This window comes from Mycobacterium sp. NGS61, assembly GCF_059812325.1.
Genome location: NZ_JCALCL010000001.1, coordinates 853,824 through 964,875, shown reverse-complemented (window position 1 = coordinate 964,875; position 111,052 = coordinate 853,824). Strand labels below are relative to the sequence as shown.

At 67.2% G+C, this 111,052-nt stretch carries 119 protein-coding genes (2 of these 119 only partly in view); 80 read left to right on the top strand and 39 right to left on the bottom strand.

Features of this window, described 5'->3' with window-relative positions; translation table 11 throughout:
* The 7 genes in view from rplB to rpsQ are tightly spaced (at most 12 nt apart) and all read left to right on the top strand, a layout consistent with a single transcriptional unit that may run on beyond the window.
* A protein-coding gene (rplB, locus tag AC5Y3Z_RS04675) for a 50S ribosomal protein L2 (protein ID WP_065159153.1) crosses the window boundary here: on the top strand, positions 1–313 show its end. The gene continues 530 nt to the left of window position 1, outside the view; the window shows 313 of its 843 coding nt (coding positions 531–843); the start codon falls outside the window, past its left edge; it ends in the stop codon at positions 311–313.
* Positions 314–325: 12 nt separating this feature from the next.
* Positions 326–607, top strand: coding sequence for a 30S ribosomal protein S19 (rpsS, locus tag AC5Y3Z_RS04670; protein ID WP_085258074.1), 282 nt, complete (start codon positions 326–328; stop codon positions 605–607).
* Positions 604–1,137 (top strand): 50S ribosomal protein L22, encoded by a 534-nt coding sequence (rplV, locus tag AC5Y3Z_RS04665; RefSeq protein ID WP_473139323.1) that lies wholly within the window; start codon positions 604–606, stop codon positions 1,135–1,137. The genes rpsS and rplV overlap by 4 nt, the downstream gene beginning before the upstream one ends.
* Positions 1,137–1,967, top strand: a complete 831-nt coding sequence (gene rpsC, locus AC5Y3Z_RS04660) for a 30S ribosomal protein S3 (protein ID WP_463825812.1) — start codon at positions 1,137–1,139, stop codon at positions 1,965–1,967. Before rplV ends, rpsC begins: the two co-directional genes overlap by 1 nt.
* Positions 1,968–1,970: 3 nt before the next feature.
* Complete coding sequence (gene rplP, locus AC5Y3Z_RS04655; RefSeq protein WP_463825813.1) at positions 1,971–2,387, top strand: 50S ribosomal protein L16; 417 nt, start codon at positions 1,971–1,973, stop codon at positions 2,385–2,387.
* Complete coding sequence (gene rpmC / locus AC5Y3Z_RS04650; RefSeq protein ID WP_463825814.1) at positions 2,387–2,623, top strand: 50S ribosomal protein L29; 237 nt, start codon at positions 2,387–2,389, stop codon at positions 2,621–2,623. The genes rplP and rpmC overlap by 1 nt, the downstream gene beginning before the upstream one ends.
* Complete coding sequence (gene rpsQ / locus AC5Y3Z_RS04645; RefSeq protein ID WP_463825815.1) at positions 2,620–2,994, top strand: 30S ribosomal protein S17; 375 nt, start codon at positions 2,620–2,622, stop codon at positions 2,992–2,994. The genes rpmC and rpsQ overlap by 4 nt, the downstream gene beginning before the upstream one ends.
* 7 nt (positions 2,995–3,001) lie before the next feature.
* On the opposite strand, the gene AC5Y3Z_RS04640 is transcribed toward rpsQ, so the two are convergent.
* Positions 3,002–3,556, bottom strand: coding sequence for a TetR/AcrR family transcriptional regulator (locus tag AC5Y3Z_RS04640; RefSeq protein ID WP_473139498.1), 555 nt, complete (start codon positions 3,554–3,556; stop codon positions 3,002–3,004).
* A 101-nt stretch (positions 3,557–3,657) separates the two neighbouring features.
* Between AC5Y3Z_RS04640 and AC5Y3Z_RS04635 the strand changes: the two genes are divergently transcribed.
* Positions 3,658–5,010: an oxygenase MpaB family protein gene (locus AC5Y3Z_RS04635; RefSeq protein WP_473139322.1), complete on the top strand. Its 1,353-nt coding sequence runs from the start codon at positions 3,658–3,660 to the stop codon at positions 5,008–5,010.
* Between the two features lie 226 nt (positions 5,011–5,236).
* Here AC5Y3Z_RS04635 and AC5Y3Z_RS04630 read toward each other — a convergent pair whose 3' ends face one another.
* Complete coding sequence (locus AC5Y3Z_RS04630; RefSeq protein WP_473139321.1) at positions 5,237–5,923, bottom strand: class I SAM-dependent methyltransferase; 687 nt, start codon at positions 5,921–5,923, stop codon at positions 5,237–5,239.
* A gap of 31 nt (positions 5,924–5,954) precedes the next feature.
* Between AC5Y3Z_RS04630 and AC5Y3Z_RS04625 the strand changes: the two genes are divergently transcribed.
* The 5 genes from AC5Y3Z_RS04625 to AC5Y3Z_RS04605 all read left to right on the top strand — a co-directional run bounded on the left by AC5Y3Z_RS04625 (position 5,955) and on the right by AC5Y3Z_RS04605 (position 12,223).
* Entirely contained in the window at positions 5,955–7,202 is a 1,248-nt protein-coding gene (locus tag AC5Y3Z_RS04625) for a cytochrome P450 (protein ID WP_473139320.1), read from the top strand.
* 111 nt (positions 7,203–7,313) lie between these two features.
* Positions 7,314–9,671 carry an arylsulfatase gene (locus AC5Y3Z_RS04620; RefSeq protein WP_463825822.1) on the top strand — a complete coding sequence of 786 codons (2,358 nt, stop codon included), beginning with the start codon at positions 7,314–7,316 and terminating at the stop codon, positions 9,669–9,671.
* Positions 9,652–10,320, top strand: a complete 669-nt coding sequence (locus AC5Y3Z_RS04615; protein WP_499917885.1) for a hypothetical protein — start codon at positions 9,652–9,654, stop codon at positions 10,318–10,320. The genes AC5Y3Z_RS04620 and AC5Y3Z_RS04615 overlap by 20 nt, the downstream gene beginning before the upstream one ends.
* A gap of 4 nt (positions 10,321–10,324) precedes the next feature.
* Positions 10,325–11,218 (top strand): formylglycine-generating enzyme family protein, encoded by an 894-nt coding sequence (locus AC5Y3Z_RS04610; RefSeq protein WP_473139319.1) that lies wholly within the window; start codon positions 10,325–10,327, stop codon positions 11,216–11,218.
* An 81-nt stretch (positions 11,219–11,299) separates the two neighbouring features.
* Positions 11,300–12,223, top strand: a complete 924-nt coding sequence (locus AC5Y3Z_RS04605) for a DUF4436 domain-containing protein (RefSeq protein ID WP_473139318.1) — start codon at positions 11,300–11,302, stop codon at positions 12,221–12,223.
* A gap of 18 nt (positions 12,224–12,241) precedes the next feature.
* Here the strand turns inward: AC5Y3Z_RS04605 and pstS are convergent, their stop codons facing one another.
* Positions 12,242–13,375: a phosphate ABC transporter substrate-binding protein PstS gene (gene pstS / locus AC5Y3Z_RS04600; RefSeq protein ID WP_473139317.1), complete on the bottom strand. Its 1,134-nt coding sequence runs from the start codon at positions 13,373–13,375 to the stop codon at positions 12,242–12,244.
* A 415-nt stretch (positions 13,376–13,790) separates the two neighbouring features.
* On the opposite strand from pstS, the gene AC5Y3Z_RS04595 reads away from it, so the two are divergent.
* Together AC5Y3Z_RS04595 and AC5Y3Z_RS04590 are read left to right on the top strand one after the other, a co-directional pair.
* Positions 13,791–14,759: a DUF4436 domain-containing protein gene (locus AC5Y3Z_RS04595; protein ID WP_463825832.1), complete on the top strand. Its 969-nt coding sequence runs from the start codon at positions 13,791–13,793 to the stop codon at positions 14,757–14,759.
* Positions 14,738–15,922: a flavin-containing monooxygenase gene (locus AC5Y3Z_RS04590; protein ID WP_463825834.1), complete on the top strand. Its 1,185-nt coding sequence runs from the start codon at positions 14,738–14,740 to the stop codon at positions 15,920–15,922. The genes AC5Y3Z_RS04595 and AC5Y3Z_RS04590 overlap by 22 nt, the downstream gene beginning before the upstream one ends.
* Here the strand turns inward: AC5Y3Z_RS04590 and AC5Y3Z_RS04585 are convergent.
* Complete coding sequence (locus AC5Y3Z_RS04585; RefSeq protein ID WP_473139316.1) at positions 15,885–16,961, bottom strand: NAD-dependent epimerase/dehydratase family protein; 1,077 nt, start codon at positions 16,959–16,961, stop codon at positions 15,885–15,887. The two genes, AC5Y3Z_RS04590 and AC5Y3Z_RS04585, sit on opposite strands and share 38 nt — an antisense overlap.
* A gap of 244 nt (positions 16,962–17,205) precedes the next feature.
* Here AC5Y3Z_RS04585 and rplN point away from each other — a divergent pair, with 244 nt between their 5' ends.
* From rplN to rplO, 10 genes are all read left to right on the top strand, one after another.
* Positions 17,206–17,574, top strand: coding sequence for a 50S ribosomal protein L14 (rplN, locus tag AC5Y3Z_RS04580; RefSeq protein ID WP_036352708.1), 369 nt, complete (start codon positions 17,206–17,208; stop codon positions 17,572–17,574).
* Entirely contained in the window at positions 17,575–17,892 is a 318-nt protein-coding gene (gene rplX, locus AC5Y3Z_RS04575; RefSeq protein ID WP_473139315.1) for a 50S ribosomal protein L24, read from the top strand.
* 1 nt (position 17,893) lies between these two features.
* Positions 17,894–18,457, top strand: a complete 564-nt coding sequence (rplE, locus tag AC5Y3Z_RS04570) for a 50S ribosomal protein L5 (RefSeq protein ID WP_463825840.1) — start codon at positions 17,894–17,896, stop codon at positions 18,455–18,457.
* 3 nt (positions 18,458–18,460) lie between these two features.
* Positions 18,461–18,646 carry a type Z 30S ribosomal protein S14 gene (locus AC5Y3Z_RS04565; RefSeq protein ID WP_011739072.1) on the top strand — a complete coding sequence of 62 codons (186 nt, stop codon included), beginning with the start codon at positions 18,461–18,463 and terminating at the stop codon, positions 18,644–18,646.
* Between the two features lie 73 nt (positions 18,647–18,719).
* The gene (gene rpsH / locus AC5Y3Z_RS04560) at positions 18,720–19,118 is read left to right on the top strand and encodes a 30S ribosomal protein S8 (RefSeq protein WP_463825843.1); all 399 of its coding nucleotides are present in this window, start codon (positions 18,720–18,722) and stop codon (positions 19,116–19,118) included.
* A 14-nt stretch (positions 19,119–19,132) separates the two neighbouring features.
* On the top strand, positions 19,133–19,672 hold the full coding sequence (gene rplF, locus AC5Y3Z_RS04555) for a 50S ribosomal protein L6 (protein WP_463825845.1): 540 nt from the start codon (positions 19,133–19,135) through the stop codon (positions 19,670–19,672).
* A gap of 41 nt (positions 19,673–19,713) precedes the next feature.
* Positions 19,714–20,082, top strand: a complete 369-nt coding sequence (rplR, locus tag AC5Y3Z_RS04550) for a 50S ribosomal protein L18 (protein WP_463825988.1) — start codon at positions 19,714–19,716, stop codon at positions 20,080–20,082.
* 37 nt (positions 20,083–20,119) lie between these two features.
* Entirely contained in the window at positions 20,120–20,803 is a 684-nt protein-coding gene (gene rpsE / locus AC5Y3Z_RS04545) for a 30S ribosomal protein S5 (protein ID WP_463825847.1), read from the top strand.
* Positions 20,800–20,982 carry a 50S ribosomal protein L30 gene (gene rpmD, locus AC5Y3Z_RS04540; RefSeq protein ID WP_463825849.1) on the top strand — a complete coding sequence of 61 codons (183 nt, stop codon included), beginning with the start codon at positions 20,800–20,802 and terminating at the stop codon, positions 20,980–20,982. Before rpsE ends, rpmD begins: the two co-directional genes overlap by 4 nt.
* Positions 20,979–21,419, top strand: coding sequence for a 50S ribosomal protein L15 (rplO, locus tag AC5Y3Z_RS04535; RefSeq protein ID WP_463825850.1), 441 nt, complete (start codon positions 20,979–20,981; stop codon positions 21,417–21,419). Before rpmD ends, rplO begins: the two co-directional genes overlap by 4 nt.
* On the opposite strand, the gene AC5Y3Z_RS04530 is transcribed toward rplO, so the two are convergent.
* Positions 21,416–22,342, bottom strand: coding sequence for an LLM class flavin-dependent oxidoreductase (locus AC5Y3Z_RS04530; protein ID WP_473139314.1), 927 nt, complete (start codon positions 22,340–22,342; stop codon positions 21,416–21,418). The genes rplO and AC5Y3Z_RS04530 overlap by 4 nt on opposite strands.
* A gap of 59 nt (positions 22,343–22,401) precedes the next feature.
* On the opposite strand from AC5Y3Z_RS04530, the gene sppA reads away from it, so the two are divergent.
* Positions 22,402–24,198, top strand: coding sequence for a signal peptide peptidase SppA (sppA, locus tag AC5Y3Z_RS04525; RefSeq protein WP_473139313.1), 1,797 nt, complete (start codon positions 22,402–22,404; stop codon positions 24,196–24,198).
* Here sppA and AC5Y3Z_RS04520 read toward each other — a convergent pair.
* The 3 genes from AC5Y3Z_RS04520 to AC5Y3Z_RS04510 all read right to left on the bottom strand — a co-directional run bounded on the left by AC5Y3Z_RS04520 (position 24,195) and on the right by AC5Y3Z_RS04510 (position 26,795).
* Positions 24,195–25,109, bottom strand: a complete 915-nt coding sequence (locus AC5Y3Z_RS04520; RefSeq protein WP_473139312.1) for a class I SAM-dependent methyltransferase — start codon at positions 25,107–25,109, stop codon at positions 24,195–24,197. The two genes, sppA and AC5Y3Z_RS04520, sit on opposite strands and share 4 nt — an antisense overlap.
* A 9-nt stretch (positions 25,110–25,118) precedes the next feature.
* Complete coding sequence (locus AC5Y3Z_RS04515) at positions 25,119–26,072, bottom strand: class I SAM-dependent methyltransferase (protein WP_473139311.1); 954 nt, start codon at positions 26,070–26,072, stop codon at positions 25,119–25,121.
* 75 nt (positions 26,073–26,147) lie between these two features.
* On the bottom strand, positions 26,148–26,795 hold the full coding sequence (locus AC5Y3Z_RS04510; protein WP_473139310.1) for a class I SAM-dependent methyltransferase: 648 nt from the start codon (positions 26,793–26,795) through the stop codon (positions 26,148–26,150).
* 73 nt (positions 26,796–26,868) lie between these two features.
* Between AC5Y3Z_RS04510 and AC5Y3Z_RS04505 the strand changes: the two genes are divergently transcribed.
* Positions 26,869–27,723, top strand: a complete 855-nt coding sequence (locus tag AC5Y3Z_RS04505; RefSeq protein ID WP_473139309.1) for a helix-turn-helix transcriptional regulator — start codon at positions 26,869–26,871, stop codon at positions 27,721–27,723.
* Positions 27,724–27,898: 175 nt separating this feature from the next.
* Here the strand turns inward: AC5Y3Z_RS04505 and AC5Y3Z_RS04500 are convergent, their stop codons facing one another.
* Positions 27,899–28,552 carry an L-fuculose-phosphate aldolase gene (locus AC5Y3Z_RS04500; protein WP_473139308.1) on the bottom strand — a complete coding sequence of 218 codons (654 nt, stop codon included), beginning with the start codon at positions 28,550–28,552 and terminating at the stop codon, positions 27,899–27,901.
* Positions 28,549–29,529, bottom strand: a complete 981-nt coding sequence (locus tag AC5Y3Z_RS04495) for an NAD(P)-dependent oxidoreductase (protein ID WP_473139307.1) — start codon at positions 29,527–29,529, stop codon at positions 28,549–28,551. Before AC5Y3Z_RS04495 ends, AC5Y3Z_RS04500 begins: the two co-directional genes overlap by 4 nt.
* 30 nt (positions 29,530–29,559) lie before the next feature.
* Here AC5Y3Z_RS04495 and AC5Y3Z_RS04490 point away from each other — a divergent pair, with 30 nt between their 5' ends.
* Positions 29,560–30,915 (top strand): xylulokinase, encoded by a 1,356-nt coding sequence (locus AC5Y3Z_RS04490; RefSeq protein WP_473139306.1) that lies wholly within the window; start codon positions 29,560–29,562, stop codon positions 30,913–30,915.
* 49 nt (positions 30,916–30,964) lie between these two features.
* A complete protein-coding gene (locus tag AC5Y3Z_RS04485) occupies positions 30,965–31,630 on the top strand; it encodes a GNAT family N-acetyltransferase (protein WP_463825860.1) in 666 nt (221 codons plus the stop codon).
* Between the two features lie 8 nt (positions 31,631–31,638).
* Here AC5Y3Z_RS04485 and AC5Y3Z_RS04480 read toward each other — a convergent pair whose 3' ends face one another.
* The gene (locus tag AC5Y3Z_RS04480; RefSeq protein ID WP_463825861.1) at positions 31,639–32,565 is read right to left on the bottom strand and encodes a class I SAM-dependent methyltransferase; all 927 of its coding nucleotides are present in this window, start codon (positions 32,563–32,565) and stop codon (positions 31,639–31,641) included.
* Positions 32,566–32,567: 2 nt separating this feature from the next.
* Positions 32,568–33,512 (bottom strand): SAM-dependent methyltransferase, encoded by a 945-nt coding sequence (locus tag AC5Y3Z_RS04475; protein WP_473139305.1) that lies wholly within the window; start codon positions 33,510–33,512, stop codon positions 32,568–32,570.
* Positions 33,513–33,808: 296 nt separating this feature from the next.
* Between AC5Y3Z_RS04475 and secY the strand changes: the two genes are divergently transcribed.
* The 4 genes from secY (at position 33,809) to AC5Y3Z_RS04455 (ending at position 37,042) form a co-directional block, all read left to right on the top strand.
* Positions 33,809–35,134, top strand: a complete 1,326-nt coding sequence (gene secY / locus AC5Y3Z_RS04470) for a preprotein translocase subunit SecY (RefSeq protein WP_463825863.1) — start codon at positions 33,809–33,811, stop codon at positions 35,132–35,134.
* Entirely contained in the window at positions 35,131–35,676 is a 546-nt protein-coding gene (locus AC5Y3Z_RS04465; RefSeq protein ID WP_463825864.1) for an adenylate kinase, read from the top strand. Before secY ends, AC5Y3Z_RS04465 begins: the two co-directional genes overlap by 4 nt.
* Positions 35,677–35,679: 3 nt before the next feature.
* Entirely contained in the window at positions 35,680–36,477 is a 798-nt protein-coding gene (gene map, locus AC5Y3Z_RS04460) for a type I methionyl aminopeptidase (protein ID WP_473139304.1), read from the top strand.
* 64 nt (positions 36,478–36,541) lie between these two features.
* On the top strand, positions 36,542–37,042 hold the full coding sequence (locus tag AC5Y3Z_RS04455) for a MarR family winged helix-turn-helix transcriptional regulator (RefSeq protein WP_463825866.1): 501 nt from the start codon (positions 36,542–36,544) through the stop codon (positions 37,040–37,042).
* Here AC5Y3Z_RS04455 and mmsB read toward each other — a convergent pair.
* From mmsB to AC5Y3Z_RS04440, 3 genes are read right to left on the bottom strand one after another with little or no spacing between them, the layout of a single operon-like run.
* On the bottom strand, positions 37,039–37,920 hold the full coding sequence (mmsB, locus tag AC5Y3Z_RS04450) for a 3-hydroxyisobutyrate dehydrogenase (protein ID WP_473139303.1): 882 nt from the start codon (positions 37,918–37,920) through the stop codon (positions 37,039–37,041). The two genes, AC5Y3Z_RS04455 and mmsB, sit on opposite strands and share 4 nt — an antisense overlap.
* Positions 37,921–37,929: 9 nt before the next feature.
* Positions 37,930–39,090: an acyl-CoA dehydrogenase family protein gene (locus tag AC5Y3Z_RS04445; RefSeq protein ID WP_473139302.1), complete on the bottom strand. Its 1,161-nt coding sequence runs from the start codon at positions 39,088–39,090 to the stop codon at positions 37,930–37,932.
* Positions 39,091–39,099: 9 nt separating this feature from the next.
* Entirely contained in the window at positions 39,100–40,620 is a 1,521-nt protein-coding gene (locus AC5Y3Z_RS04440) for a CoA-acylating methylmalonate-semialdehyde dehydrogenase (protein ID WP_473139301.1), read from the bottom strand.
* 123 nt (positions 40,621–40,743) lie between these two features.
* Between AC5Y3Z_RS04440 and AC5Y3Z_RS04435 the strand changes: the two genes are divergently transcribed.
* Positions 40,744–42,003, top strand: coding sequence for an HNH endonuclease (locus tag AC5Y3Z_RS04435; RefSeq protein WP_473139300.1), 1,260 nt, complete (start codon positions 40,744–40,746; stop codon positions 42,001–42,003).
* On the opposite strand, the gene AC5Y3Z_RS04430 is transcribed toward AC5Y3Z_RS04435, so the two are convergent.
* Genes AC5Y3Z_RS04430 through AC5Y3Z_RS04415 form a run of 4 tightly spaced genes read right to left on the bottom strand, consistent with a single transcriptional unit; the run spans position 42,000 to position 45,330 of the window.
* Positions 42,000–42,602, bottom strand: a complete 603-nt coding sequence (locus tag AC5Y3Z_RS04430) for a dTDP-4-dehydrorhamnose 3,5-epimerase family protein (protein WP_473139299.1) — start codon at positions 42,600–42,602, stop codon at positions 42,000–42,002. The two genes, AC5Y3Z_RS04435 and AC5Y3Z_RS04430, sit on opposite strands and share 4 nt — an antisense overlap.
* Before the next feature lies 1 nt (position 42,603).
* Positions 42,604–43,599: a dTDP-glucose 4,6-dehydratase gene (rfbB, locus tag AC5Y3Z_RS04425; protein ID WP_473139298.1), complete on the bottom strand. Its 996-nt coding sequence runs from the start codon at positions 43,597–43,599 to the stop codon at positions 42,604–42,606.
* Between the two features lie 10 nt (positions 43,600–43,609).
* Positions 43,610–44,470: an LLM class F420-dependent oxidoreductase gene (locus AC5Y3Z_RS04420; protein WP_473139297.1), complete on the bottom strand. Its 861-nt coding sequence runs from the start codon at positions 44,468–44,470 to the stop codon at positions 43,610–43,612.
* 8 nt (positions 44,471–44,478) lie between these two features.
* Positions 44,479–45,330 (bottom strand): LLM class F420-dependent oxidoreductase, encoded by an 852-nt coding sequence (locus tag AC5Y3Z_RS04415; protein ID WP_473139296.1) that lies wholly within the window; start codon positions 45,328–45,330, stop codon positions 44,479–44,481.
* A gap of 245 nt (positions 45,331–45,575) precedes the next feature.
* Here AC5Y3Z_RS04415 and infA point away from each other — a divergent pair, with 245 nt between their 5' ends.
* The 8 genes from infA to truA all read left to right on the top strand — a co-directional run bounded on the left by infA (position 45,576) and on the right by truA (position 50,135).
* Positions 45,576–45,797 carry a translation initiation factor IF-1 gene (gene infA, locus AC5Y3Z_RS04410; protein ID WP_003418601.1) on the top strand — a complete coding sequence of 74 codons (222 nt, stop codon included), beginning with the start codon at positions 45,576–45,578 and terminating at the stop codon, positions 45,795–45,797.
* Between the two features lie 51 nt (positions 45,798–45,848).
* Entirely contained in the window at positions 45,849–45,962 is a 114-nt protein-coding gene (gene rpmJ, locus AC5Y3Z_RS04405; protein WP_003886927.1) for a 50S ribosomal protein L36, read from the top strand.
* 161 nt (positions 45,963–46,123) lie between these two features.
* Positions 46,124–46,498, top strand: a complete 375-nt coding sequence (rpsM, locus tag AC5Y3Z_RS04400) for a 30S ribosomal protein S13 (RefSeq protein ID WP_463825874.1) — start codon at positions 46,124–46,126, stop codon at positions 46,496–46,498.
* Positions 46,499–46,504: 6 nt separating this feature from the next.
* A complete protein-coding gene (rpsK, locus tag AC5Y3Z_RS04395) occupies positions 46,505–46,921 on the top strand; it encodes a 30S ribosomal protein S11 (RefSeq protein ID WP_463825875.1) in 417 nt (138 codons plus the stop codon).
* A gap of 6 nt (positions 46,922–46,927) precedes the next feature.
* Positions 46,928–47,533, top strand: coding sequence for a 30S ribosomal protein S4 (gene rpsD, locus AC5Y3Z_RS04390; RefSeq protein ID WP_463825876.1), 606 nt, complete (start codon positions 46,928–46,930; stop codon positions 47,531–47,533).
* Positions 47,534–47,618: 85 nt separating this feature from the next.
* A complete protein-coding gene (locus AC5Y3Z_RS04385; protein ID WP_055579866.1) occupies positions 47,619–48,662 on the top strand; it encodes a DNA-directed RNA polymerase subunit alpha in 1,044 nt (347 codons plus the stop codon).
* Between the two features lie 59 nt (positions 48,663–48,721).
* Positions 48,722–49,297 (top strand): 50S ribosomal protein L17, encoded by a 576-nt coding sequence (gene rplQ / locus AC5Y3Z_RS04380; protein WP_473139295.1) that lies wholly within the window; start codon positions 48,722–48,724, stop codon positions 49,295–49,297.
* Positions 49,203–50,135 (top strand): tRNA pseudouridine(38-40) synthase TruA, encoded by a 933-nt coding sequence (truA, locus tag AC5Y3Z_RS04375; RefSeq protein WP_473139294.1) that lies wholly within the window; start codon positions 49,203–49,205, stop codon positions 50,133–50,135. The genes rplQ and truA overlap by 95 nt, the downstream gene beginning before the upstream one ends.
* Here truA and AC5Y3Z_RS04370 read toward each other — a convergent pair.
* Both AC5Y3Z_RS04370 and AC5Y3Z_RS04365 read right to left on the bottom strand, forming a co-directional pair.
* The gene (locus AC5Y3Z_RS04370; RefSeq protein WP_463825879.1) at positions 50,132–50,725 is read right to left on the bottom strand and encodes a cutinase family protein; all 594 of its coding nucleotides are present in this window, start codon (positions 50,723–50,725) and stop codon (positions 50,132–50,134) included. The genes truA and AC5Y3Z_RS04370 overlap by 4 nt on opposite strands.
* A gap of 31 nt (positions 50,726–50,756) precedes the next feature.
* Positions 50,757–51,599, bottom strand: a complete 843-nt coding sequence (locus tag AC5Y3Z_RS04365) for a cutinase family protein (protein WP_473139293.1) — start codon at positions 51,597–51,599, stop codon at positions 50,757–50,759.
* Between the two features lie 119 nt (positions 51,600–51,718).
* Here AC5Y3Z_RS04365 and eccB point away from each other — a divergent pair, with 119 nt between their 5' ends.
* Complete coding sequence (gene eccB, locus AC5Y3Z_RS04360; RefSeq protein ID WP_473139292.1) at positions 51,719–53,116, top strand: type VII secretion protein EccB; 1,398 nt, start codon at positions 51,719–51,721, stop codon at positions 53,114–53,116.
* Here eccB and mycP read toward each other — a convergent pair.
* Both mycP and eccD read right to left on the bottom strand, forming a co-directional pair.
* Entirely contained in the window at positions 53,078–54,373 is a 1,296-nt protein-coding gene (gene mycP, locus AC5Y3Z_RS04355; protein ID WP_473139497.1) for a type VII secretion-associated serine protease mycosin, read from the bottom strand. The two genes, eccB and mycP, sit on opposite strands and share 39 nt — an antisense overlap.
* 14 nt (positions 54,374–54,387) lie before the next feature.
* On the bottom strand, positions 54,388–55,689 hold the full coding sequence (gene eccD, locus AC5Y3Z_RS04350; RefSeq protein ID WP_473139291.1) for a type VII secretion integral membrane protein EccD: 1,302 nt from the start codon (positions 55,687–55,689) through the stop codon (positions 54,388–54,390).
* Between the two features lie 93 nt (positions 55,690–55,782).
* Between eccD and eccCb the strand changes: the two genes are divergently transcribed.
* The 9 genes from eccCb (at position 55,783) to AC5Y3Z_RS04305 (ending at position 65,383) form a co-directional block, all read left to right on the top strand.
* A complete protein-coding gene (eccCb, locus tag AC5Y3Z_RS04345; protein WP_499917862.1) occupies positions 55,783–59,283 on the top strand; it encodes a type VII secretion protein EccCb in 3,501 nt (1,166 codons plus the stop codon).
* Positions 59,280–60,479: a type VII secretion-associated protein gene (locus tag AC5Y3Z_RS04340; protein ID WP_473139789.1), complete on the top strand. Its 1,200-nt coding sequence runs from the start codon at positions 59,280–59,282 to the stop codon at positions 60,477–60,479. Before eccCb ends, AC5Y3Z_RS04340 begins: the two co-directional genes overlap by 4 nt.
* A 59-nt stretch (positions 60,480–60,538) precedes the next feature.
* A complete protein-coding gene (locus AC5Y3Z_RS04335) occupies positions 60,539–60,865 on the top strand; it encodes a WXG100 family type VII secretion target (RefSeq protein WP_473139788.1) in 327 nt (108 codons plus the stop codon).
* A gap of 16 nt (positions 60,866–60,881) precedes the next feature.
* Positions 60,882–61,181 (top strand): WXG100 family type VII secretion target, encoded by a 300-nt coding sequence (locus AC5Y3Z_RS04330; RefSeq protein ID WP_473139787.1) that lies wholly within the window; start codon positions 60,882–60,884, stop codon positions 61,179–61,181.
* Between the two features lie 187 nt (positions 61,182–61,368).
* Entirely contained in the window at positions 61,369–61,812 is a 444-nt protein-coding gene (gene rplM / locus AC5Y3Z_RS04325) for a 50S ribosomal protein L13 (protein ID WP_463825887.1), read from the top strand.
* 26 nt (positions 61,813–61,838) lie between these two features.
* The gene (gene rpsI, locus AC5Y3Z_RS04320; RefSeq protein ID WP_463825990.1) at positions 61,839–62,276 is read left to right on the top strand and encodes a 30S ribosomal protein S9; all 438 of its coding nucleotides are present in this window, start codon (positions 61,839–61,841) and stop codon (positions 62,274–62,276) included.
* Positions 62,277–62,406: 130 nt separating this feature from the next.
* Positions 62,407–63,744 (top strand): phosphoglucosamine mutase, encoded by a 1,338-nt coding sequence (gene glmM, locus AC5Y3Z_RS04315; protein ID WP_463825888.1) that lies wholly within the window; start codon positions 62,407–62,409, stop codon positions 63,742–63,744.
* 44 nt (positions 63,745–63,788) lie between these two features.
* Positions 63,789–64,076, top strand: coding sequence for a type VII secretion target (locus AC5Y3Z_RS04310; protein WP_473139786.1), 288 nt, complete (start codon positions 63,789–63,791; stop codon positions 64,074–64,076).
* 2 nt (positions 64,077–64,078) lie between these two features.
* A complete protein-coding gene (locus AC5Y3Z_RS04305) occupies positions 64,079–65,383 on the top strand; it encodes a hypothetical protein (protein ID WP_473139785.1) in 1,305 nt (434 codons plus the stop codon).
* 4 nt (positions 65,384–65,387) lie between these two features.
* On the opposite strand, the gene AC5Y3Z_RS04300 is transcribed toward AC5Y3Z_RS04305, so the two are convergent.
* From AC5Y3Z_RS04300 to AC5Y3Z_RS04290, 3 genes are read right to left on the bottom strand one after another with little or no spacing between them, the layout of a single operon-like run.
* On the bottom strand, positions 65,388–66,431 hold the full coding sequence (locus tag AC5Y3Z_RS04300; RefSeq protein ID WP_463825891.1) for an LLM class F420-dependent oxidoreductase: 1,044 nt from the start codon (positions 66,429–66,431) through the stop codon (positions 65,388–65,390).
* Positions 66,431–66,778 carry a nuclear transport factor 2 family protein gene (locus AC5Y3Z_RS04295; protein WP_473139784.1) on the bottom strand — a complete coding sequence of 116 codons (348 nt, stop codon included), beginning with the start codon at positions 66,776–66,778 and terminating at the stop codon, positions 66,431–66,433. The genes AC5Y3Z_RS04300 and AC5Y3Z_RS04295 overlap by 1 nt, the downstream gene beginning before the upstream one ends.
* 5 nt (positions 66,779–66,783) lie before the next feature.
* Complete coding sequence (locus tag AC5Y3Z_RS04290) at positions 66,784–67,623, bottom strand: dienelactone hydrolase family protein (RefSeq protein WP_473139783.1); 840 nt, start codon at positions 67,621–67,623, stop codon at positions 66,784–66,786.
* 140 nt (positions 67,624–67,763) lie between these two features.
* On the opposite strand from AC5Y3Z_RS04290, the gene glmS reads away from it, so the two are divergent.
* The 13 genes from glmS to AC5Y3Z_RS04225 all read left to right on the top strand — a co-directional run bounded on the left by glmS (position 67,764) and on the right by AC5Y3Z_RS04225 (position 81,732).
* Complete coding sequence (gene glmS / locus AC5Y3Z_RS04285) at positions 67,764–69,632, top strand: glutamine--fructose-6-phosphate transaminase (isomerizing) (RefSeq protein WP_463825894.1); 1,869 nt, start codon at positions 67,764–67,766, stop codon at positions 69,630–69,632.
* A 15-nt stretch (positions 69,633–69,647) separates the two neighbouring features.
* The gene (locus AC5Y3Z_RS04280) at positions 69,648–70,484 is read left to right on the top strand and encodes a DUF4436 domain-containing protein (RefSeq protein WP_473139782.1); all 837 of its coding nucleotides are present in this window, start codon (positions 69,648–69,650) and stop codon (positions 70,482–70,484) included.
* A gap of 13 nt (positions 70,485–70,497) precedes the next feature.
* Positions 70,498–71,247, top strand: a complete 750-nt coding sequence (locus AC5Y3Z_RS04275; protein ID WP_473139781.1) for a rhomboid-like protein — start codon at positions 70,498–70,500, stop codon at positions 71,245–71,247.
* A gap of 9 nt (positions 71,248–71,256) precedes the next feature.
* On the top strand, positions 71,257–72,675 hold the full coding sequence (locus AC5Y3Z_RS04270) for an NAD(P)H-hydrate dehydratase (protein WP_473139780.1): 1,419 nt from the start codon (positions 71,257–71,259) through the stop codon (positions 72,673–72,675).
* Positions 72,676–72,696: 21 nt separating this feature from the next.
* Positions 72,697–74,076, top strand: coding sequence for a glutamate decarboxylase (gad, locus tag AC5Y3Z_RS04265; protein WP_463825898.1), 1,380 nt, complete (start codon positions 72,697–72,699; stop codon positions 74,074–74,076).
* A 28-nt stretch (positions 74,077–74,104) separates the two neighbouring features.
* A complete protein-coding gene (gene alr / locus AC5Y3Z_RS04260; protein WP_473139779.1) occupies positions 74,105–75,262 on the top strand; it encodes an alanine racemase in 1,158 nt (385 codons plus the stop codon).
* Between the two features lie 41 nt (positions 75,263–75,303).
* Positions 75,304–75,720: a tRNA (adenosine(37)-N6)-threonylcarbamoyltransferase complex ATPase subunit type 1 TsaE gene (tsaE, locus tag AC5Y3Z_RS04255; RefSeq protein ID WP_473139804.1), complete on the top strand. Its 417-nt coding sequence runs from the start codon at positions 75,304–75,306 to the stop codon at positions 75,718–75,720.
* Positions 75,717–76,337 (top strand): tRNA (adenosine(37)-N6)-threonylcarbamoyltransferase complex dimerization subunit type 1 TsaB, encoded by a 621-nt coding sequence (gene tsaB, locus AC5Y3Z_RS04250; protein WP_463825900.1) that lies wholly within the window; start codon positions 75,717–75,719, stop codon positions 76,335–76,337. The genes tsaE and tsaB overlap by 4 nt, the downstream gene beginning before the upstream one ends.
* Positions 76,334–76,792 carry a ribosomal protein S18-alanine N-acetyltransferase gene (gene rimI / locus AC5Y3Z_RS04245; RefSeq protein WP_473139778.1) on the top strand — a complete coding sequence of 153 codons (459 nt, stop codon included), beginning with the start codon at positions 76,334–76,336 and terminating at the stop codon, positions 76,790–76,792. Before tsaB ends, rimI begins: the two co-directional genes overlap by 4 nt.
* Positions 76,789–77,814: a tRNA (adenosine(37)-N6)-threonylcarbamoyltransferase complex transferase subunit TsaD gene (gene tsaD / locus AC5Y3Z_RS04240; protein WP_473139777.1), complete on the top strand. Its 1,026-nt coding sequence runs from the start codon at positions 76,789–76,791 to the stop codon at positions 77,812–77,814. The genes rimI and tsaD overlap by 4 nt, the downstream gene beginning before the upstream one ends.
* Positions 77,815–78,067: 253 nt before the next feature.
* Positions 78,068–78,370: a co-chaperone GroES gene (gene groES, locus AC5Y3Z_RS04235; RefSeq protein ID WP_085250279.1), complete on the top strand. Its 303-nt coding sequence runs from the start codon at positions 78,068–78,070 to the stop codon at positions 78,368–78,370.
* Positions 78,371–78,509: 139 nt separating this feature from the next.
* Positions 78,510–80,132 carry a chaperonin GroEL gene (gene groL / locus AC5Y3Z_RS04230; protein WP_463825903.1) on the top strand — a complete coding sequence of 541 codons (1,623 nt, stop codon included), beginning with the start codon at positions 78,510–78,512 and terminating at the stop codon, positions 80,130–80,132.
* Positions 80,133–80,220: 88 nt separating this feature from the next.
* Positions 80,221–81,732, top strand: coding sequence for an adenylate/guanylate cyclase domain-containing protein (locus AC5Y3Z_RS04225; RefSeq protein WP_473139776.1), 1,512 nt, complete (start codon positions 80,221–80,223; stop codon positions 81,730–81,732).
* Here the strand turns inward: AC5Y3Z_RS04225 and AC5Y3Z_RS04220 are convergent.
* Both AC5Y3Z_RS04220 and AC5Y3Z_RS04215 read right to left on the bottom strand, forming a co-directional pair.
* Entirely contained in the window at positions 81,714–82,226 is a 513-nt protein-coding gene (locus tag AC5Y3Z_RS04220; protein WP_473139775.1) for a hypothetical protein, read from the bottom strand. The two genes, AC5Y3Z_RS04225 and AC5Y3Z_RS04220, sit on opposite strands and share 19 nt — an antisense overlap.
* Before the next feature lie 23 nt (positions 82,227–82,249).
* On the bottom strand, positions 82,250–82,831 hold the full coding sequence (locus AC5Y3Z_RS04215) for a TetR/AcrR family transcriptional regulator (protein ID WP_463825992.1): 582 nt from the start codon (positions 82,829–82,831) through the stop codon (positions 82,250–82,252).
* A 139-nt stretch (positions 82,832–82,970) separates the two neighbouring features.
* Between AC5Y3Z_RS04215 and AC5Y3Z_RS04210 the strand changes: the two genes are divergently transcribed.
* On the top strand, positions 82,971–83,918 hold the full coding sequence (locus AC5Y3Z_RS04210; protein WP_473139774.1) for an oxygenase MpaB family protein: 948 nt from the start codon (positions 82,971–82,973) through the stop codon (positions 83,916–83,918).
* 229 nt (positions 83,919–84,147) lie between these two features.
* Here the strand turns inward: AC5Y3Z_RS04210 and AC5Y3Z_RS04205 are convergent, their stop codons facing one another.
* Positions 84,148–84,456 carry a WhiB family transcriptional regulator gene (locus tag AC5Y3Z_RS04205; protein WP_463825907.1) on the bottom strand — a complete coding sequence of 103 codons (309 nt, stop codon included), beginning with the start codon at positions 84,454–84,456 and terminating at the stop codon, positions 84,148–84,150.
* 465 nt (positions 84,457–84,921) lie between these two features.
* Between AC5Y3Z_RS04205 and AC5Y3Z_RS04200 the strand changes: the two genes are divergently transcribed.
* The 3 genes from AC5Y3Z_RS04200 (at position 84,922) to AC5Y3Z_RS04190 (ending at position 87,340) form a co-directional block, all read left to right on the top strand.
* Positions 84,922–85,791 (top strand): hypothetical protein, encoded by an 870-nt coding sequence (locus AC5Y3Z_RS04200; protein WP_473139773.1) that lies wholly within the window; start codon positions 84,922–84,924, stop codon positions 85,789–85,791.
* Between the two features lie 81 nt (positions 85,792–85,872).
* Positions 85,873–86,448 carry an ECF RNA polymerase sigma factor SigD gene (sigD, locus tag AC5Y3Z_RS04195; protein ID WP_463825909.1) on the top strand — a complete coding sequence of 192 codons (576 nt, stop codon included), beginning with the start codon at positions 85,873–85,875 and terminating at the stop codon, positions 86,446–86,448.
* On the top strand, positions 86,441–87,340 hold the full coding sequence (locus AC5Y3Z_RS04190) for an anti-sigma-D factor RsdA (protein ID WP_473139772.1): 900 nt from the start codon (positions 86,441–86,443) through the stop codon (positions 87,338–87,340). Before sigD ends, AC5Y3Z_RS04190 begins: the two co-directional genes overlap by 8 nt.
* On the opposite strand, the gene AC5Y3Z_RS04185 is transcribed toward AC5Y3Z_RS04190, so the two are convergent.
* The gene (locus tag AC5Y3Z_RS04185; RefSeq protein WP_236981250.1) at positions 87,337–87,750 is read right to left on the bottom strand and encodes a DUF5319 domain-containing protein; all 414 of its coding nucleotides are present in this window, start codon (positions 87,748–87,750) and stop codon (positions 87,337–87,339) included. The two genes, AC5Y3Z_RS04190 and AC5Y3Z_RS04185, sit on opposite strands and share 4 nt — an antisense overlap.
* A gap of 165 nt (positions 87,751–87,915) precedes the next feature.
* Between AC5Y3Z_RS04185 and guaB the strand changes: the two genes are divergently transcribed.
* The 3 genes from guaB (at position 87,916) to AC5Y3Z_RS04170 (ending at position 92,445) form a co-directional block, all read left to right on the top strand.
* Complete coding sequence (gene guaB / locus AC5Y3Z_RS04180) at positions 87,916–89,505, top strand: IMP dehydrogenase (protein WP_463825911.1); 1,590 nt, start codon at positions 87,916–87,918, stop codon at positions 89,503–89,505.
* A gap of 14 nt (positions 89,506–89,519) precedes the next feature.
* Positions 89,520–90,647: a GuaB3 family IMP dehydrogenase-related protein gene (locus AC5Y3Z_RS04175; protein ID WP_463825993.1), complete on the top strand. Its 1,128-nt coding sequence runs from the start codon at positions 89,520–89,522 to the stop codon at positions 90,645–90,647.
* Positions 90,648–90,708: 61 nt separating this feature from the next.
* Entirely contained in the window at positions 90,709–92,445 is a 1,737-nt protein-coding gene (locus AC5Y3Z_RS04170; RefSeq protein WP_463825912.1) for a GMC oxidoreductase, read from the top strand.
* Here AC5Y3Z_RS04170 and AC5Y3Z_RS04165 read toward each other — a convergent pair whose 3' ends face one another.
* A complete protein-coding gene (locus tag AC5Y3Z_RS04165; protein WP_473139771.1) occupies positions 92,446–93,330 on the bottom strand; it encodes a TauD/TfdA dioxygenase family protein in 885 nt (294 codons plus the stop codon).
* 93 nt (positions 93,331–93,423) lie between these two features.
* On the opposite strand from AC5Y3Z_RS04165, the gene AC5Y3Z_RS04160 reads away from it, so the two are divergent.
* The 4 genes from AC5Y3Z_RS04160 to AC5Y3Z_RS04145 all read left to right on the top strand — a co-directional run bounded on the left by AC5Y3Z_RS04160 (position 93,424) and on the right by AC5Y3Z_RS04145 (position 97,186).
* Positions 93,424–93,993 carry a TetR/AcrR family transcriptional regulator gene (locus tag AC5Y3Z_RS04160; RefSeq protein WP_463825914.1) on the top strand — a complete coding sequence of 190 codons (570 nt, stop codon included), beginning with the start codon at positions 93,424–93,426 and terminating at the stop codon, positions 93,991–93,993.
* 20 nt (positions 93,994–94,013) lie between these two features.
* Entirely contained in the window at positions 94,014–94,742 is a 729-nt protein-coding gene (locus AC5Y3Z_RS04155) for a dTDP-4-amino-4,6-dideoxyglucose formyltransferase (RefSeq protein WP_473139803.1), read from the top strand.
* A gap of 93 nt (positions 94,743–94,835) precedes the next feature.
* A complete protein-coding gene (locus AC5Y3Z_RS04150) occupies positions 94,836–96,407 on the top strand; it encodes an FAD/NAD(P)-binding protein (protein ID WP_473139770.1) in 1,572 nt (523 codons plus the stop codon).
* Entirely contained in the window at positions 96,404–97,186 is a 783-nt protein-coding gene (locus AC5Y3Z_RS04145) for a class I SAM-dependent methyltransferase (protein WP_473139769.1), read from the top strand. The genes AC5Y3Z_RS04150 and AC5Y3Z_RS04145 overlap by 4 nt, the downstream gene beginning before the upstream one ends.
* A 12-nt stretch (positions 97,187–97,198) precedes the next feature.
* Here AC5Y3Z_RS04145 and AC5Y3Z_RS04140 read toward each other — a convergent pair whose 3' ends face one another.
* The 4 genes from AC5Y3Z_RS04140 to AC5Y3Z_RS04125 form a co-directional block, all read right to left on the bottom strand.
* Entirely contained in the window at positions 97,199–98,200 is a 1,002-nt protein-coding gene (locus tag AC5Y3Z_RS04140) for a glycosyltransferase (protein WP_473139768.1), read from the bottom strand.
* Positions 98,193–99,389: a DegT/DnrJ/EryC1/StrS family aminotransferase gene (locus AC5Y3Z_RS04135; protein WP_473139802.1), complete on the bottom strand. Its 1,197-nt coding sequence runs from the start codon at positions 99,387–99,389 to the stop codon at positions 98,193–98,195. The genes AC5Y3Z_RS04140 and AC5Y3Z_RS04135 overlap by 8 nt, the downstream gene beginning before the upstream one ends.
* A 207-nt stretch (positions 99,390–99,596) precedes the next feature.
* Positions 99,597–101,969, bottom strand: coding sequence for a glycoside hydrolase family 65 protein (locus AC5Y3Z_RS04130; RefSeq protein ID WP_463825918.1), 2,373 nt, complete (start codon positions 101,967–101,969; stop codon positions 99,597–99,599).
* Positions 101,966–102,721 (bottom strand): beta-phosphoglucomutase family hydrolase, encoded by a 756-nt coding sequence (locus AC5Y3Z_RS04125; protein ID WP_473139767.1) that lies wholly within the window; start codon positions 102,719–102,721, stop codon positions 101,966–101,968. The genes AC5Y3Z_RS04130 and AC5Y3Z_RS04125 overlap by 4 nt, the downstream gene beginning before the upstream one ends.
* A 118-nt stretch (positions 102,722–102,839) precedes the next feature.
* Between AC5Y3Z_RS04125 and guaA the strand changes: the two genes are divergently transcribed.
* The 3 genes from guaA (at position 102,840) to AC5Y3Z_RS04110 (ending at position 106,790) form a co-directional block, all read left to right on the top strand.
* Positions 102,840–104,444 (top strand): glutamine-hydrolyzing GMP synthase, encoded by a 1,605-nt coding sequence (gene guaA / locus AC5Y3Z_RS04120; RefSeq protein WP_499917926.1) that lies wholly within the window; start codon positions 102,840–102,842, stop codon positions 104,442–104,444.
* A gap of 143 nt (positions 104,445–104,587) precedes the next feature.
* Positions 104,588–105,220, top strand: coding sequence for a DnaE2-dependent mutagenesis accessory factor ImuA' (gene imuA' / locus AC5Y3Z_RS04115; protein ID WP_473139766.1), 633 nt, complete (start codon positions 104,588–104,590; stop codon positions 105,218–105,220).
* 37 nt (positions 105,221–105,257) lie between these two features.
* Positions 105,258–106,790 carry a DNA polymerase Y family protein gene (locus tag AC5Y3Z_RS04110; RefSeq protein WP_473139800.1) on the top strand — a complete coding sequence of 511 codons (1,533 nt, stop codon included), beginning with the start codon at positions 105,258–105,260 and terminating at the stop codon, positions 106,788–106,790.
* Between the two features lie 112 nt (positions 106,791–106,902).
* Here the strand turns inward: AC5Y3Z_RS04110 and AC5Y3Z_RS04105 are convergent, their stop codons facing one another.
* The 3 genes from AC5Y3Z_RS04105 to AC5Y3Z_RS04095 form a co-directional block, all read right to left on the bottom strand.
* Complete coding sequence (locus AC5Y3Z_RS04105; RefSeq protein ID WP_463825921.1) at positions 106,903–107,241, bottom strand: WhiB family transcriptional regulator; 339 nt, start codon at positions 107,239–107,241, stop codon at positions 106,903–106,905.
* A gap of 254 nt (positions 107,242–107,495) precedes the next feature.
* Entirely contained in the window at positions 107,496–107,861 is a 366-nt protein-coding gene (locus AC5Y3Z_RS04100) for a hypothetical protein (protein WP_463825922.1), read from the bottom strand.
* An 86-nt stretch (positions 107,862–107,947) separates the two neighbouring features.
* On the bottom strand, positions 107,948–108,877 hold the full coding sequence (locus tag AC5Y3Z_RS04095) for a nucleoside hydrolase (RefSeq protein WP_473139765.1): 930 nt from the start codon (positions 108,875–108,877) through the stop codon (positions 107,948–107,950).
* Positions 108,878–108,891: 14 nt separating this feature from the next.
* Here AC5Y3Z_RS04095 and cmaA1 point away from each other — a divergent pair, with 14 nt between their 5' ends.
* Complete coding sequence (cmaA1, locus tag AC5Y3Z_RS04090) at positions 108,892–109,755, top strand: cyclopropane mycolic acid synthase CmaA1 (protein WP_463825924.1); 864 nt, start codon at positions 108,892–108,894, stop codon at positions 109,753–109,755.
* Here the strand turns inward: cmaA1 and AC5Y3Z_RS04085 are convergent, their stop codons facing one another.
* Positions 109,756–111,052: the 3' portion of an SDR family oxidoreductase gene (locus AC5Y3Z_RS04085; protein ID WP_473139764.1), read on the bottom strand. The gene runs 713 nt beyond the window's last position; the window shows 1,297 of its 2,010 coding nt (coding positions 714–2,010); its start codon lies beyond the right edge, outside the window; it ends in the stop codon at positions 109,756–109,758.

Sequence of the window (111,052 nt, the reverse complement as noted above, 5' to 3'; positions counted from 1 at the left end):
GCCCAGTGGTGAGATCCGCCGCGTCGACGTGCGCTGCCGCGCAACCGTTGGTGAGGTCGGCAACGCCGAACAGGCAAACATCAACTGGGGCAAGGCCGGTCGGATGCGGTGGAAGGGCAAGCGCCCGTCCGTCCGTGGTGTGGTGATGAACCCGGTCGACCACCCGCACGGCGGTGGTGAGGGTAAGACCTCGGGTGGTCGGCACCCGGTGAGCCCGTGGGGCAAGCCCGAGGGCCGTACCCGCAACCCGAACAAAGCAAGCAACAAGCTCATTGTCCGACGCCGGCGCACCGGCAAGAAGCACGGCCGGTAGGAGTAACCAACCATGCCACGCAGCCTCAAGAAGGGCCCGTTCGTCGACGACCATCTGCTCAAGAAGGTCGACGTGCAGAACGAGAAGAACAGCAAGCAGGTCATCAAGACCTGGTCGCGCCGCTCGACCATCATTCCCGACTTCATCGGGCACACCTTCGCGGTGCACGACGGCCGCAAGCACGTCCCGGTGTTCGTCACCGAATCGATGGTGGGCCACAAGCTCGGTGAATTCGCTCCCACCCGCACCTTCAAGGGGCACATCAAGGACGACCGGAAGAGCAAGAGGCGATGAGTACCACCACTACCGAATATCCGTCGGCGACCGCCAAGGCGCGGTTCGTGCGGGTGTCGCCGCGAAAGGCGCGCCGGGTCATCGACCTGGTGCGCGGGCGGTCGGTGACCGACGCGCTCGACATCCTGCGCTGGGCGCCGCAGGCCGCCAGCGAGCCGGTGGCCAAGGTGATCGCCAGTGCCGCGGCCAACGCGCAGAACAACAACGGACTGGACCCGGCCACCCTGGTGGTGGCCACGGTGTATGCCGACGAGGGCCCGACCGCCAAGCGCATCCGCCCCCGGGCGCAGGGACGCGCGTTCCGGATCCGCCGGCGTACCAGCCACATCACGGTGATCGTGGAAAGCCGGCCCAGCCGCGACGAGCGGTCGTCGAAGTCGTCGCGGACCCGTCGCGCCGAAGGCAGCAAGGCCGCCGCGAAGGCCGGGCCCGCCTCGGCCGCGAAGAAGGCGCCCGCCAAGAAGGCACCTGCCAAGAAGGCACCCGCGAAAACCGCTGAGGCTGCTGACGCGAAGGGAGGCTCAGACTAGTGGGCCAGAAGATCAATCCGCACGGCTTCCGCCTGGGCATCACCACCGACTGGAAGTCGCGCTGGTACGCCGACAAGCAGTACGCCGAGTACGTCAAGGAGGACGTCGCGATCCGGCGCCTGCTGTCGACCGGCCTGGAGCGCGCCGGCATCGCCGACGTGGAGATCGAGCGCACCCGCGACCGGGTACGGGTGGACATCCACACCGCCCGGCCGGGCATCGTGATCGGCCGGCGGGGTACTGAGGCCGACCGGATCCGCGCCGACCTGGAAAAGCTGACCAAAAAGCAGGTGCAGCTCAACATCCTCGAGGTGAAAAACCCTGAGTCGCAGGCACAATTGGTGGCCCAGGGCGTCGCCGAGCAGTTGAGCAACCGGGTGGCGTTCCGTCGCGCGATGCGTAAGGCCATCCAGTCGGCGATGCGGCAGCCCAATGTGAAGGGCATCCGGGTGCAGTGCTCGGGCCGCCTTGGCGGTGCGGAGATGAGCCGCTCGGAGTTCTACCGCGAAGGCCGGGTGCCGCTGCACACGTTGCGGGCCGACATCGACTACGGCCTCTACGAGGCCAAGACCACGTTCGGCCGGATCGGCGTGAAGGTGTGGATCTATAAGGGCGACATCGTCGGCGGCAAAAGGGAATTGGCCGCCGCCGCCCCCGCGGGCGGGGAGCGTCCGCGCCGGGAGCGGCCGTCGGGCACCCGTCCGCGCCGCAGCGGTGCCTCGGGTACGACGGCGACCGGCACCGACGCCGGCCGTGCGGCCGGTGGCGAAGAGACTGCTGTTGCCCCCGAAGCGGCGGCCCCAGCAGAAGCGCAGAGCACGGAGAGCTGAATCATGTTGATTCCCCGCAAGGTCAAGCACCGCAAGCAGCATCACCCCCGCCAGCGCGGTATCGCCAGTGGCGGCACCGCGGTGAATTTCGGTGACTACGGCATCCAGGCCCTCGAGCACGCCTACGTCACCAACCGGCAGATCGAGTCCGCGCGTATCGCCATCAACCGGCACATCAAGCGTGGCGGCAAGGTGTGGATCAACATCTTCCCCGACCGCCCGCTGACCAAGAAGCCGGCCGAGACCCGGATGGGTTCGGGTAAGGGTTCGCCCGAGTGGTGGGTGGTCAACGTCAAGCCGGGCCGGGTGTTGTTCGAGCTCAGCTACCCGAACGAGCAGATCGCGCGTGCGGCGCTCACCCGGGCGATTCACAAGCTGCCGATCAAGGCACGCATTGTTACCCGAGAGGATCAGTTCTGATGGCAGTGGGAATTTCGCCGGGTGAACTGCGTGAGCTCACCGACGAAGAGCTACAAGAGCGCATCCGGGAATCCAAGGAAGAGCTGTTCAACCTGCGCTTCCAGTTGGCGACCGGGCAGCTGAGCAACAACCGCCGGCTCCGCGTGGTGCGCCACGAAATCGCGCGCGTCTACACGGTGCTGCGCGAACGAGAACTGGGTCTGGCTTCCGGGCCCGACGGCGATAAGGAATCGTGATGGCAGACGCTAACACTCCCGCGAAAGCGGCACCCAAGAAGGCTGCTTCCAGTTCGAAAGCAGCTACGGACGCGGCGCCAAAGGAGAAGGGCCCCAAGCACACTCCGGCTACGCCGAAGCCGCGCGGACGTCGCAAGACGCGCATCGGCTACGTGGTGAGCGACAAGATGCAGAAGACCATCGTCGTCGAACTCGAAGACCGGGTGAAGCACCCGTTGTACGGCAAGATCATTCGGACCACCAAGAAGGTCAAGGCGCACGACGAGAACAGCATTGCCGGCATCGGCGACCGCGTCTCGTTGATGGAGACGCGTCCGCTCTCGGCGACCAAGCGCTGGCGACTGGTGGAGATTCTCGAGAAGGCCAAGTAGCCGGCCACTAACGCAGGTTCCGCAGCAACGCGCGCAGCCGTTCGCGGGTGGCGTTCTCGGGATCGCTGAGGCGCAGTTGCAGCAGTTCCCGGCCGGCGGCGTAGAGGATCCGGGCGGTGTATTCGGGATCGTGCACGTCCGGATTGATGCGCAACAACTCCGCCGTCAGGAATCCCCGGACCAACTCCTGAGATTGGGCCAGCCGGGTGTGTAACTGCGGCGGAGCGCCCTGCGGGGGAAACAGGAATAACCGCCACGTCGCCGGGTTCGCGTCCACCGCGGCCAGCACCCCGTCGAGCGCGCGCACCAGCGTCTGATTCCGTTCGCTGGGCTCGCCCAACTCGCTGATCGCGCCGAAGAACTGCTGGCCGGCCCGGGCCGCTTCCCGGTCGATCAACGCGACAAAGAGGCCCGCCGGGTCACCGAACTGCTGATAGATCAGCGATCGATTGATGCCGGCCGCCTGCGCGATCCGGTTCGGCGTCGCCGCGTGAAATCCCTCGGCGTCGGCGATCGCGTGGGTGATGTCGAGGATCTGCTCGCGCCGACCTTCGGCTGTCATCCGCCGCTTGGGCGCGTCCCTGGTCGCGTGGGTCACACTTGACAGCATAACTAACACTTTGTGACTATTGCTCACAAAGTGTTAGTTATTGAGAGGTCTTGATGGTCACCTATTTTCCGGAGCTCGCCCGACGGGTCGCAAGCCAGCGCGAGTTACAGCCAGACCTCTACGGCGACATCGACTTTGACGCACACCCCTACCGCTTGACCGGGCAGCCCGGTGACAAGTCGTCGCTGCCGGACTGGGTCGGCGACCGCGAGTCGATCCTGCACGACGACCGGGTGCGGGAACTGATGGAAACGGCCACCATGCTCGGGGACGTGGTGGCCGACCCGTATGCGGCGCTGATGAGTCGCTACAGCGTGGCCGCGCTGATCGACATGCTCAAGACGGCGTGCCGCCACGGCATCGAGGCGGTACCCGATGCGCCGGAAGAACTCGCGGCGTTCATCGCCGCCATGGAAGCCACCCCGGACTGGATCAACCTCGACCTGGTGGAAGAAGGTGCTCAGACCGCACGCATCTCGGCGGCGCTGATCGCCCACTTCATCACCCGGGGCGCCTTCATCGCGACGTTCACCAACACCTACGCCGCGCTGCCGATGGGTCTGACCGGTGCGCTCTCCGGCCGCCGTGCTGCGCGTCGGGTCAACGAGACGGCCAGCTTCTTCGCCGTCACCACGCTGCCCGGTGCGTTGAAGCGTTACGGGCCAGGGTTTGAGGCGGCCGCCATGGTGCGGCTGATGCACTCGATGGTCCGCTACAACGCACTGAAGAAGTCCGGCAAATGGGACGTCGACATCTACGGCATACCGGTGCCGCAGGTCGATCAGATGCCGGCCGGAATGATCGGCCAGTACCTGACCTCCCAGCAGGTGCTGCGACAGGGCCGCACGGAGTTCAACGACGAGGAACGCGCCCTCGTCGAATTCGGCCGGTACCGCTGCTTCCTGCTCGGGCTGCCGGAGGAGTTGCTGCCCACCACGCCCGGTGACACCGTGCACGTCATGCACGCCCGCGCGGCGCTGCTGCGCGACGGGTTCGACGCGGTCTGCCGCGAACTCGTCGACTCCACGATGGATGCCTATCTGCGGCCGGGCACCACGCTGTTCGACCGCGCCGCTGAGGCGGTGGAAAAGAGTTACAGCAAGGAGTCCTTCGTGCGGGCGTTCTGCAACGGCAACCGCGCCGCCGCTGCCGCCATGGGCGTCTCGATCGGACTGGCGGACCGCGCACGCATCGCGCTCACCGGTCCGTTCATTGCCGGACGGTATCTCGTCGTGAGTCGCCTCGCCCGCGTCCCGGCGTTGCGTGAGCTCGTCGACCAGTACATCATCGGGTTGCTCAAACTGCGGCTGGCTACCTACGGCAAACCCGAATTCACCAGTGACGCAGCGCATTACACACCGATCTCAGCCGCACCACGTGGTGGGACCACAACGCTTGTCCACTGATTGGGGGACGCCGGAAACCCCCCGAAGGTAGCGACGATCGGTGGAATCCCTGCACCGGGGCACGGCGCTAATTTATGAAGCAACGAAGCGCACTGCACCCAAAGGAGATTCCCATGGCCCACGACGTTCTGTTCTGCGAGACCGAGGTCGTCTACTCGATGCCGATCTACAAGGCTGACGACGCCTGCGAATGATCTTCCCCAGCAAACGGCGCCGCGGACATGAGTCACCGGCGCCGTTTTGCATGCAGCCAGCGCGTGTCGTCGGGATCGGCCGTCGTCAACTCCAGGCCGGCGCGATCCAGCTCGGTCCGGATCGCGGCGGCAGAGATCTCCTCGGCCGTCAGCGATTGGCGCCAAACCCGGCCGTCGGCGGCCAGCGTGAACTCGCCCGCACTGATCCCGCCGCTGTTGGAGTGGATCGTCAGGGTGGTCGTCACCCCGTCCAGGGTCAGCGACTTCGACCAGCCAGCCGGCCGGGCGCCAAGCAGTGACGCCGGCGCCCACTGAATGATGGCCTGCCCGTCGGCTTTCAGATGGCGGGCCACGGTGGCCAACACAGACCTGCGCTGCTGCGTACCCGGGTAGTTGACCATGTTGCCGATCACCAGGACGACGTCGAATTGCTCATCGAGCCGCAGGTCCTCGATGCGGGCTTGTTTTGTGCGCGCATGCCGGATGTGGGCCAACATGTCCGGTGAGTCGTCGACGGCGGTGACCCGGTGACCGAGCTCGGCCAGCGGATCGGCAATGCGTCCGGTACCCGCACCCAGGTCGAGCACCGAACTGTGCGGCGCCAGTTGCGATTGGATGTACTCGATCTCGCCCAGCGACGGCAGGCGGCGGTAGATTTCCACTGCAGTGCCGTCGGCCGCCACCGCACCGGACTGCTGCACGCCCGGATCTTGCGCCACTTGTATCGTCCTCCCGCCTGAAACGGAACACATGCGAACCTACTCTGCGGGTGCAGCTGGCAATCCGCTCGGCGTCGATCTGACGGATCCGACGACCTTCGCCGACGGGTTCCCGCACCAGGTGTTCGGACGCCACCGCCAGCAGGCGCCGGTGTTCTGGCACGAACCCACCGAACACACCCCCGACGGCGAAGGCTTCTGGTCGGTCGCCAGATACACCGACACCATTGCGGTGCTTCGTGATTCGACCACCTTCTCGTCGGTCACCGGTGGGAAGCGGCCGTTCGGGGGCACGCTGCTGCAGGACATGCCGGTCGCCGGCCAGGTGATCAACATGATGGACGATCCACGGCACGCGGACATCCGGCGATTGGTCAGCTCCGGCCTGGGGCCGCGCATGATCGGCCGGGTGGAGGACGACCTGCGCGGGCGGGCGCGCCGGTTGCTCGACCGGATCGAACCGGGCGCGCCGTTCGACTTCGCGGTCGACATCGCCCCGGAACTGCCCCTGCAGGCGATCTGCATCCTGCTCGGCGTGCCCGAGGTGGACCGGCACTGGCTGCTGGCCGAGCTGGAAACGGTGCTGGAATTTCGCGGTTCCCGAAAAGACTACGTATCAACGGTTTTCGGGAAGAACCCGGAATCCCGCCGGGATGACTACGGCCGCGAACTGATCGCCCGCAAACGCACGCAGCCCACCGACGACATGCTGTCCATCGTCGCCAATGCCACCGTGGACGGCGCCCCGTTCCTGTCCGACGATGAGGTGTACCTGTTCTTCCACCAACTGTTCAGCGCGGGCGCCGACACCACCCGCAACGTCACCAGTGTCGGCCTGCTCGCCCTGGCCGACCGACCCGACCAGTGGCGCCGGTTGCGTGCCGACCCGGGCCTGCTGCCGACGGCCATCGAGGAAATGGTGCGGTGGACCACGCCGTCGCCGTCGAAGCGGCGGACCGCCACCTGCGACGTCACGGTGGGGGGCCAGCCGGTCCAGGCGGGGGACAAAGTGTTGGTGTGGGAAGGCTCGGCCAACCGTGACCCCGCCGTGTTCGACCGTCCGGACGAGTTCGACATCACCCGAAAACCCAACCCGCACTTGGGTTTCGGTCAAGGTGTGCACTACTGTTTGGGCGCCAACCTGGCCCGGCTGGAGCTGCGGGTGTTTTTCGGGGAACTGTTGCCGCGCTTCGAACGGCTGGACATCGTGGCCCCGGTCGAGTGGGCGCGCAGCAACCGCCGCAACGGTCTGCAGAGCCTGGTCGTGGAATTCCGCTGAAAAGTACTTTCTCTCAGGCTTTTCTTCGGTCCACTGGTTACTGTCACCGCGGTGTAATCTCGCACGCGATGTCCGGCGAATGAGTTCACTACGGGAGTGAGGCCGACGGTTATGACTGGGTCGACAGAGTTTCGGGGCAAGATCGAGCTGGACATCCGCGATTCGGAGCCGGACTGGGGCCCGTACGCTGCGCCGACCGCCCCGGAGAACTCGCCGAACATCCTGTACATGGTGTGGGATGACATCGGCATCGCCACCTGGGATTGCTTCGGTGGGCTGGTCGAGATGCCGGCGATGACGCGCATCGCCGAGCGCGGTGTGCGCCTCTCGAATTTCCACACCACCGCGCTGTGCTCACCGACCCGGGCGTCCCTACTGACCGGACGCAACGCCACCACCGTCGGCATGGCCACCATCGAAGAATTCACCGACGGCTTCCCGAACTGCAACGGCCGCATCCCGGCTGACACCGCCCTGCTCTCCGAGGTTCTCAACGAGCGCGGCTACAACACCTACTGCGTGGGCAAATGGCACCTGACCCCGCTCGAGGAGTCCAGCATGGCCGCGACCAAGCGGCACTGGCCGACTTCGCGCGGCTTCGAACGCTTCTATGGCTTCATGGGTGGCGAAACGGACCAGTGGTACCCCGACCTGATGTACGACAACCACCCGGTTGATCCGCCCGGTACCCCCGAGGAGGGCTATCACCTGTCCAAGGACATCGCCGACAGGACAATCCAATTCATCCGCGACGCCAAGGTGATCGCACCCGACAAGCCGTGGTTCAGCTACGTCTGCCCCGGCGCCGGCCATGCGCCGCACCACGTGTTCACCGAGTGGGCCGACAAGTACACAGGCGTGTTCGATATGGGCTACGAGGCCTACCGGGACATCACGCTGGAGAAAATGAAGGCGATGGGCATCGTGCCCCCGGACACCGAACTGTCGCCGATGAACCCCTACATCGACGTCAAAGGACCCAACGGCGAGCCGTGGCCGTTGCAGGACACCGTACGGGCCTGGGACTCGCTCAGCGACGACGAGAAGAAGCTGTTCGCCCGGATGGCCGAGGTGTTCGCCGGCTTCCTGAGCTACACCGACGCCCAGATCGGCCGGATCCTCGACTATCTCGACGAGTCCGGCCAGTTGGACAACACCATCATCGTGGTGATCTCGGACAACGGCGCCAGCGGTGAGGGCGGTCCCAACGGATCGGTCAACGAAGGCAAATTCTTCAACGGCTACATCGACACCGTCGAAGAAAGCATGAAGCAGTTCGACCACCTCGGCGGGCCGGAGACCTACAACCACTATCCGATCGGCTGGGCGATGGGTTTCAACACGCCGTACAAGCTGTTCAAGCGCTACTCGTCGCACGAGGGCGGTATCGCCGACACCGCGATCATCTCCTGGCCCAACGGCATTGCCGCGCACGGTGCGGTCCGCGACAACTACATCAACGTCTGCGACATCACCCCGACCGTGTACGAACTTTTGGGAATGACGCCCCCGGACACCGTCAAGGGCATTCCGCAGAAACCCCTCGACGGGGTGAGTTTCAAAGCCGCCCTTGATGATCCAGCGGCAGACACCGGCAAGAAGACGCAGTTCTACACCATGCTCGGCACCCGGGGGATCTGGCACGAAGGGTGGTTCGCCAACACCATCCACGCCGCCTCGCCCGCGGGTTGGTCGCACTTCGACAGAGACCAGTGGGAGCTGTTCCACCTCGACGCCGATCGCAGCCAGTGCCACGATCTGGCCGCCGAGCACCCGGAGAAGCTCGAAGAACTCAAGGCGTTGTGGTTCGCCGAGGCGGAGAAGTACAACGGGCTGCCGCTGGCCGACCTGAACATGCTCGAGACGCTGACCAGGTTCCGGCCCTATCTGAGCGGCGACCGCAACAGTTACGTCTACTACCCCAACTGCGCCGACGTGGGCATCGGCTCGGTCGCCGAGATTCGCGGCCGTTCGTTCGCGGTGCTGGCCGACGTCACCGTGGACACCACCGGAGCCGAAGGCGTGCTGTTCAAACAGGGCAGCGCGCACGGCGGGCACGTGCTGTTCCTGCAGGACGGGCGCCTGCATTACGTCTACAACTTTCTCGGTGAGCGCCAGCAGGAGGTCTCGTCCAATGGCCCTATCCCGCTGGGTCGGCACCTGTTCGGTGTTCGTTACGAACGCAGCGGCACCGTCCCGAACAGTCACACTCCGATCGGCGACGTGACGCTCTATTTCGATGAGCACGTGGTCGGGACGTTGCCGGAAGTGGTGTCCCATCCGGGCACATTCGGGTTGGCCGGCGCCGGCCTCACGGTGGGCCGCAATGGTGGCTCGAGCGTGTCCAGTCGCTACAAGGCGCCGTTCATCCTGACCGGTGCCACCGTCGCCCAGGTCACCGTCGACCTGTCGGGCCGGCCTTACGAAGACGTGGAAAAAGATATCGCCCTTGCCTTTTCGCGGGATTGAGTCCGCGGTGCGTCGGCTGGTCGGGTTGGGTTTTCTGCTGGGCATCTCGATGGTGGTCGTCAGTTGCCAGAACACCGGGGGGACTGCCGCACCGCCTCAGCATTCGGACCCTGCGATGCCGGTGCCGGGCATCGCGGCCACCCAGTCCGAGAACCTGGCACCCGAGACGCTGGTCTGCCCTGCGGCCCCGGACGGGGACGGCCCCGCCGCGGTCGCCGCGGTCGCCGACCCGGCCGCGCCGCGCATCACGATCAGCGTCCCCGACGGGTGGAGCACGGCACCCGGCGACGGGGATACGGCGCTGACGTTGACCGGTCCGCACGCCATGTCCGCCACGGTGACCATCACCGCGACGGAACTGGAACCGGAGAGCGCTTTCCTGCGCCATACCGCCGGCGTCGGCGGCACGGCGCCGCGTCTGAAATTATCGGTGACGGGCGCGCCGTTCTGTGGTTTCAGCAGCGAACAGCTCACCGGCACCCTGCAGGGGCCCTCCGGCGGGATCGACTTCGCCGACCGCGTCACCCACATCTGGACGAACACCAAGCAATACCTGGTGACCATTCATCTCGAGGGCAGATCCGGTTCCCCCGGATTCAGCGCAGCCAAATCCACGTTGACGCAGGATTTCGCCGTCGTCATACCCTGAAGACGTGCTGACCGAGCTTGTCGCAGTGACCGGTGGACCTTTCCGCATGGGGTCAACGAGTTTCTATCCCGAGGAAGCGCCGATCCACACCGTGTCGGTGGCTGATTTCGCGCTGGAGAAACACCCGGTCACCAATGCCCAGTTCGCCGAATTCGTCGCTGCCACAGGCTATGTGACGGTAGCCGAGCAACCCCTGGACCCCGCACTGTATCCCGGTGTGGCTCCGGACGAGTTGCGTCCGGGCGCGATGGTGTTCCGGACGACACCGGGCCCGGTCGACTTGCGCGACTGGCGGCAGTGGTGGGACTGGGCGCCGGGCGCGTGCTGGCGGCACCCGCTCGGCCCGGACAGCGAGGTGGCCGCCAAAGCCGACCACCCTGTCGTTCAGGTGGCCTATCCCGATGCTGCGGCCTATGCGCGGTGGGCCGGGCGGCGTTTGCCGACCGAGGCCGAATGGGAGTACGCCGCACGAGCCGGGACGGTGAGCGCCTACCCGTGGGGCGCGGACGAGCGGCCCGGCGGCCGGTTGATGGCCAACACCTGGCAGGGCAGATTTCCGTACCGCAACGACGGCGCGCTGGGTTGGGTCGGGTCCTCACCGGTGGGTACCTTCCCGCCGAACGGCTTCGGGTTGCTCGACATGATCGGGAACGTGTGGGAGTGGACCACAACAGAATTCAGCGCCCACCACCGACCCGACCAGCCCCCGAAAGCCTGCTGCGCCCCCGCCGGGCCGGCCGATCCCGCGGTGAGCCAGACGCTCAAAGGCGGTTCGCATCTGTGCGCACCGGAATACTGTCACCGGTACCGTCCCGCGGCCCGCTCGCCGCAGTCGCAGGACACCGCGACAACCCACATCGGATTTCGCTGTGCGGCGGATTCGACCCGCGTCGAATAATTTCGCGTGGCGCATTGCGGCGGGAAAATCTATGAGTTTCAATAGCCTTTCTTCGCCCTTGCTAATGAAAGGCTGCGTCCGATGAGCCATCAGGCCCCGCCGACCGCACCGCCGCCGACGATGCCGGCCGATCAGACGGGATCCGAGGCGAGGGCCCGAGGAAAGCGCGTCCTCGTGGATATCGGTGTGGTCCTCACTGTGATCCTGATCTATGTGCTGTCGCTGGTGGGGGTACACCTGCTGACCACGTCCACTGGCGCACCAGACGTGGACTTGGAAGCCAACAATGACACCGTGGTGAAGGTGCGACTGGAGAAGCTGGACACGGTCGCCAATCGTCTGACGGTGAATGTCCTTGTCATTCCTGAAAAGGAGAAATTGAAAGACAAGGCGCTCGCGCAGCCCATCACGGTGCAGCTGTACCCCGAGAACGATTTAGGCGACCTGCAGTACCCGGTGGGTAAGACGCCGGCTCAAGCGAGCACGGTCATAGAGGCCGAAGGTGATCCCGCGATCTGGCCCTTCGACTCGTACACCACCGGCCTGGTCCAAGCCGATGTCATACTTGGGACCGGCGACAACCGCACTGTCGAAGACGGCCGTATCGAGGTCGTAGGAGCACCCGACGGTTGGGATGTCACTGTCAAGCGTGTTCCCGGCGAATACAGTGGAACAGCAGAGCGACCAACCGATGTCGTCATTACGCTGCACCGATCCAAAGGCACGCTCATATTTGACTTGGGCATTCTCGTGGTGCTGATCGCGTTACCCGCCTTGGCGTTGTGGGTATCGATTCCCATGGCCCTGGGTAAGAAGAAATTCTTGCCTCCGTTCGTTTCCTGGTTTGCGGCAATGCTGTTCGCCGTGGTGCCGTTGCGCAACATCCTGCCCGGCTCGCCGCCGCCCGGCTCCTGGGTTGACCAGGCCATCACGATGTGGGTGGTGCTCGCACTCATCGTCGCGATGACCCTGTTCATCTTCGCGTATCGAAGACAATCGGACTGACCCGCCCGGGTCGGCAGATCATTCTTCGGCCTGGGCGGCGCCGGGGGCGCTGATCGCGTCCACGGCCTCGGAGACCCTCGCCTGGAACTGCGGGGACAACGGGATGTAACCGACCCGGTTCAGGTCGACCTGGCCGGGGCCGATCGCCGCCTGCAGGAACGCCTTGACTGCCATCGCGACATCGGGCGAGGGGTACCGGGAGCAGACGATCTCGTAGGTGGCCATGACGATCGGGTAGACGTCGGGTTGGGCGGGGTTGTAGAACGACGAGATATCCAGCACGATGTCGTTTCCCCGGCCGACGATCTTGGCGCCCCGAATGGTCTTGCCGAGCGCGTCGGTGCCGATCCGGACCGGCCGCAGCGACCGGCGACTCGCCGGGGTCTTGATCTCCGCGGCGTAGAGCCCCTGCTTGAGGGCGAAGGACAGTTCGTTGTAACTGATCGCGCCCTCGGTGGACTTCACCAGCGCCGCCGTGCCGTCGTTGCCGACCGCCCCGGTGCCGACGCCCCCGCTGAACGTTTTGCTGGCGCCTTGACTCCACGCGCCGCCGGATGCGGCCTGCAGATAGGACTGGAAGTTGTGGGTGGTGCCGGAGGCGTCGCTGCGGTAGATGACCCGGATCTCCGCTGCCGGCATGGATGCGTTGAGCGCGGTGAGGGCCGGGTCGTCCCAGCGGGTGATGGTGCCGTTGAAGATCTTGGCCAGCGTGGGACCGTCGAGCACCAGCGAGTCCACGTTCGGGAGGTTGTAGGTGATGGCCATCGGGCCGAACACCACGGGCAGGTTCCACGCGTCGGCACCGCCGCAGCGTTGCTTGGCGGCGGCGTACTGATCACCGGACAACGGCGTGTCCGAACCAGCGAAATCGGTTTTGCCGGAGAGGAATTCACTGATACCCGCGCCCGACCCGATCGCTTCGTATCTGAGTGTCTGTTGCTGGCAGGCGGTCTGGTAGGCGTCGACGAAGCGCTGCATCGCGAACGTTTGCGCTGTCGACCCGCTGGCCGTCAACGTCTGCTTGCCGCCACAGTCCACTTTGGCTCCGTTGGTGTACGGCAGGGTCGCATGGGCCGCGCTGCTGCACCCCGCGAGGGCCAGCACCCCCGTGGCCAGCACGGCCATCGTCCCACTACGTCGGTGGCGCTTCATGCTATGGCTCCCTTGAGAACAACAGAGGTTTCAGCCGCGCGCAGCGATGCGCAGCGGCGCAATCGATCCCGTCGTCCTGGTTGCGACGCACCTTGACATTTACAACCGCCGAAATCGGTGCGCAAGCGAACAGTGCATGAACCGTCCGTCGGCACCGGATGAATCCCTGGTGTCCGGCGGCTGTTCGACCAGTCCTGGGCGTCGCCAAACCGTCTGTAGCCCAATGATTCCCACACCGATCTCACAGGGAGTGTGCCCCCTCGGCCGCAGGCAAAGCGACCTGCGCATTACCGCGAGATGGACTGCGGGTGAAGCTACTTCACCCGGGACGCGCAGGCGGCACGAGTTCGCTAGCATCGGACCCCGTGTCCCGACGAGTTGGCTCGGATACGCAGGTCTGGGTTGGTAGCGGTCGATGACCACCGCAGCGCCGCCGGGTCCGGCGGCGGAGAGCTCCCCAGACGCGGCCGGCGAACCGCCCGCAAAGACGAAACCGGTCCGCAAGAAGCCGGACAAACCCCGCATCCTGATCGGCGTCGGGGTGGTCACGCTCGTCGTGATCACCTACGCCCTGTCCCTGATCGGCGTTCACTTCCTGCAGAAGTCAGCGGGGCCGCTACCGCCGCTGGACCTGAGCCAGGGCGGGGGCGATGCCACGATCGTGCAGCTGCGGTTAGAGGAGCTGAAGCCTGTCACCAACCGGCTTACCGTGAATGTTCTTGTTTATCCGGCAATTTCGGCGTACGACAACCGCTTCGACGTATTGGGCACCGATGTCGCCGTGCGCCTGTATCCGCCGAGCGACCTGGGCGACCTGCATTATCCGAAAGGGCAGGCTCCAGCCCAACTCACCAGCACGGTCGAGGCGCACGGCGATCCCGGAAACTGGCCCTTCGACACGTATCGCACTGAACCGATCTCAGCAGATGCGTTCGTCAGCCTTGCCGAAGGCCTGCGGAAGGTGCCGGCCCGCGTCGAGGTGACCGGATCGTTGGACGGGTGGGACATCAGCGTCAGCCGGGTCCACGACCCCGCCGCGTTGCCGACGTCACGCACTATGGAGAACGGAAATGTCGTCATCACCTTCAAGCGGGCAAAGGGTCCGCTGATCTTCGACCTGGGCATCTGCCTGGTGCTGATCGCGCTGCCCACCCTGGCGCTGCTGGTGGCGATTCCGATGCTGCTCAACAAACGGAAGTTCCTGCCGCCCATCGCCAGTTGGTATGCCGCGATGCTGTTCGCCGTGGTGCCGTTGCGCAATTTCCTGCCCGGCTCGCCACCACCCGGTTCCTGGATCGACCAGGCTATCGTGCAGTGGGTGCTGATCGGACTGGTGGTGGCGATGACGTTGTATATCTGCGCGTGGATACGGCAGGGAGACTGAGCTCCGAGCAGGTCGTCGTCATCGGCGCCGGCCCGTGCGGCATGGCCGTGGCTCGCCAGCTGGGCCACGACCGGGGAATCGACGCACTCGTGCTCGACCGCGCCGACACCCCGGCATCGTCGTGGCGGCAGCTCTACGACGGGTTCAGGTTGAACACGTGCGGCTTCTGGTCCCATCTGCCGGGTCAGCGCATTCCCCGCCGGTACGGGCGTTGGCCGGGCCGCGAGGACATGGTCAGCTATTTCGACGAGTACGCACGGCGTCAGGGCCTGCGACTGCGCCTGGGTGTGACGGTGCACCAGCTGGACCGCGACGCGGGTAGGTGGCGGCTGGTGACCGATCACGAAACCTTCACTGCCACAGCGGTGATCGTGGCTGCGGGCAACTATCACACGCCGATGCTGCCGCCCTGGCCCGGTCTCGAACAGTTCACCGGTGCCGTCCTGCACGCCGCCGACTACCAGAACGCGCTGCCCTATGCCGGGCGTGACGTCCTGGTGGTCGGCTCGGGAAATTCCGGCACCGACATTGCCCTGCAACTGTGTGACGGCGCCGCCGGTCGGGTCCGGATGGCTATCAGAACACCACCGCATCTGGTGCCGCGCGCAGTCGCCGGACTGCCTGTCGATGCGTTCACCGGTGCTTTCAGTCATCTGCCGGTGCCGGTCCTGGACCGCGCCGCCGCGGTAGCGCAACGCCTGTGGTTCGGCGACTTGAGCGGTCGCGGGCTGCCGGCCCCGGCGCAGGGGATCTACAGTGCGCTACTCCAGGACGGTCGCATCCCCACCGTGGCGGACGAACTGGTAACCAAGGTCAGAGGCGGCAGGATCGAGATCGTGACAGCCGTCGAACGATTCGACGGCGACAGCGTGTTGCTGACGGACGGCACCACGGTGCGACCCGACGTCGTCATCGCCGCCACCGGATACCGGCGCGGACTCGAGTCGATGGTCGGTCACCTCGGCGTGCTCGACGCAGACGGTGCGCCGCTGGTGAATGGAACACCAAGCGCCGCAGCGGGATTGTGGTTCGCCGGCTACGAGGAGCCGCTGATCGGCCCGTTGCGGTCGTTCCGCAGACGAGCCCCTGGCCTCGCCGCCGACGTCGCCGCCCACCTCAGCTCGGTCAGGGCAGCTGACGGGTGCTCAACGGACCCTTGGTGAGGTCGCGGTACAGCTGCTCGAACATCGACCGGCGGCGGAGCGGCGCGCTGTCGGTGTGCGCCGCGCCGGCCACCCCGTCGATCACCTCGGCAAGCGCCTGCACCGATGAGAATCGCGGATTCCAGTCCAGCTCGGCGCGGGCGCGCGAGCAGTCCAGCAGCGGGACGCCGAACGCCATATCCAACCAGCCCCGGTCGATGGGCTGCAATCGGGCGCGCCAGCTGAGGTCCACCAGGGTGCCCAGCAGGCCGGCGGGCACATGCACGGACCGCGCGCCGAGCACCTGCGCGACGTCCTGCCGCGTGATCGGGGGTTCGGCCGCCAGGTTGAAGGCTCCGGTGGCACGTCGCTCCAGCGCCGCGATGAAAGCGTCGGCGACATCGTCGGCGTGGACCAACGGGATGGTCAACCCGCGATCCAGGGGCAACAGCGGCAGCAGGGGTACAACGCGCATGGGCACGTACCCGGGCAGCGCGTAGCGCATCAACCCGCTGGCGGCGGCACGCTGCACGATGAAGCCCGGCCGCATCCGGGTGATCGGCACAGCATCTTTGCCGTGCGTGCTCTGGTATTCGTCGAGTCGGGCCTCGGCGGCGGACTTGTCGCGGCTGTAGGGCGATGACGGAATGCCCCTGGTCGACCACGATTCGTCCACCCGCTCGCCGTAGCGTCCGGCCGCGTAGGTTCCGACCGACGACATGTGCAGCAACTGGCCCACCCCGGCCGAGTGCGCCGCCTGGAGCACCCTGGTGGTTCCACCGACGCCGAGGCGCGTCAGATACTCGGTGTTGCGCGTGGGCTGGAACCCCCAGGCGAGGTGGACGACGGCGTCGGCGCTCGCGACGATGGCGGGCAACTCGGCGGCCGAGTCTGCCTCGGCGAGGTCGATCGCGTGCCACTGGACCCGCTGATAGACCCCAGTGGGCGGTGGTGGGCGTCGCACGACGCCGATCAGTTCGTGGTCTGCTCCACCGGCTGTCAGCCTGCGCAGCAACGCGGTCCCGACGTTGCCGGATGCTCCGGTGATGACTATTCGCACGCGGGGCGTATTGCCTGATCCGGGCGGCTCAAACGCCGGCGTCACTGATCCGCCGGGTGGCGTTCACTTCGCAATTTGGCGCTGAGCTGGCCTTCCCCTAGACTCAGGGGGTTGCCTTGGGCAGACCTCGGCCGGCATGCGAGAGCACCTGCTGGCCCTGCGTGCTCTTCGGTGACGAACAGACCGCGCACGTTGGGTGAGTTTCTCCTGCCGTGCACACGTCAAAACCAGGTCAGGAGATCGAGTGATTCAGCAGGAATCGCGGCTGAAGGTCGCCGATAACACCGGCGCCAAGGAGATCTTGTGCATCCGGGTGCTCGGTGGATCGTCGCGACGCTACGCCGGCATCGGGGACGTCATCGTCGCCACGGTCAAGGACGCCATCCCCGGCGGCAACGTCAAGCGGGGTGACGTGGTGAAGGCCGTTGTGGTGCGCACCGTCAAGGAACGCCGTCGTCCCGACGGCAGCTACATCAAGTTCGACGAGAACGCCGCGGTGATCATCAAGCCCGACAACGACCCGCGCGGCACCCGCATCTTCGGCCCGGTCGGCCGAGAACTGCGCGAGAAGAAGTTCATGAAGATCATCTCGCTCGCACCGGAGGTGTTGTAGATGAAGGTCCACAAGGGCGACACCGTGCTGGTCATCGCCGGCAAGGACAAGGGCGCCAAAGGCAAGGTCATCCAGGCCTACCCGGAGCGCAACCGGGTACTGGTCGAAGGCGTCAACCGGATCAAGAAGCACACCGCTGTCTCGACCAACCAGCGCGGCGCCCGCTCCGGTGGCATCGTCACCCAGGAGGCTCCGATCCACGTCTCCAACGTGATGGTGGTGGACTCCGACGGCAAGCCGACCCGGATCACCTACCGGGTCGACGAGGAAACCGGCAAGCGGGTCCGCATCTCCAAGCGCAATGGCAAGGACATCTAGCATGACCACTGCAGAGAAAACTCAGCCGCGCCTGAAAGAGCGCTACCGCAACGAGATTCGCGATGCGCTGCACAAGCAGTTCGGCTACGCCAACGTGATGCAGATCCCGACGGTGACCAAGGTCGTGGTCAACATGGGAGTGGGCGAGGCCGCCCGCGACGCAAAGCTGATCAACGGCGCGGTCAACGACCTGGGCCTGATCACCGGGCAGCGTCCGGAAATTCGCAAAGCGCGTAAATCCATCGCGCAGTTCAAATTACGTGAGGGCATGCCCATCGGCGCCCGGGTCACGCTGCGCGGCGACCGGATGTGGGAGTTCCTGGACCGGCTCACCTCGATCGCGCTGCCGCGTATCCGTGACTTCCGCGGCTTGTCGCCCAAGCAGTTCGACGGTGTCGGCAACTACACCTTCGGCCTCGCCGAGCAGTCGGTGTTCCACGAGATCGACGTGGACAAGATCGACCGGGTGCGGGGCATGGACATCAGCGTCGTCACTTCGGCGACGAACGACGACGAAGGACGAGCGCTGTTGCGGGCCCTCGGCTTTCCGTTCAAGGAGAACTGAGTAATGGCGAAGAAGGCATTGGTCAACAAGGCCGCACGCAAGCCGAAGTTCGCGGTACGCGGCTACACGCGCTGCAGCAAGTGCGGCCGTCCGCGCGCGGTGTTCCGCAAGTTCGGGCTGTGCCGGATCTGCCTGCGCGAAATGGCGCATGCGGGTGAGCTGCCCGGCGTGCAGAAGAGCAGTTGGTGACGGGACGTAGGGACTTGATCATGACCGCGATGACGACGATGCGGAGCGCAGCGACGAAGAGGAGTAGCGCCCGATGACTATGACGGATCCGATCGCAGACTTCTTGACGCGGCTGCGCAACGCCAACTCGGCGTACCACGACGAAGTGAGCCTGCCGCACTCGAAGATCAAGGCGAACATCGCCCAGATCCTCAAGAGCGAGGGCTACATCACCGACTTCCACACCGAGGATGCTCGGGTCGGCAAGTCGCTGGTGGTGCAGCTCAAGTACGGACCCAGCCGCGAGCGCAGCATCGCGGGCTTGAAGCGCGTCTCCAAGCCCGGTCTGCGGGTGTACGCCAAGTCCACCAATCTGCCGCGGGTGCTCGGTGGCCTCGGTGTGGCGATCATCTCGACGTCCTCGGGTCTGCTCACCGATCGCCAGGCAGCCAGGCAGGGCGTGGGCGGCGAAGTCCTCGCGTACGTCTGGTAAGGGGGTAAGCAGACATGTCACGTATCGGTAAGCAACCGGTTCCGGTCCCGTCCGGAGTCGACGTCACCATCGACGGCCAGAACGTCTCGGTCAAGGGCCCCAAGGGCGCCCTGGAGTTGACCGTCGCCGACCCGATCACGGTGTCGCGCAACGACGATGGCGCCATCGTGGTGGCCCGGCCGAACGACGAGCGGCAGAACCGCTCGCTGCACGGGCTGTCCCGCACCCTGGTGGCCAACCTGGTCACGGGTGTGACGGAGGGCTACACCACCAAGATGGAGATCCACGGCGTCGGTTACCGCGTGCAGCTCAAGGGAACCAACCTGGAGTTCGCGCTCGGCTACAGCCATCCCGTGGTGATCGAGGCGCCCGAGGGCATCACGTTCGCGGTGCAGGCGCCCACCAAGTTCACGATCTCTGGGATCGACAAGCAGAAGGTCGGCCAAATCTCGGCGAACATCCGCCGCCTGCGCCGCCCCGACCCCTACAAGGGCAAGGGCGTGCGCTACGAGGGTGAGCAGATCCGCCGCAAGGTCGGAAAGACAGGTAAGTAGTCATGGCGCAATCACAGACTGCATCCGACGCGCGAAAGACAGTGGGGCAGAACGTATCCGCTACCAGGCGGGTGTCCCGGCTGCGCCGGCACGCACGGCTGCGCAAGAAGGTTTCCGGCACCGCGGAGCGTCCCCGCCTCGTGGTGAACCGGTCGTCGCGGCACATTCACGTGCAACTGGTGAACGACCTCAACGGCACCACCGTGGCCGCGGCTTCGTCCATCGAAGCCGACGTTCGCGGACTGGACGGGGACAAGAAGGCCCGCAGCGTGCGGGTCGGCCAGTTGATCGCCGAGCGGGCCAAGGCTGCCGGCGTCGACTCCGTGGTATTCGACCGCGGCGGCTACACCTACGGCGGACGAATCGCGGCTCTGGCCGATGCCGCCCGCGAGAACGGATTGCGATTCTGATGAACAACGCAAGCCTGATAAACGGAAGGACCGCATAATGGCGGAGCAGTCCGCTGGAGGCTCGGCAGACAACCGGGGCCCGGACAACCGTGACAGCCGCGATGGGCGAGGCCGGCGCGACGGTGGTGGCCGGGGTGGCCGCGACCGCGACCGTGACGGCGACAAGAGCAACTACCTGGAGCGGGTCGTCGCGATCAACCGCGTCTCCAAGGTGGTCAAGGGTGGTCGGCGGTTCAGCTTCACCGCCCTGGTCATCGTCGGTGACGGCAACGGCATGGTCGGCGTCGGCTACGGCAAGGCCAAGGAAGTCCCGGCGGCCATCGCCAAGGGTGTCGAGGAGGCCCGCAAGGGCTTCTTCCGGGTCCCGCTGATCCGCGGAACCATCACGCATCCGGTGCAGGGGGAGGCCGCGGCCGGCGTCGTGCTGCTGCGTCCGGCCAGCCCGGGTACCGGTGTGATCGCCGGTGGCGCCGCCCGCGCGGTGCTGGAATGCGCTGGCGTGCACGACATTCTGGCGAAGTCGCTGGGCAGTGACAACGCGATCAACGTGGTGCACGCCACCGTCACCGCGCTCAAGATGCTGCAGCGCCCCGAGGAGGTGGCCGCCCGGCGCGGTCTGCCGATCGAGGATGTCGCCCCGGCCGGGATGCTCAAGGCGCGCCGCGAAAGCGATGCGCTGGCCAGTGCCTCCCAGAACCGAGAAGCGGGAGCACAACCATGAGTCAACTGAAGATCACTCAGGTGCGCAGCACCATCGGGGCGCGCTGGAAGCAGCGCGAGAGCCTGCGCACCCTGGGCCTGCGCAAGATCAGCCACTCGGTGATCCGTGAGGACAACGCACAGACGCGCGGTCTGATCGCCGTGGTGAGTCACCTCGTTGAGGTGGAGGAGGCCAAGTGACCATCAAACTGCACGACCTCAAGCCTGCGCGCGGGTCGAAGACGGCGCGCACGCGTGTCGGTCGCGGTGAGGGTTCCAAGGGCAAGACCGCGGGCCGCGGCACCAAGGGCACCAAAGCCCGCAAGAACGTGCCGGCCACCTTCGAAGGTGGGCAGATGCCCATCCACATGCGACTGCCCAAGCTGAAGGGCTTCCGCAACCGGTTCCGCACCGAGTACCAGGTGGTCAACGTCGGTGACATCAACCGGCTCTTCCCGCAGGGCGGCACGGTCGGCGTCGACGAGCTGGTGGCCAAGGGTGCCGTTCGCAAGAACAGCTTGGTCAAGGTGCTGGGCGACGGCAAGCTGACCGTCGGCGTCGAGGTGACCGCGCACAAGTTCAGCGGCAGCGCCCGCGAGAAGATCACCGCTGCGGGCGGTTCGGCCACCGAGCTCTAACCCAGCCGCGAAATCACTTCCAGGGCAAGCCGTTCCATCTGCTCGCGGTCCTGCGCAACGTCAGCGCCGACGGGATTGAGCAGCAACATCTGCGCGCCCGCATACATGACCTCGGACAGCCCGTGGGCCACCTGCGCCGGGGTGCCGGTCACCGCGACCGCCTCCAGGCCGGACCTCTCGCCGTAGATGCGGTACAGCCCGGCCAGCGCTGTGTCGCGGGCACGCTCGGCGTCGTCGTCGACCATCACGTAGACGCGTTTGGCGATGGTGAACCGCCGGGGATCTCTGCCTTGGCCGGCCAGTTCAGAGCGCACGATGCGCACCGCTTCGGCGAACGCGGCGGTGGTCGACGACCCCGCGCCGATGAACGCATCGCCTAGGCGGGCCGCGCGGGCCAGGGCGGCGGGGGCGCGTCCGCCGAACCAGATCGGTGGATGCGGCCGTTGCACGGGTTTGGGTTGGATCGGCAGATTGTCGACGTCGCGAAACCGGCCGTGGAAGTTCACCGTCGGCTCGTCGGACCAGGCGGCGCGCATCAATTCCAGCCCCTCGGTGAAATACCGGACATGCGTGGACTTCTCGATGCCGAAAGCGCCGAACCGGCGCGAACCTCCGCCGGCGACCACGCCGAGGTCGAGCCTGCCGCCGCTGAGCCGGTCGACGGCGGTCACGGCTGAGGCCAGCTGCAGCGGATCGTGCAGCGACGTCACCAGCACGGCCACCCCCAGGCGCAGCCGCCGGGTGCACGCCGCGGCATAGGCCAGCACCTCGAGGGGCGCCAGCAGGGCTGACCCGCCGATGGCCTGTTCCAGGGTCCACCCGCCCTCGAAACCCAGTTCTTCGGCGCGGGCGAGGTAGTCCTGCAACTGCGCGGTGTCGAAGTCCGGCGAGCCGAGTTGGGGGATCGAGATGGCGAACCTCACCGCTAGCACGCTACCGGTGCCGGCCAGGCGGGTCGGTACCGATCGGTACGCTGCAGAACATGTTCGCCTTTCTGCCTAACCTGCCCGGAGTCGACGACGTGCGGGCGCTGGTCGACCGGGTCGACACCGCCCGTCACCACGGCATACCCAACGGGTGCGTCCTCGAGTTCGACCTGCGCAGCATGCCGCCGGAGACCACCGGGTTCGACCCGCTCACGATCATCAGCGGCGGCGGCCGGCAGCTGCCGCTGCGCGAGGCGGTCGCCGCGATTCACCGTGCCGCCGAAGACCCGCGCGTCGCCGGGCTGATCGCCCGCGTGCAGCTGTCCCCGTCACCGATCGGCGCGGTCCAGGAATTGCGGGACGCCATCGCTGCGTTCAGTGCCGTCAAGCCGTCGCTGGCCTGGGCGGAGACTTTCCCGGGCACGCTGTCCTATTACCTGGCGTCGGCATTCCGTGAGGTCTGGATGCAGCCTTCGGGTGAGGTCGGGCTGATCGGCTTCGCGAGCAACGCGATGTTCCTGCGCGATGCCCTGGCCAAAGCGGGCATCGAGGCCCAGTTCATCGCGCGCGGCGAATACAAGTCGGCGGCAAACCTTTTCACCGAGGACGGCTTCACCGACGCCCATCGCGAAGCGGTGACCCGCATGCTGGAGAGTCTGCAGGATCAGGTGTGGCAGGCCGTCGCCGAGTCGCGCCGGATCGATGCCGGCGCCCTGGACGAGCTGGCCGATCGCGCTCCGCTGCTGCGTGACGACGCGCTGGCCTCCGGGCTGGTGGACCGGATCGGATTCCGCGACGAGGCATATGCGCGCATCGCGGAACTGACTGATGCGCACCATGATTCGTCTGATCGCGCGGATGCCGACCCGGATGAGACGCCGCCGCGGATGTATCTGGCCCGCTATGCCGGCTCGGCGCGGTCGCGGCTGTCGCCGCCGGTGCCGTCGATCCCGGGACGCCGGCCCAAGCCGACGGTTGCCGTGGTCACCGTCGAGGGTGCCATCGTCAACGGCCGGGGCGGGCCGCAGGGCCTGCCGTTGGGGCCGTCGAATGCCGGCGGCGACACGATCGCTGCGGCGCTGCGGGAGGCGGCGGCCGATGACGCCATCTCGGCGATCGTGCTGCGGGTGGACAGCCCCGGCGGGTCCGTGACGGCGTCGGAGAGCATCTGGCGCGAGGTCAAACGCGCACGCGAGCGCGGCAAGCCGGTAGTGGCCTCGATGGGATCGGTCGCCGCGTCCGGCGGGTACTACGTGTCGATGGGCGCCGATGCCATCGTGGCGAATCCCGGCACCATCACCGGATCCATCGGCGTCATCACCGGCAAGTTGGTGGTGCGGGACCTCAAGGACCGACTCGGGGTCGCGTCGGAAACCGTGCGCACCAATGCCAATGCCGACGCCTGGTCGATCGACGCGCCGTTCACCCCCGAGCAGCAGGCGCATCGGGAGGCCGAGGCCGACCTGTTCTACACCGACTTCGTCGAACGCGCCGCGCAGGGCCGCAATCTGACCACTCAGGACGTGGATGTCGTTGCCCGCGGCCGGGTTTGGACCGGCGCCGATGCCTTCGAGCGGGGTCTGGTCGACGAGTTGGGCGGCTTTCGGACCGCGGTGCGCCGGGCCAAGGTGCTCGCCGGCCTCGACCCGGACGTGCCGGCGCGGATCGTGAGCTATCCGGGCTCGTCGTTGCTGGACCTGCTGCGGCCACGGGCGTCCTCGCAGCCGGGCGCGGCGTCGTTGCCCGACGCTGTCGGGGCGTTGCTCACGCGTTCGGTCCTCGGCATGGTCGATCAACTGGAGCAGAAGGTCAGCGGTGCCAGCGTGCTGTGGCTGGGGCAGGCGCGGTTCTAGGCCGTCAGTCGCGCGCTGATGAAGATGATCTCGCCGAGCGGGTCGTTGTTCTCGGGCGCGGGGACCGTCAGATTGTGTCGTTCGAATAGTTCGGTGCGGGTCACCGCATCGGTGTCCCAGCCCCTGGCGCGCAGGTAGTCGACGACATGATTGCGCTCGCCGGAGTAGACCAGCGAGGCCATGTCGATGTCCACGCCGTGATCGCGGAAGCTTCCCGACATCTCACGAACCTTATCGGTATCGAAATCCACTATGCCAGGGACGAATTCGGTTGCGATGGTGCTTCCGGGGACGCTCAGCGCGATGATGTTGTCGAACAACCGGTCTTGGGCGTCCGGCGGCAGGTAGATCAGTAGGCCTTCGGCAAGCCATGCCGTCGGTTGGGTCGGATCAAGCCCCGCCGCCCGCAGCGCCGTCGGCCAGTCGCCGCGCAGGTCGATCGCGACCGTCCGCCGATCTGCGGTGGGCGTAGCACCGAGGTCGTCCAGGGTGGTGGTCTTGAACTCGATCACCTGTGGCTGGTCGATCTCGTAGACCACTGTCCCGGCGGGCCACGGCAGCCGGTAGGCGCGTGCGTCCAGTCCGGACGCCAGGATCACGACCTGTCGCACCCCCGCGTCGGTGGCTTGCGCGAAGTACTCGTCAAAGTACTTGGTGCGCACGCCCATTCCGTCGATCATCGCCTGCACCCGTGCCGGGTTGATGTTCTCGAACGTCTCGGGGTCGAGTTTGCCGTCCATCATCTTGGTGAAGAAATCCACCCCGACGGCACGCACCAGCGGTTCGGCGAACGGGTCGTCGATCAACCCGCCGGGCGTGTTCGTGACCATCGCGCGCCCGGCCGCGACCATGGTCGCGGTGGCGCCGACGCTGGACGCCAGATCCCAGTTGTCGTCGTGAGCGCGTGGCATCAATGTCTCCTAGTGGTCCTCGGGCAGGGTACCGCTGACGTAGAGCATCTCGACGGCGGGCGCATCCTCCTCCACCACGGCAGGCGGGAGACCGTTGGCCGCACGCAGCTCCGGCAGGGCGATGGTGGTGATCTGCCAGCCATGAGCTGTGAGGTACGCCGCGACTTCGTTGCGCTCACCGAGGTAGATCAGATTACCCATGTCGATGTCGAATCCGTGCGCGCGCCAGCGTTCGGAGACCTTTTCCATGTGCTGCCGTAGGTCATTCTCGTCGACGGGCTCGGTTCGGTTCATGCCCTCGGTGGCCAGCCGGCTGCCCGGCGCGCTGAGCTCGGTGATGGTGTCCAGCAGGCGGTCCTGGGCTTCCGGCGGCAGGTACCCCAGCAGTCCCTCCGCGCTCCACGCGGTGGGCAGGGCGGGGTTGAATCCCGCCTGACGCAACGCGGTCGGCCAGTCGTCGCGCAGGTCGACGGACACGGCGCGCCGGTCGGCACTGGGGGTCGCGCCCAACTCGGCCAGGGTGCGCGACTTGAACTCGATGACCTGCGGCTGGTCGATCTCGTAGACCACGGTCTGGTCCGGCCAGGTCAACCGGTAAGCCCGGGCGTCTAGGCCGGAGGCGAGGATCACAGCCTGCTTGATGCCCGCCCGCGTCGCCTCCAGAAAGAACTCGTCGAAGAATTTGGTGCGCACGGCCATGTTCTCCGCGACGTTGGCGACCCCGCTGAACGGGCGCTGCGGATCGCTGTCGAGTTCGGCGACGGTGGTCGCACCGGTCGCCAGGCGGCTGAGCAGATCCACGCCGACCGCCCGTACCAGCGGTTCGGCGAACGGGTCGTTGATCAGCGGATTCTCGGCACGCGTGGCCATCGCGCGGCCGGCGGCGACCATGGTCGCGGTCACCCCGACGCTGGTCGCCAAATCCCAGGTGTCTCCGTCGTACCGTGCGGTGCTGGCAGTCATGCGGGTTCCTCGATCCGGGGGACTCACTGATACTTAGCCAATATAACAAAAGCTCGAACGGGGCGTCGCCGGCGGTCAGACCGGGCGGCTGGCCCGGTAATACACCAGCTGCCCGAGCAGGCGGTGCGACTGGGTGGCGACCTGCGCGCAGTCAAACCCGGCCGTATCCAGCAGGCGTGGAATCGCGTCGCCGAGATTGCCGGCGGCGTGGTGGTTGCTCCTCATCCGGCTGGCTATCGGGCCTGGCGGGGCGGTCATCTCACCGCCGATATCGACCAGGTGCAGGCTGCCGCCAGGCCGCAACACACGGAAGATCTCGGCAGCGGCAGCAGGTTTCGCGTCGTCGGGGAGGTGGTGCAGCATCATCGAGGACAGTACCCGGTCGAATTCGCCGTCGGCGCAGGGTAGCTGCTGGGCATAACCTTCTTCGAACCGAATGCCGCTCAGCCCGTGTGCCTTTCGTCGCGCGCGGTCCAGTATCTGCGGGTCGGGGTCGGTCCCCACCGCGTCGATCCCGGGGTGCGAGCGTTTGGCCGCGATGAGGACATTGCCGGTGCCGCAACCGATTTCCAATACCCGCTGGCCGTCGCGGAGTTCGGCGTGCGTGATCAGCCTGGCATAGACGCGGCGAAATCCCAGTACCCGTGCGATCAGGTCGTACGCGGGCAGCAGGCCGGGTAGGCCAGTGGCAGGCAAGTAGTCAGGTGGATGATGTTTGGTCATGTCACTATTGTTCCGTATTGAGCGCAAGCATCATTGGTCGATTCTCGTCGAAATTAGGACTATCTTCGGTTAGATGACCGCCCCAACTCGACTCAGTCAGCATCGTGGAGGCGTTCCGGTCTACCGGTATCGCAGTGATCCGGACACGCCCCCGGTCTCAATAGCCCGGCGCGATCAGCTCGTCGAGCCGCACCCGCACATCCACGACTTTCCGGCGCTCTGGTACGCGCCGGCGGCCGGATTGGTGCGCGTCGTCGCTCCCGGCAAGGTGCTCGACCCCGCGCAGGTAGCGCCGGCTGAGGAGGGATTCGCGGTGTTCTTCGATCCGTCCGCCCTCGGAGAGGACGCGCGGTCCCCGTGGCCGGCGTGGCAGGCCCATCCGCTGCTGTTCCCGTTCCTGCACGGCCGGACGGGTGGGGTGCTGTGTCTGAAGGTGCCCCCGGACCGGCGACCGGCGTGGGATGAGGCGATCCAGTCGATGCAGACCGAGCTGACCCTGCGCCAGGACGGCTATCGGCAAGCGGTCCTGGCGCACCTGACCCTGCTGCTGATCGAACTGGCGCGCCTGGCCAAAGACGTGGTGGCCGATCTGCGGCGTAGCGGCGAACCGCTGCTGGCAGAGGTGTTCGCGGTGATCGACCGTCGACACGGTGAACCATTGTCACTGCGGGACGTGGCGGGCGAGGTCGGGATGACGCCCGGGCACCTGACCACGATCGTGCGCCGGCGCACCGGACGCACCGTGCAGGAATGGATCATCGAGCGCCGCATGGCCGAGGCTCGCGAGTTGCTGGCCGATACGGATCTCCCGGTGGGCGAGGTCGCCAGACGGGTCGGCATACCCGATCCCGGATATTTCAGCAGGCTGTTCGGCCGCACCCACGGCGGTCCGCCTCGGCAGTTCCGGGCGTCAGCGCACCGCCGGTGACCGGCGGATCGGTTCATTGACCCGCGGACTCGAACACTGTTCGACATGGGGGCCGCGGTGTCATACCAACGATATCGAGATAGGCGAACCCCGGATGCAGCTGCCCAACCTGGCCAACATCATGACGGTGTACGGGTCGCTGCCGGTGCGTCTCGGTTAAGCCGCGTACGGCGATTCAGGAGTTCGCGCGCAGGTAGGTGTACACGCCGGCGAAGTTGCGGTTGACCTCTTCGGGCACCGGCACCGGACCCCCCAGAGCTCGCGCACCCCAGGCGATTTGCGCGGTCCGCTCGACGAGTGCGGTGATGTGCAACGCCGTGGCCGGCCGGGGGCCGACGGCCACCAGGCCGTGATTGGCGATCAGGGCCGCGCCGCGTCCCGCCAGGGCTTTGACCGCGTTGGTGCCGACATCGGGGGTACCCGACGCGGCGTACTCGGCGCAGCGCACGTCCCCGCCGCAGTAGACCGCGAACTCGTCGATGCAGGCCGGAATCGGTTGGTGTGCCACGGCGAACATGGTGGCCCAGACGGGATGGCTGTGGATGACGCTGCCGATGTCGTCGAATGCCGCAAAGCACGCCAGATGCAGTTGCAGCTCGGTGGACGGCATCCGGCCGTCCTTGGCGTGCAGTACGGCGCCGTCCGGGTCGACCAGCACCAGGTCGTCGAGTGCCATGTCGGCATAGTCCACCGACGACGGTGTGATCACCAGGTTTCCGTCGGAGCGGCGGGCCGAGATGTTGCCGGCGGTGCCTTCGACCAGTCCGCGGCGCAGCATGTCCTTGGCCGCCGCGAGCACCGCCACTTCGGCGTCCTCGACGAACTTCATGAGCCCAGCACCTCCGGGTTGACGATATGGGCGGGCGTGGCGCCGGACAGCAGTGCCTCCAGGTCGTCGGCAACCATCTGCGCCTGCCGGGCCTCAGTGTTCCAGGTGGCCCCGCCGATGTGCGGGGTGAGTACGACGTTGGGCATGCCGGTCAGGGGGTGATCGGCCGGCAGCCACTCGCCCGCGAAATGATCCAGCCCGGCGGCGGCGACCTTGCCGCTGCGCAGCGCATCGACCAGTGCATCGGTGTCGTGCAGTTGGGCGCGTGCGGTGTTGAGGAACACCACGCCGTCCCGCATGGCACCGAACTGCTCGGCGCCGATCATCCCGGTGGTGTCCTCGGTGACCGGTGCGTGCAGCGAGACGATGTCGGACTCGGCCAGCAACTCGCCCAAAGAGTGCCCGGCCTCGTCGCTGTACGGATCGCACGCGATGACCCGCAGACCCAGGCCGGCCAGCCGCCACCGGGTGGCCCGGCCGACGGCGCCCAGGCCCACCAACCCGGCGGTGAGCCCCGCGATCTCAGCCCCGCGGAAGCGCTGATAGGGGATGGTGCCATCGCGAAACATGTTGCCGCTGCGCACATCCGCATCCGCGGTCAACAATGCGCGGGTGACGGCCAGCAGCAGGGCCACCGTCAGCTCGGCGACCGCATCGGCGTTGCGGCCCGGGGCGTACAACACCGGGACGCCGGCCGCCGTCGCACCGGCGACATCCACATTGTTCGGGTCGCCACGGGTGGACGCGACCGCGCGCAGGCCCAATTCCAGCACCGGACCCTGTACCGAATCGCTTTCCACCACAAGGACTTCGGCGGCTTCGGCGGTGATCCGCTCAGCCAGCTGCTCGGCGCTGTAGATGCGCAGCGGCACCTGCTCGATCCAGGGGTCGTACACCACGTCGAGCAGCTCCCGCAGTTTGGCGAAACCCGGTCCGCGCAGCGGAGCGGTCACCAGGGCACGCGGTCGAGGGGTCACGTCTGCCAATGCTGGCGTACCGTGGCGCCCGTGTCACGCGAAGACGTCACAATCGGCATCGACGTCGGCACCACGGCGGTCAAGGCGGTTGCGGCCGACGAGAACGGCCGCGTAGTGGCGCGGGCCCGCATTCCGCACCAGCTCCGCGTGCCCGAACCGGACCAACTGGAACACGACGCGGACGAGGCGTGGCGACAGGGTCCGGTGGTCGCCCTGCACCGGGTGACCGAAGCTGGGGCCGGGCGAGTCCGGGCGGTGGCCGTCGCGTCGATGGTGCCGTCGATGACCGCTGTCGACGCGGCCGGCCGGCCACTCACCCCGGGCCTGTTGTACGGCGACAGCCGCGGCCGGGTGGTCGACGCTCCCGAACAACCCGTTCCCGCGGTGGGGGAGGCCGCCGAATTCCTGCGCTGGACGGCCGCGCAGGCGCCGGACGCCGCCGGCTACTGGCCGGCGCCCGCAGTTGCCAATCATGCGCTGGCGGGACAGCCGGTGATCGACTTCGCAACGGCCATCACCTCATTGCCGTTGTTCGACGGGGCGGGGTGGAATGCGGCGGAGTGCGCCCAGCGCGGCGCCGGCACCGAGCAGATGCCCCGGGTGGAGACCTTCGGTGCACCGATCAGTCACCTGCACGGCGACGCGCAGAACACCGCTGTACTGGCGACCGGTGCCATCGACGCGCTGTGTGAACAGATCGTCGCCGGCGCCGATCAGGACGGCGACGTGCTGGTGCTCTGTGGCACGACATTGATCGTATGGACGACGATTTCAGCCGCCCGGCAGGTGCCGGGCTTGTGGACCATCCCGCACACCGCGCCCGGCAAGAGCATGATCGGCGGTGCCAGCAACGCCGGTGGCATGTTCCTGGGATGGGTGGATCGTGTTGTTGCACAAGCTGATCCGATGTCGTGTGACCCGCGTCGGGTTCCAGTGTGGTTGCCTTACATCCGTGGCGAGCGCACCCCGTTCCACGATCCGGACCGGCGTGCCCTGCTCGACGGCGTGGACCTGACGCACGACGCCGCGGCCCTTCGGCGCGCCGCCTACGAGGCGTCCGGCTTCGTCGTCCGGCAGATGCTGGAACTGAGCGGCGCGCCGGTGCGGCGGATCATCGCCTCCGGCGGCGGCACTCGGCTGCAGCCCTGGATGCAGGCCATTGCCGACGTCACGGGTCGGCCCGTCCAGCTGTCCGCGGTCGCTGAGGGGGCGGCCCTGGGGGCGGCTTTCCTGGCCCGGATGGCTGTCGGACTGGAGTCGGTGATCACCGACGCAGGCCGCTGGGCGCGGGTCGAGCACGTCGTCGAGCCGCGGCCGGACTGGGTGGGGCCGACCAAGGACCGGTATCGCCGGTTCCTGGAGCTCAGTCGATCGCGATTGGTATGACGGGCGGATTGGTGGCGCGCATCGGTGGGCGGCGTTCTACGCTTATGCGATGACTGACCACGACCAGACCGCCATCCGTCGAGAGATCGCCGATACCCTACTGGCCGCGTTGGAACGCCGGCACGAGGTTGCTGATGCGATAGTGGCGGCGAAGAACAAACCGGCCGCGGTCGAGGCCATCGTCGAGCTGCTGGGTACCTCGCATCTGGCGGCCGAGGCCGTGATGAGCATGTCGTTCGAGCAGCTCACCCAGGATGCGCGCGCAAAGACCCTGGCCGAGCTCGACGACCTGAACAAACAGCTCAGCTTTGCTGCCAAGGAGCGGCCGGCGAGTTCGGGGGAGACCCTGGAGCTGCGGGCATTCTCCGCAGTGGAGGACCGCGACATCTTCACCGCGCGAACGGAGGAGATCAAGTTCGCCGGGGACGGCTCGGGCGCCCCGGCCGGCGCCATCGACGACGAGATCCGGGCGGCTCTGGGCCGGCTGCGCGACGAGGAGGCGGCCTGGTTCGTCGCCGTGGACTCCGGCGAGAAGGTGGGCATGGTCTTCGGGGAGCTGCTGCACGGTGAGGTGAATGTGCGGATCTGGATCCACCCCGAGCACCGCAAGAAGGGTTACGGCACCGCGGCGCTGCGCAAATCACGCTCGGAGATGGCGTGGGCCTTCCCGGCAGTACCGATGGTGGTCCGGGCGCCGGCGGCCAATCCCGAATAGCCGCAACGCTATTCGCGCGTCGCAGTCACCGTGACGATGTCGCGCAACTGGCCCACCTCGGGTTCGTCCGGGAAGACCAGCCCGTAGTCGGCGTACAGATCCCGGCGGGGCCGGGTGCGCACCTGCCAGCCGTGCCCGGTGAGGTAGTCGACGACGTTGTTGCGCTCGCCGACGTAGAACAGCCCGGACAGGTCGATGTCGCAGCCCAGATTGGCCCAGCGCCGGTTGAACTCCTGGGCGCGGTCAGCCATCGGCACCGTGGACTCGGGATGGTATTCGGTAGCCACCCGGCTGCCCGGCCCGCTGAGCTCGGTGATGTTGTCGAAGAGCCGGTCCTGGGCGTCGGGTGGCAGATACATCAACAAGCCCTCGGCGCTCCAGGCGGTGGCCCGCGACGGTTCGAACCCGCTGCGTCGCAGCGCTGCCGGCCAGTCGTCGCGCAGATCGACGCTCACCGCCTTGCGATGCGCCGACGGGGTGGCGCGCAGCTCCGACATGGTGGCGTTCTTGAACTCGATCACCTTGGGCTGGTCGATCTCATAGACCACGGTGCCCCGCGGCCAGTGCAGCCGGTAGCCACGCGCGTCCAGGCCGGCCGCCAGGATCACCGCCTGGTGGACGCCGGAGCGGGCGGCGTCGAGGAAGAACTCGTCGAAGAAGCGGGTGCGGACGGCCATCGACTCGGCCATCAACGTCAGCTCGCGTCGGCGGGAGTCGTCGGCGGCGATTTCGGCGACCTCACCGTCGATCAGGCGGGTGAAGAAATCCAGCCCGACGGCTCGCACCAGCGGTGCGGCGAACGGGTCGGTGATGACGGGGTTGTCCTGCTCGCTGGCCACCGCCCGGGCGGCGGCAACCATCGTCGCGGTTGCGCCCACACTGGACGCCAGATCCCAGCTGTCGCCGGTGGATCGCTGTGACTCCGGTTGGGACATCGTTACCGCAGCTCCGCGCTGAGGAAGACCACCTCGCCGAACGGGGCGTCGTCACCCTGCGCCTGCGGCAGCCCGTGCGTGGTGAACAGCTCGGCGTTGCTCGCGGTGGTCGTCTGCCACCCGCGTTCGGACAGGTAGGTCCCCGCATCGGTGCGGTCGTCGAAGTAGACCAGCGCGGCCATGTCGAAGTCGAGGCCGTGCCGGCTCCAGCGCTCATTGTGGCGACGCATCCGGCGCCGGAGTTCGTCTTCGTTGAGTTCGTTGATGTCCAGCAGACCCTCGGTGGCGAACCGGCTGCCCGGCGCGCTCTGCGCGGTGATCTGGTCAAGCAGGCGGTCCTGCGCCTCAGCCGGCAGATACCCCAGCAACCCCTCGGCGATCCAGGCGGTGCGCTGGGTGGGATCGAAGCCCGCCGCGCGGAGCGCGGCCGGCCAATCTTCGCGCAGATCGACCGCCACCGTCCGTCGGTCCGCAGTCGGTTCGGCGCCCAAGCCGGACAGCGTGGCGGTCTTGAACTCGATCACCGCGGGCTGGTCGACCTCGAACCCCGTGGTGCCCGCCGGCCAGGGCAACCGGTAGGCGCGGGAGTCCAGACCGGCGGCCAAGATGACGGCCTGCCGGATGCCGGTCGCCGTCGCTGCGGCGAAGAAGTCGTCGAAGAACCTGGTGCGAACAGCCATGGCGTTGGCGAAATGCGCTGTTGCGGTGGCGGTTTCCTCGTCGAGATCGGACAGGTCCAGCTCGCCCCCGGCCAACCGGGAGAAGAAGTCGACACCTACGGCCCGGACCAGCGGCTCGGCGAAGTGGTCGGCGGCTACTGCGCCGGCACCGTCGGCGTCCCGCGCGGCGACGGCGCGCGCCGCCGCGACCATGGTGGCCGTCAACCCGACACTGGACGCCAGATCCCACGTGTCGCCCTCGAATCGGGCACTACCCAGCTGGGTCATCGACATCTCCCCGCAAACAGGTTTCTATTACTTAGCCAATGTAACGAGCTCCCCAGACTCTACGCCGCACAGGTGGCACCGGGCGACGACGTGTGGTGCCGTGGACGGAGCTGCGCCGGTTAGCTGTTAGTCTCGTACACGGTTTGACGCGCTTGCATCGTGGCCGGTCCTACGTCCTGGCCTGCTGGTATTAGGCACGTGCATGCGGAATAACCCAGGAATGATTAGGAAAAGGACCCAGCCGGCCAATCCCGGTTGGCATGCCGCGACCAGAGTTCGGCTGCGCAGGAGGAAGAGTGCTTTCGGCTTTCATCTCATCGCTGCGGACAGCCGACCTGAGACGAAAGATCCTGTTCACGCTGAGCATCGTGGTGCTGTACCGGCTGGGCGCCGCGCTACCGTCTCCGGGTGTCAACTTCCCCAATGTCCAGCAGTGCATCAAGGAAGCCAGCGGCGGCCAGGCCGGACAGATCTATTCGCTGATCAACCTGTTCTCCGGCGGTGCGCTGCTCAAGCTGACAGTCTTCGCGGTGGGCGTAATGCCGTACATCACCGCGAGCATCATCGTCCAGCTGCTCACCGTGGTCATTCCCCGCTTCGAGGAACTCCGCAAAGAAGGTCAGTCCGGGCAGGCGAAGATGACGCAGTACACGCGTTATCTGGCGATCGCGCTGGCCATCCTGCAGGCCACCAGCATCGTGGCGCTGGCGGCGAACGGTGGCCTGCTCCAGGGCTGCTCGCTGGACATCCTTGCCGACCAGAGCATCTTCGCCGAGATCGTGATCGTGCTGGTGATGACCGCCGGCGCCGCGCTGGTCATGTGGATGGGCGAGCTGATCACCGAACGCGGGATCGGCAACGGCATGTCGTTGCTGATTTTCGTCGGCATCGCCGCCCGCATTCCCGCTGAGGGCAACCAGATCCTGCAGAGTCGCGGCGGCATGATTTTCGCCGCCGTGCTGGGAGCCGCGCTGCTCATCATCGTCGGCGTGGTGTTCGTGGAACAGGGCCAACGACGCATCCCGGTGCAGTACGCCAAGCGCATGGTGGGCCGGCGAATGTACGGCGGAACGTCGACGTACCTGCCGCTGAAGGTCAACCAGGCCGGCGTCATCCCGGTCATCTTCGCGTCCTCGCTGATCTACATCCCGAACCTGATCACCCAGCTGGTGCGCAGCGGCGGCGCCGGGAGCGGGCACAGCTGGTGGGACAAGTTCGTCGGCAGCTATCTGTCAGACCCGAGCAACCCCGTCTACGTCGGCATCTATTTCAGTTTGATCATCTTCTTCACGTACTTCTATGTGTCGATCACCTTCAACCCGGACGAACGTGCCGACGAAATGAAGAAGTTCGGCGGCTTCATTCCCGGTATCCGTCCCGGCCGACCGACCGCCGACTATTTGCGTTATGTGCTGAGCCGCATCACCCTGCCGGGCTCGATCTACCTCGGCGTGATCTCCGTGCTGCCCAACGTGTTCCTACAGATGGGCAACAGCGGGGGGATCCAGAATCTACCCTTCGGGGGTACCGCGGTGCTGATCATGATCGGCGTCGGGTTGGATACGGTCAAACAAATCGAGAGTCAGCTCATGCAGCGCAATTACGAAGGATTCCTCAAGTGAGAGTTGTTTTGCTCGGGCCGCCGGGGGCGGGCAAGGGGACGCAGGCCGAGAAGCTGGCGCAAAAACTGGGCGTTCCACATATCTCCACCGGGGACCTGTTTCGCAGCAACATCAAAGATGGCACCAAGCTGGGCCTGGAGGCCAAACGGTATCTGGACGCGGGCGACCTGGTGCCCTCCGAGCTGACCAACCAGCTCGTCGATGACCGGCTGGACGACTCGGACGCGGCCGACGGCTTCATCCTGGACGGATACCCGCGCTCGGTGGCGCAGGCCGAGGCGCTGCACGACATGCTGCAGCGGCGCAACACCGACGTCGATGCGGTGATCGAGTTCCGGGTGTCCGAGGAGGAGCTGCTGAAGCGGCTCACCGACCGGGGCCGCGACGACGACACCGAAGAAGTCATCCGCAACCGGTTCAAGGTCTACCGCGAGGAGACCGCGCCGCTGCTGGATTACTACAGCGACGAGCTCAAGACCGTCGACGCCGTGGGCTCCCTGGACGAGGTGTTCGCGCGCGCACTGCAAGCCCTGGGCAAATAGCCCATGGGTGCCCTGGCACGGCTGCGGGGCCGCCGAGTGGTGCCGCAGCGCACCGCCGATGAACTCGACGCGATGGCCGCGGCCGGAGCCGTCGTCGCAGCCGCGTTGCGCGCCGTGCAATCCGCCGCTGTGGCCGGCGTCTCCACCCTGGCACTGGACGAGATCGCCGAATCGGTGATCCGCGATGCCGGGGCGGTCCCGTCCTTCCTGGGCTACCACGGCTATCCCGCCTCGATCTGCGCATCGGTCAACGACCGTGTCGTGCACGGGATCCCGTCGGCCGCCGAAATACTCGTGCCGGGCGACCTGGTGTCCATCGACTGCGGTGCGATCCTGGACGGCTGGCACGGCGACGCGGCCGTCAGCTTCGGAGTGGGCGCCCTGATCCCCGCCGACGAAGCACTGTCGGAGGCGACCCGGGAGTCACTGGAGGCCGGCATCGCGGCGATGGTCATCGGGAATCGGTTGACCGACGTCTCACACGCCATCGAAACGGGCACGCGCGCCGCCGAGGTCCGCTACGACCGCGCGTTCGGAATCGTCGAGGGATACGGCGGGCACGGCATCGGCCGGCAGATGCACCTGGACCCGTTCCTGCCCAACGAAGGCGCGCCGGGCCGGGGCCCGTTACTCGCCGACGGTTCGGTGCTGGCGATCGAACCGATGCTGACGCTGGGAACCGGTAAGACATCCGTTCTCGACGACAAATGGACGGTCATCACCGTCGACGGCTCCCGTGCGGCGCACTGGGAACACACGGTCGCGGTCACCGAGGCCGGGCCGCGGATCCTGACCTTGTGAAGCCGTCCGCCCCCGCTGGTGGGGCTGGCTAGGCCGGTTGTTGCCCTTGGGGTAAGAAAGGGGCGTGGCCGACTCCCAGAAGCGCGATCCGATCGCTGCGGCACGGACCAATTGGGAACGGGCCGGCTGGGGTGAAGTCTCGGGGGGCATGGTCGCAGTGACGTCGGTGATGCGGGCCCACCAGATCCTGCTGGCGCGCGTCGAAGCGGCGCTGCGTCCCTACGACCTGAGCTTCTCCCGCTACGAACTGCTGCGCCTACTGGCGTTCAGCCGCACCGGGGCACTGCCGATCACCAAAGCTTCCGACCGGTTGCAGGTGCACGTCACCAGCGTCACCCATGCGATCCGGCGCCTGGAGGCCGACGGTCTGGTGCGACGGGTGCCACATCCCACCGATGGACGCACCACGCTGGTGGAAATCACCGACCTCGGCCGATCCACCGTGGAGGACGCCACGGTCACGCTCAACGAGCAGGTGTTCGCCGACATCGGGATGGCCGCCGACGAATCGCAGGCGCTGGTGTCGTCGATCGAGACGTTGCGGCGCAACGCCGGTGACTTCTAGGTCCGCAGTTGTTCGATGATCGCGCTGAAGTCCTTGCCGGGGTGTGTGGCGGCGAATTCGGCGTAGATCTGTGCCGCGTGCGTGCCCAACGGCGCCGCCGCACCGGTCGAAGCGACCGCGTCCATCGCCAGTCCCAGGTCTTTGTTCATCAGCGCGGCAGCGAAGCCGGGCTTGAAGTCGTTGTTGGCGGGTGACGTTGGAACCGGCCCTGGCACCGGGCAATTGGTGTGCACCGCCCAGCAGTTGCCGGTCGCGCCGGTGATCACGTCGAACAGTGATTGCGCTTCCAGCCCGAGTTTCTCGGCGAGCACGAACGCCTCGCCGATGGCGATCTGCTGCACGGCCAGCACCATGTTGTTGCACAACTTCGCGGCCTGCCCTGCTCCGGCCGCGCCACAGTGGATGATCTTGCCCGCCATCGGTTCCAGCACCGGACGAGCCCGATCCAGGGCGTCAGCTTCGCCGCCGACCATGAAAGCCAGCGTCCCGGCCGCGGCGCCCTTGACGCCGCCGGACACGGGTGCGTCGAGTTGCTGCATACCGTGTGACCCGGCCAGCCCGTGGGCCTCGCGGGCGTCGTTCACCGAGATCGTGGAGCTGTCGATGAACAACGCCCCGGCTCGCGCGGCCGGCAGCACTTCGCTGTAGCAGCGCTTCACCACGTCACCGTTGGGCAGCATGGTGATCACGACATCGGCGTCGGCTACCGCTTCGGCCGCGGTGCCGAACAGGGTCACGCCCTTGTCGGCGGCGGCGCCGGCAACTGCGGACACCGGGTCGAAGCCGCGCACAAGGTGGCCTGCGTCAAGCAGATTGGCCGCCATGGGGCCGCCCATGTTGCCGAGCCCCAGGAACGCGATCGCGAGACGTGTTGTCATAGTGCCCTTCTAGGCGCTGGCCCGGAAACGTGCGGCTTCGGCCCGGCCGACGACCACACGCATGATCTCGTTGGTGCCCTCCAGGATTCGATGCACCCGCAGATCGCGCACGATCTTCTCCAGACCATACTCGCGCAGATAACCGTAGCCACCGTGCAGCTGCAATGCCTTATCGGCGACCGTGAAGCAGGTGTCGGTGACGTACAGCTTCGCCATCGCGCACAGCTCCACCTTGTCCTCGGCGTCGGCGTCCAGCGCACTTGCGGCCCGCCACAACATCATTCGTGATGTCTCGAGCCCGGTCGCCATGTCCGCGAGGGTGAACCGGATGGTGGGTTCGTCGAGCAGTGCCGAGCCGAACGCCTGCCGGTCGCGCACATAGGCGCCCGCTTTGTCGAATGCGGACTGCGCGCCGCCCAGCGAGCACGCCGCGATGTTCAACCGGCCGCCGTTGAGGCCGTTCATCGCGATGCCGAAGCCGGCGCCTTCGCCGTCGGCGCCGCCCAGCATGGCATCGGCCGGCACCCGCACTCCGTCGAGCACCACTTGGGCGGTGGGTTGAGAATTCCAGCCCATCTTCTGTTCCATCGCACCGAAACTGAGCCCCGCAGCGTCCTTTTCGACGATGAACGCCGAAATGCCGCGGGGGCCTTCGCTCCCGGTGCGCGCCATGACGACGTACACGTCGGAGGTGCCGGCGCCGGAGATGAATTGCTTGACGCCGTCGAGCACGTGGTCCGAGCCTTGTTTCACTGCGCGGGTGCTCAGTGCGCTGGCATCGGAACCGGCGCCGGGCTCGGTCAGGCAGTAGCTGGCGATGGCGTCCATCGACGCCAGGCGCGGCACCCATGCCTTGCGTTGTTCCGCGGTGCCGTAACGGTCGATCATCCACGCGCACATGTTGTGGATCGACAAGAACGCAGCGGTCACCGGGTCGGCGATCGCCAATTGTTCGAAGATGCGCACTCCGTCGAGGCGCCGCAACCCGCTGCCGCCGACGTCGTCGCGACAGTAGATCGCCGCCATGCCGAGTTGGGCTGCATCGCGCAGTACGTCAGTCGGGAAATGCTTGGTGGCATCCCATTCCAGGGCGAAGGGGGCCAGCCGTTTGTCGGCGAACGCGGCTGCCGTCTCGGTGATAACCCGCTCTTCGTCATCAAGGGTAAACATGAGCTACCGCTAATCCATTGTGGGAATTGAGAATTCGGCACCGTCCTTAATGCCCGACGGCCAGCGCGACGTCACGGTCTTCACCTTGGTGTAGAACTGGATCGACGCGGTCCCGTGCTGGTTGAGGTCACCAAAACCGGACCGCTTCCAGCCGCCGAAGGTGTGGTAGGCCACCGGAACCGGGATCGGCACATTGACCCCGACCATGCCCACCTCCACCCGCGACGTGAAGTCGCGCGCGGAATCGCCGTCACGGGTGAAGATGGCCACCCCGTTGCCGTACTCGTGCTCGGTGGGCAACCGCAGGGCCTCTTCGTAGTCGTGGGCGCGCACGATGCACAGCACCGGGCCGAAGATCTCGTCGGTGTAGATCGACATGTCGGTGGTGACGTGGTCGAACAGGGTGGGGCCGATGAAAAAACCGCCCTCGAGGTTCGCGTCGCCGAAAGTCAGGTCGTCACTGGCCCGCTCGCGGCCGTCGATGACAAGCTCGGCGCCGGCCTCCACGCCCTGGTTGATGTAGTCGCGCACCCGGTGCAGCGCGGCTTCGGTGACCAACGGGCCGTAGTCGGCCTTGGGGTCCAGACTGTGTCCGACGCGCAGGTTGTTGATCCGCTCAATCAGCCTGGCGCGCAGGCGGTCTGCGGTCTGCTCGCCGACCGGGACCGCTACGCTGATCGCCATGCACCGCTCGCCGGCGCTGCCGTAACCGGCGCCGATCAGTGCATCGACGACCTGGTCGAGGTCGGCGTCCGGCATGACGATCATGTGGTTCTTCGCGCCACCGAAGCATTGTGAACGCTTGCCGTTGGCTGCGGCCGTCGAATAGATGTAGTGCGCGATGTCGGAACTGCCGACGAAACCCACCGCCTTGATGTCCGGGTGATGCAAGATGGCGTCGACAGCTTCTTTGTCGCCGTGCACCACCTGGAAGACCCCAGGCGGCAGACCGGCCTGGGTGAACAGCTCGGCCAGTCGCAACGGAACCGACGGGTCGCGCTCACTCGGCTTGAGCACGAACGCATTTCCGCATGCGAGTGCCGGGCCGGCCTTCCACAGCGGGATCATCGCCGGGAAGTTGAACGGGGTGATGCCCGCGACGACACCCAGCGGCTGGCGTAGCGAGTACACGTCGATGCCGGGGCCGGCGCCTTCGGTGTAGTCGCCCTTGAGCAGATGCGGGATGCCGATGCAGAACTCGATCACCTCGATACCGCGCTGGACGTCACCCTTGGCGTCGGCGACCGTCTTGCCGTGCTCGAGCGACAGCAATTCGGCGAGCTCGTCGATGTTCTGATTCACCAGGTCGATGAACCGCATCAGCACGCGGGCACGCCGCTGGGGATTCCAGGCGGCCCAACCCTTTTGGGCCTCCTTGGCCGATGCGACGGCGGCATCGACATCGGCCTGGGAGGCCAGCGGCAGTGTCGCCTGGACCTCGCCGGTGCTCGGGTTGAGCACGTCGGCGGTGCGGGTGGACTGCCCGGCGGTGCGCCGGCCGTCGATGAAGTGCGGAATCTGTGTGGTCATGTGGTCCCTGTCAGGAGAGGGATGGTGGATACTTGCATATCCTAGTAAATCGGATTCAGCGTTGGCAAATCCCGGGAGATGGGCGGCTGGCGGGGAGTCCGTAGCGGGCGTATGCTCGAACATATGTTCGATTCAATGTCTGCGTCCGCGCTGGGCGGCGGTGCCGGCGAGGCCGATCTGATCGCGCGCATCACCGCCCTGGAACAGCTCAAAAGCCGGGCCGCCGCCGAACAGGCACGCCTAACAGCTGAATTGATAACTGCCCGGCGCGCGGCTGAAGCTGCGGCCGGGGTGCCCACCCGCAAGCAGTGCCGCGGGCTGGCCGGTGAGGTCGCGTTGGCCCGGCACGACTCGCCGGCCCGTGGGGGCCAGCACCTCGGTTTCGCCAACGCACTGGTCCACGAGATGCCGCACACTCTGGCCGCGCTATACGCCGGGGTGTTGTCGGAATGGCGCGCCACCTTGATTGTGCGCGAATCGGCGTGCCTGGATGTCGAGGATCGCCGCACGCTCGACCGCGAATTGTGCGCCGACGCCACGGAATTGCAGGGAATGGGCGACAGGCGGGTGAGTGCGGCGGCCCGGGCCATCGCCTACCGCCTCGATCCGCATGCGGTCGTCGATCGCGCCGCCAAGGCCGAGAAAGAGCGCACTGTGACCATCCGGCCCGCGCCGGACACCATGACGTGGGTCAGCGCCCTGCTGCCCGTTGCGAAGGGGGTCGGGGTCTACGCCGCACTGCGCCGCGCCGCCGACACCACGTTCGACGGGCGCTCCCGCGGCCAAGTCATGGCCGACACCTTGTTCGAGCGGGTCACCGGGACGCCCGCCGACGTGCCGGCGCCGGTCGCGGTCAACATGACGATCTCCGATGAGGCGTTGCTCGGGGACGAACGCAGCGCCGCCGTGATCGACGGCTATGGGCCGATCCCGGCCGCGGTGGCGCGCAACCTCATCAACAGCGCGCTGGCCGACACCAGGTCCCGGGCCACCCTGCGCCGCCTCTACGTCCGACCTCAGACCGGCGCCCTGGTCGCGATGGAGGCGCGCTCGCGCGCCTTCCCTCGCGGGCTGGCCCACTTCATCGGGCTACGCGACCAAACCTGCCGCACCCCCTACTGCGACGCCCCCATCCGCCACCGTGACCATGTCCGGCCGTGGCAGCGGGGTGGCCCCACCTCCGCCGACAACGGCCAGGGCCTGTGCGAATACTGTAACTACGTCAAAGAGTCGGCCGGTTGGACCGTGGCCACGGCGACCGGCGAAAACCAGAGGCACACAGCCGAATACACCACACCCACCGGAGCCCACTACCACTCCACGGCGCCGCGGCCACCTGGTTATCCCCGACTCGACTCGTTGCTGGATCTGCACGCCGCCTAGGCAAGAGCCCGGATGAATTGCTGCGTCTCATCCCAGGTGGGCAACAAGCCGGACTCGCGCACCTCGTCGAAGCTGGGGGCTACCGCGTCGCGGTCGGACAAGCTGGGAGCGGCGCCGTCCACCAGCGGCCAGTCGATGGCCAGCACGGGGTCGGTGGCGCGGATGGTGTGCTCTCGCTGCGGGTTGTACTCCGCCGAACACAGATACATCACCGTCGAATTGTCTTCCAGGGCAAGGAAACCGTGGCCGAGACCCTCGGAGATGTAGACCGTGTTGTGCACACGGGAGTCCAGGCGGACGGCGTCCCACTGCCCGAAGGTCGGTGAACCGATCCGGATATCGACCACCACGTCGAAGATGGCACCGGTCAAGCAGGTCACATACTTGGCCTGGCTGGGTGGCAGCTGGGCGAAGTGCAGACCCCGCAAAGCTCCCGCCGACGACACCGAGCAGTTGGCCTGCTTGATGTCCAGACTGTGGCCGGTGAATTCCCGGAAGCCGCGGTCGGTCAGCCATTCGAAGAACAGCCCGCGGGAATCAGGATGGATTTTCGGGGTGATCTCCCAGGCGCCAGGGATCTTCAGTTCGCGCGCTTCCATGTCACTGACCACGCTCTGCGTATCGGGCCTCGGCGGCATCTTTGACCGGGCGCCACCACGATTCGTTGGCCCGATACCAGTCGATGGTGGCTTGCAGTCCTTCTTCGAAATCGGTGTGCTTTGGCGCCCAACACAATTCGGTGTTGAGCAGCGTCGGATCGATGGCGTACCGAAGATCGTGGCCAACGCGGTCGGTCACGTGGTCGAAGTCGTCGGGGTCGCGACCCATCATGCGCAACACCGTGCGCAGGACCGTCAGGTTGTCGCGTTCACCCTCTGAGCTGATCAGGTAGGTGCGGCCGATCTGACCTTTCTCCAGGATGCTGCGCACCGCGCTGTTGTGGTCCTCGACGTGTATCCAGTCCCGTACGTTGGCCCCCGCGCCGTAGAGCTTGCACCGACGGCCGGTAAGCACGTTGGTGATCTGGCGGGGGATGAACTTCTCGATGTGCTGATACGGACCGTAATTGTTCGAGCAGTTGGACAGGGTTGCGCGCACGCCGTAGGACCGCACCCAGGCCCGGACCAGCATGTCGCTGCCGGCCTTGGTCGCCGAGTACGGGCTCGACGGGTTGTACGGCGTGGATTCGGTGAACCGCTGGGGATCGCCCAGTTCCAGGTCGCCGTACACCTCGTCGGTGGAGATGTGGTGCAACCGGACTCCGTGGCGCCGCACCGCCTCCAGGATGGTGAACGTGCCGATCACGTTCGTGTGCAGGAACGGCTCCGGATCATCGAGTGCGTTGTCCACATGGGATTCGGCGGCGAAGTGGACGACGGCGTCGGATTCGGCCACCAGCGACGAGACCAGCTCAGCATCGCAGATATCGCCTTCGACGAATCTGATGGCGTCGGCCACGTTGGCCAGCGACTCCCGCCGGCCGGCGTAGGTCAGCGAGTCGATGACGGTCACCGAATCCTCGGGGTGTTCGCGCACGGTGCTGTGCACGAAGTTCGCGCCGATGAAGCCCGCCCCTCCGGTGACCAGCAGTCGCATGGGGCCAACCCTAATGGGTGAGGCTCAGCGCTCCAGCCAGTTCGTCGAGGACCGGTATCAGCTGCTCGGGACGCGAGGCACCCAGGACCTGGACCGCGACGTGGTCGGCACCGGCGTCGATGTGCTCGTTGAGGCGCCGCGCGATCGCGTCGGGGGTGCCGTAGGCGACCAGCGCGTCGATCAGCCGGTCGCTACCAGGCTTGCGCACGTCGTCCTCGGTGAAGCCCAGCCGCAACCAGTTGTTCACGTAGTTGCTCAGGCCGAGGTAGAAGTCGACGAACTTGCGGCCCACCGCGCGGGCCTCGGCCGCGTCGGTGGTGAGGACGACCTTGTGCTCCGGCGCCAGAAATACGGTGTTGCCCACCAGATGCCGTGCCTTGCCGGTGTGTTCAGGCGTTGTCAGGTACGGATGCGCACCCGCGCTGCGTGCGGCGGCCAGTTCCAGCACCCGCGGGCCGAGCGCCGCAAGCACCCTGCGACTCGTCGGCACCAGCGCATTGTCCAGCGCGTCGAGGTAGGACACCAGCGCGTCATACGGCTTCTGGTACTGCTCGGTGTGTTCGGGATGACCCACTCCGACCCCGAGCAGGAACCGACCTGGATAGGCGGATTCGATGCGCTGATAGGACGCCGCGACCTCGGCGGCCGGCGCCGTCCACACATTCACGATCCCGGTGGCCAGCTGCAGCGAACTGGTCTCGGCCAGCGCGGGTTCGACCCAGGCCAGGTCGGCGTCCGGGGAAGCGCCGATCCACGCCCCGCCGTAGCCGAGGGATTCGATCTGGGCCGCCAACTCCGGTTCCAGGGACCGGGAGCCCAGCCATACGCCGAACCGCCCCAAATCAGGTTTGAGTGAAACTGAGCCAGTCATCTAGCCCCCTATACCCGTTCGAGCCCGAGCGCCCCGGCCAATTCGGCCAGGGCCGGGACAAGGTTCTCATTCCGGGTCAGAACCTGGACGGGGACGTGGTCGGCACCGGCGTCGAGGTGCTCGCGCAGCCGGCCAGCGATCGCATCGGTGGTCCCGTACGCGACCACCGCGTCCACCAGCCGGTCGCTGCCCGGCTTGGCGACATCGTCGTCGGTGAAACCGAGTCGCTTCCAGCTGTTCAGGTAGTTGGCGAGATTGAGATAGATCTCGAGGGCCTTGCGTCCCACCGCTCGCGCTTTCTCGGCGTCGGTGGTGAGGATGACTTTGTGTTCGGGCGCCAAGAACGCCGACGGCCCGATCAGCTCGCGCGCCCGCGCGGTGTGTTCGGGCGTGGTCAGGTACGGGTGTGCCCCGGCGCTGCGCTGCGCGGAAAGCTTGAGCACCCGCGGACCCAGTGCGGCCACCACGCGGCGGTGCGCAGGCACGCCGTGCTCGTCGAGCTGATCCAGATACTCGGTCAGCGCGTCGTACGGCTTGCGGTATTGCGCGTGTGCCTCGGGATGGCCGACACCGATGCCCAGCAGGAACCGGCCCGGGTAGGCCTTGTCGATCCGGTGAAACGATTTGGCAACCGGTCCGGCCGGCGCAGTCCAGATGTTGACGATGCCGGTGGCCACCTGCAGGGTGCTGGTCGCCGCCAGGATCGGTTCCACCCAGTCCAGTTCGGCGGGCGGAGAGCCGCCCACCCAGACCGCGCCGTAGCCCAACGCTTCGATCTCCCTGGCTTGCTGCGGCGTGACGCCGCGTCCGAACGATCCGAATCGGGACAGGTCGGGTTTGCTCTGAGCTGAATCCGTCATGACGGGTCCAACCTGTGCGCTGACCGGCCCTATTCCGGGTTCGGGCGCTGATCTGCAGCGTTTTGCGTCGGGGGCGGCGAAGCGGGTATCGTGGACCAACGGTGCGGCGTCCGTGCCGACTCTTGGCGTGCCCTATCTGAAATTTCTTCCAGGAATTTCCATCATCGGTTCACGTTTTGCAGTTCGGACGAATGCTGCGCCCAACCAGGTGCACGGAACCAAAAGTAGAGGATCGTCAAAGCGTAATGGCCAAGAAGGACGGTGCCATAGAGGTCGAGGGTCGCGTGGTCGAACCCCTGCCGAATGCGATGTTTCGCATCGAGCTGGAGAACGGCCACAAGGTGCTCGCCCACATCAGCGGCAAGATGCGGCAGCACTACATTCGTATCCTGCCCGAGGACCGGGTGGTGGTGGAGTTGTCTCCCTACGACCTGTCCCGTGGCCGCATTGTGTACCGGTACAAGTAGCGCACTGACATTGAATAGCAAGCCCAGAGGAAGAACAGGACCGAGACTGCCGTGAAGGTGAACCCGAGCGTCAAGCCGATCTGTGACAAGTGCAGGGTGATCCGTCGGCACGGACGGGTCATGGTGATCTGCCAGGACCCGCGCCACAAGCAGAGACAAGGTTAGTCAGGGCTTCGGCCCAACAACTGAATGCAGACCTCCCAGTTCCACTGAGCGGATAGGCCGTTCAACACGTCCGGACGGAGGCCGGACCCCGTCGCCCAGAACCTTCTGGGCAGGGAACGGACTGGGAAAAGACCTCCGCTGAGAAAGAGGAAACGCCACCTATGGCTCGACTAGTAGGCGTCGATCTGCCGCGCGACAAGCGCATGGAGATCGCGCTGACCTACATCTTCGGTGTGGGTCGCACCCGCTCGAACGAGATCCTTGCTGCCACCGGCATTGACAAGGACCTGCGCACCCGAGACCTCACCGACGACCAGCTGACCCAGTTGCGCGACTACATCGAAGCCAACCTGAAGGTGGAGGGTGACCTGCGCCGCGAGGTGCAGGCCGACATTCGCCGCAAGATCGAGATCGGTTGCTACCAGGGCCTGCGGCACCGTCGCGGCCTACCGGTGCGCGGCCAGCGGACCAAGACCAACGCGCGGACCCGCAAAGGCCCCAAGCGCACCATCGCCGGCAAGAAGAAGGCCAGGTAACCCCGAATGCCACCAGCAAAGAAGGCAGCCGCAGGCCCGAAGAAGGGGCAGAAGACCCGTCGTCGGGAAAAGAAGAACATCCCGCACGGTGCCGCCCACATCAAGAGCACGTTCAACAACACGATCGTGACCATCACCGACCCGCAGGGCAATGTGATCGCGTGGGCCTCGTCGGGTCACGTCGGTTTCAAGGGCTCGCGTAAGTCGACTCCGTTCGCCGCTCAGCTGGCCGCGGAGAACGCCGCGCGCAAGGCCCAGGAGCACGGCGTCAAGAAGGTCGACGTCTTCGTGAAGGGCCCGGGATCGGGCCGCGAGACCGCCATCCGGTCGTTGCAGGCCGCCGGCCTCGAGGTAGGCGCGATCTCCGACGTCACCCCCCAGCCGCACAACGGCTGCCGCCCGCCCAAGCGCAGAAGGGTCTAGAAAACCATGGCACGTTACACCGGACCCATCACGCGCAAGTCGCGCCGGTTGGGCACCGACCTCGTCGGCGGCGACCAGTCCTACGAGAAGCGTCCCTACCCGCCCGGCCAGCACGGCCGCGCGCGGGTCAAGGAAAGCGAATACCGTCAGCAGCTGCAGGAGAAGCAGAAGGCCCGCTTCACCTACGGCGTGATGGAGAAGCAGTTCCGCCGCTACTACGAAGAGGCGACCCGGCATTCCGGCAAGACCGGTGAGGAACTGCTGAAGATCCTGGAGAGTCGGCTCGACAACGTCGTGTACCGCGCCGGGCTGGCCCGGACCCGGCGGATGGCCCGTCAGCTGGTCACCCATGGCCACTTCACGGTCAACGGTGTACGCGTCGACGTGCCCAGCTATCGGGTGTCGCAGTACGACATCATCGATGTGCGGGACCAGTCGGTGAACACGGTGCCGTTCCAGATCGCGCGGGAGACCGCGGGCGACCGGCCCATCCCGAGCTGGCTGCAGGTGGTGGGGGAGCGGCAGCGCATCCTGATCCACCAGCTGCCCGACCGTGCGCAGATCGACGTCCCGCTCGCCGAGCAGCTGATCGTCGAGTACTACTCGAAGTAGCGAGAGACTTCTGGTTCGGCAGCCGCCGGAACGGAACCCAAACGGCATCAAATAGCGGGTGCCGAGAAGGAGATAGAGAAACACCATGCTGATTTCTCAGCGCCCCACCCTGTCCGAGGACATCCTCACCGACAGCCGGTCCCAGTTCGTCATCGAACCGCTGGAGCCGGGTTTCGGTTACACCCTTGGCAATTCGCTGCGTCGTACGCTGCTGTCGTCGATTCCCGGCGCGGCCGTCACCAGCATTCGCATCGACGGTGTGCTGCACGAGTTCACCACCGTGCCCGGAGTCAAGGAAGACGTCACCGACATCATCCTGAACCTCAAGAGCCTGGTCGTCTCGTCCGAAGAGGACGAGCCGGTCACCATGTACCTGCGCAAGCAGGGCCCGGGTGAGGTCACTGCCGGCGACATCGTGCCGCCGGCCGGCGTCACCGTGCACAACCCGTCGATGCACATCGCCACCCTGAACGACAAGGGCAAGCTGGAGGTCGAGCTCGTCGTCGAGCGCGGCCGCGGCTACGTGCCGGCCGTGCAGAACCGCGCCTCGGGTGCCGAAATCGGCCGTATCCCCGTCGATTCCATCTACTCACCGGTGCTCAAGGTGACCTACAAGGTGGACGCCACCCGTGTCGAGCAGCGCACCGACTTCGACAAGCTGATCCTCGACGTGGAGACCAAGAGCTCGATCACCCCGCGTGACGCGCTGGCCTCGGCCGGTAAGACGCTGGTCGAACTGTTCGGTCTGGCACGCGAACTCAACGTCGAGGCCGAGGGCATCGAGATCGGGCCGTCGCCGGCCGAGGCCGACCACATCGCGTCGTTCGCGCTGCCCATCGACGATCTGGATCTGACCGTGCGGTCCTACAACTGCCTCAAGCGCGAAGGCGTGCACACCGTCGGCGAATTGGTCTCGCGCACCGAGTCCGACCTGCTCGACATCCGCAACTTCGGTCAGAAGTCCATCGACGAGGTGAAGGTCAAGCTCCACCAGCTGGGCCTCTCACTCAAGGACAGCCCGCCGAGCTTCGATCCGTCCGAGGTCGCCGGGTACGACGTCGCCACCGGCACCTGGTCCACCGAGGGTGCCTACGACGACCAGGACTACGCGGAAACCGAACAGCTCTAACTCAATCTCGTCCCGGTCCTACCTGATACGGGGGCCGGCCCCACCTAGGAGAAGTCGCAATGCCCAAGCCCACCAAGGGTCCTCGTCTCGGCGGGTCGTCCTCGCACCAGAAGGCGATTCTGGCCAACCTGGCCACGTCGTTGTTCGAGCACGGCCGGATCAAGACCACCGAGGCCAAGGCGCGGGCGCTGCGACCCTACGCGGAGAAGCTGGTCACCCACGCCAAGAAAGGCACGCTGCACAATCGGCGTGAGGTGATGAAGAAGATCCGCGATAAGGATGTGGTGCACACGCTGTTCGCCGAGATCGGCCCGTTCTTCTCCGACCGCGACGGCGGTTACACCCGCATCATCAAGGTCGAGCCGCGCAAGGGCGACAACGCACCGATGGCTGTGATCGAGCTGGTGCGGGAGAAGACGGTGACCTCGGAGGCCGACCGGGCGCGCCGGGTCAAGGCGTCCAAGAAATCCGAGGCACCCGAGGCGGCGGCCGCGGCACCGCAGGCTGCGGTGGAGCCGGAGGCAGTGGACTCCTCGGCCGATGAGGCTGCCGCGGAGACCGAGGACGCACCCGAAACCGCGGCCGTGGCGCCGCAGGGCGGGCTCGAGGAATCCGAAGAGGCTCCCGAGAATTAGTGGGCTCGTCCGTCTGAGGCTCGATATCGCCTATGACGGAACCGATTTCGCGGGCTGGGCGGCACAGGCGGGTCAGCGCACGGTCGCCGGCGTCCTTGACGACGCGCTGACGACCGTGTTCCGCACGCCGGTGCGGTTGCGTGCTGCCGGGCGCACCGACGCCGGGGTGCACGCGGCCGGACAGGTCGCCCATGTGGACGTGCCTGCGGACGCGGTGCCCAACGCCTACTCGCGAACCGCTCCGTCCGGGGACCCGGAGTTCCGGGCATTGGTGCGGCGGCTGGGCCGGTTCCTGCCCGCCGACGTACGCGTGCTCGAAATAGCCCGTGCGCCGGCAGGTTTCGATGCCCGGTTCTCGGCGCTGCGGCGCCACTACGTCTACCGGTTGTCGACGGCGGTCTACGGTGTGGTGCCACAGCAGGCGCGTTTCATCACCGCCTGGCCACGCGATCTGGACATCGACGCGATGGCCGTCGCCTCGCGAGGCCTGTTGGGGTTGCACGACTTTGCCGCATTCTGCCGGCGCCGCGAAGGCGCGACGACGATCCGGGAACTGCAGCGGCTGGACTGGACGCGGGCTGGGGATCTGGTCACCGCGCGGGTCAGCGCGGACGCCTTCTGCTGGTCGATGGTGCGCTCATTGGTGGGGGCGCTACTGGCGGTGGGCGAGCACCGACGAAATCCCGACTGGTGCGTCGAAATGCTCACTGCGACAAGTAGATCCAGCGATTTCGCGGCGGCACCGCCACAGGGCCTGACCCTGGTGCAGGTGGACTATCCACCCGCCGACCAACTCGCGGCGCGGACGCTGATCACCCGCGATCTGCGGTCCAGCTAGAGTTTCCCGGCCACAAACGCGGCAGCCTGATCGATGAGTCCGGAGCTGAGGTAGGAGGGCTGCAGGTGCGCCGGCCAGCTGGTGCCTCTGCCGCAGATGGGGTCGCCCGGCGCGCACTGGTCGATCGTCTTGGCGGCGTAGGCGGGGGCGATTCCCCGGGTGCCGTTGCCGAACAACGCGACCGCCGCCACGTGCTGGTCCATGCCCGGCGCCATCCGGCAGCACGTCGCGACATCGGCCACCTCCGCGCCCAGCGAATAACCGCCAAGCACCTCACGGGTGTTGGGGCAACTCTTGGCCATCGACTGCACGTGACCGCTCATGTCGTTGGCGCCGCTGTCGACGCTGATGTTGGCGGGATAGTTCACCCCGTAGACACCGATCGACTTACTCGTCTTGGAACGTAGCGAACTGACGAGAGCATCGCCGATCTGACCGACCCCCGGCGGCTCTTCGCGTCCCCGGGCGAAGACGACCTCGGCGTCCGGACAACCTGCCGCCACGGCAGGAGTCGCGGCGAGCACGGACGCGAACGGGAGCAGTGCAACAGCTACAAAGACGGCCAACCGGCCGATCGACACACGCCTCATGATCCGATGCTACGGATACTTCGGCAGTGGGTCAGTGGACCTGTATGCCGGTCCCGGGCGAACTCACGATAGAACCGGGCGCAGGTGCTACCGGGACGGGCGACGGGACTGTGCTCGGTGATCCTGGCACCAGCGGTGCGGGGGAGGCGGGAAACAACGGGCTGTTGCCCGGGAGCTGGCTGGGCAGGTGCGGCGTGGTCCCCGCCATCAGCTTGTTCGCCACGAAGGAGGCAGCCAGGGTCGTGTAGGTCGGGACATAGCCCTCGGTGTGCCCGGTCCACTCGTTTCCGGCCCCGGCGTGGCAGATCGGGTCGATCGGGTTGCAGTAGTCGACGGCCTTGGCGCCCAGCAGCGGGCTCAGCGTCGGCAACGATCCACCGGACCGGTCGGCGACGTCGCCGAAGGTGACCACGGCCGCGACGTTGGCGGCGTACTCAGGCGGCAGCGCACTGCCCCAACTGATGCCACCGATCGGCACGCCGGCGACGATGTCCATCACCGATGCGCCCTGCGAATAGCCACCCAGCACGATCTTGGTGCTCGGGCAGGACGACGCCGTCGACTTGACGTGCGAAATCACGTCGTTAGCGCCGTCGCCACCGTGTAGCTGCAACTTGCTGGCGGCGTAGTTGACGCCGTAGGTGCGGATGTTCAGGCCGCTGGTCTGCTGACGCAACGATTGCACGAATGCATCACCCACCCGGCCCATGCCGACCGGCTCGTTGGTTCCCCTGGCGAAAACCACCTCGGCGTCCGGGCAGTCGGCCGCCGCGGCCACCGGAACCGTCGCAGCAGGAGAGACGAGTGTCGCGGCGATCAATGCGCCGACGCCCACTCCGGCCTGACCGGCTGAGCGGAGGAATTCCTGAAGCACGCCGAAATTTTACCCGCAGCCGGGTCGGGCAAAACCCTCGTGGGTGTGGATGAACGGCGTCGGCCTACCGGTCCGCGACCTAACGTAGACGGCGATTCGGCAACATTCCGGGAGATCAAGTGCCGCCCCAAGCGTCGACCTGGCTGCACGCCAGCGGCCACCGATTCCTGCTGCGTCGCATCGAATGCGCGTTGCTGGGCAGGGATCCGCGGTTGGTCGGCGGGCCGCCGCGCGCCCAGGCCGCTGCGTTGGCGGGTGGCTGCGCGCTGGCCGTTGTCGCGGTTGTGGTTTGCGCAAGTCTGGCTTTGCTACGGCCGCAGGTCGACCTCGGGGACGCTCGAATCGCGATGGGCAGGACGTCCGGTGCGTTGTATGTGCGGGTCGGCGACACCTGGCATCCGGTGCTGAACCTGGCCTCGGCGCGGTTGATCGCGGCAGTGGACGCCAATCCGACGCCGGTGCCGGAGTCTGCCCTGATCGCTGTCAAACATGGTGCGCTGCTGGGCATTCCAGGTGCGCCGCAGATGTTGACGCCGCCGCTGTCGCCGGACGAGTCGGTCTGGACCGTCTGTGACAGTGACGATGCTGCGACTACGACGGTGTTGGTCGGCCCGGTACCGGCATCGGCACCGCGCCGCCTGGAACCTGACCGGGCCGTGCTGGCGACGGCTGGGTCGGATTCGCCGGTATATCTGCTCTACCGTGGACGTCGCGCGGTGGTGGACCTGGCTGACCCCGCGGTGCTGCGTGCTGCGGGACTGTCCGGCCAAGCTCCGCGCCGGGTTTCACCGCTTTTGCTCAATGCCATCCTGGAGGTGCCGCCCATCGCCGTCCCGCGGATCCGCCGTGCGGGCGGGCCCGCCGGGTCCTGGCTGCCGGGATTCGCGGTGGGAAGTGTGTTGCGGATCACGCGCGCCTCGGGTGACGAGCATTACGTCGTGCTCGACGCGGGAGTCCAGCGAATCGGTCGTTTCACCGCGGACCTGCTGCGGTTCAGCGATTCGCAGGGCACCGCGGGGGTGATCGCGGTGGCCCCCGATGTGATCCGGGCGGCTCCGCTGGTGCACACGCTGCCCGTGGCCGGCTTTCCTGACGAGACACCGCACCTCTCCGGCGACACCACGGTGTGCGCAACATGGCAGCCTGCGCGTTCGGGTTCAGCCGACAGCACCGTGCTGACCGGCAGCGGTCTGCCGCCGGGTCGTGCGGTCAGCCTGGCGCAGGCCGACGGCCGCGGGCCCGCAGTCGACGCCGTCCGGATTCCGCCCGGCCGCACCGCGTACGCAGTCGGGCAGGTCCTCGGCGGGAGCGGGCCGGCCTACGGCACCCGCTACCTGGTGACCGATACCGGAGTGCGGTTTGCGATCCACGACGACGATGCCGCTCGTGCCCTCGGGCTGCCGGCGACCGCTGCACCCGCGCCGTGGCCGGTGCTGGCGGCCCTGCCGGGCGGACCGGAACTGAGCAGAGAGCAGGCGTCAGTGGCGCGTGACACCATCGGCACGGGCGCGCCGTAGCCGGCCGGTCACCACCGTCACCAACACCGCTAGGAGACAGGCCGCCGCGCCGCCGAACGCGGTGGTGCGGGGACGGCTGTCCGACGGTTGCCGGGTTTGGATAGCTGGTAGGTCGATGTGTGTCGGTGCCGTGCCGGCGGTCGGTGGGGTGGCGGCGGTGCTGATCGCGGCCAGGGCGTCGACAGTGCCGTGACCGACCAGCGGATCCCAGCCGGCGGGTGGATGATGTGCCGTCGACTCGATGCGTTGCATGACCTGGCGTGCGGTCATCGTCGGGAACCGGGCCCGGATCAGCGCGGCCACCCCGCTGACCACTGGCGCGGCATAGCTGGTACCCGACAGCGGCGCGGCGTTGGTGCTGTTCACCAGCCCGTCGGTGACCGGACTCAACGAGGTGACGCCCTCGCCCGTCGCCGCGACATCGACCCAGGGCCCGGCCAGGGTGAACGACGACGGCGCGCCCTGGGAGTTCACCGAGCCGACCGTCAGTACGTATTCGTCGTACCAGGCCGGACTGACCACCACCGCCACGGTGTCCCGGGTGGCACCGGGGGGTTGCGGTGGGCACTGGGCCGGTCCGCCGCTGTTACCTGCCGCCGCGACAACGACCGCGTTCTTGACGTCCACCGCATAGGCCAGGGCCGCCCCCAGTGCGCGGTCGTCGATCTTGTCCGCGGCGGCCACGCATGCGACCGACGAGATGTTGATGACCGAGGCGCCCAGGTCGGCGGCCGTCCGCACGGCCTTCGCCAGGGTCTGGACGTCGCCGACGCCCTGCCGCGACCGGTCGCCGACCGCAGCGAACTTGGAACTGGACTGTCGGATGCTGATCAGCGTGACATCGGGCGCGATGCCGCTGAACGTATCTGCCTTATCTGTTGTGGCAGCGATGATTCCGGCCACCAGCGTGCCGTGTGCGTCACAATCCTGGGTGCCGTCACCGAGGGACACGTAGTCACCGCCGGCCGCCAGATCCTTCAGGCGCGGGTGCCGCCGGACGCCGGTATCGATGACCGCGACGCGCTGCCCAGCGCCGCGGGTCAGTTGCCAGAGCTGGGGCAGGTCGAATCCGGTGAACTGGGTTGGCTGCTCAACCTCGCCCAGCGCGGCTACTTCGCACACCTCCCGCTGCACCGTACGCTGTGACGGCGCCGGCAATGCCGCAGTGGGCAGCCATTTTTCGTCGATCGGTGGCGGCGAGACCGCATATGCCGGAGCTATCTGATACGGCAGCGTCACTGCTGCCGCCAGCAGCAGACCCGGTAGGCGTTTCACGGGTGCAAGTTCAGGCCGCGCACAGTGCTGAACGCACCGCACGTCCAGCAGACCACCGGCACCACAGTGATCAACGCCAAGCAGCCCAGCGAGTCGACGATCCGCTGCGTCGCCGGAGACAGGCGGGTCCTGGGCGCGACGAGATCGAGGTAAATCGCCCCGGCGGTGAGGGTTGCGGTCAGCGCGGCGATCCACGGGCCGTGTGCCGGGGCGGCGATGGCCCAGATCGCGAAGGTGATTGTGAGAGTGGCGATTCCGGTGGCGGCGAACATCATCGCTCTGCTCCGGTCGGTCCGGGAGTGCCACAGCAGTACCGCACCGGTGACGACGGCCAGCATGACGGCGCGGTGGTCGGACAATGCTGCAAGCACGGCCGCGACGGCTGAGGCCGTCGCACACGCGCCGCGAATGCTGGTCAACCACTTGTCGGCGCGCAGCCCTTTATGGGCCAGCTCGGTCTCGCTGCACATTGGTGACAGACCCGTCAGCGCCATCGAGATCCGCGGTGCCATCTCGATCAGTCCCAGGCAGACCGGCACCATAATCGATCCGACAATGTGCGGTGGTGCGCCGCTGATCACCTCCGCCAGTGCGGCGACCGCGCCGACGACGGCACAGCACGCCAGGGCGGCCAATGTTACTGTCCCGCAGTGTGTTATCCGCATAGCCAGCACGGTGGCGGCAGCCGTCGTCATCGCGGCCAGCAACACGTTGGGGGCACCGGGTGGGCCCGGCACCGCAAGCAGACCGGCAACACCGGCGAAGATGGCGGCTACGAGCGAAAGCGCGAGTCCCGCGACCGGGTCGCCGAGACCCCGGTGCCCGACGCCGGCCGCCGCGAGGGCGCCGACTGCGGCGCCCCCGGCGACCACCGCGGCCGTACCCGCACCGGCCGGCGCCACGAATGCGTTTCGGACCAGCACCGCTGCGCCGACCGCGGTGAGACCGCCCGCCGCGACCGCGCCGGTGAGCCGGCCGGGTTCGCGGGACTGGGTCGCGGTGCCCAGCGCGGCTGCCACCGCAGCGGCGTCGTCGTCGCAACGACGCACGGGTGGCAGCGGGTCCACACGGCTCAGGATGAGCACGGCGCCATCTCGGATGCCGTTCTGCGCCAACGTAGTCGAGTTCGGCATCGACGCCCCGCCGATACAGGACAGGCGATGGCGGCCGCGCGGTGCGCCACCCAGGAGGTCGACGATCGGCGGTACGAGTTCGGCGACGGGCAGGGCGGTGGGCAGGGTCAGGTCGGTGCTGACACCTGCGCAATGAACGGTGACGCGACACAACGATTCCGGCATCTGTGCGACGTTAACCGGCTGCTGGGGCGGTGATCTCCGGTTGTCCACAGCCGACTTGTCGCACATTGCACCGGCCCCTAGCGTTGCCCGACTGTGACCGCGGTAATCGAAGTCACGGCACCGCCGGAGGTGCCGCGCTCGGGGTCGTCGAGCCCGCTCGCCCTGGTGGTGCCGATTGTCATGGCGATAGCGATGCTGGGTGTCACCGGCGCGGGATTCCTCACCGGGACGCCGACGGTACGCAATCCCACCTTCATCGCGTTCCCGGCGATGATGTCGGTCTCGCTTCTGGCGACCGCACTCACCGGCCGCAGCCGCCGGCGCGGCGCTGCGCTCAATGCCGAGCGCGATTGGTACTTCAGCTATCTGGGCGAACTACGTGACACGGTCACCCACACCGCTGCAGCACAACACCGCGCACTGATTTCCGCGCACCCCGACCCGGACACACTGTGGACACTGGTCGGCGGCCCGCGCATGTGGGTACCAGTGCAGCCGGAACTCTGCCACGTGCGAATTGGCATCGGTCAGGTGCCGCTGGCGACCCGGCTGGTGGCCGTGCCCGCCCCCGCCGCCTGCGATCCGGTCAGCGACGCTGCGCGACAACGGTTTCTGGGTGCTCACTCAACACTGGAAGCGCCCGTCGTGATAGCGCTGAACGGGAAAGTGACGATCGACGGTGACCCCGGCGAGGTGCGGGACCTGATCCGGGCAATCGTCTGCCGGCTGGCGGTGGCGCAGCCGCCCGGCCAGTTGCTGATCGCAGTGGCTTGTGACCGGAATCCGATCAACTGGGACTGGTTGAAATGGTTGCCGCACAATCGACGTCCAGCCGGTGCTGAGCAGTTGACGTTTGCGACAGTGGGTGAGGCCGGAACTGTCCTGGCTGCGGTCGGCATCCGGGCCGTTCTGGTTGTCGATAGCGCCGAGCCCGCCTCTTCGATCCCCGGGGTCATCCTTCTCGTGGTGGGGGCTGAGGCGACATCGCTGACGGTGCGGCATGGCGATCAGGCCGAGGCGCCACCTGCGCCGGACCGACTCGACGCCGGCGATGCCCTGGCGTGTGCTCGCCGGCTGGCCGCCTACGGGAACTCGGTACCGCGCGGTGACGATGACTGGGCGAGCCTGCTCGGCATCGACAACCTACGTTGTGCCGAACCGAAACTGAGGTGGCGCAATGGCGTTCAGCGTCGGCACCTGCGCGTCCCGATCGGCACCACGGCTGGCGGACAGCCCGTGCAGCTGGACATCAACGAGGCCGCCGAAGGCGGAATCGGCCCACACGGTCTCTGTGTCGGGGCCACCGGATCGGGCAAGTCCGAACTGTTGCGCACTGTCGCGTTGGGCATGATGGCCTGCAACCCACCTGACGTGCTCAACCTTCTCCTCATCGACTTCAAAGGTGGGGCAGCATTTCTCGACTTCGCCGGCTCGCCCCAGGTGGCTGCGGTGGTCACCAATCTGGCCGACGAAGCGCCGCTGGTGGCCCGGATGCGTGATGCGCTGGCGGGGGAGATGAACCGCCGCCAACAGCTGTTGCGCATGGCGGGAGCCGCGAGCATCACGGCCTACAACCAGGCGCCCAGCTCGGTGCCGTTGCCTGCCCTGTTCATCATCGTCGACGAGTTCTCCGAACTGCTCAGCCAACACCCGGATTTCGCCGACACCTTCGTCGCGATCGGCCGACTCGGCCGCTCCCTGGGAATGCACCTGCTGCTGGCCAGTCAGCGGCTCGACGAGGGTCGGCTGCGCGGCCTCGACGCACATCTCTCCTACCGGATCTGCCTCAAGACGCTGTCGGCCAGTGAATCACGGGCCGTGCTGGGGACCCTCGACGCCTACGAGCTGCCCGCCACCCCCGGCGTGGGGTTCCTGCGGGCGGGCAGTGCGGAGCCGGTCCGCTTCCGGGCGGCATATGTGTCCGGGCTGCTGAGGGCCGAACCGGTTGAGGCGCAGGCTGAAGTGCGCCGGTTCACTGCCGAACCGGTCGGCGCCGGGGCACCGTCCGTCGCGGCGCCGCAGCCCTCGGTGCTGCACTCCGTCTTGGACCGGTTGGCCGGGCACGGCCCGCCCGCGCATCAGGTGTGGTTGCCGCCGCTGAGCGTGGCGCCACCCCTGAGCGCGTTACTCGACGCGCACGCCGGTACGCGGCTCACCGTGCCCCTCGGTGTCGTCGACCGCCCGTACCAGCAGTGCCGCACCCCGCTCTTGGTCGATCTGTCCGGCGCCGCGGGCAACGTCGCTGTTGTCGGTGCGCCTCGCGCGGGCAAGTCCACGGCGCTGCGCACTTTGATCACCGCGCTGGCCGCCACCCACGAACCTGAGCAGGTGCAGTTCTACTGCATGGACTTTGGCGGCGGCACGCTGTCCGCGGTGGGCGACCTGCCACATGTGGGCGATCTGGCCGATCGCGCCGCGCCGCAGCTGGTTTGGCGCATGGTTGCTGAAATGGAGTCGGCGGTGCGGGCCCGGGAGGCACCCTGCGGTGCGCGCGGCAATGTGCGGCCGACCGACGCGGAGATCTTTCTGGTCATCGACGGCTGGGCCACGCTGTGCAGGCAGTTCGAGGGGATCGACGAGAAGGTCACCGCCATTGCAGGCCAAGGGCTCTCGTTCGGTGTGCACGTGGTGTTGTCGACGTCGCGGTGGGCGGACCTACGGCCGGCGTTGAAGGATCAGATCGGCACCCGCATCGAACTTCGGCTCGGCGATCCCGCAGACTCCGAAATCGACCGCGGACAGGCACGCCACGTGCCGCCCGACCGCCCCGGCCGCGGGCTGTCCCGGGACGGCAAGCACATGCTGATCGCGCTGCCGGACGGCGTCGGGTTGCGCCGCGGCGCCGGGGTTGCACCCCCGATACCGTTGCTGCCCGACCTGGTGGACTATCCCACCGTCATCGCCGCCTCGGACGAGAATGCGGTGCTGGGGATCGAAGAGCACCGATTACAGCCGCTGACAATCGATTTCGACACCAATCGGCACCTGCTGATACTGGGGGACAACGGCTGCGGCAAGACCGCGGCACTACGGGTGCTGTGCCGCGAAATCGTCCGAACCAACACCGCCGCCCAGGCGCGACTGTTCATCGTCGACTTCCGGCGAACCCTGCTCGGCCTGATCGATTCCGAACACCGTGGCGGGTACGCCATGTCACCGGCTGCACTGGGTTCGATGTTGCCGGAACTGGTCGCCACCCTGCGCGACCGGCGTCCCGGCGCCGATGTCACCGAGGCGCAACTGCGGGCCAGGGCGTGGTGGACGGGGTCCGACATCTATCTCGTCGTCGACGACTACGACCTGGCCGCGGGTTCGTTGTCGGCGCTGCTCGAATATCTGCCCTATGCAACGGATCTCGGATTGCATGTCATCGTGGCCAGACGCAGCGGGGGCGCGGCGCGCGCCCTGTTCGATCCGCTGCTCGCCGGCCTGCGCGACCTCGGGTGCCTCGGGATGCTGATGAGCGGCCAACCGGAGGAGGGACCACTACTCGGGTCGGGCCCGCCGGTGCCGCTGCCCCCGGGACGTGGCAGGCTGATCACCCGTCCCGGTGTCGAGCAGATGGTGCAGGTTGCCTGGAGTCCGCCCCCGTGACCGCACATCGCGCCGTCATCGAAGCCGGACCGACCGTCATCCGCCGATTATGCTGTGGCGCAGTCCAAGCCAGCGAGTCGTGGGTGGCCGCGGTCGAGGCGGTAGACGACGCGGTGACGCTGGTAGACGAGCAGCCGGTGGCCGTCGAGGTGCTGTGGAGCGAGGCGCTGCGCACGTTGGCCGCAGGGCATGACGACGGTGTGATCGTGGTGCATCCGTCGTGGTGGTCGGCGGCGCGCATCGGTGTGATCACCAGTGCCACAAAGGAGTTGAGCGGTGCGGTCACGCTGCGGCCGCGGTCGTGGTTGCTCGCGACGGCAACCGGTGACCAGCTGACTCATCCGGTATCGGTGGAGATCACCGGCCGGTTGGTGGCCGTGCTGGGTACCCAGGCTGTTGCGGTGGCACGCCGGGCGACACCGCAGCAGACAGTCGGGAAGGTCGTCGAGGCCGTGGTGGCGACGGGCACGGCGCCCGTTGTCATCGATGCCGCCGGCGGGGCCGACGGAGCGGCGCAACTCGCAACGCTGCTCGCCGAGGCGGTGCCCGGCGGCGAGCGGACGGTCCTGGTGATCGACGATGCGCGGCTCGCCAGACTCGCCCGGGCCGCTGCGTCCGTGCCGGCGGAGCCGCCTCCGGCGGCGGTGGTGGCCCGGCGGGGGTCGTCGGCGACTCGGCTCGCGGCGGCGGCGGTCGCTGTGACCGGGCTGGCCGTCCCGGCGCTGGCCGTTCCGAGGCCGGGCGGGGTACCCCTGGCGCGGCCGGCGCCGACGACGGTGCTGCTCGAAGGCCGGGTCGCGCTGACGGTGCCCGCCGACTGGGCTACGCAGCGGGTGGTCTCCGGTCCCGGATCGGCGCGGGTACAGATCACCTCGCCGACGGATCCGGAGGTGGCGTTGCACGTCACCCAGTCACCGACGCCCGGCGAGACACTCAGCGGTGCCGCCGAGACACTGCGCCGCGCGATCGACGCCGAACCGGCCGGCGTGTTCGTCGACTTCAACCCGGCCGGTAGCACCGCCGGTCGCCCGGCGGTGACCTACCGCGAGGTGCGGGCCGCTCATGACGTGCGGTGGACGGTGCTGCTCGACGGATCGGTCCGCATCAGCGTCGGGTGTCAGAGCCGGGCGCGGGACCCCGACGCGGTGCGCGATGCGTGCGAGCAGGCCGTGCGGTCGGCGCACGCGGTCGAATAAATACCGGGAACCGAAAGGGCTCGGCCGCAGTCGAACTAGATAGCGAAAGGAGAGAGACGATGAGCACACCGACGGGTGCCGACACCCTGCACACCGATTTCGACCTGATGCACTCGGTCGCCGCCACCACGGACGCGCGCAACGAAGAGATCCGGTCGATGCTGCACGCCTTCATCGGCCGGGTGAGCAGCGTGCCACCGACGCTGTGGGGCGGGCTCGCCGCCGCGCGGTTCAAAGACGTCGTGGACCGCTGGAACGCCGAGTCGATGCGGCTGTATCACGTGTTGCACGAGATCGCCGAGACCATCCGGAACAGCGAAGCTACCCTGCGCGAAGCCGGCCTCGACCATGCCCGCCATATCGGCGCGGCCGGCGGAGATCTGTGATCGGGGGAGGCAGGCCATGGACTCGGTGCTGTCGTACAATTTCGCCGCCATCGAACATTCGGTCCGGCAGGAGATCCACACCACCTCGGTGCGGCTCAATGCCGCACTCGACGAGTTGAGGTCGCAGATCGCGCCCCTGCAACAGTTGTGGACGCGGGAGGCGGCCGCCGCCTACCAGGCCGAGCAACTCCGGTGGCACCAAGCGGTCACCGCGTTGAACCAGATACTGGTCGAGTTGGGAAATGCGGTCCGGGCGGGGGCCGACGACGTGGCCCACGCGGACCGTCGGGCAGCCGGCCGCTGGGGCCGCTTTTGACCTGCGGGGATGCGCATCGGTAAGCTGCACCGTTGGCGTGCGGGTGCCTCCGGGTACTGGGCTTCCAGGGATTTCTCGGGTCTACGTCGGTCGCCGAGACCATATCCCCGCACACGCCGGACCGGCCCCCGGTCACACCGGGATCCAACCCGAGCTCAGGCTCGCAGAGAAAACAGGAGTAAGCGCTGTGCCTACCTATGCGCCCAAGGCAGGTGACACCACCAGGTCGTGGTACGTCATCGACGCCACGGACGTAGTGCTTGGCCGCCTTGCTGTCGCAGCAGCCAATCTGCTGCGTGGCAAGCACAAGCCGACGTTCGCGCCCAACGTCGATGGTGGTGACTTCGTCATCGTCATAAACGCCGACAAGGTCGCCATCAGTGGCGACAAACTGCAGAGCAAGATGGCCTACAGCCACTCGGGTTACCCCGGTGGTCTGCGCAAGCGCAGCATCGGCGAGCTGTTGCAGAAGCACCCCGACCGCGTGGTGGAGAAAGCGATCGTCGGCATGCTGCCGAAGAACAAGCTCAGTCGCCAGGTGCAGAAGAAGCTGCGCGTCTACGCGGGCCCGGAGCACCCGCACACCGCTCAGCAGCCCGTTCCGTACGAGATCAAGCAGGTGGCGCAGTGACCGAAACCAGTTTCGAGACCACCGAGGTGGTCGACGCCGCGGTCGAGGGTTCGGCCACCGGCGAATCGTTCGTGTTCGAACGCCCGATCCAGACCGTCGGCCGCCGCAAGGAGGCTGTGGTGCGGGTGCGCCTGGTCCCTGGCACCGGCAAGTTCGACCTCAACGGCCGCAGCTTGGAGGACTATTTCCCCAACAAGGTGCACCAGCAGCTGATCAAGGCCCCGCTGGTGACCGTGGACCGGGTGGACAACTACGACATCTACGCACTGCTGCACGGCGGCGGCCCGTCGGGTCAGGCCGGCGCGCTGCGGTTGGGCATTGCCCGCGCGTTGATCATCGCCACGCCGGAGGATCGTCCGTCCCTGAAGAAGGCCGGCTTCCTCACCCGTGACCCCCGTGCCACCGAACGCAAGAAGTACGGACTGAAGAAGGCCCGCAAGGCGCCTCAGTACAGCAAGCGCTGATCGACGATCACTTTTTGGGCTGCGAGCGGGTGTCGCTCGGCGTGTCGCCGACATACGACACCCGTTCGCAGCCAACAGTGATTGAGTGCATGCTCACCACTGGTGAGCCAACTGTGAGAGGTTTGACCGCATGGGTCGATTATTCGGCACTGACGGCGTCCGCGGAGTCGCGAATCGCGAGTTGACCGCCGAACTGGCACTGGCGCTGGGCGCCGCCGCCGCGCGGCATCTGGCGAGCGCATCGGGCCCCGGCAGGCGGGTAGCCGTGATCGGGCGCGACCCGAGGGCCAGTGGTGAAATGCTGGAAGCCGCTGTCATCGCCGGCCTGACCAGCGAGGGCGTCGACGCGTTGCGCGTCGGCGTGCTTCCCACCCCCGCGGTGGCCTATCTGACCGGCGCCTACGACGCCGACTTCGGGGTGATGATCTCGGCGTCGCACAACCCGATGCCCGACAACGGCATCAAGATCTTCGGCCCAGGCGGCCACAAGCTCGACGACGAGACCGAAGACCGGATCGAGAACCTGGTCGCCGCGGGACCCGGGCTGCGACCCGTCGGTGCGGGGATCGGGCGCGTCGTCGACGCCCAGGATGCCGTGGACCGCTACCTCCGCCACGTCGGGAAGGCCAGCACCAGCCGGCTCGACGGGCTGACCGTCGTGGTCGACTGTGCGCACGGCGCGGCCTCCGCCGCGGCGCCCAGCGCCTACCGTGCGGCCGGTGCCCGCGTCATCGCGATCAATGCCGACCCCAACGGACTGAACATCAACGACGGCTGCGGGTCCACCCACCTGGAATCGCTGCGCGCCGCTGTCACCGCACACCGCGCCGACCTCGGCCTGGCCCACGATGGTGACGCCGACCGCTGCCTGGCCGTGGACGCCAACGGTGATCTCGTCGACGGTGACACCATCATGGTGGTGCTGGCACTGGCCATGAAAGAAGCCGGTGAGCTGGTCTCCGACACCTTGGTGGCCACGGTGATGAGCAACCTCGGGCTGCACCTGGCGATGCGCGCGGCCGGGGTGACGGTACGCACCACCGGCGTCGGTGACCGCTACGTCCTGGAAGAGTTGCGGGCCGGCGATTACAGCTTGGGCGGCGAGCAGTCCGGCCACATCGTGATGCCGGCACTGGGCTCCACCGGCGACGGTATCGTCACCGGGCTGCGATTGATGACGCGCATGGTGCAGACCGGCTCGTCGCTGGCCGCCCTGGCGTCGGCAATGCAGACGTTGCCGCAGGTGCTGATCAACGTCGAGGTCGCCGATAAGGCCACCGCCGCGGCTGCACCGACGGTACAGACAGCGGTCCGGCAGGCCGAGGCCGAACTCGGCGACACCGGGCGAATCCTGTTGCGTCCGTCGGGAACCGAGCCGCTGATCCGGGTGATGGTGGAGGCGGCCGATGAGGAGATCGCTCAGCGGTTGGCCGCGACGGTGGCCGACGCGGTCAGCGCTGCCCGCTGAAACTTTGCTGGAACCGCGCCGCTCGCCGCGGCGTCGAAGTAAGTATGAGACTCGATAGCGCTGAGGTGCGCCAGATCGCCGAGCGGATCACTGCCGCGGCTGAACTGATCGATAATGCGGCGGCAAATCATCTGTCCCGGTTGACATTCGGAGGTGCGTGCGCCGGCAGAGCCCACACGGCCCGCGGCGAGGCGTTGCGCGCTGCGCTGGACCGTCTGGTCGTGGAGCTTGCGCAGTGGTCGCGGGCAACGACGGAGATAGCCGTCGCGCTGCGCTCGGGTGCTGAGCGCTACCTCGACGCCGATCGGTACGCCGCGGCCCGGATCGCCTGACTGTGGCCGATCGGCTCGATGTCGCCGGGCGCCTTGCCGAAGGACGGTCGGCCGTCGAACACACCCAGACCTATGTGCGCGCCAGCCAGGTTGTCGGCTACCGGCATCCGGAGCTGACCGCCCACCCCACTCAGATCCACGACTGGTACGACAGCGAAGACGGACTCGACCTGCACGCGCTGGATGCCGACTGCGCGCGGCTGCGGGCGGCGGACGCGATGCTCACCGAGGCCCTGCGCGAGCAGCGCGCCCAAGTGACCGCCCTGGCGACAGCGTGGACGGGGCCGGGAGCCGACGCGGCGGTCGCGTTCATGCAGCGTCATTGCGACACCGCCGGCGCGCTGATAACCGAGATCCGAGCAGCGGCCCAGCGTTGTGAGTCGTTGCGCGACAACCTCTGGCAACTGGTCGATGCGAAGGTCGCCACCGCCGTCGCGATCGACGACCGCACACTGGCGCAGCGGCGCGCCTGGCTGGCGGCGGCCGCTGCGGTCACGGGCGGTGAGTCGGCCGCACAGCAGGTGATCACCCAACAGGTCGTGCCGTACGTGGACACCGTGATCGGCAAGGACTGGGTCGCGGCGATGCGGTCGACGCGGGCGGCGGTAACGGCATGCTTCGATCTGGTCACCGACCGGTTGGCCACCGCGATGCCGGCACATTTCGAGGTTCCGGGCGATTTCGGGCCGTCGTCGAGTCCGCCGTCGCGGCCGCAGCGGCCGGTCGCCCACAGCGCGCAGCCGGCAACCGTCCTGACGGCGCCCGCGAGTGTCGAGCCGGCCCGGGGGCCTGGGTACGCGGCACCGGCAAGCGCGCCAACGCAGTCGGCATCACCGCCGAATCCTATTCCAGCACAACCAGATTCGATCCCGCCGCTGGGCGTGGGCGGTGCGGGTCTGGGAAGCGGCGGCGGACTCGGCGGGGATGCCGGCCTGGGCAGACTCGGCGGGCTCGCCAGCCGGATCATTCAGGAGATGGGCGGCCTGCTGGGGGGTGAGCCGCCAGATCCAGAGCACAGGTTCGACGACGAGGAGGACCATTCCGGCAGCGACGCCGACCACAAGCACACCAAGGACAAGACCGACGCCCCAGAGGCGCCGGAACCCGGCAAGCAGACCCTCGGGGAGGCGACGGCCAACCCGCCGGTCGGCGAACCTGCCCCGATGGCACAACCCAGCCAGCCGCTACCAACAGCCGAACCCGCCCCGGCATATTCACCCCCCAACGCTCCACCGCCGAAGGCGCCGACGTCCGGATCCACGCCCTGCGAGATCGCCGCCAACGAACTGCCGCAGGCCGGGCAGTAGCGAGTCAGGAGGGACGCAGTTGTAGCAGCTCTTCGACATAGCGCAGCGCTTCACCGGGATCCGCGGTCACCGGTCGGACCAGCAGCGTGGTCGCGCCGGCGGCAGCGAAGGCGGCCAACCGCTCGGCGATGAATCCCCGCGGGCCGATCAGCGAGATCCCGCGGACCAACTCGTCGGGCACCGCGTCGATCGCCGCACGCTTGCGGCCGGCCAGGTACAACTCCTGGATGCGGTCGGCGACCTCGCCGAACCCGTACCGGGTGGCCAGGTTGTGGTAGAAGTTGCGGCCCCTGGCACCCATGCCGCCGATGTACAGAGCCAGCTGCGGTTTGGTCCACGCCAGCCGGTCGTCGACGTCGTCGCCGATCGCCAGCGACGTGCTGACCATGACATCCAGCGGGCCCAACGCCGGATCGCGTTTGGCGTTGCCGGCCGCCAGCGAAGCGCCCCACACTTCGGCGGCCCGTTCCGGATAGAAGAATACCGGCTGCCAGCCGTCGGCGATCTCCGCGGTGAGCTCCACGTTCTTCGGTCCCAGAGCCGCAATGGATATCGGAATACGTTCCCGCACTGGATGATTGATCAAGTGCAGGGCTTTTCCCAGCCCCGTTCCGCGATCTGCCGGCAGCGGGATCTGGTAGTGCCTGCCGGCGTGCTGCACCCGCTCCCGGCGCCACACCTGCCGGCAGATCTCAACTACCTCGCGGGTGCGGCCCAGCGGGGAGTCGAACTCGACGCCGTGGAATCCCTCGATCACCTGCGGACCGGAGGTGCCGATGCCGAGGTGGAATCGGCCGTCGGACACATAGTCCAGTCCGGCGGCGGTCATCGCCAACAGGGTGGGCGTGCGGATGAAGATGGGAAGCACGCCCGAGGCGAGTTCGACGGTTTCGGTTTTGGCCGCCAGATATCCCAGCTGACTGATCGCGTCGAACGCGTACGCTTCGGCCACCATCGCGATGTCGATGCCGGCCTTCTCCAGGGCGACCACCCGGTCCACGCCGTCGCGGAAACCGCCGCTGTAGTCCAGGGCGACGCCGATCCGCATCAGCCCGACGTACCCGTCCAGTACTCTTCGAACCGTTGCCCGTCGGGTGCGAGTCTGAGGATGTCGTTGCCGGTGAACGTGACGGGACCGTCGGGCCCGCTGCCCCTGCCTACCCAACGGCCGGCCACGAAATCCCCGTCGCGCAGCGGACCCAATTCGATGGTGAAGGCCAAGTCGGCCAACATGTTTCGGGTCTCGCCGACGATCGCTTCGAGCTCCGCCGGTCCGTGGATCTCCCGGTCCGGCCAGTGGCCCACGAGGTCGTCGGAGACGATGTCGGCAGCTACCGGTTGGCCGGCCCACAACTCGCCGATCCACCGCTGGTAAAGGTCATGTGGAGTTGGCATAGTGCTCATTTCAATAGTGCGGCGATCTTGTCCTCGGACGTGACGTCCAGCGATTCGGGGTCCAATTCCTGAGTCTTGGGCAGCTGCACCTCGGGGTCGGCGAAGTCGCGATAGGTCTTGTCGCCGGTCAGCGTGTGCAACAGGTAGCCGGTCAGCAGCGCCCGCACTGTGCGCTGGGTCTTGCGATCCGAGCCGGGCAGTCCGACGGCCTTTGCCAGCCGCCGACCCTCGACCACGCCGCCGGGGTCGGACTTGCTGACGATGCGTAGCGTGGCAGCGTCCCACACCTGGGACAACGCCAGAGCGTTGGAATTCAGAGTTGTGGGGTCGTCCGGGGCGGCCAGGATCAGACCCGGCACGTCCAGACCGGCCGCCGGCTGCTCGGCGGCAGGCGCGGTCACCGTGGGGAACAGCGCCGCCACCGCGGCGGGTTTGGTGGGCAGGCCGGCCGCGGCGAACACCGCGGCCGATGCCCCGAGACCGTGCCCCACCAGACCGAGCTTGGTCGGGTGGACACTGATCTTGCCCGGCCCCAACCGCACCCCGGAGATGATGTCGAGCGCGACACCGAGGTCGAACGCCAAGTTCATCACCGACGGCACCAGGCCGCGCTGGGTGTCCGGCGCGCCGCACACGATGCCCCACGACGCCAGATGTTCCAGCAGACCCGAATAGTTGGCGCTGCCGGTGAGCCAGTCGTGGCCGAAGGCGATGCCGGCCAGGTTCAACCCGGTCTCCGGGGTGTAGACCACCCCGGGCAGCCCGGCAAAAGCCAGGTCACCGCGCAATACGCGGTGCGGACCACGGCGGCTGAGAGCGGCGAATAGCTTGCGGGTGCGGGCCACCCGTCGACGTTAGCCGTGCGTCGGCGGATTGGTCCACTGGGCTGGGCGGGGAAGTCCGGGCGTTAATTCTGCGGTGAGATCGGCGCAGGTCAGGTCCGCGCCGACGGCCCGGTGGGCGGGTCTGCACTACCCTGTTCAGAATGTGCGGAATCGTCGGTTACGTCGGGCAGGGTCCTGCCTGCGACGTCGTGATGAATGCACTGCGCCGGATGGAGTACCGCGGATACGACTCCTCGGGCATCGCGCTGGTGGACGGCAAGGGCCAGCTCACCGTTCGCCGGCGTGCCGGTCAGCTGGCCAATCTGGAAGCCGCCATCGCCGGGATGGCACCGGACGAGCTGGGCGGCACCGCCGGCCTGGGCCACACCCGGTGGGCCACCCACGGCCGCCCCACCGACCGCAACGCGCACCCGCACCGGGACGCCGCCGGCCGCATCGCCGTCGTGCATAACGGCATCATCGAGAACTTCGCCTCACTGCGCCAGGAACTGGAAACCGCCGGGGTCGAATTCGCCAGCGACACCGACAGCGAGGTCGCGGTGCACCTGGTGGCTCGCGCCTTTCACCACGGCGAGACCGCCGGCGATTTCGTCGCGTCGGTGCTGTCGGTGCTGCGCCGGCTCGAAGGCCACTTCACCCTGGTGTTCGCCAACGCCGACGACCCCGGAACCATCGTGGCGGCCCGCCGCTCCACCCCACTGGTGGTCGGGATCGGCGACGGCGAGATGTTCGTGGGATCGGATGTGGCGGCATTCATCGAACACACCCGCCAGGCCGTCGAGCTGGGTCAGGACCAGGCCGTGGTGATCACCACGAACGGCTACCAGATCCTCGACTTCTACGGTCACGACGACACCGCGAACGCCCGCGAGTTTCACATCGACTGGGACCTGGCCGCCGCCGAAAAGGGTGGCTACGAGTACTTCATGCTCAAGGAGATCGCCGAGCAGCCCACCGCGGTAGCCGACACCCTGCTCGGGCATTTCGTGGACAACCGGATCGTGCTGGACGAGCAGCGCCTGTCCGACCAGGAGCTGCGCGAGGTCGACAAGGTGTTCGTGGTCGCCTGCGGCACCGCCTATCACTCCGGTCTGCTCGCGAAATATGCGATCGAGCACTGGACCAGGTTGCCGGTGGAGGTGGAACTGGCCAGCGAGTTCCGGTACCGGGACCCGGTGCTGGACCGCAGCACGCTGGTGGTGGCGATCTCGCAGTCCGGTGAGACCGCCGACACGCTGGAAGCCGTCCGCCACGCCAAGGAGCAGAAGGCCAAGGTGCTGGCGGTCTGCAACACCAACGGCTCGCAGATCCCGCGGGAATGCGACGCGGTGCTCTACACCCGCGCCGGCCCGGAGATCGGCGTCGCCTCCACCAAGACCTTCCTAGCGCAGGTCACCGCCAACTACCTGGTCGGCCTGGCGCTGGCGCAGGCCCGGGGCACCAAATACCCGGACGAGGTCGAGCGCGAGTACCACGAACTCGAGGCGATGCCGAATCTGGTGGCCCGGGTGATCGCGGCCACCGCGCCGGTCTCCGCGCTGGCCCACCGGTTCGCGCAATCGTCGACGGTGTTGTTCCTCGGCCGGCACGTCGGCTACCCGGTGGCGCTGGAAGGCGCACTCAAGCTCAAGGAACTGGCCTACATGCACGCCGAGGGCTTCGCGGCCGGCGAGCTCAAGCACGGCCCGATCGCGTTGATCGAGGACGACCTACCGGTCATCGTGGTGATGCCGTCACCGAAAGGGTCGGCCACGCTGCACGCCAAGCTGCTGTCCAACATCCGCGAGATCCAGGCCCGCGGAGCGGTGACCATCGTGATCGCCGAGGAAGGTGACGAGACGGTACGGCCCTACGCCGACCACCTGATCGAAATCCCCGCGGTGTCTACGCTTTTGCAACCACTGTTGTCGACGATCCCGCTGCAGGTGTTCGCGGCGTCGGTGGCCCAGGCGCGGGGCTACGACGTGGACAAGCCACGCAATCTCGCGAAATCTGTCACCGTCGAATAACCGGGCCGGCTGCTGATGAGATGGGGCATCGCCGGTGTGGCGGTCTTCGTCGCCGCATACCTCGGCCTGGTGACGTTGTATGCCGTCACCGGCATGGGGCCGCCGCATCCCGTCACCAGCGCAGCGCCGGCCGGCGACGGGACAACGGTGACGATGGATGTCGAAGGCATCGCGCCCTACCGCAACGTGTTGACCGCCAACCTGACCGTTGCGCCCGGAGCCGCGCTGCTGGACCGCGCCGGCAACCTGAAGGAGGATCTCAGCGTCGCGGTCACGTCGGCGGCCACACCCACCACGCGGTCCTGGCCCAAAGGCACGCAACCCGGCGTCGTTCCGGTGTCGCTGAACATCAACGGCGACGTGTCGGACTGGCCTTTCGACAGCTACCACTCGGGTCCGATCTCGGTCGACCTGTTCCGCGGCACCGAGCAGATTCCGGAACGGGTGTCGGTGAGCTTCGTCGATCGTCTACCCGGCTGGCAGGTGCAGGCCCCGGGCGGCAGGACCGGCGATCTGTTCGCGCCGTACCGGGTGCAGGTGCAGCGCTCACCGAGCACCGTGGCACTGGCCGTGGCCCTGCTGGGGGTGCTGGTCGCGCTGGCCGGCATCGCGCTGTTCGTGTCGGTCGCCACCGCGCGTGACCGACGAAAATTCCAACCCCCGATGACGACCTGGTTCGCCGCAATGCTTTTCGCGGTGATACCACTGCGCAACGCGCTGCCCGACTCGCCCCCCTTCGGCGCCTGGGTCGACGTCACCGTGGTGCTCTGGGTGATCGTGATCCTGGTGTTCTCGATGACGCTGTACGTGTCGTGCTGGTGGCGACACACCGCGCCGGACTTCGATCAGTAACTAAGGTTGGGGCATGGCATCAAAGTCGGCCTCGGTGCGGCTGCGCGCACTGGTTCGCGTGGTGTGGCACTACGTGATCAGCGCGCCGCTGACCTACGGCTGGCTGATGGCGCTGTCGGTCACCACGATCGTGCAACACCTGCTGACCGGCCACCAACTGCACTCCATACTCCTGCACCGCTACACCAACCTCCACGCCCTGGCCACCGATCCGCTGGGCGTGCTGTTCTCCAGTCTGTTCTGGATCGACGGCAGGAGCTTGGAACCGTACCTGCTGTTGTTCACCCTGTTCCTGGCACCGGCCGAGCGTTGGCTAGGTCAATTACGTTGGCTCACAGTGGGATTGACCGCGCACATCGTGGCCACGTACATCAGCGAAGGTCTGCTCTATCTGGCGATCCAGCTGAACGAGGCCTCGCAGCGGTCGGTGCGTGCGCACGATATCGGCGTCAGTTACTTCCTGGTCGGTGTGATGGGTGTGCTGACCTACCGGATCGCGCGGCCCTGGCGCTGGGGTTATCTAAGCGTGCTGCTGCTCATCTTCGGGTTCCCGGTGCTGCTGATGGACCGCATCGAGCTCAGTTTCACCGCCATCGGCCACTTCGCGGCGCTGCTGGTCGGACTGGCGTTCTACGCGATGGCCCGCGAACGCAAACGCGCCCCGTGGGATCCGGCCCAGGTCAGGGAATTCTTCCGGCGACGCCAGGCGGCGAATGAGGGCGCACAAGAGGTGCCGGCATCCCCGGATCGCCCGCGAACGTAACCTTGGTGCGTGCGGCACTACTATTCGGCTGACGCGATCCGCGCGGCCGAAGCGCCCTTGCTGGCCAGCCTGCCTGACGGTGCTCTGATGAAGCGCGCCGCGTATGGGCTGGCCACCGAAATCAGCCGGGAACTGACGGCCCGCACCGGCGGGGTGGCCGGTCGCCGCGTCTGCGCGATCGTCGGCTCCGGCGACAACGGGGGCGACGCGCTGTGGGCGGCGACCTTCCTGCGGCGACGCGGCGCAGCCGCCGAAGCGGTGCTGCTCAAGCCCGAACGTACCCACCGCAATGGGCTGGCGGCGTTCCGCAAAGCCGGTGGCAGAATAGTCGAAAATATCTCTGCTGCAACCGATCTCGTCATCGACGGGGTGGTGGGCATCTCCGGTTCGGGCGCGTTGCGGCCGGATGCGGCGCGAGTATTCGCCGAGGCCGCACAGATCCCGGTCGTCGCCGTCGACATTCCCAGCGGCATCGACGGGGCCACCGGGGCGATCACCGGACCCGCCGTGCACGCCGCGCTCACGGTGACCTTCGGCGGGCTCAAACCGGTGCACGCGCTGGCCGACTGCGGCCGCGTCGCCCTGATCGACATCGGACTCGACCTGCCCGACACCGACGTGCGGGGTTTCGAGGCGACCGACGTGCTTGCGCGCTGGCCCATTCCCGGTGCCCGCGACGACAAGTACAGCCAAGGCGTCACCGGCATCATGGCCGGGTCCGCCACCTATCCGGGTGCCGCCGTGCTCTGCACAGGTGCGGCCGTCGCCGCCACCTCGGGCATGGTCCGTTACGCCGGCAGCGCCAATCACGAGGTGCTCGCGCACTGGCCGGAGGTGATCGCCACCTCCACCCCCGCCGCCGCCGGACGGGTGCAGGCGTGGGTGGTCGGGCCGGGTCTGGGCACCTCCGAACCGGAGGCGGCCGGGGCGTTGTGGTTCGCACTCGATACCGACCTGCCGGTGCTGGTGGACGCCGACGGGCTGACCATGCTGGCCGCCCACCCCGACCTGGTGGCCAACCGCACAGCCCCGACGGTGCTGACCCCACACGCCGGCGAGTTCGCCCGGTTGGCCGGGGCGCCCCCGGGCGAGGACCGGGTGGGTGCGGTGCGCAAACTCGCCGACGCGTTCGGCGCCACCGTGCTGCTCAAAGGCAACGTCACCGTCATCGCGGACCCCGGCGGTCAGGTTTACCTGAACCCGGCCGGGGAGTCCTGGGCGGCCACCGCCGGATCCGGTGACGTGCTGTCCGGGATCATCGGGGCGCTGCTGGCGTCGGGATTGGCACCGGCCGAGGCAGCCGCGGCCGGGGCTTTCGTGCACACCCGGGCGGCGGCGCTGTCGGCCGGCGACCCGGGACCGGGTGACGCACCCACGTCGGCGTCGCGAATTCTGCATCACATCCGGGCCGCGCTGGCCTCCCTGTAGTACCCGACGAAAGGTCCCGCCGTGCCCCATCCGCCCGTGCCTGCCCATTCGATCGCTCCGGCCTACACCGGCCGGCTGTTCACCGCGCCGGTGCCGGCGCTGCGGTTGCCCGAGGAGTCGATGGACCCCGAGGCCGCCTACCGCTTCATCCACGACGAGCTGATGCTCGACGGCAGCTCGCGGCTGAACCTGGCCACCTTCGTCACCACCTGGATGGATCCCGAGGCCGGCAAGCTGATGGCCGAGACCTTCGACAAGAACATGATCGACAAGGACGAATATCCGGCGACGGCAGCCATCGAGCAGCGTTGCGTGTGCATGGTCGCCGACCTGTTCCACGCCGACAACCTGCGCGATGACGACCCCAACAGCGCGGTCGGGGTGTCCACCATCGGGTCCAGCGAGGCGGTGATGCTGGGTGGGCTGGCCTTGAAATGGCGGTGGCGGGCCAAGGTCGGCAAGGACTGGCGCAAGCGCACCCCGAACCTGGTGATGGGTTCCAACGTGCAGGTGGTGTGGGAGAAGTTCTGTCGCTACTTCGACGTCGAGCCGCGTTATCTGCCGATGGAGGAGGGGCGCTACGTCATCACCCCGGAGCAGGTGATCGACGCCGTCGACGAGGACACCATCGGGGTGGTCGCGATCCTGGGCACCACCTACACCGGGGAGTTGGAGCCGGTCGCGGAGATCTGTGCGGCGCTGGACAAGCTGGCCGCCGGTGGTGGTGTGGACGTGCCGGTGCACGTGGACGCCGCCAGTGGCGGCTTCGTGGTGCCCTTCCTGCATCCCGAGCTGAAGTGGGATTTCCGGCTGCCCAGAGTGGTCTCGATCAATGTCAGCGGCCACAAATACGGCCTGACCTATCCCGGCATCGGGTTCGTGGTGTGGCGCAGCGCCGAGCACCTGCCGGAGGACCTGGTGTTCCGGGTGAATTATCTCGGCGGCGACATGCCGACGTTCACGCTGAACTTCTCCCGGCCGGGCAATCAGGTGGTCGGCCAGTACTACAACTTCCTGCGGCTGGGTCGCGACGGATACACCAAAGTCATGCAGTCGTTGTCGGCGACGGCCCGCTGGCTGGGTGAGCAGCTGCGGGTCGGGGAACACGCCGAGCTGATCTCCGACGGCACGGCGATCCCGGTCGTTGCGTTCCGGCTGGCCAAGGACCGCGGCTACACCGAGTTCGACGTCTCGCACGAGCTGCGCACGTTCGGCTGGCAGGTGCCGGCCTACACGATGCCGGACAACGCCACCAACGTGTCCGTGCTGCGCATCGTGGTACGGGAGGGGCTGTCCGCCGACCTGGCACGCTCCCTGCACGACGACGCCGTCACCGCGCTGGGCAATCTGGACAAGCTCAAGCCGGGCGGGCACTACGAGGCCGAGCACTTCGCGCACTAGGGATCGCACGTTTGGGACAATGGCGCCCGTGGCCGCATCTCCGACCTCCCTGACGCCGGGTCTCCTCGCCGAGGCCGTCGTCGACCTGGGTGCCATCCAGCACAACGTGGCAGTGTTACGCGAGCATGCGGGTAACGCGCAGGTCATGGCGGTCGTCAAAGCCGACGGTTATGGCCATGGCGCCACCCGGGTCGCGTATGCCGCGCAGGCTGCCGGAGCCACCGAACTCGGCGTCGCCACCGTCGACGAGGCGCTGGCGCTGCGCGCCGACGGCGTCGCCGGACCGATTCTGGCGTGGCTGCATCCGCCCGGCCTCGATTTCGGGCCGGCGCTGGCCGCTGACGTGGAGATCGCGGTGTCCTCGGCGGCCCAATTCGCGAGACTGCTCGACGCGGTGCGCCGCACCGGTACGCCGGCCACCGTCACCGTCAAGGTGGACACCGGACTGAACCGCAACGGCGTGGCCCCGGCCGAATATCCGGCGCTGCTGACCGCGTTGCGCCAGGCCGTGGCCGACGAGCAGATCCGGGCGCGGGGGCTGATGTCGCACCTGGTGTACGCCGACGCCCCCGATGAGGCGATCAACGACGTGCAGGCGCAGCGGTTCCGCGACATGCTGGCCTACGCCCGCGAGCAACGGGTGCACTTCGAGGTGGCGCACCTGTCGAACTCGTCGGCAACGATGGTCCGACCCGACCTGGCGTTCGACCTGGTGCGACCGGGTATCGCGGTGTACGGCCTGAGCCCGGTGCCGGCGCTGGGCGACCTGGGCCTGGTCCCGGCGATGACAGTGAAATGCCCGGTGGCGCTGGTGAAGTCGGTCAAGGCGGGGGAGGGCGTGTCCTACGGGCACACCTGGATAGCGCCGCGTGACACCAACCTCGCGCTGCTGCCGATCGGCTACGCCGACGGGGTGATCCGGTCGCTGGGCAATCGCCTGGAGGTGTCGATCAACGGGCGTCGTCGACCCGGGGTCGGACGGATCTGCATGGACCAGTTCGTCGTCGACCTCGGCCCGGGCCGGCCCGATGTCACCGAAGGCGACGAGGCGATCGTCTTCGGACCCGGCGCCGACGGCGAGCCCACCGCGCAGGACTGGGCCGACCTGGTCGGCACCATCCATTACGAGGTGGTCACCGGCATCCGGGGACGCATCATCCGCAGCTACCGCGAGGCGGCAGCTTGACTTCTTCCGGCACCGCCACCTTGGAGCGGCCCGAAGACACCATGGCGCTGGGGTCCCGGCTCGGTGCAGCGCTGCGGGCCGGTGACGTGGTGGTGCTCTCCGGGCCGTTGGGTGCTGGAAAAACGGTGCTGGCCAAGGGAATTGCCGAGGTGCTGGACGTCGACGGTCCGGTGACCTCGCCGACCTTCGTGCTGGCGCGGGTACACCCGGCGCGGACGGCGGGCAAGCCGGCGATGATCCACGTGGACGTCTACCGGCTGCTGGACACCCCGGGTGCCGACCTGCTCGCGGAGCTCGATTCACTGGACCTCGACACCGATCTCGAGGATGCCGTCGTGGTGGTGGAGTGGGGTGAGGGGCTGGTGGAACGGCTGGCCGAGCGTCACCTCGACATCCGGCTGGAGCGCATCACCCATTCCGACGTGCGGATCGCGACCTGGGAGTGGGTCCGCACATGATCGTCCTGACTCTGGACACCTCCACCCCCGCGGTCACCGCCGGAGTGGTCCGCGTGGACGGCCTCGTCACGCTGGCCGAGCGGGTCACCGTCGACCCCCGCGCGCACGCCGAACGCCTGACACCCAATGTCGTTGCAGCACTTAATGATACGGGCCTGACCATGGGGGACCTGGCTGCGGTGGTGGTGGGCTGCGGGCCCGGGCCGTTCACCGGGTTGCGGGCCGGGATGGCCACCGCCGCCGCCTACGGCCACGCGCTGGACATCCCGGTGCACGGGGTGTGCAGTCTGGACGCGATCGGCACGTTGACGACGGGCGAGACGCTGGTGGTCACCGATGCCCGCCGGCGCGAGGTCTACTGGGCGCGGTACCGCGACGGGGTGCGTACCGACGGACCGGACGTCGCCGCGCCCGCTGACGTGGCGCCCGGCCCGGCGCGTGCGGTTGCCGGCTCACCGGAGCACGCGGCGCTGTTCGGGTTACCGGTGATCGAGCCCGTCTACCCGTCGCCGGCCGGGCTGGCGCGCGCCGTCGACGACTGGTCCGCCGAACCTGCGCCGCTGGTGGCCCTGTACCTGCGCCGCCCCGACGCCAAGCCGTTGGCGGCCCGCGGATGATCGCCGACATCGTGCTGGGACCGTTGGTCCGCGCCGACGCCCGCCGCTGTGCCGAACTGGAGGCGCTGCTGTTCGACGGCGACGACCCATGGCCGGCCGTCGCGTTCGAGCGGGAACTGGCCAGCAAGACCAACCACTATGTCGCCGCGCGCAGCGGCGACACGCTGGTCGGCTATGCCGGGATCACCCGGCTGGGCCGGGTGCGCCCGTTCGAGTACGAAGTGCACACCATCGGCGTGGACCCGGCTTATCAGGGGCGCGGGATCGGGCGCAGGTTGCTCGACGACCTGCTGGACTACGCCGACGGCGGGGTGGTCTATCTGGAGGTCCGCACCGACAACGAGGCGGCGCTCGAGTTGTATCGCAGCGCGGGATTCCACCAGATCGGCGTGCGCAAGCGCTACTACCGGGTCAGCGGTGCCGATGCCTACACGATGCGGAGAGACGCCCGGTGACAGTCATTCTGGCCATCGAAACCTCCTGCGACGAAACGGGTGTGGGGATCGCCCGACTGCACCCCGACGGCACGGTGGACCTGCTGGCCGACGAGGTCGCCTCCAGCGTCGACGAGCACGTGCGGTTCGGCGGGGTGGTTCCCGAGATCGCATCCCGCGCGCATCTGGAAGCTCTCGGGCCGGCGATGCGCCGCGCACTGGCCACCGCGGGGGTGCGCAAACCCGACATCGTCGCGGCCACCATCGGTCCCGGGCTGGCGGGTGCGCTGCTGGTGGGAGTTGCTGCGGCCAAAGCGTATTCGGCCGCGTGGGGGGTGCCTTTCTACGCCGTCAACCACCTGGGCGGGCACCTGGCCGCTGATGTCTACGAGCACGGTCCGCTGCCCGAGTCAGTGGCCCTGCTGGTGTCCGGGGGGCACACCCACCTGCTGCACGTGCGTTCGCTCGGCGAACCCATCGTCGAGTTGGGCAGCACCGTCGACGACGCCGCGGGTGAGGCCTACGACAAAGTGGCGCGGCTGCTGGGGCTGGGTTATCCGGGCGGCCGGGCGCTCGACGAGCTGGCCCGCGCCGGGGACCCGGCCGCGGTGGTGTTTCCGCGCGGCATGACCGGCCCGCGTGACGATCCCTATGCGTTCAGCTTCTCTGGTCTCAAGACGGCCGTCGCCCGCTACGTGGAGAGCACTCCCGACTTCGTCGCCGCGGATGTGGCCGCGGGATTTCAGGAAGCGGTGGCCGACGTGTTGACCCTTAAGGCGGTGCGGGCGGCCGGCGAGCTGGGCGTGTCGACGCTGCTGATCGCCGGGGGCGTGGCGGCCAACTCGCGGCTGCGCGAGCTGGCCACCCGGCGTTGCGCGGCCGCTGGTCTGACGCTGCGGATCCCGCGCCCACGGTTGTGTACCGACAACGGGGCGATGATCGCCTCCTTCGCCGCGCATCTGGTGGCCGCGGGTGCGTTACCTTCGCCGCTGGACGCAGCCAGTGACCCGGGGTTGCCGGTGGTCCAGGGTCAGGTCGGCTGATGTTCGCTCAGCGCGGACACGCCGATCGGCAAGAAGCACCGGGGTGCCCTTGAGTGCTAGCACTCTCGCGTATAGAGTGCTAGGCGGCAGTCGGACAGCCCTTGTGTCGGCACCCGCGACGACGGCGCATGGACAACGGACGAAGGCCGTTTCACCTGGTAATTCGGACGGTTCGGGCACCCCCCGGACCGACCGCCAACTCTGGCCGGGGCGACGAGTCCCGGACCCGATTCGAATAGTGGAGGCTCCAATCGTGGCGAAGGTCAACATCAAGCCACTCGAGGACAAGATTCTCGTACAGGCCAACGAGGCCGAGACCACGACCGCGTCCGGTCTGGTCATTCCTGACACCGCCAAGGAGAAGCCCCAAGAGGGCACCGTCGTCGCAGTCGGCCCCGGCCGGTGGGACGAGGACGGCGAAAAGCGGATCCCGCTCGACGTCTCCGAGGGTGACACCGTGATTTACAGCAAGTACGGCGGCACCGAGATCAAGTACGGCGGCGAGGAGTACCTCATCCTGTCGGCACGCGACGTGCTGGCTGTCGTTTCCAAGTAAGACACCGTGTCCCGCCCCGGCGATCGCTGTGCTGTTTCGCACGGGCGATTTCCGGGGCGGCACGCGTTACGCAGTTTGACTTGCCCGGCTCCCTCAGCAGGCCTCGCGGCCCGCATCGTCGCCGGGCGGAAGGAGCCTGATGAGCAAGATCATTGAGTACGACGCGACCGCGCGTCGCGCCATGGAGGCGGGCGTGAACAAGCTCGCCGACGCGGTCAAGGTCACGTTGGGCCCCGGCGGCCGCCACGTGGTGCTGGCCAAAGCCTTCGGCGGGCCGCAGGTGACCAACGACGGCGTCACCGTCGCCCGCGAGATTGACCTGGAAGACCCGTTCGAAAACCTGGGCGCCCAGTTGGTGAAGTCGGTGGCCACCAAGACCAACGACGTCGCCGGCGACGGCACCACCACCGCGACCGTGCTGGCTCAGGCGCTGGTCAAAGGCGGCCTGCGCCTGGTTGCCGCCGGTGCCAACCCGATAGCGCTGGGGTCGGGCATCTCCAAGGCCGCCGACGCGGTCTCCGAGGCGTTGCTGGCCGCGGCCACCCCGGTGTCCGGCAAGGACGCCATCGCTCAGGTGGCGACCGTCTCGTCGCGCGACGAGCAGCTCGGCGAGTTGGTCGGCGAGGCGATGACCAAGGTCGGCGCCGACGGCGTCGTCAGCGTCGAGGAATCCTCCACGCTGAACACCGAGCTGGAGTTCACCGAGGGCGTGGGCTTCGACAAGGGTTTCCTGTCGGCCTACTTCGTCACCGACTTCGACTCCCAGGAAGCCGTGCTGGACGACCCGCTGATCCTGTTGCACCAGGACAAGATCAGCTCGCTGCCCGACCTGCTGCCGGTGCTGGAGAAGGTCGCCGAAGCGGGCAAGCCGCTGGTGATCATCGCCGAGGACGTCGAGGGTGAGGCGCTGGCCACACTGGTGGTCAACTCCATCCGCAAGACGCTCAAGGCGGTCGCGGTCAAGGCGCCGTACTTCGGCGACCGTCGCAAGGCCTTCCTGCAGGACCTGGCGATCGTGACCGGCGGCGAGGTGGTCAACCCCGACACCGGTCTGCTGCTGCGCGAGGTCGGCCTCGACGTGCTGGGCACCGCGCGGCGCGTGGTGGTCAACAAAGACGACACCGTCATCGTCGACGGCGGCGGAACCAAGGACGCGGTCGCCAACCGCATCAAGCACCTGCGGGCCGAGATCGAGGCCAGCGACTCCGATTGGGACCGGGAGAAGCTGCAGGAGCGGCTGGCCAAGCTGGCCGGCGGCGTGGCGGTGATCAAGGTCGGTGCAGCCACCGAGACGGCTCTGAAGGAGCGCAAGGAAAGCGTCGAGGACGCGGTGGCCGCGGCCAAGGCCGCTGTCGAAGAAGGCATCGTCGCCGGCGGTGGCTCGGCGCTGATCCAGGCCCGCCACGTGCTCTCCTCGCTGCGCGACGAGCTCAGCGATGACGAGAAACTGGGTGTCGACGTGTTCTCCCAGGCGCTGGCCGCCCCGCTGTTCTGGATCGCCACCAATGCCGGGCTCGATGGCGCGGTCGCGGTCAACAAGGTCAGCGAGCTGCCCAACGGGCAGGGCCTGAACGCCGCGAGCCGCACCTACGGCGATCTCGCGGCCGACGGCATCGTCGACCCGGTCAAGGTGACCCGCTCGGCGGTACTCAACGCGTCCTCGGTGGCCCGGATGGTGCTGTCCACCGAGACCGCGGTCGTCGAGAAGCCGGCCGAGGCCGCCGACGACGGCCACGGCCACGGCCACGGACACCACCACTAGCGCGAACAGACGCAAAAGCTCCCGACACGCTGAGCGTGCGGGAGCCTTTGCGTCTTCTCGTGCGCGCCGGGCCGTCTAGTCTCGCGCAATGGACCGCATCCTGCAGGCGGCGTGGGACCGTCACGGCGCACGGTACTCATGGGTGCTGGCCGGATTGGTTGTGGCGCTGGCTCTCCCGATCTACCTGCTGCTGGCCTTTGTCATCGTGGCCTTCGAGAAGTCCACCCGGTACCTGGAAGCGGCCGGACTCACCGTGATCGCCGTGCTCATCCTGGTCTGCCTGCTGGGTCCACCCGGCCGGGGCATCTGGCGGGATGTCGAGCGCCAAGCCGCCGGATCCGAAATCGATCGCGCTGCAACGTTGCAGGCCACCTACGACTGGGGCCGCAAAGCGCCACTGCGGTGGGTGATCGTCAATGCGATTCTGGCCGCAGCGATGTCGGCGACGGTGGGAACCGTCGCCGGAGCCAGTCCGTCCAGACTGGTTCAGTATGCGATCGTGGGCGCCACCATTCAGGGTCCGTGCCAGTTGATCGGCGTGCACAGTCTGGTAGTGGCGGTGATGCGACCGGTACGTGTCGCCCTGATCGGTGGCACCGGCATCGGCGACTCGCTGCCGCGTTCCCGGCCGACCTTCGCCACCTGGTCGCAGATATCCATGCTCGGCGTGGCACTGGCGTTCGCGATCGAAAGCGCAATGCTGACAGCGATATTCGACGGAGCGCACCAACCGCCGCTGCTGTGGGTCGGGGTCGGTTGCGCGTTGATGCTCGGCATCGGAGTGCCGTTGACGGTGGGCGCCGCTTTCGCTCCGTCACTGCGGCCCATCGGAGAACTCGCCGACGGCACCAAACGTGTTGCAGCCGGCGACTTCAGCCGGCGGTTGCCAGTGGTGCAGGACGACGACCTTGGCACGCTGGCAGCGTCGTTCAATCACATGCAAGCGGGATTGGCTGAGCGTCAACGACTTCAGGGTGCGTTCGGCACCTACGTAGACCCCACACTTGCGGCGCGACTGCTCGAGCAGGGCGACGATGTCTTCTCCGGTGAGCGCCGCGAAGTGACGGTGATGTTCATCGACATCCGCGAATTCACCTCGTTCGCCGACGCGAATACCGCCGAGGACACCGTCATTCGACTCAATGCACTGTTCGAACTGGTCGTACCCGCCGTGGTCGACGCCGGCGGGCACGTCAACAAGTTCCTCGGCGACGGTGCGTTGGCAGTCTTCAACGCCCCCAACGATCTTGCCGATCATGCAGATGCGGCGGTTTCCGCCGCGGTGCTGATCCAGGATCTCGTCGGCGACCGGTTCGGCGCCGAGCTACGGATCGGCATCGGGATCAACACCGGCGAGGTCATCGCCGGCACCATCGGAGGTGGCGGAAAACTTGAATTCACCCTGATCGGTGACACCGTCAATGTCGCAGCTCGCGTTGAACAACTCACTAAAATCACCGGCGACGCAATCCTTCTCACCGGTCAGACCGCCGAGGCCCTGACTTCGCGACCGCCCGAACTGACCGACCGCGGATCGCACGCGGTGAAGGGAAAATCAACCACTATCAAGATTTTCGGGCTCTACCGCGGCGTCGGCTGAATGAACAACAGGTGGAACGCGCCGGGCTGGGCGTCATCCGGGGCGAACCGGACCATCAAGGTGTTCGGCGGAAACTGACCGGCCAGATCGTTCAGGGTTCTGGGCAGGAACGCCTTGGCCTTGGCGTTGGCATACCAGTTGGGGTCGGAGGGGTCGACGCTGAGGTTCGCCACCCTGTCGATCGCATCGTCCCACTGCTGCACGGCGGCCGGTCGCGCACCTCCGAAGCCCGCCGACTTGTGGTAGGCATCCGCCTGTCCTGCAAGGGTAATCACCGCTCCGCCCCCGACCGGTGTTCCGGTGATGGTTCCGTTGCCGGCATCGGCCGTGACCGACACGAGTCGGGCGGTGCACACGTTGTCGACGACGCTGGGCGGCACGCAGAATTCCGGCAGCGGGGCAGCGTGTGCACGGGCGACGTCAAGCCCGCCCGGCAGCAGGACGGTCGCGGCGGCGGAGATCGCGGCCAGCATTCGGACGTGGACGTTCGGCATTGAAGGGTCCTTTCTTGACGGGCTCAGGTGCTCATCGTCTTATCCCGCCCGCCGACCAGCAATCCGGTGGAGGCGAACTTCAATCCGGCCCGCAATTCCTCCAATCGGATCGGGTCGTCGGACTCGATGTAGCGCAGCGTGGTCGCAACCGCCATGTTGAAGAAAAGCCAGGCCAACGCACTCGGACTCAACTCGTCCCGGTATTGGCTGCGGTAATGATTCATGTGCAGCGTGGACATCGCGAGCAGCGTGGCGTTGAGCCCGGAAACGTTGTCGAAGGTGCGGACGTGATCGGGACGTTCGGCGAGGTAGCGGATCAACCGGCGGTTGGCGATGGTGAAGTCGATCAGGATGTCGATCGAGGACTCCATTGCCGATTCCGGCTGATCGAGCGTGATCGCCCGGAGCATGGCCTCGATCGCGGGTGACTGCTCGCCAACCAGCTGTTCGATCGCCGCGTTGATTATCTGTTCTTTGTTCTCGAAGTACTGATAGATCGATCCCTTGCTGACCCCGGCCTGGTCGGCGATCAGATTGGTGGTGATCTGTTCGGGTGCGTGGACGCGCAGCAGCGACGCCGTGGCCGACACTATTTTTGCGACCATCTCGCGGGAGCGCAGCTGTTGTGGCGCCTTGCGACGCGCTGAACTCGGCTTTGTAGCGCTCACGAGCAGTCCTTACGCGACTTGAATGCGACCTGACGGTCATATTAGCGTTGTTGTGGGACTTGACAAGGGGGAACTTATGACTGCCGTGACGGAACAGGTCGTCCAACAGCATGCCGGAGATTCAGGGGAAATCGAGCTCGTCCCGCCGGACTCGCTGACTGCCGAGCACACCGGGCGGTGGACGTTCCTCATTCTCGAGGGCGCCGCGTTCATGATGCAGGCCATGCATCCGGTGATCGCCGAAATCACCGGCCGATACTCGGCTGCGTTCCACGGTGACCCGGGCGGACGCGCGATTCGCTCCGTCGACTCGGTGCTGCGCTGGACCTACGGCGGCACCGAGGCCAGGGCCGAGGGTGACCGGGTGCGCGCCATGCACCAGCCGATCACGATGAAGAGCGCGACAACCGGTAAGCAGATCAGCGCGCTGAACCCCGAGGCCTACCAGTGGGTGATTGCCACGGGTTACATCGTCAATGCTCAGGCCGGCCGGCTGCTGATCGGCCGGGAATTCACTGACGCGGAGAAGCAGGAATTGCTGCGCGACAACCGCCGGCTGGCCCGCCTGCTGCACGTGCCGATGCGGGGTTATCCCGAGACGCAACAGGAGATGACCGACTATTTCGAGGCGATGATCGACACGCTGCAGGGCACGCCGCAGGCGCTGCAGTTGATGCACGATCTGCAGGCCGGCAAGGTCGACCTGCCGCCGGCCTTCCCGAAAGCGTTGGCTCCCTTGGCAAGAGCGTCGGTGCTGCCTGCGATCCGGCTCAACTACCTCTCGATCGTGGGGTTGCTGGATCCTCGGCTGCGCGAGAAGCTCGGCGTCACCTGGAGTGCGAAGGAGGAGCGCCAGCTCTCGCGGCGTTACACCGCGATCCGCACCGCCTACCGTGTGCTGCCCGACCGGCTCACCTATTTCCCGCTGGCGTATCACGCCCGCAAGCACCACCAGTGCCTGGAGAAGATGAAGCAACGTCAGCAGAAGTCGTTCGCGTACCAGCTCCCCGACGCCACCGGATAGCCCCGACCGGTCCCGATAGGCTGCCGGCGTGAAGCGAGTCGCAGCGCTTGCCGCGGCGGGGATTGCCGCACTGGCGGCATTCGCGCGAAAGTCTGCCGCGCTCAAGGACTTTGACGCGGGCGCCCGCGAGCCCCTGCGGTAGCGGCCGCAGGCCGGCCGCGAGCAAAACGCAGGCCCGGAGGCGTAATGCACCCCGGGCCTGCGTCGTCTTGCTGCGAATAGGCCGCGATCAGGCCGTGCGGCGGATCCCGCGTCCCCGTCCGATCGAACCCTTGAGCAGCATGTCGCGCTCAGACTCCGAGAGGCCACCCCACACGCCGTAGGGCTCGCCGACGTCCAGGGCGTGGGTGCGGCACTCGTCAATCACCGGGCAACGCCGGCACATCTCCTTGGCGCGCTGCTCACGCTGCATGCGTGCGCGACCCCGCTCGCCGTCCGGGTGGAAGAACATCGACGAGTCGACCCCGCGGCACAATCCCTGCAGTTGCCAGTTCCAGATGTCGGCGTTGGGCCCGGGTAGCTGTTCCGGCTGTGGCATTGCTGATTCCCTCCTGCACGGCCCATGTCTCAGCGGGGCCAGACCCGTGGATAGCGCGAGTTGTGCAACTGAATTGGCAGTGGCGTCACCGATGACTACACCGAACAGGGTAGACGCTAGGTGGGCTATCGAATTTCCGTCAATAGGCGCGGGATGTGGCGAAAAACGCCTCTTTAGAAGCAGATTTAACTCCGCGTTCATCTGTCTACCTATTGACGACGGCTAGATGTGCTAACCGGGTCGGGTCGGTATCGTATTTTCCCAGCTCAGCGTGCCGTCGTGGCCGACCCGTAATTGGCAGAGAACCGGGTTTGAGTAATATTCCGGTAACCCGCAGAGCACAAACTTTTTACCCACGCGGCGCAACTATCACGGTGATTGAAACTCGTTGCAGTTCGGCGGCGCTGCGCCGGTGCCATCGCCCCCCGTCGGGGGTCGTCGTCGGGCACTGGTGACAATTGCGCCATGGAAACAGCCGGGACTGCGGGCAGTGCCACAGGCGGGACCTCTGCCGCGACCGACGTTGCCGCGACGCTGGCCGATGCGGCGTTCGGCAACCGGCCCGGCACCTGGCCGTTGCCGGCGGCGACGAACTCCCACGAGTTGTGGCTGCGTGCCGTTGCCGCCGGCGGCCAGGGCCGGTACGGCAGCGCCTACGCCGACCTGGCGCTACTGCGCCGCCGGGTAACACGCGGACCGCTGGCCTCGCTGGCGCACAGCACCCAGGGGTCGTTCCTGCGGCAATTGGGTTGGCACACGCTGGCGCGCGGCTGGGACGGTCGCGCCGTCGCCCTGGCCGGTGACGACCCCGAGGCGCGCGCCGACGCTTTGATCGGGCTGGCAGCCGACGCATTGGGGGTCGGCCGCTTCGGTGTGGCGGCGACGTTGCTATCCCGTGCGGACGCCGCGCTGCGGGGAGCCGAGATGGCGGCCCACACGTCCGACCGGCTCGCGGTGCGCCGCGGCTGGGTGGGTGCAGAGCTTGCCATGGCCTCCGGCGACGGCAAGACGGCGGTGGCTCGCGCCGAGAGCGCCGTCGTCAAAGCCGGGCAGATGACGGGCGCCTCGGCACGTCACCGCATCAAGAGCGACGTGGTCCTGGCGGCTGCGCTGTGCAGCGCCGGCGACGTCGAGGCGGCCCGCGCCGTCGCCGAGGCCGCGCTGCGGGCCAGCGAACCCCTCGGCCTGGTACCGCTGCGCTGGGCGCTGGCTTGCTTGCTGATCGATACCGGAAGCGTCACGGTTGAAGAACAGGGGCTGTCTGAACTCGTCGAAATCCGGGATATTTGCGCAGGTGAGGTACAACGCGCCGGGGGGGCCTGGCGTCACGCCTGACATTCCTGCCCGCCCGTGATTGTCGATCAGCGAGTTAGCCCGGGATGTAGCCCGTCCGTGACTTTGGAGAAACCACCGTCGATGACAATGCAAGGGGAACGTCTCGACGCCGTGGTCGTAGAGGCCGCAGCCGGGGACCGGAATGCGCTTCGGGAGGTGCTGGAGACCATCCGTCCAATCGTCGTCCGATACTGCCGCGCGCGGGTCGGCACCGTCGAGCGGAGCGGGTTGTCCGCGGACGACGTGGCTCAGGAGGTGTGCTTGGCCACCATAACGGCGCTACCGCGCTACCGAGACCGAGGCCGCCCATTCCTGGCCTTCCTGTACGGCATCGCGGCCCACAAGGTCGCCGACGCCCATCGCGCAGCGGGCCGCGATCTGGCCTATCCGGCCGAAGAGGTACCCGAACGCCGTTCCCATGACGCCGGTCCCGAACAACGGGCCATCGAAGCCGATTCGGTCACCCGGATGAACGAACTGCTGGAAATTCTTCCGGCCAAACAACGCGAAATCCTGATTCTGCGCGTTGTGGTCGGGCTGAGCGCCGAAGAGACGGCCGCTGCTGTCGGCAGCACCACCGGAGCGGTCCGGGTGGCTCAGCACCGCGCCCTTCAACGGTTGAAGGACGAAATCGTCGCGGCAGGTGATTATGCGTAACTACAGATCCGACTTCAGCCGAGGTGACCGGCCCGCCCTGGACGCGGTGGCACAGACCGACCTGCTGCTGGACGCCTTGGCCGCCCGCACCGAGGCGGGAGTCGAGGACTTCGAATGCCTCGAAGACGAGGCCTTGGTCGAATTGCTGGGCGAGTGGCGCGATGACCTGCGGTGGCCGCCGGCCAGCGCGCTGGTCTCCCAGGACGAAGCCGAAGCGGCGCTGCGGCACGGAATCCTGGAGCGCCGCGGGGGCCGGCGCGGACTGGCCGCGGTCGGTTCGGTGGCCGCAACGCTATTGGCGCTCAGCGGGTTCGGGGCGGTAATCGCCGACGCCAAACCCGGCGACCTGCTGTACGGGCTGCACGCCATGATGTTCAACGAGCCCAGGGTCAGCGATGACCAGATCGCGCTGTCCGCCAAGGCTGATCTGGCCAAGGCCGAACAGATGATCGCCGAGGGCCAGTGGGACCAGGCGCAGACCCAGCTGGCCGAAGTCAGCAGCACATTGCGCGGCGTCAACGACGGCAGCCGCAGGCAGGGATTGTTGGCCGAGCTGGACCAGCTCAACACCAAGGTCGAACAACGTGCCCCGAAGGCCTCCCGGCCCGCGTCGCCGCCGGCCAACTCGCCGACGCCGATCCCGACTACGACGCCACAGCCGACCACGACCGCGCCGGTGCCGTCGTCCACACCGACCGCGACCGTGCCGGCGACAACCGCGCCGACGACGACCGTGCCGACGACGACTGTGCCGACAACGACTGTGCCGGCTCCGGTGACCAGCACGCCACCGTCACCGACCGACAACCCGACGCCGTCGTCGAAAACGCGGCATCGGCATCGGCACTCGACGACACCAAGTGAAATTCCGGACCCGCCGACGACACCCTAGAGGTGGCGGCGGAAACCGTCGGCGTCTGACGTCGCCTCGTTGAGCGAGGCATCGGCATAACCGCGGCAGTAATCCCACGTGACGTAGGCGTCCGGTTCGGGGTCGTACGCCGGCTCGTGCGGGCGGACGGTGCCGTCGATGAGCAGTTGCAGCAGGTTGGCACGCAGCATGTCCCAGTCGTGGTAGTGATCCTGCTGACATTCGTCGCAGCACACCACGAGTCCGCGAATCCCCTTGTGCGCCAGCAGTGCTTCATACACCGCCAGGTCGGCCAGGTCCGCCTCGACGGCCATCCGCTCTTGTTGATCGAGAGGTTGACCGGGCTCTACGGCCTCCAGCGCCGCCGACGGGTCCAATGGGTCGTCGGCAAAGGGATCGGGCGGCAAACCCGGCGGAAGGTGGTCGCGCACTCCCACAGCCTACGCAGCAGGGCAGGGATTACGCCAGAAATTGCCGAGGCGTGCCGCGCGGCCACCAGCTGGTGGTGCGCCACGCAGATGCCGTGAGCCGGGCGGGGTCCAAGAGCCGATAGGATGAGCCTTTCCACCCAAGCATGCATTTGGAGGGCCTTGCCGATGTCCCGTGGCATGTCCGGCCTCGAAGACAGTTCCGACCTGGTCGGAAGCCCCTACGTGCGGGTTGGCGGTCTGGCCGGGGACTCGGTGCCGACCGGTGGTGACGACCCGCACAAGATCGCGATGCTCGGGCTGACCTTCGACGACGTCCTGCTGCTGCCGGCGGCCTCCGACGTGGTGCCCGGCACCGCCGACACCGCCAGCCAGCTCACCAAGAAGATCCGGCTCAAGGTGCCGCTGGTCAGTTCCGCGATGGACACCGTCACCGAGTCGCGTATGGCCATTGCGATGGCCCGCGCCGGTGGCATGGGCGTGCTGCACCGCAACCTGCCGGTCGCTGAACAGGCCGGTCAGGTCGAGATGGTCAAGCGGTCCGAGGCCGGCATGGTCACCGACCCCGTCACGTGCCGGCCCGACAACACGTTGGCCCAGGTCGACGCGCTGTGTGCCCGGTTCCGGATATCCGGCCTGCCCGTCGTCAACGACGACGGCGCCCTGGTCGGGATCATCACCAACCGGGACATGCGGTTCGAGGTGGATCAGAACAAACAGGTCGCTGAAGTGATGACCAAGTCCCCGCTGATCACCGCCCAGGAGGGCGTCAGCGCGTCCGCGGCGCTTGGCCTGTTGCGCCGCAACAAGATCGAGAAGCTGCCCATCGTCGACGGCCACGGCCGGCTGACCGGGCTGATCACCGTCAAGGACTTCGTCAAGACCGAACAACACCCGTTGGCCACCAAGGACAGCGACGGCCGACTGCTGGTGGGCGCGGCGGTGGGCGTCGGCGGGGACGCCTGGGTGCGGGCGATGATGCTGGTGGACGCCGGGGTCGACGTGCTGGTGGTCGACACCGCGCACGCGCACAACCGGCTGGTGCTGGACATGGTCAACAAGCTCAAGCTCGAGGTGGGCGACCGGGTGGAAGTGGTAGGCGGCAACGTCGCCACCCGATCGGCGGCCGCAGCGCTGGTCGATGCCGGTGCCGACGCGGTGAAGGTGGGCGTGGGGCCGGGCTCGATCTGCACCACCCGGGTGGTGGCCGGCGTCGGCGCGCCACAAATCACGGCGATTCTGGAGGCGGTCGCGGTGTGCTCACCCGCCGGCGTCCCGGTGATCGCCGACGGCGGGCTGCAGTACTCCGGCGATATCGCCAAGGCGCTGGCCGCCGGCGCGTCGACGGCGATGCTGGGCTCGCTGCTGGCCGGAACCGCCGAGGCTCCCGGTGACCTGATTTTCGTCAACGGCAAGCAGTACAAGAGTTACCGGGGCATGGGGTCGCTGGGCGCCATGCAGGGACGCGGGGGCGGCAAGTCCTACTCCAAGGACCGCTATTTCGCCGACGACGCACTGTCCGAGGACAAGTTGGTACCCGAAGGCATCGAGGGCCGGGTGCCGTTCCGCGGCCCGCTTGGCTCGGTCATCCATCAGCTCACCGGTGGCCTGCGGGCGGCGATGGGCTACACCGGCTCGCCCAGCATCGAGGTGCTGCAGCAGGCGCAGTTCGTCCGGATCACGCCGGCGGGACTGAAGGAAAGCCATCCGCACGACGTCGCCATGACGGTCGAAGCCCCCAACTACTACGCGCGGTGAGCAGCGAACAGGCCATGGTCGAGATCGGCATGGGCCGCAACGCCCGTCGTACCTATGAACTCAGTGAGATCAACATCGTGCCGTCGCGGCGCACGCGTTCGTCGCAGGACGTGTCCACGGCGTGGCAGCTGGACGCGTACCGGTTCGAGATCCCGGTCCTGGCGCACCCGACCGACGCGCTGGTGTCCCCGGAGTTCGCCATCGAGCTGGGCCGGCTCGGCGGTCTGGGAGTGCTCAACGGGGAAGGGCTGATCGGGCGGCACGCCGACGTGCCGGCCAAGATCGCGCAGCTGGTGGAGGCTGCCAGCAAGGAGCCCGAACCGGCCGCGGCGATCCGGCTGCTGCAGGAACTGCACGCCGCGCCGCTGGATCCGGACCTGCTCGGCGCGGCGGTGGCCCGCATCCGCGAAGCCGGAGTGACGACGGCGGTACGGGTCAGCCCGCAGAACGCCCAGGCGCTGACTCCGGTGCTGGTGCAGGCCGGCATCGACCTGCTGGTCATCCAGGGCACCATCGTCTCGGCCGAGCGCGTGGCCCGCGACGGCGAACCGTTGAACCTCAAGAGCTTCATCTCCGAACTCGACATCCCGGTGGTCGCCGGGGGCGTGCAGGACCACCGCACCGCATTGCACCTGATGCGTACCGGTGCGGCCGGCGTGATCGTCGGCTACGGCGCGACCAGGGGAGTGACCACCACCGATGAGGTGCTGGGCATCAGCGTGTCGATGGCAACCGCGATCGCCGATGCGGCTGCCGCGCGGCGCGAATATCTCGACGAGACCGGCGGGCGCTACGTGCACGTGCTGGCCGACGGCGACATCCACAACTCCGGTGAGCTGGCCAAGGCGATCGCGTGCGGCGCTGACGCCGTGGTGCTGGGCACTCCGCTGTCCGAGGCCGCCGAGGCGCTGGGTGAGGGCTGGTTCTGGCCGTCGGCCGCCGCGCATCCGTCGCTGCCGCGTGGGGCGTTGCTGCAGATCGCCCTGGGCGAACGCCCGCCGCTGGAACGGGTCCTCAACGGACCGTCGGACGACCCGTTCGGCACCCTGAATCTGGTTGGTGGGTTGCGCCGCGCGATGGCCAAAGCCGGCTACTGCGACCTCAAGGAGTTCCAGAAGGTCGGTCTGACGGTGGCCGGCTGACCGCCCCCACTTAGGGGTGGCTTACTGGCTACGTCTGTGTAAAGCCGGTCATACTGCAGCAATGAAGCCGGATTACGACGTCCTCATCATCGGTTCGGGTTTCGGCGGCAGCGTCAGCGCGTTACGCCTCACCGAGAAGGGGTACCGGGTGGGCGTGCTGGAGGCCGGCCGCCGCTACGAAGACGACCAGTTCGCCAAAACCTCCTGGGACCTGCGCAAGTTCCTGTGGGCGCCCCGGTTGGGGTGCTACGGCATTCAGCGCATCCACCCTCTGAAAAACGTGCTGATCCTGGCCGGCGCCGGGGTGGGCGGGGGTTCGCTGAACTACGCCAACACCCTGTACATCCCGCCGGACCCGTTCTTCAACGACCAGCAGTGGAAACACATCACCGACTGGCGCGACGAACTGATGCCGCACTACCAGCAGGCCCAACGGATGCTGGGCGTGGTCTACAACCCGACCTTCACCGACGCCGACCGGATCGTCAAAGAAGTCGCCGACGAGATGGGGTGCGGCGACACCTGGGTGCCCACCCCGGTCGGGGTGTTCTTCGGTCCGGACGGGGAGAAGGCGCCGGGCGTGACGGTGCCCGACCCGTTCTTCGGGGGTGCCGGGCCGGCCCGCACCGGATGCCTGGAGTGCGGATGCTGCATGACCGGTTGCCGGCACGGGGCCAAGAACACGTTGCTGAAGAACTATCTCGCGTTGGCCGAATCGGCTGGCACCGAAGTGATTCCGATGACGACGGTGAAAGGTTTCGAGCAACGCCCCGACGGGTTGTGGGAAGTCAAGACCGTCCGCACCGGCAGCTGGCTGCGCCGGGACCGCCGCACCTACACCGCGGAGCACCTGATCTTGGCGGCCGGCACCTGGGGCACCCAGCATCTGCTGTTCAACATGCGCGACAAGGGCAAACTGCCCAAGCTGTCCGACCGGCTGGGGGTGCTCACCCGGACCAACTCCGAGTCGATCGTCGGCGCGGCGACCTTGACGGTGAACCCGGACCTGGATCTGACGCACGGCGTGGCGATCACGTCGTCGATCCACCCGACGGCGGACACCCACGTCGAGCCGGTCCGCTACGGCAAGGGCTCCAACGCGATGGGGTTGCTGCAGACGTTGATGACCGACGGCAGCGGACCCGAGGGCACCGATGTACCGCGCTGGCGCCAGCTGCTGGACCAGGCCCGCGAGGATCCGCGCAGGATGTTGCGGCTGCTCTATCCCAAGGAGTGGAGTGAGCGCACCATGATCGCCTTGGTGATGCAGCACTTGGACAACTCGATCACCACGTTCACCAAGCGCGGCAAGCTCGGTATTCGCTGGTTCTCCAGCAAGCAGGGCCACGGCGAGCCGAACCCCAGCTGGATTCCGGTGGGCAACGAGGTGACCCGGCGCATCGCCGAGAAGATCGACGGGGTGGCGGGCGGTACCTGGGGCGAGTTGTTCAACATCCCGCTCACCGCCCACTTCCTGGGCGGTGCGGCGATCGGCGACAGCCCCGCCAACGGTGTCATCGACCCCTATCACCGCGTCTACGGTTACCCGACGATGTACGTCGTCGACGGGGCGGCGATCTCGGCGAACCTGGGCGTCAACCCGTCGTTGTCGATCACCGCACAGGCTGAGCGGGCGGCGTCGCTGTGGCCGAACAAGGGCCAGCAGGACCTGCGGCCACTGCAGGGCGACGACTACCGGCGCTTGGACCCGATCGAGCCGGAGCACCCGGTGGTGCCCGCCGATGCGCCCGGCGCGCTGCGCTGGTTGCCGATCGAGCCGGTCGGCAAGACGGGCTGACTAACCAGCCAAAGCCAACGGTGCACCGTTGAGCACCCGACTGCGTTGCCCGTGCACGTCGACGGGCACGTCGCCCATCAGGGTGACCCGGTGCATCAGCCGGTACTGGTCGTCGTAGTCGTCGACGGCTCGGTGCTGGGTGGCCCGGTTGTCCCAGATGGCTACGTCGCCGGGGGCCCAGTTCCACCGAATGGTGTTCTCGGGCATGGTGATTCGCCGCTGCAGCAGCTCGAACAGCGCGCTCGACTCCTGGCTGTCCAGGTCGACGAAGCGGCGCACGAAGTCGCCCGCGACCAGGGTGCGTTCACCGGTCTCGGGATGTACCCGCACCACCGGGTGCTCGGTCTGGAAATCGGGTGCTTCGAACACCTGCCGGAACGCTCGTTGGGCGTCGCTCAGTGCAGTCTGCACGTAGTCGTAGCGGTTGGTGTGCAGCGCCCACAGGTTGTCGACCAGACACTTCAGCGGTTGCGGCAACTCGGAGTACGCGGTGGCGGTATTGGCCCACAGTGTCGACCCGCCGTAGTCGGGCAGCGTGACCGCGCGCAGGATCGAGGCCGCCGGGTAGTTGGCCGCGAAGGTGACGTCGGTGTGCCAGCGGTTGGCCTTGCCGAACTCGGAGTTGATCGGCGTGATCACCGGCGCGTCGGCTGCGAAGGCGGCGGCCGCAGGGTGGCCGATCGGGGTGCCCAGCAGTGCCGCGAACTCCAGCTGCCCCTGATCTTCGAGGTGGTGCTGGTCGCGGAAGAAGATCACTTTGTGGGTGAGCAGCGCGGCGCGGATCTGTGCCACGGCGCCGGGGGTGAGGTCGCCGTCGAGGCGCACGTCGCTGATCTCGGCGCCGATGCGGCTGCCCAGCTTCTGCACGGTCATTTGGTTCGTCATGGTCGTCCTTTGGTGGAAATGTTGTAGTCAACTGACTACGTAATGCTGAGTGTAGTCAAGTGACTACGGCCCTGCAAGGTTTAATGTAGACGGGTGACTACGCGGGCGGCCGGGCCGGAGCGCGGCGGCATTCCCACGGGCCGGGAAGAGGTCGCGGCGGCGGTGCTGCAAGCGGCGGCCGATCTGTTCGCCGAGCGCGGTCCGGCCGCGACCTCGATCCGTGACATCGCTGCCCGGTCAAAGGTCAACCACGGGTTGGTTTTTCGCCACTTCGGGGCCAAAGACCAATTGGTCAGTGCCGTGCTGGACTACCTGGGCGCAGACCTGACCAGGCTGCTGCAGGCTCAGGCGCCCCCGGCGGACATCGAACGCGCTCTCGACCGTCAGACCCGGGTGTGGGCGCGCACCCTGCTCGACGGGTATCAGGCCGAGCAGTTGCAGATGCGATTTCCCAACGTCGCACCACTGCTCGACCACGCGCTGAGTCGGCACGACGAGGAATCGGACGCACGGTTGGGTGTCGCCAATGCCCTTGCCCTGCAATTAGGTTGGCGGCTTTTCGAACCGATGCTGCGCTCGGCCACCGGACTCGAGGACCTCCCCGACGCCGATCTGCGGCAATCGGTGACCGCCGAGTCCGCGCGGTTGATCGAACCGCACTGACGTAGGGTAGGCGGGTGGCGATGGCTTCGGGGGGTGCCAGGCTGAGCGGCGACGTCCGGACGCTGATTCTGACCGACAACGTCCACGCCCACGCGGTGGCGGTGGAATTACAACGACGCCACCCCGGTATCGACGTGTACCAGTCGCAGCATGGCCGGTTGCCCGGCGTTGAGCGACTGAATGTGGTGGACCAGGCCAACGACGTCGTCGACCGGTACGACCTGTTGCTTTCCCTGCACTGCAAACAGAAGTTCCCTGCCGACCTGATCGAGCGGATCAGGTGTGTGAACGTGCACCCGGGTCTCAATCCCTACAACCGCGGTTGGTACCCGCAGGTGTTCTCGCTGATCAATGGGTTGCCAGTCGGCGTCACCATGCACGAGATCGACGAGGAATTGGACCACGGCCCGATCATTGCCCAACAGGAATGCAAGATCGAACCGTGGGATACCTCGGGCACGGTCTACGCCCGACTGATGGACATCGAGCGAGAGTTGGTGCTCGAGCACTTCGGCGCTGTCCGCGACGGTAGCTACCAGACCACGCCGCCGCCGGTCGAAGGCAACCTCAATTACAAGAAGGACTTCGAAAGACTCCGGCAGTTGGACCTGGCCGAGGAGGGCACCTTCGGCGATCTTCTGAACCGCCTGCGTGCGTTGACCCACGATGAGTTCCGCAATGCGTGGTTTCTCGACGGGTCGGGTCGCAAGGTGTACGTTCGCGTCGTTCTCGAACCCGAGCATCTCTGACGCAGCGCTGCAGACCCGGCCGGCGCGGCAGCATTATGTTAGCCTTACCTAATTTGCCGTGGCCGGTCGCTGTCAGGGATAGGGGTGGATTGCATGCCGCACACCGTCGACATGGTGTTCGTCGGCAGTGGGATCGCCTGCTCCATGACCCTGCTGGAAATGGCACAGGGCCTGCTGGACGGTCCGCCACCCCCCGCCAGGCTGCGCATAGCAGTGATCGAACGTGACCAACAGCTGTGGTGCGGAATCCCGTACGGGCGGCGCACCAGCGTTCGCTCGCTCGCCATCCAGCAGCTGGATGAGTTCATCGCCGAGCCGGAGCGTTCGGCGTACATCGCGTGGCTGCAATCCAACAAGTCGCGCTGGCTGAGCGCGTTTTGCGCCGACGGAGGCGATGCGGCGAAACGCTGGTTGCGCGACAACGGCGAAGCTGTGGAAGCCAACCGATGGGGCGAGCTCTATCTGCCCCGGCATGTCTTCGGCGTGTTCATCGCCGAGCAGGTCGAACGTGCCATCGCCGCGCTGGATGAGCGCGGACTGGCCGTGGTGGAAACCGTCCGCGCCGAAGCGGTCGGTATCCGGTCGGTGGACGGCCGCTACCGGGTCGAGCTGAACCCCCTCGGGCACGGTCCGGCCCGGCTCGAGGCCGACCGAGTGGTGTTAGCGACCGGCAGCCCGTTGACCAGGACGATCGTTGGTTGCGACGCCAACCAGCCGTTCACTTACATCAACGACCTCTACCTTCCCGATGAGGACGCCACGCTGCTGCGGGTGCGAGAAGCTCTCGATGGCGTCGAAGTGCCCGCGCAGCGCAACGTGTTGATCGTGGGGTCGAATGCCACGTCGCTCGAGGCCCTCTACCTGATGCGCCACGATGCGTCCATCCGCGAACGGGTCAGCTCCATCACCGTGATCTCCCGCTCCGGCGTGCTGCCCTACCAAATCTGCGATGGGTCAACAGACTTCGACTTTGCGCAACTGAACGCACTGTTGTCGGAACAAGTCGTTACCGCGGCGGAGCTGATGGGTGCGATCAGCGCGGATCTGGCGACGGCGGCGGCAAGGTCAATGAACCTGGCCGATCTCTACCACGGCGTGGACGCCTTGCTGGTGCAGGCTTTGACGAAGATGGACGCGATGCAGCAGGAAGAATTCTTCTGTGTGCACGGGATGAACTACACCAAGCTGGTGCGACGGGCGGGGCGCGATTGTCGAATGGCCGCAACGGAATTGGCCGCTGCCGGACAGCTGGCCATGCTCGCCGGGGAAGTGTTGCGGGTCGATGCGCGCGCCGCCGGCCGGGCCGTCGTGCGTTATCGGGACGCCGACGGCGAGCACACCCACCCTGTGGAGTTCGCCGTGGTGGTCAATTGCGGTGGCTTCGAGGAACTCGACAGCTGTTCCTCACCCTTGCTTGTCAGTGCGATGCAGAACGGGATCTGCCGGCCCAACCGCACCAACCGCGGCGTGCTCGTCAACGACGATTTCGAGGCCGCACAGAACTTCTACGTCATCGGCCCGTTGATCGGCGGCAACTTCAACCCCAGGCTCCGCTTCTGGCATGTGGAAAGTGCACCCCGGATCCGTTCGTTGGCGAAATCGTTGGCCGCTGTGCTGCTCGCGTCGCTGCGCGCGGCTGCCGATCTGGCGGACTCACTGGTGTGAGCAGAGCACACGACGTTGGACGGGTCATCCGCGGACTGCTGTACCGGGGACCCGGCGAATGCAACCTGTGTGGGGCGCGGGTCCGGTTCACGAGCATCAGCCGCCAACTCGGCCGAACGCTGGCCGAATACGAATTCAGTTATGCCTTAGACGATTTCGAGACCCTTAATCACCGCGACTACCTCTGCCCGCTGTGTGGTGCGTCTGATCGCGACCGGCTCTACAAACTGTACGTCGACCGCTTCCTGCAGCCTGATGGACTGAGGCGGATCGTCGACTTCGCCCCTGCGCCTTCGTTGTCGGCCTACTTGCGCGGTCGCTCCGACCTGCAGTATCGCACCGCAGACCTGATGATGTCGGACGTGGATGATGTCGTTGACATCATGGACATGACGGCCTATGTGGAGGGCGAATTCGATTTTTTCATCTGTTCGCATGTCCTCGAACATGTTCCGGACGATGGCCGCGCCCTGGCTGAGCTCTACCGGATCCTTGCGCCCGGTGGCCGGGGCATCGTGATGACCCCGGTGCTGCCCGACGGCAGCTTTGACGAGGATCCCACGGTAAGCGACGAACGGGAGCGATGGCGCCGCTTCGCCCAGGGCGACCACCTGCGTCTCTACGACCGATCAACGCTGTGCGCCCGAATTCGCCGCTGCGGCTTCGAGCTATCGGAGCTCGACCGCAACACCTTCGGCGATGAGACCTTCGCTCGACACGGTTTGGCGCTCAGCTCCGTGCTCTACGTGGTGCGGAAGCCGGCGATCGCCACCCGCTGACGGCGGTGCGGGTCAGCGAACAGTACGTCGCCGCGGGTTGATGCGGGCAGAGTAAGTGCGCGCATTCTTCTGCAACAGGGCCAAATTGTTCTGCAGTCTGTGCTCGATTCGCCTCAACGGCGTGTGATTCCAACGGTGTTGAAAAGACAGCATGGCTAACCGCGGGTGGTTGGCGATGGATTCCAGGAGAACGGCGCGCCCCGCGTCGCCCGGCACTCTTGCCATTTCGGCAAAAATGATGTCGGCGACTCGGCCAATGATCTGTTCGTACTCGCGGTTGTCGGGAAACAGATCGAGCATTGCCTCCACCGTCGCCGCCATGCCCCGGCCACGCGTCTCCCAGAATTTCTGACGGTTGCGGTCGGCGTCGTACCAAATACCTTGGGAATGGCGCCGATACACCGCCATAGTCTCGGGCAGCATCGCGATCTCGCCGTCGAGCGCGTGCAGTACGTGCAGATACCAGTCGATCGGCATGATGTCACGCGGCAGGTGGTAGTCATCTCGGCGGCGGTACATCACCGAGTTGGTCTGGATGAAATTTCCCGCCAGCAGCGCGCCCATGCTCAGGTTGCGACGTCGAAGCAGTGGCGGAAAGACTGAATCCGGCGTTTCGTCGTCGTGGATGACCAGCACCGGATGGAAGCAGACAGATACTTCTGGATGCAGGTCGAGGAAGGAGGCCTGTTTGGTGACTTTCTGCGGGTCAGTCCAGAAGTCGTCACCCTCGCACAGTGCGAGGTATTCACCCCGCGCGGCTGACAGAGTTTGCGCGAAGTTCGCGTGGATCCCGATGTTCTCCGGTCGAAGGATCGGCCGAATAAGGTCAGGGTAGCGGTCGGCGTATTCCTGAATGATTGCCGGAGTCGCGTCCGTAGAGGCGTCGTCGGCAACAATGACTTCGATGGGGAAATCGGCCTTTTGAGCGACGAAGCCGTCGAGCGCCTCGCGAATGTACGCTTCGTGATTGTAGGTGACCGACACCACGCTGACTTTGGGGATCACCTCAGCCACCGTGCGTCAGCCCTTCCTGGGCGGCTGCGATCACCCGCGCAACATCGTTGTCGGCCATGTAGTCGTGGACCGGCAACGACACGATTCGCGAACAGACGTCCGCGGTGACCGGTAGCTCTGTCGACGCGACCAGTTCGGCGTTCTGCACGAAATACGGATGCAGGTGTTGCGGCGGGTTGTAGTAGTCGCGCGCCCGAATCGCATACCTGCGCATGCTCGCCATGACGGCATGTTTCTGATCGGCGGACTCGCAGCAGGCGCTGGCGAAACAAAGGGCGGACGCCTCGGCGTTCTGCTGGAACTGCATGCCGAGGTGATCGAGTTCGGAGCGATAACTCCGCAGGACCTCGCGCCGACTCTGCAGCCGGTGGTCGAGCCCGACGAGTTGGCGCAATCCGATCGCAGCGCTGATCTCCTGCAGCTTGGCGTTGATCCCGAGCTGGCCGGACTTTCGCGCCTTGCCGAAACCGAAGTTCTGAAAGTTGTACGCCTGCTCGACGATTCGCGGGTCGCGGGATACCAGTGCCCCGCCTTCACCGACCGCGAACGGTTTGGTGGCGTGCAGCGAAAAGATTTCGCAGGAGCCGCGTCCGCCGACAGAGGTGCCGTCCGGGTAGGCGGATCCGAGTCCGGCGGCCGAGTCGATGACCATCGGGAGGTCCCACTCCCCGGCGAGCGCTTCCCACGCGCCGACGTGTGGGTTTCCGACGCCGAACACGTTGGCCAGCACGATTCCCGCGATTTTGTCGCGGTGGCGTTCGAGCACCGCGTGTGCCGAGCGCGTGCACGGTTGCCAGGTCTGGGGGTCGATGTCGATGAACCAGGGACGGTAGCCGGTCCACAGTGCGGACTGGGCCACCCCCACAAAAGTGAATGACGGCATCAGCACATAACGCTCTTGGGTGCCCGGCCCGAAAGTCAGGTGCATGGCGGCGATCAGTGCCATGGTGCCGTTCGCCAGCGTTGCGACGTGCAGGTCGGGGCCGAGGTAGTCGCCCAGGGCGCGGGCAAACTGCTGCTCCTTGGGGCCGAAATTGGTGTACCAGTTGGCGTGGGCGATCTGTTCGAAATCCTCGGCAAGTTCGGCCGGTCCCGGAAAGCTGGGACGGATGAAGGGGATTTCGGGTAACCCGGAGTCCGCCCGCGGAGTCGATCCGGAGCGGGGGCCCGCGGCGCGGGCTGCAGACAACCGGGTCAGCACCAAGCCGTGAAACGTGCGTATTCGTGAGTATGCAGATGTCAAGTCGTCTACCAGACAGGTTCGGGTCAGGCGCAAGAAATCGGTCGATTTGAGGCTAGCCTAACCTATTGCTGGCTGTCACATCGCAGTATCAAACAGAGGCCAAACGCATACGTTTGGAATGGAATATGGCTGGTTGAGACTACCGGCATGAGGTTACGTCGTTGCGGTCCTGGTCAGCGACCGCCGGTGCAGCGGCTCCCGGCCCGGCGGCTGCGGCGGCGGGGGCAGCAGCGCTTCACGCTCGCGCACCGGGAAGGTTTTGGTCTCTTCGGTACTCAGGGTGACGTCCTCGCCGGCGTGTTGGATCTTCAGCTCGGAGTGCGGCCCGTCGCGCAACGTGTAGGTGACATTCTCGTGGTCGGCATCCACGGTCACCCGAAAACCTTTCCAGCGCAACCGGAATCGCAGTCGGGAGATGCCGTCGGGTAGCTGGGGGTCCAGCGACATCACGCCCTCGTCGTCGCGCAACCCGCCGAAACCGATGACCAGCGCCATCCACGCGCCGGCCAACGACGCCATGTGCAGGCCGTCACGGGTGTTCTGGTGCAGGTCGCGCAGGTCGATCAGAGCGGCCTCGTAGGCATAGTCGTGCGCCAGTTCCAGGTGCCCGACCTCTGCGCACATCACCGCCTGCGTGCAGGCCGACAACGACGAATCGCGCACGGTGCGGCGCTCGTAGTAGTCGACGTTGCGGGCTTTCTGCTCTGCGGTGAAAGCGTGGCTCTGCCACTGCATGGCCAGCACCAGGTCGGCCTGTTTGATCACCTGAGCGGGGTAGATCTTGACGTAGGCCTCGTGCAGCAGCAACGGGTAGGTGGCGTTTTCCTCGAAGTCCCATTCGGCGAAAGTGGTGAAACCTTCGCACTGCTGGTGCACGCCCAGTTCCTCGTCGTACGGGATGTGCACGGAATCTGCGGCATCGCGCCAGGTCGCCATTTCTTCGGTGGTGACCCCCATTCCGGCCGACTTGTCCGGGTGGCGCTTGGCGGCGTCGGCGGCGATGCGCAGGTTGTTGGCCGCCATCAGGTTGGTGAACACGTTGTCGCGCACAATCGCGGTGTACTCATCGGGACCCGTGACCCCGTCCAGGTGCCAGACGCCGTTGCGATCGTGGTGTCCCAACGACATCCACAGCCGGGCGGTCTCGATCAGCACCGCCAGCCCGCATTCCTCTTCGAGCGCGTCATCGCCGGTGACCACGCGGTAGCGCTCGAACGCCATCGCGATGTCGGCGTTGATGTGCCAGGCGGCCGTGCCGGCCGGCCAATACGCCGAACACTCCTGACCGCGGATGGTCCGCCACGGGAAGGCGGCGCCGTTCAGGCCGAGTTCGGCCGCGCGCTCCTTGGCCAGGTCCAATGTGGAGGCCCGCCACCGCAGTGCGTCGGCGACGGCGTGCGGGACGGTATAGGTGAGCACCGGCAACACGAAAGCCTCTGTGTCCCAGAAGGCGTGGCCGTCGTAACCCGTGCCGGTGAGCCCCTTGCTGGGGATGGCGCGTCGCTCGGCGCGAGCAGCGGACTGCAGGATGTGGAACATCCCGAACCGCACCGCCTGCTGACTTTCCGGGTCGCCCTCGACCTCCACGTCGGCGGCGTCCCAGAACAGGTCCAGGTAGGCGCGCTGGCCGTCGGCCAGGCCCTCCCAGCCGCTGTAGCGGGCGCTGGTCAGCGCCGCGGCGGCCTGATCGCGCAGCGCCGGCCGGGAGCGCAGGCTGGACCAGCCGTAGGCGAGGTACTTGATGATGCGCAGCTTCTGCCCGGGCCGCAGACCGCAGATGATGGTGACCCGGGCCAGGTCGGCGCGGGCGTCGGTGGTGATCTCGTACCGTCCCTCGACCTCGACTTCGTGGTCCATCGCCGCGGCCATCATCAGCGCGCTGCTGCGCGTCCGGTGCATGAGAATTGCTCTGCAGTCTTTACTTTCGTGATCGACCGCCTCCAACGGGTTTTCCAGGATGGCCGCCACCCGCGGGTCGTCGGAAGTCTGCGGCTGGTCCTCGTTGGTGACCAGTTCGGACTGCACCGTCACCCGGGAGAAGTCGTCGATCGCCTCGACCACGTATTCGATGGCGGCGACGCTGCGGTGCACCAGCGACACCAGCCGGGTGGAGGTCACCTTGACCTGTTTCCCGGTGGGGGAGCGCCAGTGCGCGTAGCGGACCATCGTGCCGGCGCGTAGGTCGAGAACCCTTTCGTGGTCCAGTAATTCGCCGTAGCGAACGTCGAAGGGCTCGTCGTCGACCATCAGCCGGATGATCTTGCCGTTGGTGACGTCGACGACGGTCTGGCCGCCCTCGGGGTATCCGTATCCCGCCTCGGCGTAGGGCAGCGGACGGATTTCGTAGAACGAGTTCAGGTACGTGCCCGGCAAACCGTAGGGCTCGCCTTCGTCGAGGTTGCCGCGTAATCCGATGTGCCCGTTGGACAATGCGAACACCGACTCCGACTGGGCAAGCAGGTTCAGATTGAGCTGGGTCTCGCGAATCTGCCACGGCTCGACGGGAAATGCTTCCTCGGAGATCATGACTGCGCCCCCTCGTCGTCGAGAAGTTCCGCGAGATCGGACACCACCACGTCCGCGCCGTTCTGGCGCAACTCCTCGGCCTGGCCCACTCGGTCCACGCCCACCACGATGCCGAAGTTACCGGCCCGGCCGGCCTGTACCCCGGAGATCGCATCCTCGAACACCGCCGCAGCCTCCGGCTCGACGTCGAGCAACTCGGCTCCGCGCAGATAGGGATCCGGGGCCGGCTTGCCGGTGATGTTCTCCTCACGCAGGGTCACGCCGTCCACCCGTTGCTGCACGAACTGATCCAGCCCGGTGATCTCCAGCACGTCGCGGGTGTTGGCGCTCGATGACACCACCGCGATGGCCAGCCCCGCCTCGGAGACAGCCTCCAGATAACGACGCGAGCCCTCGAACACCTTCACCCCGTCGTCGTGCAGCACCTTCTGGAACATGTCGTTCTTTCTGGTGCCCAGGCCGTACACCGTGTCGGCCTCGCCGGAATCGTCGGGATCACCGTCGGGCAGTTCGATGTCGCGACTCTCGAGAAATGACCGCACTCCGTCTTCGCGCTTCTTGCCGTCCACGTACTCGCGGTAATCGGACTCCGGATCGAACGGCACGAACTCGCCTCCGTCGCGTTCGGCCCGTTCGGACAGGAAAGCGTCGAACATTTCCTTCCAGGCCTTGGTGTGCACGCCGGCGGTGTCGGTGAGCACCCCGTCGAGGTCGAACAGACACGCGCGCACCTTATCGGGCAGACCCAGCACGGGGGATCCTCACTTTCGCAGGAGTTCGGCGCTACCAGTTCACAGGTTGTCGCGCAATTCCGGTAGGTCTTTGCCGTTTTCGTTGCCTTTCGGTGCCTACCCAAGCGCCACCGAATTCATGCCTGCGGGTGCCGGCTATGGGCAGACACTAAACTCGGTGCCCGTGGAATCAGCCTCGCCGCGGCCCGTACTGGTAGTCGACTTCGGCGCACAATATGCCCAGTTGATCGCGCGCCGGATCCGGGAAGCGCGGGTGTTCTCCGAGGTGGTTCCGCACACCGCCGCGATCGAGGAGATCCGGGCGCGCGATCCGCTGGCGCTGGTGCTCTCCGGCGGGCCGTCCAGTGTCTACGTCGAGGGGGCTCCGCAACTGGATCCCGCGCTGTTCGACCTGGGCCTGCCGGTGTTCGGAATCTGTTACGGGTTCCAGGCGATGGCGGCCGCCCTGGGTGGCACGGTCGCTCAGACCGGCACCAGCGAGTTCGGCCGCACCGAGTTGAAAGTTCTTGGCGGCCAGCTACATTCGGATCTTCCTTCGGTACAGCCGGTCTGGATGAGCCATGGTGACGCGGTGACGGAGGCGCCGGCCGGATTCGACGTGGTGGCCAGCAGCGCGGGAGCGGCGGTGGCCGCGTTCGAGTCACCCGAACGGCGCCTGGCCGGGGTGCAGTACCACCCGGAAGTGATGCACACCCCGCACGGACAACAGGTGCTCAACCGGTTCCTGCACGAATTCGCCGGGATCGGCTCGGAGTGGACCCCGGCCAACATCGCCAACGCGTTGGTCGAACAGGTGCAAGCGCAGATCGGCGACGGCCATGCGATCTGCGGGTTGTCCGGCGGAGTGGATTCCGCGGTGGCCGCCGCACTGGTGCAACGCGCCATCGGCGACCGACTGACATGTGTGTTCGTCGACCACGGATTGCTGCGGTCCGGTGAGCGCGCGCAGGTGGAACGCGATTTCGTCGCCGCCACCGGGGCCAATCTGGTCACCGTCGACGCGGCGCAGACCTTCCTGGAGGCGTTATCGGGCGTGCACAACCCCGAAGGCAAACGCAAGATCATCGGTCGCCAGTTCATCCGGGCCTTCGAAGGCGCGGTACTCGACGTCGTCAAGGAAGAGGACGCCGAGGTCGAGTTCCTGGTGCAGGGGACGCTGTATCCCGACGTGGTGGAATCCGGCGGCGGCAGCGGCACCGCGAACATCAAGAGTCACCACAACGTCGGTGGGCTGCCCGACGATCTGAAGTTCACGCTCGTCGAACCGTTGCGACTGCTGTTCAAGGACGAAGTGCGCGCGGTCGGGCGGGAATTGGGGCTGCCGGAGGAAATCGTTGCACGCCAACCCTTTCCGGGTCCGGGGCTGGGGATCCGGATCGTCGGGGAGGTCACCGCCGGGCGATTGGAGACGCTGCGGCGGGCCGACCTCATCGTGCGCGAGGAGCTGACCGCGGCGGGCCTGGACAACCAGATCTGGCAGTGCCCGGTGGTGTTGCTGGCCGACGTCCGGTCGGTGGGCGTGCAGGGCGACGGACGCACCTATGGTCACCCGATCGTGCTGCGGCCGGTGTCCAGCGAGGACGCCATGACCGCCGACTGGACCCGGGTGCCCTACGAGGTGCTCGAGCGTATCTCGACCCGGATCACCAACGAGGTCCGCGAGGTCAATCGGGTGGTGCTGGACGTCACCAGCAAGCCGCCGGGCACCATCGAGTGGGAATAGTCAGCCTCATAACGCGCCAGCAGCCACACCAGCAACGCGCGCATAAAGCAGCCTCTTGCGTTGCTTGACGCTTGTCGGAGGGCCGGTGTTTACTCAGCATCATCGAACATATTTTCGAATGATCGAGTGTCTGGAGGCTGGTCATGTCCGCGGCTTTGGCCTCTGCCCATCCTCCGGAAAACCGGGCTGAACAGCTACAACAGCTGCGTCAGAAGATAGCCGCGCTGTCCGGTAAGCACACCGCCGCGGCGGACGAAGTGGTGCCCACCGGGCCGGCGCTGGTACCGCGGGGAACGGTGGCGGTGTTGTCCGGAGCGCGATCGTTGTTGCTGCGCATGGTGGCCGCGGTGACGGCGGACGGGGGCAACGCGGTGATCGTCGGCCAGCCCGATATCGGGTTGCTGGCCGCGGTGGAGATGGGGGCGGACCTGAGCCGGCTGGCGGTGATACCGGATCCCGGCAGCGATCCGGTGGAGGTGGCCGCGGTGCTGATCGACGGCATGGATCTGGTGGTGCTGGGGCTGGGCGGGCGCCGGGTGACCCGGACCCGGGCCCGGGCGGTGGTGGCCCGCGCCCGGCACAAAGGATGCACGGTGCTGGTCACCGATGGCGACTGGGAAGGCGCGTCGACGCGGCTGGAGGCCCGGGTCTGCGGGTACGACATCACTACGCCTTCCGGGACGGGCAAGCCCACCCCCGGCTTCGGGCGCATCAGCGGTGTGCGGCTGCAGGTGTGCACCGGGGGGCGCACGATCGGCCGATCGCGAACCGGGTGAGTTCGTGGTTGCCTCTCGGGTGTTGGCGATCTGGTGCATGGACTGGCCCGCCGTCGCAGCGGCGGCCGCCGCGGGTCAGCCGGTGACGGCTCCGGTCGCGGTCACCTTGGCCAACCGGGTGATCGCCTGTTCGGCGACGGCCCGGGCCGTTGGTGTGCGGCGCGGGCTGCGGCGCCGGGAAGCGGCGGCCAGGTGTCCACAACTCCACCTCGCGGCCGCCGACGCCGATCGCGACGCCCGGTTCTTCGAAGGAGTGATCGCCGCGGTGGACGATCTGGTGCCGCGGGCCGAGGTGCTGCGGCCCGGGCTCCTGGTGTTGCCGGTGCGCGGGGCGGCCAGGTTCTTCGGGTCCGAGCAGCTGGCGGCCGAGAAGTTGGTCGACGCGGTGGCCGCGGCCGGGGCGGAGTGTCAGGTCGGGATCGCCGACGGGTTGTCCACCGCGGTCTTCGCCGCGCGGGCGGGCCGGGTGGTGCCACCGGGAGACGATGCACGGTTCTTGTCGGTGTTGTCGATCCGCCAGCTGGCCACTGAGCCCAGCTTGTCCGGTCCGGGCCGGGACGAACTCGCGGATCTGTTATGGCGGATGGGAATTCGCACCATCGGTCAGTTCGCCGCGCTGTCCCGCACCGACGTGGCGTCCCGGTTCGGAGCCGACGCGGTGAGCGCGCACCGGTTCGCCCGTGGTGAACCGGAACGCGGCCCTTCCGGTCGCGAGCCGGCGGCAGAACTCGACGCCGAGCTGGACTGCGACCCGCCGATCGACCGCGTCGACGCCGCGGCCTTCGCCGGACGCTCGCTGGCCGCCACCCTGCATCAGGCACTGCTGGCCGCCGGAGTGGGGTGCACCCGGCTGGCCATTCACGCCGTCACCGCCTCCGGTGAGGAACTGACCCGGGTGTGGCGGTGCGCCGAGCCGTTGACCGAGGAGGCCACCGCCGACCGGGTGCGCTGGCAACTGGACGGGTGGTTGAGCCATCGGCGCGGTCGGCCGTTGGACGCGCCGGTGACAATGCTCCGACTGCAGGCGGTCGAGGTGGTCTCGGCCGAGGCGCTGCAACTGCCGCTGTGGGGTGGCCTGGGGGAGGAAGACCGGCTGCGGGCCCGCCGGGCGCTGGTGCGGGTTCAGGGTCTGCTCGGCCCGGAAGCGGTGCAGGTGCCGGTGTTGTCCGGTGGGCGGGGGCCGGCCGAACGGGTCACGCTGACCCCCTTGGGTGACGAGCCGGTGCCGCAGGCGGACCCCGACCGGCCCTGGCCCGGTCAACTGCCTGATCCGGCCCCGGCGGTACTGCTCGACGACCCGGTGGAACTACTCGACGAACACGGCACTCCGATCCGGGTGACCAGCCGGGGAATGTTCTCCGCCGATCCTTCGCAACTGAGCATCAAAGGCCGCGAGGACCGGCTGCGCTGGTGGGCCGGCCCCTGGTCGGTTGACGAGCGGTGGTGGGACGACCGGCCCGGGCAGGGGGGAGGCCGCATCGCACGCGCCCAGGTGCTGTTGGAGAGCGAACGTGCGCTGTTGCTGTGCTATCGGCAGCGCAAGTGGTACCTGGAGGGAATCTACGAGTGAACAATTTGACGGCGGTCCAATGAGAATCGGTTATCAACCCGGTAGACCAGCGGAAATACCCTCGCTGTAACAAAAAAGTAATGATGGACCCGCGGAGCGTGAGCCCGGGTGCTCAGCCGACCGAGCGCGTCCTGCGCTTGTTCAGGAAAGCCGACCACGACACCACGTCGGGGTTCTCCTTGAGCAGTGCCCGCCGCTGGCGCTCGGTCATGCCACCCCACACGCCGAACTCGACTTTGTTGTCCAGCGCGTCCGCCCCGCACTGCTGCAGCACCGGGCAGTGCCGGCAGATAGCCGCGGCCTGGCGTTGCGCCGCACCGGTCACGAAGAGTTCGTCCGGATCCTTTGTCCTGCACAGACCCTTCGATACCCAGGCCCGGTCCCCGGCGTCCTCGGCACTGCTCACCGCGACAAGGTTCAGCCGCCGAGCGGCCGGACGTGTTCCTGACACGAATGGTCCCCTTAAACTCCCGGCCGCGATTCGCGACCGCCTCCCTTGGGTGCAGATCGGCACTGTGACCTGTGCGTCGATGCAAAATCCTGTCACGCGTGATCTGAATCTCACCGTGCTTATAAGGTAAGGGGCGCGTACCAATTGCGCAACAATTCAACAAGACTTTTTGGGACGCAGGTACCATACTGTTAGTATGAAACGTCCGCTGCCACTTGAACTATTGGTCTGTTTGAGCCGGAAGCTGCGTGAGCTCACGGACACCAGGGCGGGATCGGACAGAAGTTCAGGCCCGGCGGCCACGGCGGCGGCGCCGGCGGGTTCTCGCCGTCCCAAATGTTCTGCGCCACGTTCCCCTGACCGGAGTAGACGTAGTAGTAGGTGTGGCAGATGCTCTCGTCCCATATCACCGGGTTCACCCGGCGATTGCCGGTCTGGACCGGGGGGTCACCGGGGCACCAGCGGCACGGACCCTCAGGATGGTCTTCCGGACAACCCGGCCAGGAATTCAGTGGCACCGGGACGGCGGGGGTGGCCCCGGCGCTGACGGGGTCTGCCACTGCCGAGACGTTGCCGGCCAGCAGCACTGTGGTGGCCAGTCCCACGATCAGTTTCTTCATGGTGCATCGCCGCCCTCTCGGTACGTCCCCGTGGCCGCGACGTTACGGAGCCGTCCTTGGAACATTCTTGGGACGGACCCGCCGCCTCAGGTCCCGGGCCGAAACGGTGCCACCCGCGCGATGAGCCGCTCGAAGAACACCGCCGGATTGACCCGAATGCCGATCCGCGCGTTGGGTTTACGAGCGCCGGTCCAGTCTGCGGTGGGCACGTCCGCGAAGTCCACCGTGGCGGTCCGGGTTTCGATCAATGCCGGGTCCAGCGCCACCGCCGCAGCCAGCGGATCATGCATGTAGGCCAGGTAGCCCACCCCGCGGTCGCGGTGGACCTCGAAGTAGAACCGCATCGCATCCTGGAGGAAGCGATGGACCGCAGCAGGTCCCGATAAAGCGGCCAGGAGCTGCGGGGTCATTGCGACCTGGCGGGTCACGTTCAGGCCGCACACGATGGGCAGCCGCTGGTGGGCCCCGAAGGCCGCGAACACCTCGGCCGCCGCCGTCGGGTCCACCCGGGAGTTCCATTCCGGCTCCGGTTCCCGGCTGTCCGGCGGGTACGAGCCGCCCATGATCACCAGGCGCCGCAGCAGAGTCGGCAGCTCCGGTTCGGCGCGCAGCGCCAGCGCCAGGTTGGTCAACGGTGCGGTGGCCAGGCCGATCAGCTCCCCGCGGTGGGCGCGGGCAGCGCGCACCCACGCGGTGGCCGCGTCGTAATCGGTGACCCGGCCACCGGCGGGCGGCAGCTCGGCATGCCCTAAACCCTTGGGCCCGTGGCCCTCCCGGCGAACAGGCAACGGACCGCTCAGTGGCTGATCGGCACCCCGCGACACCGGTACCTCGGCGGCGCCGCACATTTCGAGCAGGCCGAGGTTGTTCGCGCACACCTGGTCCACCGCGACATTGCCTGCCGTCGAGGCGATGCCGACCAGCGTGGCGTCCGGACTGGCCAACAGATAGATCAGTGCGAGGGCGTCGTCGATACCGGTGTCCACGTCGGCGAACACGGTGTGCACCGGCGTCACGATACGCTGACCTGATGCCTGACGAATTAGCGCCGCACTTCGACGATGTGCAGGCCCACTACGACCTGTCCGACGACTTCTTCCGGTTGTTTTTAGACCCCACCCAGACCTACAGCTGCGCGTACTTCGAGCGCGCGGACATGACGCTGGAAGAGGCGCAGCTGGCCAAGATCGACCTCGCGTTGGGCAAACTGGGGTTGCAGCCCGGCATGACACTGCTCGACGTCGGCTGCGGGTGGGGAGCCACCATGATGCGTGCGGTGCAGCAGTACGACGTCAATGTCGTCGGCCTCACTCTGAGCAGGAACCAGGCCAATCACGTCGAGAACCTGTTCGCGGCATCGGACAGCCCGCGTTCCAAACGTGTTCTGTTGCAAGGCTGGGAGCAGTTCGACGAACCCGTCGACCGCATCGTCAGCATCGGTGCGTTCGAGCACTTCGGCCACGAACGCTACGACGCGTTCTTCACCCTGGCGCACCGCATCCTGCCCGACGACGGAATCATGTTGCTGCACACCATCACCGGGCTGCACCCGTTGGAGATGAAGGAACGCGGCATGCCGTTGACCTTCGAATTCGCCCGCTTCGTCAAATTCATCGTCACCGAGATCTTTCCGGGTGGGCGGCTGCCGTCGATACCGATGGTGCAGGAGCGGGCCACCGCCAACGGCTTCACCGTGACCCGCGTGCAATCGCTGCAACCGCACTACGCGAAAACTCTCGACATCTGGTCGGCCGCACTCGAAGCCCACAAGGATGAAGCCATCGCGCTGCAGTCCGAGGAAGTCTACGAGCGTTACATCAAATATCTGACCGGGTGTGCGGAGATGTTCCGCATCGGCTACATCGACGTCAATCAGTTCACGTGTCAGAAGTGACTACCAGTGCACTCCCGGCACTAGTCGCACCGCCCGCCTGACCGGCTTGGGCACGCCCACGGTCTTGAGGGCCCGCACCGGGCGAGTCGGCCGCCGGCGGGTCGAAGACCGTTGCGGCACCGGCTTTTCCGGAGGGTCGATGCCGCGGGCCGCGGCGGAATCCGGGTAGCCCAGGTACAGCTGGTGCAGGATGCGCCGTGCGGTGCGCGGGGCGAAGTAGTTGCCGGCTTCGGCCAGGGTGCCAATCGGGGTGTCGATCCGGCTCGGCTTCTCGACGAGACCGCGAACCACCATCGCCGCCGCGCGCTCGGGGCTGATCGCGCGCGTCGGGTTCAGCCGCTGCGACGGCGCGATCATCGGGGTCCTGACCAGCGGCATGTGGATGTTGGTGAACGTGATGTGGTCCGAGAGTGTCTCCGTCGCAACGACTTCGGAGAACGCGTCGAGCGCGGCCTTGCTGGGCAGGTAGGAGCTGTACTTGGGGCTGCGGGCCTGCACTCCGGCGCTGGACACGTTGACCACGTGACCGAATCGGCGTTCGCGCCAGTGCGGGAGCAGCGCCAGCACCATCCGGACCGCGCCGAAGTAGTTGACCGCCATCACCCGTTCGTAGTCGTGCAGCCGGTCGGTGGAATTGACCACCGAACGCCGGATCGACCGGCCGGCATTGTTGACCAGGTAGTCGACGTGGTCGAAGCGGCCCAGGATGTCCTTGACAGTGGCGTCGACCGATGCCGAATCGGTGACGTCGCAGGCGAAGGCGTACGCCTGGCCACCCTGGGCGCGGATTTCGGCGATCAGTTCATCGAGGGCTTCGCCGTTGCGGGCCAAGGCGAACACGGTCGCGCCCCGCTCGGCGACGGCGATGGCCGAGGCCCGGCCGATGCCGCTGGACGCTCCGGTGATGATGACGTGCCGGCCGAACAGCGGCGCGTGCGGATCGGTGCGACGCGCCCGGTCCGGATCGAGATTCGCTGCCCAGTACCGCCACAGGGCGGGGGCGTAGGCGGAAAACTCGGGCACTTGAATTCCGCTGCCCTGCAACGCCTTCTGGGTTTCGTCGCTGACGAAGGTGGGGGCCAGGTCGACCACGTCGAGGACTTCGCCGGGAATCCCCAGCTGGGTGGCGGCCATGTTGCGTAGCACCCTGGCACGCCCGGTCGCCCGGAGTACCGAGGTGCCCACCGAGCGGGGCAGTGATCCACGCAGCGGTGGCAGCCCGGCCGCGCGTGCGATCCCGCGATAGATGCCCCGCAGACCGATGGTGGTGGGTGCGGTCAGGTGGAAGGTCTGCTGA

Bases quoted from the DNA above. Each gene is read 5' to 3' on its own strand.
- rpsS (WP_085258074.1), top strand. From the start codon at position 326: ATGCCACGCAGCCTCAAGAAGGGCCCGTTCGTCGACGACCATCTGCTC.
- rplV (WP_473139323.1), top strand. From the start codon at position 604: ATGAGTACCACCACTACCGAATATCCGTCGGCGACCGCCAAGGCGCGG.
- rplP (WP_463825813.1), top strand. From the start codon at position 1,971: ATGTTGATTCCCCGCAAGGTCAAGCACCGCAAGCAGCATCACCCCCGC.
- rpmC (WP_463825814.1), top strand. From the start codon at position 2,387: ATGGCAGTGGGAATTTCGCCGGGTGAACTGCGTGAGCTCACCGACGAA.
- AC5Y3Z_RS04640 (WP_473139498.1), bottom strand. From the start codon at position 3,556: ATGACAGCCGAAGGTCGGCGCGAGCAGATCCTCGACATCACCCACGCG.
- AC5Y3Z_RS04635 (WP_473139322.1), top strand. From the start codon at position 3,658: ATGGTCACCTATTTTCCGGAGCTCGCCCGACGGGTCGCAAGCCAGCGC.
- AC5Y3Z_RS04625 (WP_473139320.1), top strand. From the start codon at position 5,955: ATGCGAACCTACTCTGCGGGTGCAGCTGGCAATCCGCTCGGCGTCGAT.
- AC5Y3Z_RS04620 (WP_463825822.1), top strand. From the start codon at position 7,314: ATGACTGGGTCGACAGAGTTTCGGGGCAAGATCGAGCTGGACATCCGC.
- AC5Y3Z_RS04605 (WP_473139318.1), top strand. From the start codon at position 11,300: ATGAGCCATCAGGCCCCGCCGACCGCACCGCCGCCGACGATGCCGGCC.
- pstS (WP_473139317.1), bottom strand. From the start codon at position 13,375: ATGAAGCGCCACCGACGTAGTGGGACGATGGCCGTGCTGGCCACGGGG.
- AC5Y3Z_RS04595 (WP_463825832.1), top strand. From the start codon at position 13,791: ATGACCACCGCAGCGCCGCCGGGTCCGGCGGCGGAGAGCTCCCCAGAC.
- rplX (WP_473139315.1), top strand. From the start codon at position 17,575: ATGAAGGTCCACAAGGGCGACACCGTGCTGGTCATCGCCGGCAAGGAC.
- rplE (WP_463825840.1), top strand. From the start codon at position 17,894: ATGACCACTGCAGAGAAAACTCAGCCGCGCCTGAAAGAGCGCTACCGC.
- AC5Y3Z_RS04565 (WP_011739072.1), top strand. From the start codon at position 18,461: ATGGCGAAGAAGGCATTGGTCAACAAGGCCGCACGCAAGCCGAAGTTC.
- rpsH (WP_463825843.1), top strand. From the start codon at position 18,720: ATGACTATGACGGATCCGATCGCAGACTTCTTGACGCGGCTGCGCAAC.
- rplF (WP_463825845.1), top strand. From the start codon at position 19,133: ATGTCACGTATCGGTAAGCAACCGGTTCCGGTCCCGTCCGGAGTCGAC.
- rpsE (WP_463825847.1), top strand. From the start codon at position 20,120: ATGGCGGAGCAGTCCGCTGGAGGCTCGGCAGACAACCGGGGCCCGGAC.
- rpmD (WP_463825849.1), top strand. From the start codon at position 20,800: ATGAGTCAACTGAAGATCACTCAGGTGCGCAGCACCATCGGGGCGCGC.
- sppA (WP_473139313.1), top strand. From the start codon at position 22,402: ATGTTCGCCTTTCTGCCTAACCTGCCCGGAGTCGACGACGTGCGGGCG.
- AC5Y3Z_RS04520 (WP_473139312.1), bottom strand. From the start codon at position 25,109: ATGCCACGCGCTCACGACGACAACTGGGATCTGGCGTCCAGCGTCGGC.
- AC5Y3Z_RS04515 (WP_473139311.1), bottom strand. From the start codon at position 26,072: ATGACTGCCAGCACCGCACGGTACGACGGAGACACCTGGGATTTGGCG.
- AC5Y3Z_RS04510 (WP_473139310.1), bottom strand. From the start codon at position 26,795: ATGACCAAACATCATCCACCTGACTACTTGCCTGCCACTGGCCTACCC.
- AC5Y3Z_RS04505 (WP_473139309.1), top strand. From the start codon at position 26,869: ATGACCGCCCCAACTCGACTCAGTCAGCATCGTGGAGGCGTTCCGGTC.
- AC5Y3Z_RS04500 (WP_473139308.1), bottom strand. From the start codon at position 28,552: ATGAAGTTCGTCGAGGACGCCGAAGTGGCGGTGCTCGCGGCGGCCAAG.
- AC5Y3Z_RS04485 (WP_463825860.1), top strand. From the start codon at position 30,965: ATGACTGACCACGACCAGACCGCCATCCGTCGAGAGATCGCCGATACC.
- AC5Y3Z_RS04480 (WP_463825861.1), bottom strand. From the start codon at position 32,565: ATGTCCCAACCGGAGTCACAGCGATCCACCGGCGACAGCTGGGATCTG.
- AC5Y3Z_RS04475 (WP_473139305.1), bottom strand. From the start codon at position 33,512: ATGACCCAGCTGGGTAGTGCCCGATTCGAGGGCGACACGTGGGATCTG.
- map (WP_473139304.1), top strand. From the start codon at position 35,680: ATGGGTGCCCTGGCACGGCTGCGGGGCCGCCGAGTGGTGCCGCAGCGC.
- mmsB (WP_473139303.1), bottom strand. From the start codon at position 37,920: ATGACAACACGTCTCGCGATCGCGTTCCTGGGGCTCGGCAACATGGGC.
- AC5Y3Z_RS04445 (WP_473139302.1), bottom strand. From the start codon at position 39,090: ATGTTTACCCTTGATGACGAAGAGCGGGTTATCACCGAGACGGCAGCC.
- AC5Y3Z_RS04440 (WP_473139301.1), bottom strand. From the start codon at position 40,620: ATGACCACACAGATTCCGCACTTCATCGACGGCCGGCGCACCGCCGGG.
- AC5Y3Z_RS04435 (WP_473139300.1), top strand. From the start codon at position 40,744: ATGTTCGATTCAATGTCTGCGTCCGCGCTGGGCGGCGGTGCCGGCGAG.
- AC5Y3Z_RS04430 (WP_473139299.1), bottom strand. From the start codon at position 42,602: ATGGAAGCGCGCGAACTGAAGATCCCTGGCGCCTGGGAGATCACCCCG.
- rfbB (WP_473139298.1), bottom strand. From the start codon at position 43,599: ATGCGACTGCTGGTCACCGGAGGGGCGGGCTTCATCGGCGCGAACTTC.
- AC5Y3Z_RS04420 (WP_473139297.1), bottom strand. From the start codon at position 44,470: ATGACTGGCTCAGTTTCACTCAAACCTGATTTGGGGCGGTTCGGCGTA.
- AC5Y3Z_RS04415 (WP_473139296.1), bottom strand. From the start codon at position 45,330: ATGACGGATTCAGCTCAGAGCAAACCCGACCTGTCCCGATTCGGATCG.
- infA (WP_003418601.1), top strand. From the start codon at position 45,576: ATGGCCAAGAAGGACGGTGCCATAGAGGTCGAGGGTCGCGTGGTCGAA.
- rpsM (WP_463825874.1), top strand. From the start codon at position 46,124: ATGGCTCGACTAGTAGGCGTCGATCTGCCGCGCGACAAGCGCATGGAG.
- rpsK (WP_463825875.1), top strand. From the start codon at position 46,505: ATGCCACCAGCAAAGAAGGCAGCCGCAGGCCCGAAGAAGGGGCAGAAG.
- rpsD (WP_463825876.1), top strand. From the start codon at position 46,928: ATGGCACGTTACACCGGACCCATCACGCGCAAGTCGCGCCGGTTGGGC.
- AC5Y3Z_RS04385 (WP_055579866.1), top strand. From the start codon at position 47,619: ATGCTGATTTCTCAGCGCCCCACCCTGTCCGAGGACATCCTCACCGAC.
- rplQ (WP_473139295.1), top strand. From the start codon at position 48,722: ATGCCCAAGCCCACCAAGGGTCCTCGTCTCGGCGGGTCGTCCTCGCAC.
- truA (WP_473139294.1), top strand. From the start codon at position 49,203: ATGAGGCTGCCGCGGAGACCGAGGACGCACCCGAAACCGCGGCCGTGG.
- AC5Y3Z_RS04370 (WP_463825879.1), bottom strand. From the start codon at position 50,725: ATGAGGCGTGTGTCGATCGGCCGGTTGGCCGTCTTTGTAGCTGTTGCA.
- eccD (WP_473139291.1), bottom strand. From the start codon at position 55,689: ATGCCGGAATCGTTGTGTCGCGTCACCGTTCATTGCGCAGGTGTCAGC.
- AC5Y3Z_RS04335 (WP_473139788.1), top strand. From the start codon at position 60,539: ATGAGCACACCGACGGGTGCCGACACCCTGCACACCGATTTCGACCTG.
- AC5Y3Z_RS04330 (WP_473139787.1), top strand. From the start codon at position 60,882: ATGGACTCGGTGCTGTCGTACAATTTCGCCGCCATCGAACATTCGGTC.
- glmM (WP_463825888.1), top strand. From the start codon at position 62,407: ATGGGTCGATTATTCGGCACTGACGGCGTCCGCGGAGTCGCGAATCGC.
- AC5Y3Z_RS04310 (WP_473139786.1), top strand. From the start codon at position 63,789: ATGAGACTCGATAGCGCTGAGGTGCGCCAGATCGCCGAGCGGATCACT.
- AC5Y3Z_RS04300 (WP_463825891.1), bottom strand. From the start codon at position 66,431: ATGCGGATCGGCGTCGCCCTGGACTACAGCGGCGGTTTCCGCGACGGC.
- AC5Y3Z_RS04295 (WP_473139784.1), bottom strand. From the start codon at position 66,778: ATGCCAACTCCACATGACCTTTACCAGCGGTGGATCGGCGAGTTGTGG.
- glmS (WP_463825894.1), top strand. From the start codon at position 67,764: ATGTGCGGAATCGTCGGTTACGTCGGGCAGGGTCCTGCCTGCGACGTC.
- AC5Y3Z_RS04280 (WP_473139782.1), top strand. From the start codon at position 69,648: ATGAGATGGGGCATCGCCGGTGTGGCGGTCTTCGTCGCCGCATACCTC.
- AC5Y3Z_RS04275 (WP_473139781.1), top strand. From the start codon at position 70,498: ATGGCATCAAAGTCGGCCTCGGTGCGGCTGCGCGCACTGGTTCGCGTG.
- tsaE (WP_473139804.1), top strand. From the start codon at position 75,304: ATGGCGCTGGGGTCCCGGCTCGGTGCAGCGCTGCGGGCCGGTGACGTG.
- tsaB (WP_463825900.1), top strand. From the start codon at position 75,717: ATGATCGTCCTGACTCTGGACACCTCCACCCCCGCGGTCACCGCCGGA.
- rimI (WP_473139778.1), top strand. From the start codon at position 76,334: ATGATCGCCGACATCGTGCTGGGACCGTTGGTCCGCGCCGACGCCCGC.
- groL (WP_463825903.1), top strand. From the start codon at position 78,510: ATGAGCAAGATCATTGAGTACGACGCGACCGCGCGTCGCGCCATGGAG.
- AC5Y3Z_RS04225 (WP_473139776.1), top strand. From the start codon at position 80,221: ATGGACCGCATCCTGCAGGCGGCGTGGGACCGTCACGGCGCACGGTAC.
- AC5Y3Z_RS04220 (WP_473139775.1), bottom strand. From the start codon at position 82,226: ATGCCGAACGTCCACGTCCGAATGCTGGCCGCGATCTCCGCCGCCGCG.
- AC5Y3Z_RS04215 (WP_463825992.1), bottom strand. From the start codon at position 82,831: ATGGTCGCAAAAATAGTGTCGGCCACGGCGTCGCTGCTGCGCGTCCAC.
- AC5Y3Z_RS04210 (WP_473139774.1), top strand. From the start codon at position 82,971: ATGACTGCCGTGACGGAACAGGTCGTCCAACAGCATGCCGGAGATTCA.
- AC5Y3Z_RS04205 (WP_463825907.1), bottom strand. From the start codon at position 84,456: ATGCCACAGCCGGAACAGCTACCCGGGCCCAACGCCGACATCTGGAAC.
- AC5Y3Z_RS04200 (WP_473139773.1), top strand. From the start codon at position 84,922: ATGGAAACAGCCGGGACTGCGGGCAGTGCCACAGGCGGGACCTCTGCC.
- sigD (WP_463825909.1), top strand. From the start codon at position 85,873: ATGACAATGCAAGGGGAACGTCTCGACGCCGTGGTCGTAGAGGCCGCA.
- AC5Y3Z_RS04190 (WP_473139772.1), top strand. From the start codon at position 86,441: ATGCGTAACTACAGATCCGACTTCAGCCGAGGTGACCGGCCCGCCCTG.
- guaB (WP_463825911.1), top strand. From the start codon at position 87,916: ATGTCCCGTGGCATGTCCGGCCTCGAAGACAGTTCCGACCTGGTCGGA.
- AC5Y3Z_RS04175 (WP_463825993.1), top strand. From the start codon at position 89,520: ATGGTCGAGATCGGCATGGGCCGCAACGCCCGTCGTACCTATGAACTC.
- AC5Y3Z_RS04170 (WP_463825912.1), top strand. From the start codon at position 90,709: ATGAAGCCGGATTACGACGTCCTCATCATCGGTTCGGGTTTCGGCGGC.
- AC5Y3Z_RS04165 (WP_473139771.1), bottom strand. From the start codon at position 93,330: ATGACGAACCAAATGACCGTGCAGAAGCTGGGCAGCCGCATCGGCGCC.
- AC5Y3Z_RS04155 (WP_473139803.1), top strand. From the start codon at position 94,014: ATGGCTTCGGGGGGTGCCAGGCTGAGCGGCGACGTCCGGACGCTGATT.
- AC5Y3Z_RS04150 (WP_473139770.1), top strand. From the start codon at position 94,836: ATGCCGCACACCGTCGACATGGTGTTCGTCGGCAGTGGGATCGCCTGC.
- AC5Y3Z_RS04130 (WP_463825918.1), bottom strand. From the start codon at position 101,969: ATGATCTCCGAGGAAGCATTTCCCGTCGAGCCGTGGCAGATTCGCGAG.
- guaA (WP_499917926.1), top strand. From the start codon at position 102,840: ATGCCTGCGGGTGCCGGCTATGGGCAGACACTAAACTCGGTGCCCGTG.
- imuA' (WP_473139766.1), top strand. From the start codon at position 104,588: ATGTCCGCGGCTTTGGCCTCTGCCCATCCTCCGGAAAACCGGGCTGAA.
- AC5Y3Z_RS04110 (WP_473139800.1), top strand. From the start codon at position 105,258: ATGGACTGGCCCGCCGTCGCAGCGGCGGCCGCCGCGGGTCAGCCGGTG.
- AC5Y3Z_RS04100 (WP_463825922.1), bottom strand. From the start codon at position 107,861: ATGAAGAAACTGATCGTGGGACTGGCCACCACAGTGCTGCTGGCCGGC.
- cmaA1 (WP_463825924.1), top strand. From the start codon at position 108,892: ATGCCTGACGAATTAGCGCCGCACTTCGACGATGTGCAGGCCCACTAC.